Consider the following 115,343-nt stretch of genomic DNA (forward strand, 5'->3'; position numbering starts at 1 on the left):
GGGCAGTACCAATAAACTTTTCTTCTGGTGAAACTAGGTACAACTTACTGATAGCCCAAGGATTTCCCTGGGGCTGAAAATAGACTCTTACCTCCTTTTTTTCATCTTTTTCATCTTTTTCGTCTTTTTCATTGCACCAATTAATACCTAGACCCTCACGAATTTTTTGCATCAGACCATCAGAACTTTTACTGTTTTGATTCTTATTAGTAATTACTTCTGAGGTTTTGAGAATTGAAGCAATGAAATCATAAGTATTTTTTCCTAATTCTTCACCTTTTTTGCCAAGATAAAAATCTTCCATCTGTTTAAAAGACTCATCTCCAAGAGGCTTAAAAATTTCTTGATCATATTTGTTCCCGATTATTTTGCTAACCAGCTTGCGAGTTGGACTGGCAACAGCTTTAAATAATTTACTTCCTATTTGGCTGAAAACATTTCCAGCTACTTCACCTATTAAATTATTAACCAGATCAGTGTCATCACCGTACAAAACTAAACAACCATATCCAAAAACTTTAGCTCCAAGAGCCACAGCCCCCAATGGTCCTGATGCTACTGTTCCGACACCAGTAAGAGCAGTTACTGCTGCTAAACCACTAGCGACATTATCGAGAATTTCTACACTTTTACAAATGTTTTGACCTGCTTCACATAAAGTCCCTTGAGAAATAGATTGCTCTATATTTGACTTCATTTCTAGATCAACAGGAACTTCTGCTATTTTGGTTTCTCCTGTAGCTGTTTTCTTGATCAGATCTACAGTGTTTTCATCTCTTTGGTTGTCAAATATGTAAACAGTTGGGGAGTCATCAAACTGTAACTCAATTCGAGTTCCTTCTGAATTAACTTTAGCAGTAAAAGGTTTATTACCCTTCCGTTGTTCTGAAGGAGATGGTGTGTATCGTAATGACTCCTGGTGTGTTCCTGTATCAGTTTTTTTGATGTTAATAACAAAATCACTTTTGTCACTACCAGTTAACTTCATTTCATAGGTGTCAGAAGATTTTTGTTCAACGGTGGGAGCATCAAAAGTTACTAAATTTTCAATGACATTAGGTTTGCCATCTACAGATGTAAAATTCCATTTGAGTTCTTGAGGCTGAACACCTTGTACTACTCCCAAAATTTTACCTGTTTTTTTGATTTTAATTACAGTCGAGTTGCCAGATAACTGTAAATTCAGATCATTCTCAGTAAGACCGCTATCTAAGCCAATGGTATCAAAATTTGGCTGAAAATCTGTGATCATGTCGGCAGCCGAGTTGTTATTAACTGCACTGTTTTGTTTTAAGAAAAATACGTCATCTCCTGCACCACCAGTTAAAATATCTTTGCCAAAATTGCCGACTAGAACATCATTACCATCATTGCCAGTAAGCACATCATTACCGTTTCCACCGTCTAAAAAATCGTTACCAGAACCACCAATTAAATTATCTTGAGCGTTGCCACCGTTTAAAGTATCTTTACCCGCACCACCGTTGAGTTTGTCATTGCTGCCTCCACCATTTATTTGATCATTGCCACCGCTACCATTTAAAGTATCTTTACCCGCACCACCGTTGAGTTTGTCATTGCTGCCTCCACCATTTATTTGATCATTGCCACCGCCACCGTTTAAGGTATCTTTACCCGCACCACCGTTTAAGGTATCTTTACCCGCACCACCGTTGAGTTTGTCATTGCCACCTCTACCATCAATTTTATCGTTACCACCCTTACCGTTAATGGTGTCTTTTTTAGCAGTTCCTTTGAGATTGTCTTTTTTATTGGTACCCTGATAAAAAGCCATAATTATTTTCCTTGTAGTCGATAGTTTTCAGATTTTCCCATATACATAAAACTAAAGCTAGTGCAAAAAAGTTAAGTTTAGCTTGAATTTATCTTGACATATTTATATTCCTCAAAACAAATTAGGAATCAGAAATTTTAAATTTAAACAGGTTAAATTTTGACCATTAGCACTCCCAAATATGTTGATTTTCAGTAGGTTTGATAGTTTGGTGGTTTGGTGGTAAAGAGTAAAGATAAAAAATGATTGAAGTAAAAAGTTATCAATATTTAATGGCCCAAAATCAATGGATTTGGTAGTAAGATATTATCAATTTGTTGACTTTTAAACCTGACACCTGACACCTAACACCTGAACCATTAATCAACAACTAATTCTATTTTTGCATAACATCAGTTAAATTTTCTAAACTGCATATCTTCTTCCTTAGTTGATATCTTTATTCTCCTCTGACAATACAAAATCCAGGTGTGTACTTTGGGCAACAAAGGTAGTTGATTTTGAGATGGTATAATAAGCAGTTAGCCTGCCCAATAATAAAAATTATATTATACTACTTAATTATGGCTATCTTTTTGATTGATATAGGTAAAATCTGAGGGTAGGATGGATAAATAAAGTTGACTTTAGAATATATATAACCTATTTTGCCCCATCTAAATATAATCATAAAACTGTACTAATTCTTGCTTTGAATATGATCAGAATCAATTGTTTATCAAACAGCTATTTAGGCATTAAATTGCTGAAAATGCTAAATCCTAAAAAGACTATTTTTTTTGAATAAAACAAACTCAAACTATTTCTAGATTTCTAGCTGTTTTATGACTCGATAAATGTTCCCTAAATTATTACACATGAAAAATTCGCAAAGTAGCAAAACAAAAGCAAAAATTTGGGTAGTGGAAAATAATAATTTTGTTACTCATTCTGACCAATTAGCAACAGAAGAACCTTTGGAAATTAGGCTAAATTATCCCAAACAAACTATAGCAGTGACAATGCGAACTCCAGGAGCAGATTTTGATTTAGCTGCTGGATTTCTCTATAGCGAAGGAGTCATCAAAAATCAAGAAGATATTGCTAAAATTAGTTATTGTGTAGATCCAAAAGTTGATGGAAAACAACGCCAAAATATTATTAATGTTAGCCTTAAATCAGAATTAAACCCAAATTTAACAACCCTAGAAAGACATTTTTTGACAACTAGTGCTTGTGGAGTTTGTGGCAAAGCAAGTATAGAATCTTTGCAAATAAAAGGGTTTTCGGCTATTCCTTTAGGATTAGAAGTTTCTGCAGAAATTATCTATAGTTTGCCAGATAAATTAAATACTGCTCAAAGAGTGTTTAAATCTACAGGAGGTTTACATGCTGCTGGTTTATTTAATAGTGAAGGAAAACTGTTAAAGTTACGGGAAGATGTGGGGAGACATAATGCTTTAGATAAGTTGATAGGTTCAGAATTTTTAGCAGGTCAATTACCTTTAAATAATCTTATGGTTATGGTAAGTGGGCGATCGAGTTTTGAGATTTTACAAAAGTGTATAACTGCAGGTTTGCCAATAGTTTGTGCTGTTTCTGCTCCTAGTAGTTTAGCGGTAGAAATAGCTAAGAGATTTAATATTACTTTGGTCGGTTTTTTGCGTGGAAGAAAGTTTAATATTTATTCTGGTGTAGAAAGAATAAAGTAAGATATTGCTAAAAATAGATCAAACAAAAGATAGATTACAATTCATAGTTGATTAAATATTAAAGCTAGACTATATAAAAGTTTGGTGCTTTTTTAAATTTATATTTGCTTAAAGTACCGTTAGTATGAATAGCGATCGCTATTCAAAATCACCTTTATAGCTTTAATATAGTTTTAATAGCTTCTGTGACGGAATACTTTGAAAACAGCTATCAGTTCAAGTTAAAACTATTGATGAAAAACTAGAAATTTATTTCCATATTTATATAGCAGTTATCCTAAATGTTATGTCAACAGATGCTTTTTAACAACAGGACTCTAACTCTTGTTCCTTTAGCATAAGTGCTTCCTACCTTCTAGTTGACCATTTCTTTTACTTTTGAGAAAGAGGGTGCAATGCGCGCTTTTCCCGATCAAAGACTACAGTTAGTATAAGCAACCCAAAAGCATTTTCCTACCTCTTACTCTCTGTTCCCTAGAGCAAAAGAATTTGTTAGTCGACTTAAATAAAAAATGCTGTAATGTATAATACCATTCTCAAAAACTTTTCAATCCTTATTTTCAGCAGAAGTAGGGACATTGTATGCAACGTGCTTGGGTCAAGGCAAAAAGTAAATATTTATACAATTAACATTAACTTAGCTAAAGGCAGGAAGAAAGTTATTGGTGCTTATATTAATTATTTAATAGCTGAAGTGTTATTGAAGTATAGTATTAATGGATAATAATTGGTATAGTATTAGGCTAATCTAGTTAATTAAAAGATTATACTATTTGTAAGAATTTATCTTCAATCTAGGGAAATAATCATAAATTCCCGAGGAAAAAAAATACTGATAAATGAAGTTTTATGCTTAAATTCTTACCTTTTTACTTAAATATTAATAACAATGAAATCAGAAATTTTAACCCTCGAAAAAAAAGGCACAAAAATCAAAAATATCCAAGTAACAAAAGTAGTTGATGGTGATACAATTAAAGTCCTATTGAATAATAAGCGAGAATTTATTAGGCTTGATTATGTTGATGCGGAAGAAAGTTATTCTGAATATTCCAAACCTGTTACAGAAATTGGAAAACAAGCAGCAGAAATGGCAATACAATACTTCACATCACCTAACGGTGAACTTGCCGAAGTTGATATTGAATTTGATACAGATGAACCGACAGAGAATTGTTTAGAAAAGTATCGTGACCATCAAGGTCGCTTAATCGCTTATGTACATAAAAATGGTGAAAACTTTAATGTTAAACTAATTAAAGAAGGATGGAGTCCCTATTTTATTAAATATGGATATTCTCGATTATATCATCAAGAAATGATGGTAGCAGAAACAGAAGCTCAAGCAAATAGTCTTGGTGTTTGGAGTTCTCAAATAAATAAAGGAAAACGCAAAAGGAATTATAATTTACTGGTACCTTGGTGGACATTAAGAGCTTCCATTATAGAAAATTATCGTAGTTATGGAATAGCTGCAGGAGTCCTAGAAGTTAGACTAGATTTTCCGAAAATTTTAGCTGCAGCAAAGATTGGAGAGTATATTACAGTTTTCTTTGATTTACAGAATGGAGTTTCTAAGTGGTTAGATAATGGTGCTTTAATTTACGATGGAACGAAAGATCATCGTTTAAAGTTATGGATTCCAGATACTAATAGTAGAGAAATGAAGCCATTATTACAGCTGTTAAAAAATCGTTATTTTGGTTTATCTAGAGGATATGTTTATATTAGTGGACAAGTAAATATGTATCGGGATAAACCAGAAATTATCCTTTCTGATATTAAACAATTATCAGATTTTCCTCCTACAGCTTGAGGATTATTATGAGGATAAATTATAGTTACAATAACTAAGGTAGGAGCATAATATTATTGGACTCCTACAAAGTTTTGCTCTGATAATAATCATTGAGAATTATAATCCTCACAAATTATACTATTTATCAAAAATAATGCTCTATTTATAATAGAAATGAAAACAGTAAATAGTATGGTGTGTCTTGTTAAACTAGATGTTCTTGAATCTGGTTCGGAATTAAAAATAAGGCGTTACACGATGACGAATGATTACGAGAATTGAGGAATTTGCCTATATTTCAAATAATAGATCAGCAAGTCCATTTATTTGGACAATGTATCAATAGATTTCGAGTAGCACAAAGTTTTGCGATGTCACCTAGCTTTGCTTTTAGGGTGTCTCATACGAGACTCAAAAATTAGAGAGAACTAATTGTTTTCTCAGATAGCAAATAGGTATCGAGCATCACTGACAGAATAAATTTAGTAAGATATGGGTAGATACAGAGATAACAGTGAGGTTGGTGTTTCGGCTGTCACCGAAATGAAACGCGGAGCGTGTCGTCGGCCATGGGTAGCAGCCATCTCGCCTATTAAATTAGATTTTGGTTCATAGTCGTCAAGAAAATACTGCAGTACAAAGAGCTAAATTGGCGTTAGTGGAGCAAGTGCGACAGCTATATCGATCCTTGGAGTTGGAATGACCTAATTATTGATCTTACACTTTGCTGAGGTACTACCAAAATTTTTATGGGCTTATTTGGACTGGGAAAATAAGTTTGTAATAATGCTCCCTATCCTGCTTGCGATCTTGCTGAAACAATGCTGCGCAATTACACTTATAATAGAGTTGTTGGAAATTAAGCAAAAAAAAATGGCTAAAACCAAAACAAGTTGAGGTTTAAGCGTGCTTTGAAATATTAAAATCATGAAAATTTTATATAGTCAGCTTTTGAGAATTTTAAATGTTCCCACACCCAACAACTCTAATGTTAATGTTTCATTCATGGTTGATCAAAATGGAAGTTGGTACAACACAAGGAGCATTTCCCCTCAAAATTTCTAGAGCTAGAGTACGAGTCTTACTTAAAGAAGGTCGAATTCAGGGCACTTGCAAAAATGGGTGGTCTTGGTTAATTTCTTTTAATAGTTAAGGTTTACCAGAAATAATATTAGCTAGGCGTAGTCGAGACGGTAACTGGAATAAAGGATAGCGTCAAACTAAAACGGTTGTTCATGTATTACCTTTTGTTATTCAAGCTAATCAAAAAAATACTACTTTTTTGCCAGCAGTTAATATTTGGCAAGGCGATCGATATAATTTATGACACGAAGCAGAAATTCTTGGACTTTGCAAAATAGTCTATCAACCTCATCAAATTAATAGTACTCAAGGTAAAGAAAAAAAATTATTGATAGAAGTAGATCCCAAGATACAAATCATTCATAAAATATTTTTTGAAGTGAATGATAATTCTCAAGAATCTCAGGAGTAGGGAATTGGCTATTCGGAGTTTTTCTATTTCTAGAAAACTTTTCAATCCTTATCTTCAGTGGAAAAACTACCCTCAACGCAGACCTGGGAGAAAAAAATGGCAAGTAGATACGGCTATTGGATACAGCCTCTGTACAATACAATGTAAGAATTGTGCAAGAGAGTTACTCCCTTTGTATTAATTATTTCACAACTGAAATGTTACCCAAGTAGAGCATGAATGTATAAAAATTGGTACTATGGCTTAAAACTACCCTTGGGATAATTGGATCAGGAAAAAGCAAAAACATTGATCCTGTAAGTGCAATAGAGCAATCTCAGATTCGAGGTGAGATTGCTTCATAGGGTTCGGACTACTTTTGAGTTGGATATTATGCTGAATACTTTAAGTAATTCATATCAGAAATTTTCCAACTAGGAAAAATTTTATTTAGTTGCTCATCACTAAAATCCTTAATAGATATTTTCGCCCCTGCCTCTACTAAAGCTCCACGTTCATGGGTTGAAGCAACTCCTATTGTACAAATTCCGGCTCCTACCGCTGACTGAATTCCAGAAGGAGAGTCTTCAAAAACAATTGCCTCTTCTGGAGAAATTTTCAATTTTTCTAAACATAATTTATAAGGTGCCGGGTCAGGTTTTCCTACCGGCATTACTGCACCTGATATTAGTAATGGAAAAGTATCTTTTAGACTCAAAAAACCTAGCAGAAATTTAGCATTTTCTGGAGGTGAATTTGTCACAATTGCTTTCTGGAGTTTGTTGTATTTAATCCATTTGATAAAGTCTAATAATCCTGTTAATGGCTGTAAACTTACAGCCATTTCTCGAAATTTAGCTTCCTTCTCATTTGCTACTTTTTCTGCCTCTGTAGGTGATAGTTGTGGTAATAAATTTTGAATAATTGCTGGATTAGTTCTACCACTAATATGTTGTTTATAGAATTTAGGGTCTGTTTCTACTCCGTAATCTTTTAAAGTTTCTTTCCAAGTCTTATAATGCAAGGGTTCTGTATTTGCTATGGTGCCATCGAAGTCAAATAAAATTGCTTTTAGCATCTTAATTTATATATATTAGGTATTTACTTTTGGGGTCTGAGCTGAAATTTCAATGTTTCAGAGAGCTGAGAACATTGAAAAGTAAGTCTAAAAAATTTAATAGACCACAGTAAAGACATTCTGTGAAACATCTCTACAAAGTTTTGGTTGTGAGGATCTAGTTCATGATCTCAAAAGTGCTGTAAAAATTGTTACCTAGCAATTGCTGGTTTCTAGGGAAAATATGAGAGTATCAAACTTCCTCCCCTAAAAGTTATCCCTGATCAGGAACCTCTGAAAACCTTGTAGCAAGGATAAGTGGGTATTTACTTTTTACCCCTCCGGTGGAGGGGGATTAGGGGAATAACGGAGAAAGAATTTAGTAACTTGGCAGAACTACTTTAAGTTCTTTAAACAAATGTATTTAAAAATACACATTTTTTTTAACAAATACTTTTTAAATCATCACATAACTTGTGTATTTTTGTCAAGTCTTATGTAAATAAAGATATTTATAAACCTTATGTAAACAAGGCAGGGACTAGAGTCTAGGAAAAGTAAATATCTTAGAATGATCGCGCTGTAGTCCTGTAGGTTGGGTATTCAGAACAAAGCCTAACAAATTAACGAACCCTTTGTAGATTCCTTTGAAGAGTGATTTGTCCTGGGGGAAAACATGATATAGAGTCCCGGAGAAGATACGGGGGATCAAATAGTGATCGCGATCTCCGGTTTAGTTGATTACAATTAACTGGGTCAAAGAACCAAAGTTCTATAATTTAAGTTCCATATAATAATATATACACTCGCCATAGATAACTACTTGGTATGGGATCTCTCCCATTACCCCCCCCTTTAGAAAAACTATCCCCACCCTATTACTACTAGCAGAGAAAGTGAAAAATTAAGGGTTTGCTTGTTTGTATGGGGTTTCCCCACTAACCTTCTTTTGAAAGCTATCCCTAATAAGGAACTTCTAAAACCCTTTGATGATATGGAGATGAGGGAGTTAAAGGATAAAAGCCAATTTAAAAATACGTTCACTTTCTTAATATCTATTGAATAAGGTTTACATGATTTATCTCTTTTGTCAAGTTTTATTTCAAAAAAAATGTTGATAAAACATAGTTTAGAAAAAGAGCAGAGGCTGGAGTCTCTGGAAAAAAAAGATTTTAGGGAGATCGCCTGGTAGGTTATATTTAAATATTTAATATTATTGAAACTTATGTTAAAAATAAAATAAACAAATAAAATATGGCCATTCGGAAAAGAAGTGACAGATTAAGGATTTTTTTATTATTGGCCATACTACCCCTCCCGTGAGAGATATCACCCCGTAGGTCAGAGCAATAAACATAATTTAAACTTATATAAAACATAATTTAAGAAAAACACTTTATTACCATTATGGAGAGGAAGTGACAAATTAAGGATTTTTTTATTTTTGGCCATACTACCTCTCGTGAGAGCGATCGCTTTGTAGGTTGGGTTGAGTGCGACTCATTGAGTCAAAGAAACCAAGACTGCAAAATAACCCTTTTATCAATGGTAAAAAACTCACATGATAACTCATGGGAAGTAAGTATTGGCGAAGAACATGAATTCTGTTAGACGTTTCCTCAGTCATACTCGCAAACGCCATTATTAGGGTAATTATCCTTGTATCCCTTGTGAGCAAAATGTTATAAGGGAGAAGTGAGGGATAGGGATATCCTTATCAACTGTATGGGAAAAAGCGGAGATGGGGAGATCAGGAGATAGGAAGATGTGGAGTACAAAAGAGTGATCGCCACGTAGCTTTTTTCTCAGAAAGAAACCCAACAAATAGGCTAGCTTTTTCGTTGGCTCAAAGAAACCAAAAAGAAACCAAGAGGAATAATAGTTGACATCAAACCTTTTTAAACATTTTAAAACTCCTAATATATTGTTAGTAAGCTTTGAAAAAGTATGAAAAAAAAATAGATCACGGCAAAAGAAGCAGCAGCACATTACAGAGTCAACATCAGCACCCTTAGACGATAGGAGAATGAAGGAAAGCCCGATAGCATCAAGACTCTAAGAAACCAGGAAATATTCTGGCTCTCAGAGGAAGAGTTATTGCACTGGCTCCTGAAGTGCGTAAGTTTTTGACTAAATATAACAGCAAACAAATTATTGAAGTAGGCAATAAGGATATGGGAAAATTCCAAGGCTTTGTTTTCAGGTAAGGTCAGTGAATGATCACAATTAAAGCCTACTGCTATTACCTTGTCCTGGTGGTTGAGGGTGGCGATCGCTTTTTCAGTCTCTTTATTCCAGACGAGGACGGTTTTGTCACAACTTGCAGTAGCAATAGTTTTACCATCAAAGCTCAAGGCTACTGCTATTACCATATACTGGTGGTTGAGGGTGGCGATCGCGACTTTCAATAATTACAGGACTTAGGCACACTCGTAGACCATACCCTCTCTGTAGAGGAAAAATGCCAGAAAACCTCTACTAGATCTGTTGCTTAGAGTGTAAGTCCTGAAATTAATTATTGTGGTAGGTACAGGAGTAGCTGTTACTGGTTTCACAAGAGATCAGACAAAATAAGAATGCTAGAATATGTTAAAGACTTGAAAGTTAGATAGTGAATTTTTATTTGATCAAGATATATTAGTCTATAAATTTATATTAGTTTTAATTGGTAGGTTATTAACTTGGCTTTTCAGAAAATATATATTCAAGGAATCATAAATTATTTGGGAATACTGTAGTTGGGTTTCCCTAGGTAATTAGTTATAATGATCGTAAGCATTCAGCTAATATTATCCAGCAGTTAAGAGGGAAAAATTTCTGCCATCAACTCTATTATATTAGAAACTTTTTTTCTCCTAATATTCCAATAAAATCATAAAATAAACCACAAAAACTAAAGTATAAAAACCCTATTTATACAACTTATATATGAGATATTTTACACCCCGAATTCATGATTTTTTTAGTATCTAAAAATTGTACTACTAGATTTAAAGCTAATAACTTTTCCCGGACTAAAATATTTTGACTTTTCCTGTCATTAGTTCCTAGTAAATCTAAAAATTATATCCCTATTGCCAGAAAAGAATGAGAGCAATAAACTTCTACTGAAGTTACATCATCTTTCATTTTTCAGTTATCATCTAGCAAAACATGTTTTTTGAGAATATCTTTACGACTTGCATTAATTATACTCCCATCTTGCAATTTAATTCTTTTTTGTAACTTCAGGACATATTTGACATAAGTTATTGCTCCAGCAATTATCATTCAATCAATAGGTAATACTTGTTCTCCTAACAAAGAATTTAAGAGAGTAGATTTACCATGATTAAATCGGTCAAGATAGGAATTTTAAAATCTGGCTAAACCTTATTTTAAAAATATAAATTACATCTTTTATCAATTAAAAACATGGCTCAATATTTAAAATTTATAGAGCATTATTAAAATAATTGTTCAGGTGCGTAATCTTATTTTTGTTGTATGTTGTTTATAAAGCAAAATTCATTTATCAGTAATCAGTTAATATCAAATATAATTTCAAGACATTTTTTTTGATTGGAAGAAAAATAGGTAGATACATTGTATAAAACATACGTACAAAATAAGAAAATTAACAATTTATTGAGCTAATAATTATCAAAATATCGTTACACCTGTGTGAGCGACTTAATAATTAAAACATCACTTAAGTATAGCATTCTTTTCTCAAAACTTTTTCCCAGAAATTGCAGAAGCATTAATAACTGAAATAACTTCAGCTATAACCACTCCATCTGTTGCTGTAAACAAGCTAAAGCTGCCTCAGTTGTCACTTGAGTAAACTTGCTATAAAACCGACTCACACTGACGAACGGGCAAGGAGTTTCCAACACAATTAAGCGATCGCAAAACTGCCTCAACTCTTCAAGTAACTGTCGAGGAGCAACTGGTACACAGATCCAAACAGTATTAGGTTTTTGTAACTGAATAGACTTAATTGCAGCTATCATCGTCATTCCTGTAGCTATTCCATCATCAATCAAAATCACTAACCTATCTAGGGAACTAATACCAGGTTTTCCCACACTCAGCTTTTCTAATTGAGATAAAGCCCTTTGCTGTGTTTTTTGAATCAAAGTATATTGAACTTCTAAACTTCGTGGTTTGTACTTTGACCAAACTAAACAACCATCTGCCGTTATAGCGCCCAGTGCTAATTCTGGGTTAGACGGTAAAGTAATTTTCTTGGCTACTACGACACTCAATGGACAACCTAACCGACGAGCTACTGGCACTGCTACTGGCAACCCTCCTCTTGGTAGAGCATAAACAATGGGGTTGAGTTGCCAATTTCTCGTCAAATTTTCATCGCCAAAGCTGGAAAAAATAACTTCAGCCAATTTTGTTCCGGCATCAGTGCGATCATGGAAGATATGTATAGATGACATAATTTGGGTCTCCAACTACTAGTACAGAAGTGACACACCTAAAAAATTTAACTTAGGTATAATTATAGTGAAACCTAACACCAATAACTGTTTGTTAGCTTACTATGACGAGAACAAAGCTAGAGTTTCTATACAGTCAACAGGGGTATTACTATCCCTCACCTCTGCTTCACGCGCCGTGGGTGAGAATGTGACTCCTCAAACGGCTCTTGCTCTAGAATTGCATGGTTTTTTCTGAGATTTTTTCCCTATAACCGAGGTTATTTGCTATTTTTGGCGTTTAACGGTTCATGTCAGACTTTCTCTCTCTGTGTGTTAGACACCTATCCTACGTCTGCATATCCTATTAATTTCTAATAGGCTTTGGCTTCTTAGGATATTCTTATTCCTTGTATCTTTTGCTTAAGCTTTCCCTACCCTCATCAGAATACACAAGAGATTAGGTAGGGAATTTCCATAGCCAGTTTATTGTTAGTATTAGGTGTCCTGAGTCACCTGAAACTTGCCAGCTAGTCCTTAAGGGAATTGAAAAATTAAAGGGACATGAGCTCCACCATTTTGGCTACAGGAAATACCAGGGCAATTACCCTGTTTTAGGTTGACTTTTGCGCAGCATGACCTAGGAAATGTTTAACAAGATTCATCTTTTTTCACCTTAACTGACTTCTCTGGTAGTCTTGCACTTAGTTTTTAAAACTTATCTGCTTTTAGCCCATGCACGGAGAGTAATGGTTGCATATCCGTTAAACTTGAGCTACGAGGTTACTCCCTAGCTGAGTGAAGAGGAATTGAGCCTCTATCAGCATGAGTTTTAACTATTGGTTAAAGGGTCTTGTTGTAATCTTAGCTTCTTTGACCCAACTAATGACAGTCAACCTTAATCTACAATCTATTTGTACTTACATTTTAACTAATGGCCTTTAATTTTGAAACTTTCTATTTATTTTTGACTTTTGCATTTTGATAACTAAAAAACGACAACTGACAATTAATAATTGACAACTAATAACTGAATTATGTCTAGTGAAAAACAACTCAGTCTTTTTGAGTGGTCAAACAATGATGACTCCTTAGTATCTACCCCTAATTCCGACTTGGAATTTAATCTTATTCCCACAGATGTTAAGATTCCTATTCCATCTGGAGTCTATAAAACAATGGAGCAAATAACATTTCATTGTAACCAATGTCGTAGATGTGAACTAGGAGAAAACCGGACTAATGCTGTCATTGGTCGTGGCAACCCCGAAGCAGAAATTATGGTTATTGGGGAAGCGCCCGGTCAAAATGAAGATGAACAAGGTCTCCCTTTTGTAGGTAAGTCTGGGCAACTGCTTGATAAAATTTTGCAGTCTGTGGAGTTAAGTAGCGATCGCCACGTTTATATATCTAATGCCATTAGATGTCGTCCACCAGAAAACCGGACTCCTACTCTCAAAGAAGTAGGAGCTTGTAAACCCTACCTATTGGAACAAATACGTCTTGTCAACCCGAAAATTATTCTTTTAACTGGGGCAACGGCAGTTAAAGCTTTAACAGGAGATAAGCGAGGTATTACTAAAATTCGAGGTCAATGGATAGAATGGGAGGGGCGACTTTGTATGCCTATTTTTCATCCAGCTTATCTTTTGCGTAACCCCTCTAGGGAACCTGGTAAACCAAAGTGGTTGATGTGGCAAGATATTCAAGCAGTTAAGCAAAAATTAGAAGAGCTTCAAAGTGATAGTAATTCTTTTGATTTTTGAACAACAAATCAGAATTAATTAGATCTATATAGCAGTCTACCCATTGGTTGTGGCAAAATTCCATACTAAAAAAGTTTGACAAAGTTGAATATTTGACCAGAGCACAAAAAAACTTCAAATAACTTAATTATTTTCAAATAACTACAAACATAATAAATCAAATTGTTTGATGAAATTTTGGGCTGGTCAACAAATATTTTCAACAGAATTTTGCTCCGAGGTATTCGGAGCAAATTTTGTATAATTTATCCACCACTATTTTTCGGGTTTTTCAGCGATTTTTTGTCATTAAATATTATCTAAATTCTCGGAAATTATTATCCGTAAATCTATCCCAAAATATTGCTCAACTTTTGTAAAAATTTAATAAAGTTCATAGTATTTTCAGTATTTCGACTTCTTTTATTAATCAATAAATTATTATGTTTAATAGTCTCAGGTACCAGAATAAGTAGACCTTTATTTTTCATTAGTAAAGTTGAATTTATATTTTTTAATTTGTTGTTCTCCAAACATAACTTCATAGAAACGATTTGAAATTACTATATATCCTAAATGATTTGTGAAGAAAAAGGGAGAGTAGGAAACCCCACCCTAACCCCGACCTCAGAAATTACTTTTGACTTGCGCTTCGCCCTACTATCTTTTTCAAATAAATAAACATCATCTTTTTGGTAACTAAGCTGAAATTCTGAATTAACCTTGAGTTTATCTACTAATTTTCGCGCATATTCTTGACTACTTTTCCAACCAGGATGACGTACATTTATTAATACATAGTCATACTCAGCTAAGGCTTCATCTCTAGGTAATTCTTCTTCTTCAATAATTAACTTAATAAACTGACGATGACTTAAATGAGGAGTAATTTCTGAAGTAGTTAAAACACTACCTTTTGTCTGAATTATATTCACCGCAGTTCGTGTAGCTTGCCAAGTATCTAAATAATCTAAGTAAATAGACCAAAAATAACCATATTTAGCTAAAGCTAAAAATCCGATACAAGACCAAATTATGATAAATTTTGGTAATAGTTGACTAACAATTGTAGATATATTTTTAGCTTCTTTTTTTTGGGATCGGCGTAAATTCCATAGCCAATACCATAAACCACATTTACCATCAGCAATAGTATAAATTACAGCCATTAATAAAAAAGGCAATATTGGCAAAGAATACTGATGAATTAAATCTCGTTGAGCATCAATATCGGAGAGAATATTTAGTGCCAAAACTGGAGAAGCAGCTATTAAAGGAGCTAAATATTTAGGAGCAAGCCACCAAATTATCGGTAGATTTAGCAAAAATAAATATTCTAAAGTTTTAAGAGAAATTAATCTACCAAACACCAGTTCAGGTCTTAAAAAAAGATTCAATAAAATTTCTGGTATGGAGTTACCTAAATATCGATAACGTCCTATTCCTCCTGGCGGTTGACCATCCTTAAAATAAGGTATTAGTATTTGAGTAGCGATAATAAACCAAGTCACACCAGCAAACAAAGCTATGGCACCACATACTCGCTTTTTTTCATAGAAATATAACCAAAAACCCATAGCAGCTACAGGTAAAGATAAGGCATCTTTACAGCCTAAAACCCAGATAATAGCTAAACAAAACCATACGGTTTTATCTAATTTTGCTGCTAAAATTGCTCCTAATATTGCTGGCAATGCCATTACCTCTGGATGAAAATCAAATAAGTTGAGATTAAACACTACTGGGTATAATAAATAAACCATTACTATGGCAAAAGCTTGTTTTTTATTTAACCCTGAATAACGGGCTAAACTCCAAGTAGGTAAGGTTCCTATTGCTAAACAAATTGCTTGTATTAGTAATAGCCAATAAACTGAAGGATAAATTTTATAAAATAATGCCACTGGATACATTGCCCAAGCAGCATGATTTCCCAAATGATGTACTTCTAAAAAGGAAGAAATTGGAGGTAAACCTTGACTTATTAAATAAGTAACTTGGTCATAAATTCCCATTTCAAAAGCAGTAGATTGAAATAATAAGTGACGCACTGTGCTACAGATAAATAAAATTATGGCAGCAATAATAGTTATTTGAAATATAAAATCAGATTTTAATCGTTTAATAATTACCATTTGAGTAGTTATAATTACAGATCGTAGTGTGACTTGATTCCTAAGTTATAGATAGGGCTCAAGTTATAATAAAAACAAATAATTGGATATTTTTTGAGAGATAAAATTAGGTTTTAATTATTTAATTATTGCCATTTTAATAGTTATAATTCAAGCTATTAATATGGCTAAATTATAATATATCTTAGGAATTAAGGCATACTAAAAACTATTTTTTTAGCAGCCTTGTTTTTTTTCAAAGATAAATTTTAAATTTTAAATTTTAAATTTTAACTTTTAACTTTTGAATTCTTTTCTTTGAAATACTATTACATCATTTTTTTGATAACTTAATTCCCATTCTTGGTTGTTTTGGAGATTTTTAGAAAGGATAATACCAGTATCCTTAGTATCTGGCCAGGGATGACGTAAATTCAAAACTACATAATCGAATTCATCTAAATTATCTGGCTCTATTTGATTCAATAACTTGACCATTGAACGATGAGTAAAATGAGGTGCTAATCGATTATCTGTGAGTACCCCACCTTGAGTTTTAATGTAAGTAATTGCATTATTGGTAGCTTGCCAAGTATCAAAGCTACGAGGATAAGAAAATAAACTGGCTACATTACCAAACAACAGAAATATTAAAGTAGACCACAAAATAATTATGCGGGGGTATTGAAAATTTGGTATTGGTAATCTCAGATTAAATTTAGGAATTTCTAACTTAATTATCCAAGTTGATTTTATCTGAATACTTTGATTTTCTATTTCAGAAGCTGCTGCTAGACAGGAAATTATTGTTAATAATAAAAAACTAATTGCAGGTAAAGAATACTGATAATTTAAGCTTTTCTGAAATGATACTTCAGACAGAGCATTCAAGATAATTGTCGGAATAGTTGGAATGAGAGGGATAAGATTAGGTAAAACAGCCTTATTTGTCTGAAGTAATGGAAATATTCCCCAAATTACAGGTAAAAATAACAGAAAAATATATTTGATACTTTCCCAAGATAATATTCTGCCTAACACTACTCCTGGTTGTAGGAAAATATTAATTATAATTCCCACAACAGAATCTCCCAGATAACTATAACGCCCGACTCCAGCTACTTCTTTACCACTGAAAAAAGGAATAATTCCTTGAGTTACAACTATAAACCATAAAATGCCTAAAAAAATAGCAATTAAACCGCAAAACTTACGTTTTTCAAAAGCGAGTAACCAGAAACCCATAAAAACTATAGTTAATGATAAAACTGCTTTACAACCTAATACCCAAATAATAGCTATACAAAACCATAAAACACGTTTTAGTCTCGCTGCTAAAATTGCTCCTAAAATAGCAGGTAAAGCCATTACTTCTGGGTGAAAATCAAATAAATTAATATTAAAAATTACTGGGTATAAAAGATAGGAAATGGCGATCGCTACTGCTTGTCCTTGATTTAACCCTGCTAATCTGGCCAAACACCAAGTAGGCCAACTTCCTAAGGCTAAACATACAGCTTGTAGTAAGAGTAGCCAATGAATATCAGGATGAATCATATAAAATAATCCTAAAGGATAGACAGCCCAAGCAGCATGATTTCCCAAATGGTGATATCCCAAAAAAGAAGAAATGGGAGATTTTCCTTGACTAATCAAATATACAACTTGGTCATAAATACCCAAGTCAAACCCAGTAGAGCAAAAGAAGGCGTGACGTAAACTACTACAGATAAAGAAAATTAAAGTTGCTAGAATTATTATCCTGCTCACAATAAGTGGTGGCAAAAGCATCATATTTTTAAGTCCCACGTTCCCCAAGTCAATTTGTAACAGAAAAAGTAGCACAAAGTACAAAAACTGGCGACTCTATAAGTATTTATACTTTATCAATTATGTTTACTGGCCTTTGTAAGAGTTAAATTATCAGGAAAATATTAAGTATAAATAATTTCAATAATTAATTGATTTCAACTATTGGGGACAACTACTCCCTCCTAACTTCTCTAGGTGACCAATGCGATGGTTTCCCTATTTTGATTTTTTATATTAGGTTTTGAAGCATGAAATGTGGTAGATTCAGAGATCTAAAATTTGGCTTTACAAAAGATTTTTAAATGCCTTTTGATTAATTATCAAGTCATAATACTTATGAATTATGTAATTTTTAATAAGTGAAATAAATTCACGTATTTCCTTGACTAAATTATTCATATTTCACAGAAATTATTTTTTATGTAATAGCTTATTGGGAAAATACTGGAAAGATTTACTCAGTTTTTAAAGTCATAAATTAATAGGGTTAAGCTGAGACTAAAACTATTATAGTATTGTGATTAAAATAATGATTTCCCTTTTTATATTAAAAATCTGAATGGCTAAAATTTATGACTCTAGCAAACTAGCTCTTAACACAAAATGACCAATGAATCGTATAGTGGAATTGTGGACAATTTCCTAAAAACAAACAATATGAAACCAATTACAATCTTAGGATCTACAGGGTCTATTGGTACTCAAACTTTGAACATTGTGGCTCACAACCCAAACAAATTTCGAGTTATTGGGTTAGCTGCTGGAAGTAATGTAGAAATATTAGCCCAACAGGTCAGACAATTTTGCCCTCAAATTGTTGCTATTAATGATAAGTCCAAATTTAGGGAACTACAAGAGGCCATTGCTGACTTGCAGCCTCAGCCTATATTGGTTGCTGACCAAGATGGTGTTATACAAGTAGCTAGATATGGGGAATCAGAAGTAGTCGTAACTGGTATTGTTGGTTGTGCTGGTTTATTGCCTACTATTGCTGCTATTGAAGCAGGCAAAGATATTGCTTTAGCAAATAAAGAAACACTTATTGCAGCAGGTCCAGTTGTTAATCCTTTAATTGAAAAATATAGAGTCAAATTATTACCAGCAGACTCAGAACATTCAGCAATTTTTCAATGTCTTCAAGGTTTACCATTAGAGGGTTTGCGCAGAATTATTTTAACTGCTTCTGGTGGTGCTTTTCGAGATTGGCCGATTGAGAAATTATCAAAAGTAAAAGTGGCAGATGCTATTAAACATCCTAACTGGTCAATGGGTAAGAAAATTACCGTTGATTCTGCTACAATGATGAATAAAGGTTTGGAAGTTATTGAAGCTCATTATTTGTTTGGATTGAATTATGATAATATTGATATAGTAATTCATCCTCAAAGCATAATTCACTCTTTAATTGAGTTACAAGATACTTCTGTTTTAGCTCAACTAGGTTGGCCGGATATGCGTTTGCCTTTGCTTTACGCTTTATCTTGGCCGGAAAGAATTTATACTGATTGGAAACAGTTAGATTTAGTTAAAGCTGGAAGTTTGACTTTCAAGGAACCTGATAATTTGAAATATCCTTGCATTCAGTTAGCTTATACAGCTGGTCGTATGGGTGGTTCTATGCCTGGAGTTTTGAATGCTGCAAATGAACAGGCTGTAGCATTGTTTTTAGAAGAAAAAATAGCATTTTTGGATATTCCAAAATTGATTGAATATGTCTGTGAAAAGCATAATTCAAATTATCAAGAAAATCCTAGTCTAGATGATATTTTGGCAGCAGATAAATGGGCAAGAAAAGAGGTTTTAGCAGCAAGTAGTATAGTAAATAATTCTCTAATAAATTTAAGTTTGGTTAATCTTGAGGAAAATCCCACAGAAATATTTACAAAAATCGAAAATGAGCAGATAGAATTTAATGATTTTTATCAGCGGGGATTAGCTAAATATGAACAACAAGATTATCAATCAGCTTTAGCAGAGTTTGATCGAGCAATAGATATAGACTCCAGTCATATAGATGCTTATATTTATAGGGGTGATGCTAAAGATAAATTAGAAGACTATGAGGGAGCAATTGCTGATTATAATGAGGCAATTAAAATAGATTCAAGTCATCCAAAAGCTTATTATAGTCGGGAAAATGTACTGCGAAAAGCTGGAGATAGTAGGGAAGCGATCGCTGATTATGATCAAGCAATTAAACTAGATCCAAATTATACACCTACCAAGAATTGGAGTCATGTTCATGTTAACTCAGAAACTACGGAAAAGTTACGACAGGAGTAAGTTGATATAATCATTTTTCTAGAAAGATAAAATAATGATTCACTTAATTATTATCAGCAATATCTGAAGTTAAAAATAAATTAATTAAGAAGATTTTATTGGGGTAAGTAATTAGGCAAATATATACTAATCCAAACTGGAATTATTATCTACTATTTAAACAAAACAATCATAGTAGTAAAAAATTAAGTTTTTAAATTATTCAAACAATAGTTATAAACAATAAAAAAAATAAACAAGGAAGCTATTTATTTCGAGAATAAAATAATTTTTCTATATATCTATAGGAAAACTATTACTTTTGACTTTTAACTTTATACTCTCATATAGATTATGTATACAACATCCGAAAATACGACTACAATAATAGTAGCTTTAATTGCTATGGGAATTCTGGGCTGGGGATACTACAGGGCTAGGCCTTATGGAAAAACTGGCATTTTAGGTTGGTTACAATCAGTAGTATTAATGACACCTTGGCTAGTGTTTTTTGTTCTATTTGCTGCGGGAATTTATCTGAATTTAGTATTGATTCTATTTATGTTAGTGGCTTGTACAGGATTGTACATCTATTTGGGTTGGCAATTACGAATAATAGCAGCTCAAGAAACAGAAAATAAACCTGATATTAAACCTATTAGTAACTCCTTACAAGAGTCTTCTAGTGAAGAGAAAACTGAATTAGTAAATAGGGAAGAGAAAAAAGAAGAAACTCTAGAATTTCTTCCTATTTCCACTGAAGACTTACAAAAAGTAAAAGACATTTTTGGTATTGATACCTTTTTTATTACCGAAACTATCCCCTATCAAGAAGGAGCTATTTTCAAGGGTAATTTACGGGGAGATATAGAAAAGGTTTATACTAAATTATCAGCAAAATTGGCCGAAAAACTTGGCGATCGCTACAGACTATTTTTATTGGAAAGTCCAGAAGCTAAACCAGTAGTAATTCTTTTACCAAGCAAAAATGACCCATTACCTGCCACTACATCCCAAAAAATTCTGGCAGTTATTCTATTACTTGCGACTATTGCCACCAGTTTTGAAGCGGGTGGGTTATTGTTGGGGTTTGACTTTTTCAACCAACCCATGAGATATCAAGAAGCATTACCCATTGTAATTGGTCTGTGGATAGTTTTGGGTGGTCACGAAATTGCTCACCAAGTTTTAGCAAAACTTCACAATGTTCGCTTTAGTTGGCCGTTTTTTCTGCCCGCTTGGCAAATTGGTAGTTTTGGTTCGGTTAACCGTTTCGAGTCAATACTCCCTAACCGAAAAGTTCTATTTGATGTGGCTTTTGCCGGACCTGCTGTTGGAGGAATAATTTCTTTGGCAATGCTATTAGGGGGTTTGTTACTTTCCCATGAAGGTAGTCTGTTTCAGATGCCATCAGAATTTTTTAAAGCTTCTGTTTTGGTAGGAACTTTAGCACGGGTGATTTTAGGTCCGGCAGTACATCAGAGTATAGTAGATATTCACCCACTAGCAATTATAGGTTGGTTGGGTTTAGTTATTACAGCAATTAATCTGATGCCAGCAGGTCAGTTAGATGGTGGTAGAATTCTGCAAGCAATTTATGGTCGGAAAGTGGCAGGTAGAGCAACATTATTTACTTTTATAGTATTGGTATTTGCTTCTTTGGTTAATCCTTTGGCGTTGTATTGGGCGATTATTATTTTGGTATTACAGCGAAATTTAGAACGGCCTTGTTTAAATGAATTGGTAGAACCGGATGATGGTCGGGCAGGTTTGTGTTTGTTGGCTTTATTTTTTGCGATCGCTACTTTGTTTCCTCTAACTCCAGGTTTAGCTGGTAGGTTGGGTATTGGTAGTTAATCTTGGGCTTACACAAGTCAAAAGTTAACCCTCCCCTACTCTTTTAGGGGGGGCTGTTTCTTTCTAAAATTTGTTGTCTATTGAAGGTTTAGAAAAAAATAGCGCGATAGTTTATTATGAGAGGCTTTTAGAGCTCTAAGCAGAGATAGATGGGGTGTAGAATGAAAACAGATGAGGTTATATTATGTTCGGATGATTACTTATAATAAAGCCACAATTATTACAGTATAGATATATATTCAGATTGATAGCTAAATGCATGGTGCTCGCCAACCACCTAATATTATGTTCCGGCGATCGTTTATAATTGAACAGCCCTAGTTTGAGGCCACCAATGGAAACAAGTTTGTCCTTTCTTGACTCCTGTAAAGCTTTAGTTTTAACCTGAGAACTGTGCTTAGTTTTTTTGTGAGGAGCGTTTGTGTCCTTGTAGGAAACGACATATTGTAGGAATGCTCACCTCACGGGGTGACAAGTACTTCAAAGCTACTTTGGGATAAGGGTTTCTTGGATTAAAGCTCTGTAGAAAATATGGATTTTTCGAGTCAGATCATGATAATCATTCTTAGAGGAGGGGTGGGTTTGCGAAGCAAGCCCACCCCTTCTCCCCCAATTTTAGTTAATTTTTATTTCAATCAGTAGACTATGGCCATCAGTTACATTTTATGCTAAACAAAGTCAGTCCACTTACACATATAGACTGACCCAAATGCAATTTTTATCCAATTTTTATCATGGTATGAGCTCTCACGGGGTGACAAGCTAGTTGAAAGCTATATATAGAATATTTTGCGTTTAGGAACTGAAAAATATTTCAACAAAAAGAAAATACTTATTGAGAAATGTTGGGGTATAGTACGTTCCTTCTTTGAAAGCACTATACCCCAAAATTTTGAGTTAATTTTTTATTCATTTTAAAAGTTTTTTGAAATAGTTAAAAATATGATAAAAAAGGGTTGGTAATTACAAATAAAAATAAATAAAAGTGAATATATTAGGCTTTTATCAAAACCATATTCAGCAAAAAATGAGCCCATCTTAAGTAGTAATATTACAAATATTATTAGTACATAAAAACGTACAAATATCAAAATCAAGTAGTTATTTTTTCCTACCAATAAAATTATAAAGTAAGCGAAATAAAAAAGAGTAATTCGCCCTGTGTTAAAATTATTGAAAGTACATAAAGTAACTATAACTACAAATAAAGATCCCCATAGTATTTTTCTATACTATTGGTTGAAAAAATATTAAAAACAAGATATATATTTTATTTTGAGACAAAAAAAATCAACTTTATCATCTGTAGTTAAAGTAAAAAAAACTATGGCCAGAGAATCAGGATAGAAGCAATGTTTAAGGATTATAAAAGGGGTGATTCTAATTTAAAAGCAGCTAAAGCTAATGAAAGAAGACTGAATAATTTAATTTTATTAATAGCTATTTTATACACAACTAGTTTTTTAAAAGGACAAAAAATTAAAAATAAAGGAGTTCAATAATATATATTGATAACTAATAAAAAAGGTTAACAAGAAATAAATAAAGAAAAAAACTAGTTTTTTGTAGGATTATCTTGTATTTATTGGGCAATAAATTATGATTTTACTGGGAAATTAGTAGAAATTTTAATGAGGCTTAATTATAATAAATTTCTATATTATTAGATGGGGATCAAAGCGATGAATATAGTAGTGAATTAGACTATATTTTTTGATTAACGATTAATTTAAAAGTGAGTTTTTTCATAATATTATTCTTCAGTACTACTTGAATAATAATTTAACTTAGCTAGGGGGTGTAATGCCTTCTTTCTTTGAACGCACTACACCCCAACATTTCTCAATAAGTGTTTTCTTTTTGTTGAAATATTCTTCAGTTCCTGAAGGTAAATCCTTTTGTATATATAGCTTTTAACTAGCTTGTCACCCCGCGAGCTATAGAAGTTAAAAAATTGGAAATAACTATACATAATATGATTGAGACAAAACTCCCAACAAATACGTGGGTAATAGGTACCTAGGATGAATTTATCCAGATGAAGGAAAACCTTACCTATAAAAAAGCTAAGTGCTATTACTACAACGAGCGCATCAAAATTAAAACTATGGCAATAAGGCCTGACCATTCCAAAGATCATGCAACTATTCTATTTGCAATTAATCTTTTTTGCACTATTAAAAGTACTGTTTTCAATAGTTTGGATAACTGTAGTTATAGGATGACAGATATTAGAGAGTGTCAACCAGATATATCTTAGTTATATCGAGGAACGTGCGGGATTAAAACCAAAGGGAACAGCTATTACTAATCTTGATACCACGCAACTACCAGATTTAGCCATATAAATTGCTGACTCTATTTTATCTCATGATATTGGTTAAAAAGGTTGCTTTACTCTCATGAGTCAATAGTGGTAGCGTAAATATTTATAGCAAAATTTATAGCAAAAATTTATCTTCCTGGTATTAGTTTGCAAAGATAAAAAATGGAAAATAAAAACTATAAGACAAATTTAAAATTCAGCTCCAATACTTTATAGTTACTTAATGTTTGACAAATTGTCTTTTGACAAAAAATTTAGAGAGAAATTAGGATTCCTTTATTAGAAATTTTTATCAATTTGAGGATTTGTCAAGATGAACTCAATCTTAAAAAAAGCTACAGAATCAATAGAAATCAACCAAAATTTGCAGCAAGTGCGACAGCAGAAAAGATTAATGGTAATTGACACGAGAGTGGAAAATTATCGCCAGTTAACTACAGGAGTTACTCCAGAAACAAAAGTAGCTTTAATTGACCCTAAGCGTGATGGTATAGAACAAATTACCGAACTTTTATCTAATTACCCAACTAATAGTTTACATATTGTTTGTCACGGCGACCCTGGCATTTTATATTTGGGAAAAACACCAATAAGCGAGCAGAATCTTCCCAAATATACCGGATATCTCCAAGAATGGGGAATTGTCGATATATTACTCTATAGTTGTAATATTGCCAGTCAATCAGATAACTTGCTCCAACTTTTACATAAATTCACTGGAGCCAATATTGCTGCTTCAAAACATCAGGTAGGCAACCCATTAAAAGGGGGAACTTGGGATTTAGAAAGTCGCATTGGTTCAGTTGCTTCAGAGATAGCTTTTTTACCACAAGTTATTCAGGATTATCCTGGAGTATTTCACGGCTTACAATTCTATCTTGGCCAAGATGAAACAGGTAAAGTCAGAGCCTATCTTGGCAAAGATGATATGGTGAGTAACGGCTACACAAACATATTTTCTAATGACTATCTCACTTTAGGTTCAGTTGGGATTTCGGATCAGCGATTAGTACCAGAATCAGATACTGCCTTTGAGTATAGCTATACTGATAATGCATCCTCTTTTCCAGGGTTCACACCACAGGCATATATGTTCTATGAGACTCCTTTAGACGGGAGTCCCGCCGATGATTCTTTCGTTCCCGAACGCAATACCTATTTCCAAGTCAACTTTCTAGATGAACTGAAGGTATGGAATGGTGAAGATTTTGTGGCTACAGGTGGAGAGGTAATGACCTGGTCTCAACAAAAAAAGTCAGTCATCAACGAAGATCAATTCAGGGAATTGGTAAATGAAGTCACCACAGGGGAAGGTGTTGTAAAGGGAGAACCTTACTATTATTCAGAAATTCGCGAGGCAGGTAGAGACCACTGGCATTACATCATGGAATTACAGGAAGGGACTTCAACTACAGGTATTGATGACGGACTTTACCTCTTGGAAGTCGAAGTTGAGACTAACGTTCCTGATAGTATTCCTTCCGATCCTATTTATATTCTCTACAATCAAAACCTCTCTCCCGCCCCAGATGCAGACCAAAATACTATTCTGGAGGCTCAAAACTATTTGCTGGAAAACTTCGGGATAACTGAACCTGCTCAAGAATTTAAAGCTTTCTTAGATAGCAGTCAAAACGATGGAGTAGAGTCAGATGCTACAGGAATTGCAACTTTTAGGCTGAATGCAGACCAGACAGAAATAGAATATACGATTGAATTAAATGGAATCGATCTAATTGAAGACCCTGCAGAACGTACAGCTGATAATGCAGTCACCAAAATCAACCTTCACCACCGCGACTATGGTATTAATGGGGATCACGTTTTTAATATCTTTGGGGTGGCGTCCGAAGATGACAATGATATTGAGATCGACTACGAAAATGAAACGATTACAGGTAAATGGGATTGGTCTGATGCTGCTACCAATTTTACTCGCCATTCTGAGCCGAAATCTGGTGGCACTTATGGTGATAGAAAAAGCCCTGAATTAAAAATTGAAGTTATTGAGGCTTACGATAATAGTAATGGTACTTTAGGTATCAAGCTGCAAGATGGGGAACCTCAAGATGAACTTGACATTTTTGAGGGAACTAAACTTAAATTTGAGAACGGTACTACAGTTGAGTTCACAGAAAATATCACTATATTTCAGGAATTTCAGGAAGAAAGCAGCACTGCTCAAGTAAGTCTCCTAGAAGGAGATGATATTTTGGATGGGGAAATAGCTATTTTACCTCCTGCTCAAAGGTCGGCAACTACTCCCGTGACTACTTCTCTAGTTCACCTATTTCATGGGAATCTCTACGTTCAGGTACAAACAAAGCAAAATTTTGACCCTGGTGATATTCGGGGCCAAATATTACCTGTGAGAACTTTAGCAGATGCCGAAGATGATGTACTTTCTGGCGGTACAGGTAATGAATTATTTGAATTGGATGCCGCTGATGTAGGAGGTGTTGAGATTAAAGAATTGGCTGGTCGCGAAACTTTGACTCTTGAAGGTATGGAAACTTCTATGTCAAATTTGCATAGAGAAGATAACGATCTAATTATAGATGTTAACCAAGATGGCAGTTTCCAAACAGCGGAGGACCTGACCCTCAAAAACTTTTTTGCAGACGAAGTAGGAGTAGTTGGCAAAGGCTATATTGAGTTAGTTGATGAGATTTCTGGTAATGAAATTTTAAGAGGTGTTTCTTCTAGTGGGAAGGATTTAGTCCATGGAACTTCAGAAGACGATATTCGGCAAGGTAAGGGGGGTAATGATGTTATTTCTGGCTTTGGTGGTAATGACGAACTCTATGGTAACCGGGGTGATGATCTTCTCAAAGGTGGTGATGGTAACGATATTCTCAAAGGTGGTTATGAAAACGATACTTTAAAGGGGAATAGTGGTAATGATACCTTAATTGGTTGGCAAGGTTTCGATATTTTGCTTGGTGGCAGTGGAGAAGATAATCTGAAGGGTGGTATCGGTCGCGATCGCCTGAATGGAGGAAAGGATGACGATCTGCTCAGTGGTGGAGCGAGTCAGGATAAATTTATCTTTGCTGCCAATAAAACATTTAGTGAAGCAGATTTAGGTGTGGATGAAATTACTGATTTTGTATCTGGCCCAGATAAAATTATCTTGGATGTAACAGTGTTCACTGCCATTAAGACTACTCCTGGAGAAAGTCTAGATGAAGGCGAATTTGCTGTGGTGGATAATGAAACTGATGTATTTAGCGCTGATGCTACGATCGTTTATAACTCAGCCAATAGTACATTATATTATAATCCTAATGGAGTTGAAAATGGCTTGGGAGATGGGGGTAGCTTTGCCCTGTTATCTAATGAAGCATCTTTGAGTGCAGATGATTTCCTAGTCAGAGCTTGAGGGAATTTGAGCAGTTGAGAGCAGTTTTCATGAAGTATGAGTACAGAGATGTTGGCACTCAGCAGGAGCTATGTAGTCTGCAAAAGTGAAAACTGCTCCTAGGAAAATATTCAAGGTGTCATAAAAATTGATGGTAGTCCTGTAAAAGTAATAATAAAATTAGAACATCCGGAGATTTTATGGTCTCTAATTACAGGATTTTTCATGTTAGTAGACCACAGTAGGGACGCTTTTATGCAACTTCCCTACATGTAAGGTCCCTAAAAGGTTGTGGTTATGGCGTGTAGTTGACAATTTGAAAAGGGCTGTAATGAACCGATAGCAAATCATTCATTTGTTAGCCTAGAAGACTTAGAAGAAGTTTGGTTTGAGTGTTGTCCAATAGTTTTCAAAGAGCAGTTTCTCTGAAAAGCTATCACCTAGGACTATTGGAGGCTAAAAATTCAAGCTGAATTAATCCGATGCTACCGGATTTGATCTTAAACCTCTCCAAAGATTCTCAAGCATTTACTATAATATTAATCATCAAAAATTTTGCTATACTTAGATTGTATATTTTTAAAGATTATTTATTGATGTAGTTGTATTTTTAAGGTTTTATCTGTGATTTATCCTGTTATTTTACGAACTATCAAGAATAGCATTACTTTCGATAAATAGTATAACTATCTTTTAGGGAGCGATCGCTGTTCTCCTCCAGATAGTAGATAGTCATTTTTGAGAGGTTTTGGAGTATTCAAAATTATTATTAGAGTTGTTGGGTATGGGAAAATGTAAAATGCTCAAAAGTTTACTATATAAAGTTTTTGCTAGTTGGGACATAAAAGCACTCTGAAACTTCAAATTATCAGGGCTTTAACCATTTTTTTCCCTAATTCCTAACAACTCTATTGTTAATTATTTACCATCTTTATCCAGTTTTTTCTGGCTTTCTTTTTCGCCATAAAGTATGATTCATACTAAAATTAATGCTACTATTCTGTAAGCATTCAGCTATTAAATGCTTATAAAAGGTGGATGAAAGTAGCGATGTTGCATCTGCAATACTGGGGGATAGAAATCCGTTCCGCTAACCCCATAGCCTCTGAGATATGATAGCAGTACTTTGATTGATTTGACTTAATTCACTAATCTTATACATGAAAAAACTAAAAGTAAAAAAATAAAAATATAAGCTTTACTTATATTTATCTTGGCCCTGGTGGAGCATTGACTTAATCAAAGAATGATGATATAATGTAATTAAAAATATATTATTTAAAGAAACTTCCCTCATGCATACATGAAATGCATCAAAACAAAGCTCAAACTTAATAACAAACAAAATATAGACCGCGATTTGAGTGAGAGTATCAATTTAAGAAATACAGTCTGCTTAAGAGTTAATATAAGAGTTAATATCTATGGAAGTCCTGCTGCTGACAGTTCTGGTGGAAGCAGAAAGTCAACATTAAAATATCACTATAAAGAATGTTATAATACGAAATATAATGGGTGCTAACGCTATTTAAGGAGATAGTCAATGACTGTAGAATTTAAGCACGTGATGTTGATGGTAAAAGATGTACTGGCATCAGTAAAGTTTTACTCGGAAGGCTTGGGACTAACGGTTAAAACTGCTAGTCCGGGCTGGGCAGAACTAGATGCGAACGGTACGACTATTGCTCTCCATGCAGCGGAAAATCCACAAGGCAGTGATTCTCCGATTCTTAGTTTTCATGTAGATGATGTACAAGGGGCGATCGCAGCTTTGGAGCCGATGGGGGCTAAATTAGAGGGAAGAGTTCGGGAACCATCATTCGGGAAAGTAGCAGCAATGCGCACTCCAGATGGTTATCTAGTGAGCCTTTTGCAACCCACAAAAGTCAGTAAGTAGTAATATATATCTATTTATCCTAGAAACCAGGTATATCTGAAAAACCTGGTTTCTTGATGCAAAGACTATTGCCTGCCATAACGGTTGAAAAGTATCAGCGCTGTGGTTTCCTACTACCAAAACTAGGATTCCCAGACGAAAATGTTCTACTGCAGTCCACAACCACACCTTGTTTTTCTTATAGAAGCCATTTGGGATCTTTCTGAAAGACTATAATGGATAGAAAATGCCATATTCTAGTAGCTTGACAGATGAGGAGTGGGTTATAATTGAACCCCTGTTACCCAAAAAGAAAAGAACTAAACCCCCCAAATGGACTAAAAGAGAAATATTGGATGGTGTTCTCTACCAACTTAAGAATGGTTGTAACTGGTGTGATTTACCCAAGGATTTACCTCCTTATTCGACGGTATTTTGGCACTACAAACAATGGCGTATTGGAAGGGGTAATTGAGAAGATTAGAGATGTTTTACATGGACAACTGCGTCAAAAGGTAAAAAAAAAAGCGCTCCGGGACAACTTTAATCATCATTGACTCACAAGCAGTCAAAAATACTTGTAATGCAAGTACAGAGTCGAAAGGATTTTGCTTTTACAAGAGTACTAATGGAATCAAGCGGCATCTAGCAGTAGATAGCCTCGGTTTTCCTTTTTTTACTCATTGTACTAAAGCATCAGTCTCTGATGATGTGGGATTAATTGAAATGTTGTCTGACAATATTAATTACTTCAAATCTAAACCTGTCAATATTCCTAAAATCACTATTCTTCAGACATACGGATATCACCCGGAAAAATTAACGATTGAGTTGAAAAAAATTTATCCAGCGATTATGACCAAGATTCGGTTTAAGCTCTCACCTAAGCCCTCGAAAGCCCTCGAAGAAGAAGCAGGGACAAAGGGGTTTTGTACCCGTCAAAGCTAGATGGGTCATTGAAAGAACTAATTCTTGGATGGAAAGATGTAAGAGTTTAGTCAAAAACTTTGAAAGAACTCTTGAGAATGCCACCACCAAGATTAATCTTTGTTTTGTTAGACTTATGCTTAAGAGATTGGCGATCGCCTGAACGGCAAAAAGATCCCAAATAGGTTCTATAAATAACAAAAGTTTCGAGTTCATCAAGTTCTCCTACTTGAGGCAGTTGTTCTGGGTCGTAGGTATCAGGTAAGCGTTCCCCGGAGTGTTTGATCCAATTGATAATAGTTGGATGTGTAATCCCTGTCACCCGGGCAATTCTTCTAATACCCATACCGTTAATGTATATTCTCAAGCACAGCCTCTTGATATCATCGCTGTATCCTCGTGGGTGAGAAGGTTCGATGAACTGACGGCTACAAGCAACGCAAATATAGTTCTGCTTGCCTCGTCAATGGCAATTTTTGCGGATATGCTGGCAGGCATAGTCAGGATATTACATAGGTTGAACTATCACAGGTTTTAATGACGTTAACTATTATAAACCAAGAAGCTATTTTTTGAAATAGATTCATCCCGCTATCTACCAACGCCGAAAAAAACTGGATAAAGAAAGATGGTAAATAATTAACAATAATTATCTCGAATACTCCAAAACCTCTCAAAAATGACTATCTACTATCTGGAGGAGAACAGCGATCGCTCCCTAAAAGATAGTTATACTATTTATCGAAAGTAATGCTATTCTTGATAGTTCGTAAAATAACAGGATAAATCACAGATAAAACCTTAAAAATACAACTACATCAATAAATAATCTTTAAAAATATACAATCTAAGTATAGCAAAATTTTTGATGATTAATATTATAGTAAATGCTTGAGAATCTTTGGAGAGGTTTAAGATCAAATCCGGTAGCATCGGATTAATTCAGCTTGAATTTTTAGCCTCCAATAGTCCTAGGTGATAGCTTTTCAGAGAAACTGCTCTTTGAAAACTATTGGACAACACTCAAACCAAACTTCTTCTAAGTCTTCTAGGCTAACAAATGAATGATTTGCTATCGGTTCATTACAGCCCTTTTCAAATTGTCAACTACACGCCATAACCACAACCTTTTAGGGACCTTACATGTAGGGAAGTTGCATAAAAGCGTCCCTACTGTGGTCTACTAACATGAAAAATCCTGTAATTAGAGACCATAAAATCTCCGGATGTTCTAATTTTATTATTACTTTTACAGGACTACCATCAATTTTTATGACACCTTGAATATTTTCCTAGGAGCAGTTTTCACTTTTGCAGACTACATAGCTCCTGCTGAGTGCCAACATCTCTGTACTCATACTTCATGAAAACTGCTCTCAACTGCTCAAATTCCCTCAAGCTCTGACTAGGAAATCATCTGCACTCAAAGATGCTTCATTAGATAACAGGGCAAAGCTACCCCCATCTCCCAAGCCATTTTCAACTCCATTAGGATTATAATATAATGTACTATTGGCTGAGTTATAAACGATCGTAGCATCAGCGCTAAATACATCAGTTTCATTATCCACCACAGCAAATTCGCCTTCATCTAGACTTTCTCCAGGAGTAGTCTTAATGGCAGTGAACACTGTTACATCCAAGATAATTTTATCTGGGCCAGATACAAAATCAGTAATTTCATCCACACCTAAATCTGCTTCACTAAATGTTTTATTGGCAGCAAAGATAAATTTATCCTGACTCGCTCCACCACTGAGCAGATCGTCATCCTTTCCTCCATTCAGGCGATCGCGACCGATACCACCCTTCAGATTATCTTCTCCACTGCCACCAAGCAAAATATCGAAACCTTGCCAACCAATTAAGGTATCATTACCACTATTCCCCTTTAAAGTATCGTTTTCATAACCACCTTTGAGAATATCGTTACCATCACCACCTTTGAGAAGATCATCACCCCGGTTACCATAGAGTTCGTCATTACCACCAAAGCCAGAAATAACATCATTACCCCCCTTACCTTGCCGAATATCGTCTTCTGAAGTTCCATGGACTAAATCCTTCCCACTAGAAGAAACACCTCTTAAAATTTCATTACCAGAAATCTCATCAACTAACTCAATATAGCCTTTGCCAACTACTCCTACTTCGTCTGCAAAAAAGTTTTTGAGGGTCAGGTCTTCCGCTGTTTGGAAACTGCCATCTTGGTTAACATCTATAATTAGATCGTTATCTTCTCTATGCAAATTTGACATAGAAGTTTCCATACCTTCAAGAGTCAAAGTTTCGCGACCAGCCAATTCTTCAATCTCAATACCTCCTACATCAGCGGCATCCAATTCAAATAATTCATTACCTGTACCGCCAGAAAGTACATCATCTTCGGCATCTGCTAAAGTTCTCACAGGTAATACTTGGCCCCGAATATCACCAGGTTCAGGATTTTGGTTGGTATGCACCTGAACGTAGAGGTTGCCATGAAATAAGTTGAATAGAGAAGTCGTAACGGGAGTAGTTCCCGGCATTTGAGCAGGAGATAGAATGGCTATTTCCCCAGCTGGAATATCGCCCCCTTCCAGAATGCTTGCTTCAACTATACTACTTTTTGCCTTAGATATGGTAATGTTTTCTGTTATTTTAACCCTGGCACCGTTGTCAAAGTTGAGCTGAGTTCCCTCAAAAATGTTGAGTTTATCTTCAGGTTCTTCATCTCGCAATTTGATGCCTAAAGCACCATTATTGTAGGCTTCAACAACTTCAATTTCTAATTTAGGAGCTTTCCAGTCACCATAAACACCATCAGATTTAGGCTCAGAATGGCGAGCAAAATTGGCAGCAGCATCAGACCAATCCCACTTACCTATAATCCTTTCATTTTCGTAATCAATCTCAATGTTATCATCATCTTCCGATGGTGTCCCAAAGACGTTCAAAACGTGACTGCCATCAGTGCCGTAGCCGCGGTGGTGAAAGTGAATTTCGGTAATGGCGTTCTCAGCTGTACGCTTTACAGGATCTTCAATTAGGTCAAGTCCATTTAATTCAATGGTATATTCTATTTCTGTCTGTTCTGCATTCAGGCTAAAAGTTGCAAGTCCTGTAGCATCTGAATCTACTCCATTTTGACTGCTATCTAAGAAAGCTTTAAATTCTTGAGCAGGTTCAGTCATTCCGTACTCTTCTAGCAGATAATTTTGAGCGGCCAGAATAGTATCTTGGTCTACATCGGGGGCAGCAGAGAGGTTTTGATTGTAGAGAATATAAACAGGATCGGAAGGAATGCTATCAGGAATATTAGTCTCAACCTCAATTGGCAACAAGTAAAGCCCGTCATCAATACCTGTAGGTGAAGTTCCTTCCTGTAACTCCATGACGTAATGCCAGTGGTCATTACCTGGTTCGTCATATACTGCATAATAGTAAGGTTTTCCCTTTACAACACCTTCCCCTGTGGTGACTTCATTGGCAAATTCTGCATACCATTCACCTTTATCATTAACATCCCAGTTTTCTTGAGACCAGGTCATCACCTCTCCACCTGTAGCCACAAAATCTTCACCATTCCATACCTTCAGCTCATCTAGAAAGTTGACTTGGAAATAGGTATTGCGTTCGCGATCGAAAGAATCATCAGCAGGACTCCCGTCTACAGGAGTTTCATAGAACATATCTATCTGTGGTGTAAAGCCTGGAAAATAGGATGCGTTATTAGTATAACGATAGTCAAAGGCAGTATCTTTTTCTTCTATTTCCCGGTCATCCCAAATCCCAACTGGACTTAAAGTGAGATAGTCATCAGAAAATATATTGGTGTAGGCGTTACTCACCCTATCATCTTTGCCAAGATAGGCTCTGACTTTACCTGTTTCATCTTGACCGACATAAAATTGTAACCCGTGAAATACTCCAGGATAATCTTGAATAACTTGTGGTAAAAAAGCTATCTCTGAAGCAACTGAACCAATGCGGCTTTCTAAATCCCAAGTTCCCCCTTTTAATGGGTTGCCCACCTGATGTTTTGAAGCAGCAATATTGGCTCCAGTGAATTTATGTAAAAGTTGGAGCAAGTTATCTGATTGACTGGCAATATTACAACTATAGAGTAATATATCGACAATTCCCCATTCTTGGAGATATCCGGTATATTTGGGAAGATTCTGCTCGCTTATTGGTGTTTTTCCCAAATATAAAATGCCAGGGTCGCCGTGACAAACAATATGTAAACTATTAGTTGGGTAATTAGATAAAAGTTCGGTAATTTGTTCTATACCATCACGCTTAGGGTCAATTAAAGCTACTTTTGTTTCTGGAGTAACTCCTGTAGTTAACTGGCGATAATTTTCCACTCTCGTGTCAATTACCATTAATCTTTTCTGCTGTCGCACTTGCTGCAAATTTTGGTTGATTTCTATTGATTCTGTAGCTTTTTTTAAGATTGAGTTCATCTTGACAAATCCTCAAATTGATAAAAATTTCTAATAAAGGAATCCTAATTTCTCTCTAAATTTTTTGTCAAAAGACAATTTGTCAAATATAAAATAACTATAAAGTATTGGAGCTGAATTTTAAATTTGTCTTATAGTTGATTTTTTTATTTTTTACCCTGGCAAACTGAATTATAATAATCCTTCTCAATATAAAGAAAAAAAAAGGGGGAGAGAAATTCCCCTTTTGCCCCCTTTCAAAGGTTTTTTTACTTACATTTTAGAGCTAGATGCACTACGACATTCTTTTTCACCTCTAGCTCTAATGAATTTCGGGTTCTAAACCCTTCAACTCACAAACCATCCCAGAACAAGCAGGATCTTGAGGTCCTGTCTCTGGTAACTCACTCGCTAACACATAACCATTCATCAACTCGGAGAAATTATGAGACTTACGTCGTTGTAACACATCCTCTTGCATTTTTTCATATTGATCCTTAGAGATATGTTCAAAGGGTAACCGAGGGAACGGTGCATCAAACCGTGCTAACAATGCTGAGGAAATATAACCCTCATCATCGCGAATTGCTTCATAAATGCGTTTGCCCAAAGGTTCAATTTCTGCTTCAGTTAACAAAATGGTACTACTACTATTATGAGTCGTCCAATTTTTCTGTACTTCCATGTAAAAATCAAACATAGCAGTAGCACTAAACTTCTCAATAGCAATCTCTTCAACCCCAGGCAAATCTATCCAAGATACCTGTACTGGAATTTCTACTAACCATTCTTTAGCCCGTTCGTCAAAAGGATCGTTAAGTAAATTTCCATTTTCATCTTTGCCTGACTGCCCAGGAATTACAGAATAACCATAGTCAAGACAAGCTAATGCTACGGGATCATTTTTCGCAAAAGTAATCCGTCGCACCCAGCGTAACCCAAAAGGAGGATGCCAACCAGGGGAAGCATTTGTTAACAGAGACTTGGTGTTATGTGATTTCAAAGCACCTTGCCAATACCAAGAGTCATTATCATTTATACCTTCAATGGCAAAATCATAAGAATAATCACACACTGCACCAATATTAACAGACTCAATTTTGTATGGTGAATAATTCAACACACACTTAGATATAACTACAGGTCCTTCCTGACATTTGATACTGTTATGGTTGAGATAATCTAAAGCATCAACATTAGACAACATAGGACTCAAACATAATCCCCATGTATTATTGTGTTGATTTTGTAAGTTCTCCCCTTTAGTATTCTGATATATACTAAAACACAGTCCGATAGATTCCCCTATTTGTTGCAGGTTGTGAATAAAATCAGAGCTAGCTGAAGCTATGGATAGTTTTCCATCCTGAGGAACATATCCATTAGTATCTATCAGACCACAGAAAAATGATAGCAAAGTAACTCGTGAAGAGCGACGTAAACTCAGAGGTATTCGTTCTAAATCTTCACTTTTCTGTGTTTTGACAAGCTGGTTTAAGTGCAGCCAGTAGAATAACTGTCGAGAAGCAAAGCATAATTCAAAACGACCGTTAGCAAAGTCATTTAAACTGCCTTTAATACCAAATAATTTTTTGCCTTTTTCTTGGAGACCATACAAAACATCAAGTCTGCTATGATAAAAACAAACTTGATATTTGTTTTGAACAATGCAACCATTGCCGAATAAACAACCTAAAAAGTAAGCTAAGTCTGAAGTCATACTTGCAGGAGTCATGATTTTTTTTGTCAAGACACCACCGTTATGACCTAAAGTTTGAGAGTTGTTAACCTCTGTATAATCTTCCAACTGTAAAGGTATTAGTAAAGTATCTTCTCGTTTTTGATATTCACCAATACTGTAATCAAGCAACATTCCTGGCTTAAGATTACAAGCATGTATCCACTTACCCTTGACACTCATCCGATGATTTGGAGTCATGCGTAATTTCCGGCCATTAGCCAGTTTTATTTCTACCAGTTCCATTGGTTGATTAGCGATCGCTGTCGAAGCTCCAATACCATTACGAACAGTTAATCCTAATCCTACTGTTTCTCCACTGCCAGGTGTGACGACTTCATCTGCATAGAGCAAACCTTGGTTAAATATTCTCAATGCTGTTTTGTCAAGACAACCGGAAGGTTGAACTGTTGTACAACGGTTGGGACGCTTAAGGTTATGACGATCGCAATAATCCCACACCACCCGATGCACTATTTCCCGCCAACGAGTTAAATATTTTGCCTCCTGTTGTTTAAACTCCAGACCTTGAGCTGTTGCCGGGCGACCTGCTTGCCACCAACGCAACCATTCAATGCCAAAAGCTTTTACAAAAAAGTCAAATAAACCAGTAAAAGATACTCCTACAATAGGGTCTAATTCTCGACTATAACGATAGCGAGGTTCAAGGAACTCATGCTTAAGTAGAGTTGCCACAGAAAGGGCACCAGCAGTAAAAGCTTCCTCCTGTTCTTTATAGTTATTTGGTTCAATTTGATTGAGATGAATTTCCGATAAATTACAATTTCCTGTCAAGGCATTGCCAAAAACACCTTTATGAAATTCCGGCTCTTCAAAACAATAAGTGTCATGTAATCCTGGTAATTCTTCAACATTTTGAATTGTTTGATATTTACCTTGAAATTTAGCTTCACACACCTTAGTTGTATCTAGTCTTTGACAAGGAATTTCTCTACAATCAGTAATTTGTAAATAGTAAAGGTCTTGATTTCTTTCTCCTAAATTTGTAGTACAACCGCGACTTGCCATTAAATTGACTGATGCACGAATACCACATTTTGTCAACAATAATTGCAGTCTTTTTGCTCGTTCATAATCAGATACAGAAATTTTAATTCCATTACCTTTAGTCTCAGAACCATCTGTATCTGCTAATCCTGCGATAAAAGCAAGAATAGCGGATTTATTCCAACTAGCAATAGTATTTAAAGCATCAGGTTCAGTTTGTAGACGACGCAGTAGTTCTCCAGAAAACCCTAAATCTATAACATCCACAAAAGAAGGTAGATAATTATATTGTCGTTCCAGTGATTTATTACCAGCAAAAATTAATTCAGCTTTGTGAGAATAAACCCGAATTTTACCATTACTATTTTGGTCTATGGTTCCATTACCTAGAGCCGCACCCAATGTATAAGCATAAGATAAATTGATAGAATCTCCATCATGATAATCTATGATAAAAGGTTCCACATCTAAAGCATATTTGCTATGAGTTAGCAAATCCTTTGTTTGTACTTCTTCATACTTTTTACCAAACCGATCTTTCACAAAAAATCTGTGATATTCTGTCACATCAAGATAGGAACCATCCCCAAATCTGACCCGGTATAATTTTCTGTCTTTTCCTGTTTTCAAAGGAATTACTTGACTCCAATTTTTGCCGTTCCAAATTTCAATTTTTTGACCAACAACATCTTTTATTTTGTGAATACTATCGCGAGTAATTAATAGAGTATCTCCGCTCACACAGTGAAAATTTGAACCAATAATTTCTCCGCAATTGTGAGTTAAACAACCATTAGCGATAAAAGAATTAGTTAAAGGAACATGTAAATCATAAACAACTTCCTCTCCAAATTCTTCAACTTTTTTCACCTTTGATATGAACTTAGAATTAATAGTTGACTCAGAATAATTAGCTAACGTTTGTACTAGCAATTTTTCAGCCTTAACATTTTTACTTGGCGATAGCGGAAAGCCAATTAATTGTTGAAATAAACTGAAGCTAAAACTAGAAATCAATAGTTCATAACTACCCCGGCATAAACTAACTTCATGAGTTACATTAACAGTCCTATAAGGTACACCTATGTAATCTTTTTCCCTAACTAATCCAACTGTACTAATAATTCCTAAATTAGAGAGAATTAATTGAATTTGTTGGAGAAGTTTTTCCGAAACCATAGTTAGTTTGATTCTTCTTGAATCTTCATATACTATGCCATCTGCACTAAAAATTCCTTGTAAAAAACCAATTAAAACTTCCTGAGATTGACTAAGAAAATTATTAGGAAGTTCTTCTTTTCCAACTATACCTAAATCAGCAAAAAACTTTTCTAATTTAGGATATTGGGTTGGGAATTCATAGACTCCTTTATGTAGTTTAGTTACATATTCTCTTTCTGTAATTGATGCAACTGCTTTTTCAACAACATTGTAGGCAGTTTCATAGTCATCCTGGTCAAAAACAAACCCTGTAGCAAAATAATCTTGCTTCCCGCCATGACTATGACTACGAGCTTTTATCTTAACATTATATCCATCCCTGTACCACCAACCAAGCATTTGAGCTTGAGCAACAGAAATAGTACCTTTGCCAAATTGACCCGCTCCTCCTTGAATATAAATATTGTCATCATCAGTTAAATCTCTAGTACTAACCCAACCTCGACTAGTAAAATGTTGATGGTCTCCAGTACATCGCATTTGCATTCCATTATTCAGAATAACTTGGTAGGTAGTTTTAACTCCCGTAGCAAAAGCGATCGCATCTGTTAACCTGACACCAGATAAACCTATAGAACGCAAATCTACCAATGCTTGAAATTGTTTACCTACTAAATCCTGAATTGCAATTAAACCTTGGTCTGTAGATACTAAAGTATCCCCTGAATGACAAGGGTTAAGTCCTAATCTCGCTAACCGATGTTCCAGTTCATCATTAGTAATATTTGGATAGTGTTCTTGAAACCACTTTTTAGCATTATTTTTTTCATACGCTTTCAAGAAATCACTCTTTATTTCTGGAGTAAAAAGTAGATCACGATTAGCACGAGCAACCGCTTCACCTGCCCACTGAATGGCGCCTTCACCAGAATAAAACTGTTTTCTCACTGCCTCTACACATTCTTCTAATGTTGGTTTGTAGTGGAAAACATGAGTATGATTTGCCATTCGCAGAGCATCTCTTTTAGGATCGATACCCCAGTTACCATTTTCATCTTGTCGCCAGAGATTATCCTTCGCTACAGTAAAGATATGATCGCTATTACTCCCCTGCCTGATACCTGCTGAATTTGAAACTAAAATTCCCTGGCAAACAAACTCATGAATACTGGCAACTTCAATATCATAAGTTGATGCTTCCCTCACATCCATCTCAACCTTTTTCACCTTCACCGGAATTAAATCTGTCGCATCAACCACAAACTTTTTCACAGAAGGAAAAATCATCTGCTTGTGAACTTTGCCCAAATGATCTTGAGAAGTCTTTACTAAAGGTCTAACCATTTCCTTTGGAAACCCCTGGTCTGGGAAAAACTTAAGGTGGTTCGGTTTTTGCACTGGGAACTGAGTCGAGTAATTCATCATCAGTTTTTCTACTGCTTCATAACCACCCTCACTTACAGTTACCAACTCACCTTCCCATGTTCCAGTTGGCTTTTGCACCGAACCACACAATCTTGTAGTGATTCCTAAAGATGCATATAATGCTTGCACCTGTCGCAGAAAGCCTTGGTCAACTGAAGTTAAAAGTATACCCTGAGAATGACAACCATCTGCGTCTACTAAACCTGCCAAATAAGCTTGACGAATTTCTGTTGTTCCCATCAGAATACACTCAGGAATACAAACAGAGTTAGATGGCTGTTTAAACTGTGACAGATATTTGTTAAGAGTGCTGCTATTTAACTCAAGTTCATAAGCTTGAGTTTGAAATTGTTCCAGCGTTCTCAGTCTATGTGTTTCCAAACCAAACTCTTGAGCAACATTAATCAGTCGCTCCAGAATTTCCGGACTATCTTGGGAAACTCGAAACCTAACTTGCCCTCCATCAGAACCAACCGATCCATTTCCAGACAAGTATCCTAGAAAATAAGCAACTTCGCTCTGTAGAGCGGGTATCGTTATGAGTTTGGCCTCAGATGATGGAACAGCTTTTAACTCAGGTAGTTCAGTGGGAGTACCCGGTATTGCTTGAGGGACAAAAATTAGGCGATCGCCTTCTTGTAAGTCTTTAGCCTTAATCATTTTATAGTTACCATACAAATCTTGTAGCACAGCAACTTTATGATCAGGAGTACATTCAAAATATCCATCTTCTGTTTGAATACGACATAAAGACTGAATACCCTGGTCAAAGAAGTTGGTCACAGGATAAAATCCTTGGCTCGTTAATACGCGATCGCCAATCCGAATTTTTTCAATAGCTACCAACCCTGAAGCTGTATGTACTAAAGCACCTTCAGGTAAACATCTTCGAATATTCCCGGCAACTATTGTGACTGCTGCTTCGTCAATAAGCAAACAACACTCCACAGAATTTAATTGTCGCCCAACTGCTTGATTTAAAATGTTCCCACAACGTTCATATAATTCTGGGTTAAACTAAGCAAGTTCATTTCCGGTTACCCTTTATTGAACCTGCTCGTCTTCAAAACCGTACATGAGACTTTCACCTCATACGGCTTCTCTCTTAGACGCCCCAATTCAAAGGTACATCCCTGCTTTATAGAGTTACCATATTGTCTACCCATTGGTATCCTTCTGGTATTTCAGGAGCTTTATTCAATCTTCCGACTGGGATGTCTCCCTCTCTAGTGCAGTTTTAGTATCGTGGCAGTGTCGATGTAATAACTCTTTGTTCTTGCTTGTGCTATTACCCTTTTCAGACCTCGGAATGACATGGTAAACCTCCATAGTATCCGTTGGTCTGAAACTTAGCCCACAAAATGCGCATTTACCTTTCTGCTTTTTCAACAGAGTCGAAACTTCTTTCCTTATGCCTGGACTGTTAACCATTCTACTACTCCAATAAATCCAGTCACCATCGTAGGGCGATTTATTATCCTTAACTTTAACGTGTCTTATAATAGACACATCAGAGTGTAGATTTAGTATATATTCCTCATCCTTAAGTACCCAACTTTTGGTTCCTTCTCTGTGAGGAAAGTACTTCTCTTTCACCCAGGCTGCTGACTTATTAGAATGTCTCCGGCTTGCCCATCGCCATATTCTCCTCAATAAGAGATGGTCTAGCTTTTGAAATATGTCATTACTGACTACCGCTGAAAAGTAGTTAGCCCATTCTCTTATTATCGGGTTTAACTTAGTTATCAATACCTTGACAGTAGCACTTTTATGAGTATCACATACCTCTGCCATTTTCCGATAATGAGTATTAATACTCTGTTTGGATGGTTTGATCAGCGTTTTGAACCCTTGCTTGCTTGTTTTTACCTTCCACTGCCTAACTGTGAATCCTAGAAAGTCAAATCCGGGCTGGTTCCCTTCATATTCTTCTAGTGTGTGAGCAATTCTGGTTTTTTCCGGTTTCAGTTCCAATCCTATGTTATTTAACCATTCCTGTACCACAGCTTTTGCCTGCATTACTACCTCAATATCTTTGTGTAATATTACAAAGTTACCGGCATATCTTACTAAAGATAATGCTTGTATATTATCCCTTTTATTTCCTGGTAGTGTTTCAGCAAAGTCTTGTAGGCATTTTTCCATACCGTGTAGAGCGATATTTGCTAGCAGGGGACTAATTACCTCTCCTTGTGGTGTACCTAACTCCAAGAGAGGTGGATCGAATTGACTCTTGTCAAATACTCCAGACTTTAGCCACTGTTTGACTAATTGTCTATAGGGAGATTTATCTATTTTTCCTAGCAGTGCATGATGGTTAACTTCGCTCATACATTTGGATATGTCAGCATTCAGTACATATTTTGGTTCGTCGTTGATACTGAGGTAAATCGCCTGAATAGCGTCATCTGTTGACCGACCCGGCCTAAAACCATAGGTATTAGTTTCAAAGTGAGCCTCCCATTCTGGTTCCATGCCCAACTTAACTAAAGTTTGCAGTCCCAAGTCGTACAGCGAGTGAATGCCTAACCGGCGCTTCTGGTTTCTACCAGTTTTTGGTATTGAGACCTTCTGAGTTGGGCTAGCTTTAAGGTCACGTGATTTTAACAAATCCACCAAGTGGAGTCGCTGCATTGGAGGTAGATTTTTGATCCCATCTATCCCAGCAGTTTTCTTGCCCTGGTTGTCCTGGGTCACATTTCTAACAGCTAGCAACAAGGCGTCATGACTTTTGATCAGAAGTTTTTGATATTTGCGCATCTTGCGGATCTCACCACGGCTGGATGCTCTGTAAATTAACTTTTGCAACTTAAATACATTCTTCTCAACCTTTTTCCAATCTATGTCTCTCCATTTCAGATTAGGATTAACACAAATTTTATCCGGTATATCGTCTGTATCCCATGCCACGCTTAAAAAGGATTCTGGCTTGTCCATTCTTCTTTTTAGTGTTTTAGCCTTTTCCATTACTAATTATTACCTTACATTACGTCTAACAGTGGGTACGTCTGCATGATTATGCTTCTTACCCAATCCTACTCTCCTTAAGACCTGCAACCTTTGTGCAGACTAACCTTGAATGGCTTCCTAAATTTATCGACCTATTTTATCAGGTGTCTTAAAGAGGTTTCCTCGTTCCCTTATGCCTTTATTGCGACTGATTTAGCGGGGTAAACTCTCCCGGAGGGTTCTGTCTGATTGTTGATAATATCAAATTAATAATATTACCCATTGACCCCCTGGCTTATTGCCCTACATCCCACAGCTACCTTTGGGATGGTTCCCGGTTACGGGAGTTTTCTTACCTTCCTGTTCGTCCACTTGTCAATCTCTGCTAGAAGTCTCACTCTTTTGGTAGTTAAAGCTTTGACCCCATTTAGGCCAGCTTCAGGGATTGATGTTCAGTCTCTACCCTGTGGCCTACGCTGTCAACCTAACAACAAGGCGGATGGAATTTCACCATCAAGATCATAAGAGTTATCCATTAGTCGAGGTTTCCCTCACTTGTTGACTAAGGACGGCCATTTATATCTAGTTTCCTAGCTTAGTGGCCAACGAGTCGCACTAATTTTACCGGGTTCGCAACACCTCCAAATCCCTTTAAAGGCTCTCCCGCAGGTCTAACATGACTCAAGTCAATGATCACATTAACTTTTCCTGAAAACTGCTTATCTGTTGACAACTCCAACAAAGCTCGATAAGACTCTACCCAACCTTGACGACTATCACCAACAAAAATTTCTGCTTTTGCTTTGTCTTGATGACATTTTACTTCTGTCAGCTCACGACGTAACTCAGCAGGAGTAGTACCAATGTCACCTCGCAATACAATATTTAGATAATTGTGAATCGGTGGTAGTTGATTTATATAGTTAAACTAAGCAAACCCATTTCCGGCTGCCCTTTATAGAGTCTGCTCGTCTTCAAAACCGTGCGTGAGACTTTCACCTCACACGGCTCCTCTCCTAAACGTCCCAATTCAAGGGCACATCCTTAAAATTCCACCTAAGACCTCATGAGTCCTAATAATTTACTGCTTTTAAATCCTCAGCAGTCTTAGAGTCGTGGCAATGTTGGTGCAATACCTATTTATTCTTATAGGTATTATCACCACCCTTAGACTTAGGAAAAACCCGGTCAACCTTGATTTATACCTTGGTCTAAAGTGTATTCCACACCATGCGCATTTACCTTTTTGCCATTTTAACACAATTGTAACTTCCTTTCTTACACCTGGGTATGTACCGATTTTGCTAGTCCAATAAGTCCAGTCACCATCTAATAGTGATTTCTTACCTTTAACTTTGATGTGCCTTGTAATAGGTACATCTGAGTATTGGTTTAGTATATATTCCCCCCTTTTAATAATCCAATTGTTATTCTAAATTTTGGGGAAATACTCTTATTTAACCCATTTGTCTAACTTATTTGGATGCCAACAACCCTGCCCATTGACCTAATCTCTGTCATAAAAGCACCTTCATTTTATCAAAGAGCTTTTTACTGACTACAAACGTGCATCCCTCAAAAGGTAACCTACCTAGTTTCACCAGTACTTGTAAGACCCTATCGTACATCAAACAGGATGCCTAATGGACATTTTTTATCTTTACCTGGCTTTGGTATCGGTGACTCTAGAGTTGGACTTACTTTGAGATAACCTGATGCAAGTAGGTCTATCAGGTTGAATTGTTGAATCTGTAGTAGATTTTTAATACCATCTACACCCACAGCCTTCTAACCGGGTTAACTGTGTCACCCGTTTAACAGCCAGCAACAAGGCGTAATAACTTGTGCTCAGAAGTCTTTGGCATTTACACTTTCAATGGAATATCGCCACGGCTGGATGCTCTGTAAATTAACTTTTGCAACTTAAATACATTCTTCAGGACCCGTCTCCAATAAATGTCTATCAATTTAAGGTTAGGATTAACACTTACTTGATTCAGTATATCATCTGTATTCCATGCCACACTTAAAAATGCTCTAAAGTTTCCTAGCTTCCTTTTTAGTGTTTTAGCCTTGTTCATCGCTAATTGTTACCCTACATTACGTTTAACAGTGAGTACGTCTGCATAGATATGCTTCTTACTCAATCCTACTCTCTCTAAGACCTGCGTCCATTTGCGCAGATTGACCTTGAATGGCTTCCTAAGTTCTCGACCTATATTCTTAGGTGTCATAAAGAGGTTTCCTCGTTCCCTTATACCTTTATTACGGTTGATTTAGTGGGGTAAATTCTCCCGGAGGGTTCAACATGGTTGTTAATAATCTTCCACATATAAGATTATTCAAAGACCCCCTGACTTTCGTCCTAAACTCCTTAGCTACCTTTGAAGTTGTTATTAGTTACGAGAGTTTAATTACCTTCCTATTCGTCCACTTGTCAGCCTTTGCTAAAAGTCTCACTCATTTGGTAGTTAGAGCTTTGACCCCATTTAGGCCAGCTTTAGGGATTGATGTTCAGTCTCTACCCTATGGCCTATGCTGTCAACCCAACAACGGGGCGGATGGAATTTCACCATCAAGGACATAAGAGTTTTCTAGGCCGATGTTTCAAATCATTTCTTAACCTAGAAGGCTTGCTATACCTGCTTTTAGCAGTTTTTACTAGCCAACGAGTCGCACATGTGGTTCCAATACGGCACCCGTACCACAGCCCATCATAGCTAAGTCCATCAATAGACCGAAGGAGTACCAATCTATAATATTAGTGGACGAACAGTTATAAGCCCCCGAAAAGTTTCCCTGTTGTAAAATCCATTCTGTATTACCCTAAGCCACCCCATCGCTGTGGTGACTCGGCTTCAGAACCGTGCATGAGACTTTCACCTCACACGGCTCCTCAATGATTTGGCTTTTGTCATAAGTACCGTCTCGTTTGGTTTTGATGTCATGGCAGTGATTATGTAGTAATTAGTAATTTCTGTAGTTATCTTTACTGTTTTCCTAAACTTACCCAAGCTTACACATACATGATTACACAAGCTTTGGTAGCTAAGTTTCTATTTCACAGAAGACCAATGACAGCAGTCTGTAACTTATCTTCCCTTTCCATTACATCTTCATCTGGTGAAGTACATACTACATTCTGTATATTTTCCTGATTGTTTCTTGAGCACTTTGGCAACTTTTGTTGGTCATTCAGCACTTTTTCCCATACGGGTAGTCCAGTAGATTAGATTTCCATCATATGGACTACTCTCTCCCTTTACCTTCACAAAGTTTTTGATCTGAAAGTCTTCGTGATATACAAGACAGATTCTATTACCGTTTTCAATTGTTTTGAATATCCAATTGCTTTTACCTTTGGTGCCAAAATATTTTTTAATCGTCTCTTTTATCGACTTGTGATGATGTCTAGACTTACCCCATGCAATTAATTTTAAAGTTAAGAGGTGGTCAAGCTCCTTAAATGTTTTAGCACTATTAACTTTTGAGTAATAGTTACTCCATCCAGTAATAATTGGATTTAATCCCTTGATTAAATCTATCTGAGATTTGCAAGATTTGAATTTGTCAATCTCAGAGGCTAATCTTTGATAATGAGCTTTGATTTCCTCTTTACTTGGCATTATGTAGGTTTTGTATCCTAATGGTTTTCCGTATGTATTTTTGCCTGTTGTATATTTTCCTACTGGATATTGACGAATGTTAAAGCCAAGGAAATTAAAACCCGGTTCCTCTTCTCCTACCTGAATGAGTGTATGAGTTAAACGAGTTTTTTCTGGTTTGAGTTCTAGCCCCATTCCTCTAAGAAATTCCTCTACTAAGGCTTTTGCTTTTGTAACCACATTCAAATTCGGGTGAAGTATTACAAAATGATCTGCATATCTTACCAAAGTTATTTCTTTCTCATTTTTAACCTTTTTTCCCGAAAGACTATAAGCAAATTCCTTAACAATTTTCTCCATCCCATGTAAGGCGATATTTGCCCATAACCCTGAGATTACTTCTCCTTGGGAGATACCTTCATCCATTAGGAACCACGACTCATTGTCATATACTCCAGACTTGAGCCAAGCTTTAATCTGTCTCCTGACTTTTGGAAAGGTTCCAATTTTATCTAACAGCTTTTCGTGGTCAATATTATCAAAGCATTTGGCAATATCAGCATTCAAGACATATTTACTTTTCTGCTTTATTGCTGCTTTAATTCCTTCTACGGCATCCATACAACTTCTGCCCGGTCTGAAACCATAAATATTAGGTTCAAATTTAGCTTCCCATTCAGGTTCTATTGCCATCTTCACAAGCCCTTGCTTTGCTCTTTCAGATATTGTCAGAATTCCTAAAGGTCTTTTTTCTGTCTTCCCTGGTTTGGGAATCCATATTCTACAAGTAGATTTGGCTTTATGGCTCATTACTAAGTTATTGGCCAAGTTTACTCTTTCTTTGAGCGTTAGACTTTTCTTGCCATCAATACCCGCAGTTTTCTGACCTTTATTATCCTGTATTACTCTGCGAGTCGCCAGCATTTTAGCCGACCAAGAATTTAACAGGGTCTTTTGCAGTTTTCTTACCGCCTTGACATCTCCCCTTTGAGCAGCTTGATAGATTCTTTTTTGCAACTTGTACACCACGCGTTTTAGTTTTCGCCAGTTCACAGGTGTCCATACCACCATCGGATTTTTCCGTGTTTTAGTCATTATTCATTGCTATTCAAAACTCCATCTTCCAAATCATCGGGAATTTGTCTGCATATCCTATTTATTACAAATAAGCATTAGCTTCTGATTCCATCTCTTCCTGTAGTGGCATACAGTTGATACCTACTCAAAAATCGACCTTTTAGAGGGCCAATACAGGATTACTTCGTTCCGTATAACCTTTGCTTGAACATTTAGGATGGTACTACTCGGCCGGAGACTGGAGGGCGTGACCTGATAATGGTGGTATTTTCAGGTTCCGTTTGTCTCAGTGTCTTTTGACTGCAGCGTATCAACCATTCTTTTCGCTACTTACTGGGTTACGACCGTTCAGACATACCTTCACTTTCGTTATCCATGTGTTCTTGCTTGCTGGGATTTACCTTATGGTTCGGTATTACCAGCGTTTATCCCCGCTTTATCCTTTGATAATCAGTCTCTAGATAGGGGAAATGCTTTCACTCCCACGCTTTGGAGGGTAGGACTTTCACCTACAAGGTTATACAGTTCTCAAGGTTCCATGGTTTGTAGGTTTGTTAAAAGATAATTAACTTTTACTACAAATCCTTTAAGCCTTGGGAGTCATCCTCGTAGTTTATTGACTTAAAGTGTCTTGTGCACTACGTTTCGACTCAACGAATCACACGCCACCGACCCATAACCAACGACCAGAGGATAAGGCCTTCAGTTGGCTTTGCATCCGATAGAGTAAGTCTGTTTCTTCCTCTGTGAGTTGGCCCAACTTTCTCAGGCCATCAATTGTGCGATCGCACACTTCTACCCAAGTCTCACGGCCAGTTTTTGTCTTACGGCTATAAGTTCTGTAAAATACTGGATTAGCAGTGGGAGCTGCTTCTGGGAACTCCCTCTGACGTATTTTTTCTACTTCTTGTACCATAGTCAAATAGAAAATATAATTATTTTCAAAAAAAATTAACAGTCTACAATGGTAGCAATTTTTTATATATACTGTCAAACTATTGACAGATTTACTCAATTACTATAAACCTTAAAAATTGCTAAATGGCGCTTTTAATTTTACTTTTGACTTTTAATTTATGCCATATATTTTTAACAATTTGAATAGTTATACAACCGAGAGGCTAATTGTTTAAATTAATAACTGCCATATTTTCTGGTAAACTTTCCTTGATAATTCGGGAATCATCTTGTCTTAATGTAACAGTGATAATCTAATTTCATTAATTTTTAAAATTACCAATTAATTCTAATTATTTGAGTAAATAACTTGACATATCAAAGTAAACTACTAATAAAATATATCTGTTAAAATTCAAGTCTTCCCTGATGTTAAACTGTCAGGAAATAAACTATAATAACTTATTTTAAAATTCTCCATTTTTATTTAGATTCAACTCAAAAATGTTAGTTATTTTTCCGTATCCCTAATTTTTTTTGTCTAAAATATTATCGCTTTTTTGCAAAAGAAAATATGCCATGGGCAATAATTTTTCCAGACTTTATTTCTAGTTTTTTAATTATCACAAGCTAATTTAGTATTACTATATTTTCCCAGTATAGTAATTTTCATAAAAAGATCAGTGTCAACACAAACTATCACCATTTTTCCAACTCTAAAAATATTCATTCGACATCACTTAATACTTTCCAACTTAATCCGAGGGTCTACAACTTTCAATAATAAATCTGCCAATAAATTACCAATAATTAACATTAAAGCTCCCATCATTAAACTCGCCATAACTAAATATAAATCCTGGTTTCTTACCGCTTCTAAAATTAGACTTCCTAATCCTGGCCAGTTAAAGAAATATTCAGCAATAAACGAACCACTTAACAATGAAGCAAACTCAAATCCCAATAATGTTACTAAAGGGTTAATAGCATTTCTCAAAGCATGAACATAAATCACTCTATTCTCTGGAAGACCTTTCGCTCTCGCCGTTTGAATATAATTTTGTCGCAAAACATCCAATAATTGCCCCCGCATTAACCTCTGTAAACCAGCAAAACTGGTAATACTTAAAGCAATAGTCGGTAAAATCATATGCCAACCCATATCTAAAATTTTACCCACAAAAGAGAAGTCATCATAGTCAATACTTTGCATTCCTCCAACTGGTAATAAAGGAGAAATATTTTGGGCTAAAAATAATAATAATAGAGCAGTAATAAAACTAGGAAAACCTTGACCAGTGTAACTAATTAATTGTAAAAAACGGTCTAAAATACGGTTTTGATTAACTCCAGCAATAATACCAAGAGGAATAGCGATCGCCCAAGTCATGATTAAGGAAGAAATAGATAAAACTAAAGTAGCTGGTATTCTCTCCCATAATAAATCAGCTACTGGTTGCTGAAAAACAAAACTTCTGCCAAAATTTCCACTTCTAATAATTTCTCCTAACCAACGTAAATATTGTTCTAAAGCAGACTTATCTAACCCAAATTGTTGCTCAAGTTGTTGAATAGTTTCTTGAGATATTTGGGGATTTTGACTTAAAGTATCTAAATAATTGCCTGGAGCTAATTGAATTACAGCAAAACAAAGAGCAGATGCTAAAAATAAAGTCAAAATTGCCTGTAATAATCTCTTCAATATATAAGTAAAAATTTCACTAGCAATTAGTTGTTTTGCCTGTGGTAATAATAAAATTAAAATTGCCTGTAATAATTTCTTCAAAATTGCTTGTAATAATTCCTTCAACATATAAGTAAAAATTTCACTTGCAATTAGTTATTTTACCTGGTTATACCTCAATTTTCTATCCACCAAACTAACATAAAATACATCAATATTTTCTACCAAAGATTGATAATTGATAGGAATATCCATTCATACCAAGGATAAAGTGAGGGTCAACCCTCCCTATTGCAAAATTTACTGCTTACTAAAATGTCTAGTATTCAATTAAACTAATAATTGGCACTTTTGGTAATTTTTCACGGCCACCTAATTCCTTTAACTCAATAACAAAAGCAAAACCCACTAAATTACACTTTGCTTTTTCAATTAATTGAGTTGTAGCTCCTGCAGTTCCACCCGTTGCCAGCAGATCGTCAATTACTAAAACTCTACTACCTGCTGGCATTGCATCTTGGTGTACCTCTAGACTGTCTTGGCCATACTCTAAATCATAAGAAACTGAGTAAACTTCTGCGGGTAGCTTTCCGGGTTTGCGAACTGGAATAAAGCCTACATTCAACTGATAAGCTAAAGGCATACCAAAAATAAACCCTCTGGATTCGATGCCTACTACATAGTCTGGTTTAAATTCTAAGCATTTTTCTGTCAAAATGTCAATAGTGTAATGTAGACCATCTGTATTGCTTAAAAGAGTAGTAATATCTCGGAATATAATTCCAGATTTAGGGAAATTTGGGATTTCGCGGATTAAATTTTTTAGTTCCATTGTTGTTCAAGTCAAAAGTCAAAATTGAAAATATATTAGATTTGTAGCAACCAATTGTAGTTGCTTAATACTATTCAGATACTAAATACTTATTAAAATCATTGGGTCAAAAACCCGGTATTTTAAAGCAAAATTTTTTTTGGGGGCACCTTCAAAATCTCCGTCACAAAAAACAACTTCTAATTTGTGACTTTGTTAAAGGTTATATAATTATTAGAAACTCATATTCGCAATTGTATCATTAAAGAAAATCTCAGTAATAAAAGCATATCTATTTTTGGGACATACTCCCAAACTGATTAAACCAATTAGTTAGGGTTAAATAGTAGCTCTACGATGTAGACATCGACTGATAATATCTCTAATTGTACAAATTAGTAATAGTATTTTTTAATTGAGAATCTTTAACTTCACGCTTTTTTGCAAATAAAAAGCTTGAGGTTCTCGTATTATGAATCTGTGAAGTACTCAATTACTTTCTTAATGGCCATAAAAATATAACAATTAGTAGTATTTTGTCAAAAAGTTAACTTTTGTAATGAGACACAAGGCACGCCCCACAACTCCATTAATTTACTTATGTGTAAATAGTACTCCTTGATATCCTTCAAATTTTAATAGTGCTAATAAATATTTCAGCAAAAATTTGGCTCTGTAATTGATATTAATTGTAGCATTCAAATTACATCTAATTAATAAATTATATTGAATAAAATTATGTTTTTTTTAAGCCAAAGGTTTATTGACTACATGACTACAATTACTGTCTTAATTTAATCTACCATGAGGTTTGATTGAATATAATTAAGCCTGGTCTTTCCTTCACCTTTTAAGATGATTTTAAATTACTCCATTCTGCATTATTTACAGGCTTAACTAATCATTAATTAGGCATAAGTTTAACATTTAGTTTTGAGACTAAAATAATATGATATTTTGATAATAATTGATTAGAATTTTTATTGTAAAAGTCTTTTCTAGTATTAGCTAATTTTCTATGTTTCTTAGCTGACTTAGTTTTATTTCAAGTACAGTTCTATTCTCTAGACTAAAAGTAACAAAGTAAGCATTATATTTTTTGGTAAATGATATGGTAAATGATATATTTTAATAACAAATCTATATAATATTAATGATATTTGAATAACTACCTTGACATTACCTATTTTAGATATTTTAACTTAAAAATCGACAAAAATTTTGACAAATAAATGCTGCTTAAACTAATCATAAATAAAGGTTTTATACTGACATTTACCATTAAATATAAGTTTGCCTAGTCTTTTACTGTTCACATCATCTTTAATCCATTTATTAATAGCTAACTAAAATATTTTCGGTACTTATTACAATAGTTAATAATATCTTTCTTTGTACCACAGCCTATCTATTTTTAATTGAGTTAATGATTTTTTTTTGAATATACTAAGTGAGTTAGTCTTTTAACTCTGACAAATAACAAGTTAAACTATTAAAATTAATTGAGTATCTATCTTGTTCCCACAAACCAAATCTTTGAGTTAACATGAGTAATCACTACTACTTATTAATTTAACTGTTAACTGTTAATTAACCAGATAATATAGAATATAAAAGTTTGAAAATTGACACTCATTGTAGAATGCTAGAACCCATTCATTCTAAACTGATTCTATCATTTTCAGTGCAGACCTTCTGCTAAACACAACTAAAAACTCTGAATATAAAACTTGTAATTTCAGTGTTATTATTTAGTTTTTTTTGAGCATAGATAGTTTTTTAACTGTCTTGATATTTTTACCAAAATAGTGTAAAGAAGTATAGAATATTGCTGTAAAAGTAATGGAATTAAAAACTTCTCCCAATCCATCTAAACCATTGATATTGGATAACCTACCAAATATATCTCTCCCTAATAGTGGGTGTCCCCGAAGAACTAAGACTCAAATCGATTTAATGCTTTTGGCAATTGAAGCCCTACAACTAGGAGGAGCTGAAGCTATGCTGAAAGTTGTCAAAGAACTGGAACTACAAGAGATTATTCTATCTCGGGTAGTTTTGTGGCGACTGCGTAGTACAAATCCTTTACGTCAAAACAGCCAACGCCTTCCCTTGACACTGATCGAAGCGAAAGCCCTAGTAATTATTGTTTGTTACTTGGCCAAACGCTTAACTGTTCCAATTAGGAAACTTTTGCTTGACTATCAGCAGTTAAGCCAAAAACAGTTACCGATAGAAAGTCATTTACAATTATCCTTTTATTTAGAACAGTTTAGAGTACACTTTCGTAGCCGTATGAATCCTAGACGCTCTGGTGTAATGGCCTATAATTCGGAGGAAAAGTTAAATCAACTAGGGTTAGAATTATTGAGTAAATTACTATTTTGTACTGGTACCAGAGGTATGCAGCGGTTTTGGATAAGTCTGTTTGATGGAGAAGTTACTTGATATCTTCCCCTGCTATTAGGTACAGGGGAGTTAGTGGTAACCGAACCTCAAGGGCGGACCGAGGTGTTGCACTTACTAAGTGCTCCGGGTTGTTTGTGCGGCTGTAATTTCTCGTCACTAGCATAAAACTTGATTCTATTCTTATCCTTGCCTCCTAATTGAGAGCAAATACTGGTAATTTATGCGCAAAGGTTTATAGTTTCTTATAACAAAGACTACTAATAATTTTAATATCTATTGTGTCATCTTTCCTTAGAGGTACTTTGGCCTTTATCACTATGAGTGGCCAAATTATTGATAGGTCACCTCACCCCCTGGGTCTTGCGAATGAACTTCTGTGAACTCCAATAACTAAACCGACATATTTAGTAAGAATAATACCCAAGAAAATCTTGTAAACATTGGGAAAAGCCTCCAATGTAGAAAACTTTTTACTGTGCATTGCTAACAAAAGTTAGCACTCATAGTATTGGTCATACAGACAAATAGTTTGATATTTTATATAGAATTTACCAAAAATCTTGGGTCTAGGGTCTAGGGCAACGTCTTTTATGAAAAGCTTTGTATTTTTAGGTAAGTGGCTACTAAATTAGTATTTGTATCCTGTTTTATCTGGAGATGACTAATGTCATATCTAATTTTAATACTATTAGTATGGATTTGGAACTATTTAAGTTTTTAGTAACCAACGAAAGTGAATTTATTCAGGGACACAAATTATTCCAAAATAAAGTGAGGATCCCTGAGAGTTTATGGCTAGGAATATGTAAACAAATTTACGTTATTTTTCCCCTTATTTATTATTCCTAATCTTCAACTATTTCAATTTAGACAGACAGAGAAATTACAGAAGGATAATTTTTTCCTGAACTAACAGTTATCGTAATAATTTTGGAGTCAATTAATCTTACTTCCCCTGGTGATTTATCTATTCCTGGATTAATTATATAAGCAGGAAAACAAGCTGCGCTTAAGCTCAATCTTATAGCATTACCTTTCTGAATTTTCATACAAGTTGGTTGCAAACAAATTGTCACAGGTAAATTATTATCAATAACCTTGATATAACCTTGAGTAAAATTGTAAACATTCCCATTTTTTGTCACTTCAGATAACACTGCAGAAAGGTCAAAACTACTTGTATCTGCTGTACAATGTAAATCTACAGAAATGTCTCCTGCTATGTGTAAATCTTCCTTGAAAAACTCAGAAGTATAAGTCAAAATATCTGTACGACAATCTAATTCTGAACGTTCAAAAGAACCAGCAGGAAACGTTGCATGACCCCCTAATGCTGGAACAGGTCGCCAAGGATCATGTACGAATTTATCATCAGCAGAAATATTAGGACAGCTTTGCGTGAGACTCCCCGAATCTTCTCTAACATTAGCAAGTCCTGTACTAGCCAAATAATAGAACTTGTAATTGTTACTCGGCCAGGAATTTAAATTACGCCATTCATTACTTCCCATCTCAAATAAAGAAACAGGCGATCGCTCAAATATACCTGTATTTATTCCTTTGAGAAACTGATTAAACCATAATATTTGTATATCATCTATAAAACTAGAAGCTCCTAAACCATAATTTACAGCTCCTACTTTTCTGCCCCAAGGAATATGAGACCAAGGACCTACAATTAATTTTTGTAAGAATTTACTCCGACCAGCCATTTCTTTATATAAATGAATTGTTCCCCGTAAATAAGTATCAAACCAACCGCCGATATGTAGAATTGGTAGATCTACATTTTTCATATTTGGTGATAAGTTTTGCCAATATTCACCAGGTTGATAATTTTCTATCCACTGATGATAAAAAGAATCTTTTCCATACTCATTAATCACTTCAGGTAAAGCAGGAATTGTAGTAGATAAAGGCAGATTTTTCGAAGCTTGATAAAGCTCTTGATAGGCTTGTTCATCTCCTCGTAAATGAGCAGTTTCTGTTGCTAGTTGAACTGCCCAACCTAGATTTGTTTGTAGACAAAAAGCCCCTCCTTCATAAGCCCAGTCTGTATATAAATTATAACCAATCATTGCCGGACAAATTGTTTTTATAACAGGAGATTTAGCACTAGCAGCATATAGTTGAGTCATGCCTTGATAAGAAAATCCATACATTCCTATTTCCCCAGTGCTACCTGGTAAATTTGCAGCCCAATTAATAGTATCAATTCCATCTTCAATTTCATGGGCAAATAATTCAAATTCACCCTCTGATGTACCCCGACCCCGCACATCTTGAATAATCACAATATAACCATGAGCAGCATACCATGTTGGGTGAGCATAGACTACCGTTGAGGCGATCGCTCTGCCATAAGGTTGTCGCATTAATATTACTGGAAATTCACCTGCTGCATCAGGGCGATAAATATCAGCATCTAAACGTATACCATCTCTAGTAAATATAGAAGTAGTTTCTTTGGGTAAGATTTTCATTTTCATATTTGTAAATAGGGTTTGCTAAAAAAGTATTTTTAGGGAGTAGGGAATAGGGACTTAGTAGCAAGGATAAAAGCAATTATAAAACAATATATAGCAATCCCATATTGGTCGCAACAGATATAATAGTAAGAATAACAGATCTAAGAAAAAGACAAAAAATGAATATTATAGATAAACTAAATGATTTTATTAATCAAACAAAAGAGTCTAAAGAAATTAAAAGGGCCTTGGCCGTAAAAATGACCTTGTCAGGAAAATCCTACCATGAAGTCAAAGAATTATTAAATGTTTCTCACAGTTTTATTAGTGAATGGAAAAACCAAGCATTATTTCATGGTGTAGAAAGTTTAAGGCTTCAGTATCAAGGGAGACAAGGTTACTTAAAAACGGTCGAAAAAGAGAAAACAATTGAGTGGTTGAGAGCACAAGATTATCTTAGGTTATCAGATTTAAAAAACTACTTACAGGAGCAATATGATGTGGTTTTTGAGTCTAATCAAAGTTACTATAACTTGTTTAAAGAAGCGGGCATAAGTTGGAAAAAAACTCAAAAAAAGAATCCTGCTAAAAATGATTAATTAGTAGAAGTTAAAAGAAAAGAAATAGAGGAATTTTTAGCTAAATGGCAACCAGAAATAGAAACTGGAAAGCTTACAGTGTTTATGATTGATGAATGTCATCTTCTATGGGGAGACATATTAGGTTATGCTTGGGGAAAAACAGATGAAAGAATAGAAATTGCAATTAAAAATGAAAAAGAAAGACAGACTTATTATGGAGCTTTAGACTATAAAACCAAGGAATTTCTTGTGCAAGAATATGAGAGTGGAAATACTAAAAATACTATTGAATTTATTAAATATTTGCAGAAGCAAAGACCGGGCAACAAATTGGCAATATTTTGGGATGGGGCAACTTACCATAACTCTCAAGAATTTCGAGAATATTTAATGACAATTAATCAATACTTATCAGAAGAAGAATTGTTGATAAATTGTACAAGATTTGCTCCCAATGCTCCGGAGCAAAATCCTGTTGAAGATATTTGGTTACAAACCAAAAATTTCAGTATTACTTTTTATCATCTTTGCAGTTCTTTTAAAGTAGTTAAGTGGCTATTTAAGTTTTTTGCGGATGGTCAAATATTCAATTTCCCAAAACTTTTTCAGTATGAAATTTTGCCGCAACCTACTTAGGATTGCTATAGTTCATATCAGACGAAATTTATAAGGCATAAAACCATGATGTTCAGCTTTTCAAATTACATAATTGCAAAAAAAAATAATTAACTGAACCATATTAAATTAATTAGGAAATTTCCATAATATCAATTTCCAAAATAATAGTATATTTAAATAGCACTTTAAATATTAATTAATCAATCCTAATTGCTATTTATTAAAACTAATTTTTTTTCAAAATTTAGTTATTAAATAATTCATATAACAGGAATATTTTTTCCTCTCTCGCACTAAGTTAATGTTAATTATTATTATATTTACTTCTCCTCGACTCCCATACTAATCCACCTTCTGGGTCAATAAAATGTAAAAATTTTTTTGAGAAATAGTAATACAAATGACTAATAACTTTTCTTGTGATAATTAATAGAGAACTAAGTTTGTTAATTATTTTTATGTTGTATAGACACAATTATGCAATATCCCTAACCCTCTTCCCCTACTCTCCTACTCGAAAGCCAGGGTAGAAAAGTTTTTGAGAAATGGTATAAAAATTGTCCCTTAATTTTTATGCTTTTGTCGTTCTAAAATGTTAAGGTGCTTGAACTTAGAAAAACCGAAAGTTAGCATTTTTTTTTGACTCCAAAATACTAAAGTCCCTAACCCCCTAACAGAGAATTTAGCATTTTTTTTTTGCTCCAAAATACTAAAGTCTCTAACCCCCTAACAGAGAATAAAGGAAAAATTAAATTAAGTAGGATCAATAATAAAAAGCTTTTTAATAACTAATTGAGTAAATATACTAGAAAAATTTTATTTTCAAATAGTACTTCTCAAATAATGTGAAGTAAACTTTTATCTTCCTTTTCTTTTTAATCAAAATTTATAAAAATTTGAGCTAGTCAAAACTTGGATATCTTCTTCATCTAAATCTACTGGTTTTCCACTGCGAATTAGTTCTGCAAAGTCTTCATTTGGCACCATAATACACAAGGCATAAAGACGAGTGGAACCAGTATTTTCTATAATATGATTACCCGTTGGTGGCATAAGAATACTATCACCAGCACAAATATTAATAGATTTTCCATCACAGCTTGCTTTTCCTTCTCCTTTGAGAATAAAAAACATTTCTACAGCGAAATGATGTTGATGTAAAGGTGTTTTTCCTCCTACATCAAAAACTTCTAAACATACAGTTAAAGAAGCATTGGCATTGGCTGGGCTGAAAATAATTGCTAGTCTATTATTATCATTAGGACTAATGCGATATGCTTGATAGTCTTGGGGAGACTTAACAACTGGAATCATGCAACGAGTAATCATTTTCTTATAAGTAATAGTGTTAATTTATTTAGATAATTATTGATTATTATAGCTACATTTTAAAGGTTTTGACTTTTAGCTTTAGGTAGCACAGTAAACTTTTTTTACTTATTACTTATTACCCTTTTAAATTAATGTAGCACTACTCATTTATAGCAGCGCGGACATTAGGAAATTATGAAGCTTGCTCAGGTTTGGGAGTAAACCTTGATAACTGTGAAATAGGCGATCGCCTATTTTAATTAAATTTTTGTTCATAGTCTATCAGGAAAATAGAATAGCACAGAGGGAAGGTTTGGCGTTGACGGAGCTGATGGGCAGCTATATCGCTCCTTAGAACTGGTATCAATTAATTCTTATCCCACACTTTGCACTCTCCACTACTAAAATCTTTTAGTGGGAAGCCTAGCAGTGTTTATAATTTATAAATGTTATCTCTTCTGGGGATATCTTTTGGATTATATTTGAGGAATAACCGATAACTATCCCATTCTCTGTTTTACCAATTTATCGCAAATATTTATTTGCCAACGACTTCAGTAAAATTATCACTTTTTCTATTTCCAGAATTGTCAATTATCAGAGCAAACCCATTTATAATTCTAGTTTGATTATGTCGATTTATAGTTTTTTATGCAACACTCATTTATCGAATCTTCTTGTCATTTAGCATACCTAATAAAATGATATATATTATAGTATGAAAAGACAATAATGTTTTCACTCATTTGAGCAATATTTTTCCTTTTTGTTTTTCTTAATGTTGCGGTGATGTACAAGATTAATCAAAGGGTAGGGCGTTTACTCAAGGCATTTGCTACTCTTATTAAGTTTTATTCAGATATCACACTAATTCTTAAAGGCAGAGATACTATTTTTTCTTCTAAAAATTTTATTGCTAAAACCGGTAAAGTCGCACTTAATGATACAAAGATGGAAATAATAAAATCTAGAATTATTTGTTTTGGTCAAAATCTTTCTTTTAGGTAACTTATCAGTATAGCGGTTACTTAGTAGGATGCTTTCACACCACAAACTACTCTTATGTTCTAATTTGACCAAAATTTGTAGAGCTTGATAATTATAGCTATATCATCACCATAAACTTGTATCAGCAATTCAGTAATAGTTAAATAATCTCCCCATTCATTTTTTTTTACTACCTACCAAGCTACTAAAAAATTTATATTTATCCTAGCATATTTCTTAAAAAAAACAACTAAAAAGTTGCCCCTTTATGCAAGGCAAGCTCATATAAAATTTTCTTGACAAATCAATGTTTTTATTATCTGCTTGCAATACAAGCTTTTCAAGGAATTATAAATATTACATAATTTTCATATTATCGGTTTTCACGGCTTAACAATTAGAATGTATTTTCCTTACTAAATTAATCTCAAAATCTTTTAGGGCAATAGGATTAGAAAATATACTATTTGTCAATAATTGTTAAGATGAGCTGACCCTGTCCCTTTATGGGCAAAGCAATAGAGACCAGATTTTTTGGTAATTTAGGTTTTCTTCCTTTCAGAGTATTGAAGTTCCTATTATAATAATTGTACTGGCCTAAGGAGAAAGTAATATCTATTTCTATTAGAACAGCTTAAATTTTAATTTAAAGGTAAAACATGACTACTTTTTTTGTCATTAATACCAATTAACAATCAAGATTAACCTAATTTTAGAGGAAGACTATGCAATTAACAACTACTCAGTTAGATAACTCAAATATAGACACCCCAAAACATGGTTTACCAGTGACAATAATTACAGGTTTTCTGGGGAGTGGGAAGACTACTTTACTTAACCATATATTGCAAAACCAAGAGGGTGTTAAAACTGCTGTTTTGGTAAATGAATTTGGAGAAATTGGGATTGATAATGAGTTAATTGTTTCTACCAATGCAGATGACACAATGGTAGAACTTAGTAATGGTTGTGTTTGTTGCACTATTAATGAGGACTTGGTTAATGCAGTTTATAAGATTTTAGGAAAATCAGAAAAATTTGATTATATGGTAGTAGAAACTACTGGTTTAGCTGACCCATTGCCAGTAGCTTTAACCTTTTTAGGCACTGAGTTAAGAGATATGACTCGCTTAGATTCAATTATTACTTTGGTAGATGCTGCTAACTATAGTGTTGATTTGTTTAAGAGTCAAGCAGCACATAGTCAAATTGTCTATAGTGATATTATTTTGTTGAATAAAACTGACTTGGCAGATGAAGCATATTTAGATTTATTGGAAGTGAAAATTAGAAATCTTAAAAAAGATGCTAGAATTATTAGAACTAAGAAATCACAAGTAGCTTTACCATTAGTTCTGAGTGTTGGTCTATTCGAGTCAGATAAGTATTTTGAGTTGGCAGAAGTTGATCAGCACCATAATCATGGCCATGACCATCATGATCATGATCATGAACACGAACATCATCACCATGACCATGAACACGAACATCATCACCATGACCATGGACATGAACATCATCACCATGACCATGGACATGAGCATCATCACCATGAACACGATCACTATCATTCTAACCATTTAGAAAATGATGGATTTACTTCTATTTCTTTTCAAAGTGATAAACCTCTTTCAATGAAGAAATTTCAACATTTTTTAGATAATAAATTACCAGCAAATGTTTTCCGAGCTAAGGGTATTTTATGGTTTCAAGAAAGCTCTTTACGACACATATTTCACTTAAGTGGTAAGCGGTTTAGTATTGAAGATGATCAGTGGAATGGTAATAATCATAAAAATCAGTTAGTTTTCATTGGTCAGAACTTAGACCATGAGAAGTTGCGATCGCAATTAAAAGATTGTGTTATCTCCTAAAAAGTAATAAATAATGGCAATGGTGAAAAACCAATTTGTTCAAGTAATAAGGGCAGTAAAAAAAACTTGATTATGGGTGTTTATCAGACAAATAGGATAAGTTATGAACTGAAAAATAGCAGAAAAAGTATTTTCATTTAACTTCTTATTTATAACTCCTAAAAAAAACTCTAGTTGTTTGTAGCCAAAATTTATCACCTAAGGAATAAGGTAATAAATATAGGATTCAGCACTTAGTAATCACTACATATTTGAAAGCTGAGTGCTGAACCCTGAAGATTATCAAGAGCGGGCAGTTAAATTTAAAAATATATTCCTTGATTAAGTATAGCAATCAAATAAAAGCTCAGGAAGCTGAACTATTCTGGGTTTGCTCATATAACCAAGGTTAATGTCTTAACCTATGCTTTAATTTGCTTATAAAAAATTCCTATAAATCAAAATAAATAATGATTTTTGACTTTTGACTTAAATAAATTATGCGAGTTGTTATCCAAAGAGTTAATTTTTCTCAGGTAAAAGTAAATGAAGAAATTGTTGGTAAAATTGGCAAAGGATTAAATTTGCTTGTCGCTATTTCCACAACTGATACAGAAGCAGAAATAGATTGGATAGTACGTAAATGTCTAGATCTGCGTTTATTTCCTGACCCAGATAGTAATAATAACTTTTGGGAAAAATCTGTCAAAGATATAGATGGTGAATTGTTAATAGTTAGTCAGTTTACTCTATATGGAGATTGCCGTAAAGGTCGTCGCCCATCTTTCGATAACTCTGCATCTCCTGAAGTTGCTAAACAACTTTATCAACTATTTGTAGAAAAATTAAAATTGAGTGGTTTAAAAGTAGCAACTGGTATTTTTGGAGCAATGATGCAAGTTGAAATTGATAATGATGGTCCCGTAACTTTCTTGTTAGAAAAAGAAGCTAATAATAAATAATTATTATCAGTTAATAATATGGTAAAGGAAAATATAAATATTAAAATAGTAATTAATTTGTGAGAATAATCTAGTCATAAATTATCTAATAAAAAATGTAGTTATTATTTATAAAGCATTGATTCATGCTAATAATAGTATACTAAATAAATTTGAATAATGGCAGTGAAAAAAATTGGAATATTGAGATTTTCTACCTACTTATAGAAACCAAATATAATATCAATATTCTAGATATTTATTAAATATAAATGGATTAAAGTAGAGACAATTAACCACTATAAAAGCTGATTTTAATGAGTCAAAAAAGTGCTTAATAAAAAACGGAATGGAATATGTAATTAATTTGGCTTCTGTACTTATCAAATATCATTAATTAGCTATAATCAAAAATGCTTTTCTTACATCAATTGCTATCTTTTTCCAATTCCTAATTTCCGATTACCTGATTTTTTTCCACAGTGGGTATTCAAAGAGACATGATATTAGCAGTCAACTAACAGCAAATTAATGAATAATTCTTTCTAAAGCTAAAGTACGCTACTTTAGTAGTAACTTTTAATTCTCTGTGAATTTCTAAATTGCTGTAGTTGCTCCCAAATTAATAGCTAATAGGAGATGACTGAATGTTGATACTACTATAAATAGAATTTATGGTTTTACGAACTCAGATATAGGTATTTCCACACCATACTATTCTGGTTCAATATCTAGGGAAAATTAATGTTATACTTAATAATAAGTAACAATACTAAACTGTTTAGTTTTTGCCTCAAATTGATGTCATAATCGTCAAATGTGGTATTGGCTTCCAGTCTGTAACCCAAGTTTATAGCCTGCCGGTCAAAATTTAGTTGATATAATTTTTATTTTAGAAAAGGAAAGTTATGGGTTTTTTTGATTCAGAAGTAGTGCAAAAAGAAGCCAAGCAACTATTTGAGGATTATCAATCCTTAATTATGCTAGGAAGTAATTATGGCAAATTTGACCGAGAAGGTAAGAAAATGTACATTGAGCAAATGGAAGCTATGATGGATAGGTATAAGATTTTTATGAAACGATTTGAACTGTCGGAAGATTTCATGGCTAAAATGACTATGGAACAACTTAAAACTCAGTTAAATCAATTCGGAATTACTCCTCAACAAATGTTTCATCAAATGAATGTAACTCTAGAAAGAATGAAATCAGAATTGAATCATCAGTCCTAATTTAATTAAGATAAATAACCGCTTATTAATTGCAATTTCAGGTAGTACTCCATAAGTAACTATAAATATAAATTAGTAAAAGTCACTGCGGATATTATCCATTTTTGTCTACCTGTCCAAAGTTTACGTCTTTAAAAAACCTTCAAAAATGGTTATGTCCACAACAGTAAACAGATATTTTTGTGCTACTAATGTGGACAACAATTTTTTGGGAAACTCTTCCCAAAAACTGATTGACTAAGCTACTTACCTGCTGGTTCACTGACTGTTAAGATAAAAATTTAACTTGCTGTAATCTCTCGTTATGGAGAAGGCAAAAGCCATTGATAAATTGAGAAAGAATTAAGATTTACTTCAAAGCTCAGGCTCCTTTAAGCACAAGAAGTATTCATTTAAATCTCGTCTCGCCTTTAAAGCAGGAAGTATGATTGCTGAAGCCTTGAGGTCTGAGAGCCGAATACTTACTCTTTTGTGAAACTGACATAATGGGACTTGAGAAAAAAATAGGTTAAAAATAAGCTAACAACTTTATACAGCAATTTTTTTACCCTCAAATCGTATTTTTTTATAGATCTATATTTCTAATTATTCTTAGCTTTTTAGCGGTATTTATGGATTTAACTGGACTTGGTTTGAGGTTATTTTTGATGTATTTAATTTAAATCTTAAAGTACCGATAACATATCTCTACTGAACTAATTCAATACAAAAACACTAGGGCCTATCAAACTTATATGCCGGAGGAAAATATTCTTTGCGCATACCACTCATGGCTTGATTCATAAAATCACGCCAGATAGGTGCAACAGTAGTACCACCAGTAGCTCCATAGTTGAGTGGTCGGTAATCATCGTTACCTACCCAAACGGCAGTTGACAACTGAGGAGTATAGCCAACAAACCAAACATCCCTTTCTGAAGAAGTCGTACCAGTTTTTCCAGCAGCTTGACGACTTATTCTCGCCCTAGTAGCCGTACCTTGTTCAATTACTCCCACCAATATACTATTAAGTGATGCTACAGCCCACTGATTGAGAACCAATTTAGGTTTAGGAGTATTGTCCAATAAGACATTTCCACTAGTATCTGTCACCTGGACAATAAACGTCGTATCAGAATGCCAGCCATTATTAGCAAAAGTGGCATAGGCACCCGCCATTTCTAGAGGTGTCAAGTCAACAGAACCCAATGGTAAAGAAATCACGGGTTCCATGGGACTTTTAATTCCCAAGATTCGACAAACCTCAATCACCTTATTAAGCCCTACAACCTGACCAATTTTAACAGCAGGTATGTTCAGAGAAGATTGTAAAGCCTTACGAATACTTACTGCTCCAGAATATCCGCCACCATAATTTCGAGGAGAATAATAACCGGTACCATCTCGATAATTAACAGGAGCATCTATAACCACTGAAGATGGGGTAAATCTACCCGAAGCAAAAGCAGTATAGTAAACAAAAGGTTTAAACGAAGAACCAGGTTGCCTGAAAGCTTGAACAGCGCGATTATATTGACTTGTTTTAAAATCTGCCCCACCAACCATCGCTTTGACAAAATGAGTGCGTGGGTCAACTGCTACTAATGCTAATTGACCTTTGTCCCAACTCCGATAAAGCCCACGATAATATAAGATTTTATGCCATTCACTTACAGTTTTCTCTGCCATCTTTTGGAAGTTCATATCAATAGTAGTTTGTATGCGCATTCCTCCCTTCAGAACAGCATCTTTACCGAACCTCTCAGTTAATTCCTGAATAACTGCACTGGTAATATAAGGAAGTTTACTCTTACCAAAAGAAGTAACTTTACCTACATACAATGGTTGTTTGAGAGCTTCTGCTTCCTCTTGAGCGGTAATCCAATTTAGTTCTCGCATCCTGGCTAGAACTGTTGCCTGACGCTGTTTAGACTTTTTGTAGTTAATAAAAGGGCTATATTCCTCTGGCGCAGGAATCATACCTGCCATCAAGGCCGCTTCCGCCAAGGTTAAATCTTCGGAAGACTTATTAAAATAGCTTCGAGCTGCAGTTTCAACTCCATATAAATTATGGCCCCAGTAAATTTGGTTGAGGTATAATTCTAAAATTTCATCTTTGGCCATAATTTGTTCCATTCTAATTGCCAAAACTGCTTCAGCTACTTTCCTACTAAGTTTGGCTGTTGGGGAGAGAAACAAATTTTTTACCAATTGCATGGTCACAGTAGAACCACCTTCAACGGTTTTACCCCGCTCTAAGTTAGCTACAAGAGCACGCATAATTCCAATGGGATAAATCCCTAGGTGATTGTAGAAATTACTATCTTCGATTGCCAAAACTGCTCGTTTGAGGTCTGGAGAAATTTGCTTTAGAGGCATGACTTCTCGGTTGGCCTCATCATGGAGACTTGCCAGGGGCCTACCTTTGATATCATATATACGAGTTGTTTCTGAAGGTGTATAATTTTTGAGCAGCCTTACATCTGGCAGATTACGAAAGCTAATGGCTAAACCTACTAATCCACCAGCAACTAATGAGCTAGTCAGCATAGTAATGCCTAATACTGTACCTGTTGTAACTTTACCGACAGACTGAACAAACTCGAAGACTGGTGCAGATTTAGATAATGGTTTTTTAGTTTGCTTGTTTGGGAGAGTGTTGGTGGACACTTTGATTTCACTTCCTTGGATAGACTTCATATTTTTGATCAGTATAATTAGACTTCTCAGAGAAGACTAATAACTGAAATGACCCTCAGAGTTAAGCTGTATATATTCATTAAGACTAGATGATGACTGATAAATTTACATGGCTGCATCGTGGTATTAGCGAAATATTCCCAGATCAACCATATTCTCAAGACCCTAATGAAAACTTAATCCTGAAATTAACCACATTAGACCGTCCTTTGCGGGTTAAGTTAGGAATTGACCCGACAGGAGTTGATGTCCATTTAGGCCATAGTATTCCGGTGAGAAAACTCCGGGCATTTCAAGATGCTGGACATACAGCAGTATTAATAATAGGAGATTTTACCGCAAGAGTTGGTGATCCGACTGGAAAATCTGAAGCCCGACGCCAGTTGACTCCAGAGCAGGTACAGGAAAATGCCAAAACTTACTTAGATCAAGTCCGACCAATATTGGATTTTGATACCCCAGGACGGCTAGAAATTCGCTACAACTCAGAATGGCTATCTAAACTAGATTTGGCAGATATTCTTGAGCTTCTGGCGACTATGACTGTGGGGCAGATGTTGGCGAAGGAAGGTTTTGCCCTTCGTTATCAACAGGAAAATCCTATATATATCCATGAGTTTCTTTATCCTCTGATGCAAGGTTATGATTCTGTAGCTGTGGATGCTGATGTGGAATTGGGTGGTACTGACCAAAAGTTTAATATTGCGGTGGGGCGAGATTTACAACGTCATTTTGGTAAGAGGACTCAGTTTGGTTTGTTAATGCCAATTTTGTTGGGGACTGATGGAGTCCAGAAAATGTCTAAGTCTCTGGGAAATTATGTGGGTTTGTCGGAGGACCCTTTGAGTATGTATTCTAAGTTGGAGAAAATTCCTGATGACCAGGTAGAAAACTATTTTGAATTATTGACAAATTTAAATATTAATGATATAGATAAAAATCCTCGTGAAAGACAAAAATTGTTGGCTTTGGATATCGTGTCTCAGTATCACAGTCAGGAAGCTGCTTTGGAAGCTCAACAAACTGCAGTGAAAATGGTAATTAAGGGGGATATGAGTCAAACTGAGGCAGTACCAGAATTTTCTTTGGCTTCTGTGGAGTTTCCAGCGAAGTTGTTTTATGTTGTTAGCGCTAGTGGTTTGTGTAAGAGTAGCTCTGAAGCTAGGAAAAAAATTGCTGGGGGTGCTGTACGTTTGGATGATGAGCGTATTTCAGATCAGAATTTTACTTTAGATTCCCCAGCAGACCTTGATGGTAAGGTTTTACGGGTTGGTAAAAAGAATTTTGTTCGCCTGGTAAAAAATTAACTAATACTTTTGCTTAAGCTCAAACTCAAAGAAAAACTTCTTAGTTTTATAGCTTGACTGCTCAGAAATAGAAATGTGAGAATTTTTCAGACTTTGGTCTAGACTTTATAGCACTTTCCTTTAACAGAATTTTCACAATTTACTTTGTACCTAATATTCCCGAAATATGCTGTAAGTTACAAAAAATTCAAGGAGGGAAAATTTCGGAGGAGAAGGGAAGTAAAAGTACCTAAAATTTCTCACTCTTTGGGAAAGTCTTGAGACGGAAATTATTCAAAAGTACAACGTCTTAGTTTTATAGTTTGACTGCTCAAAAATAGAAATGTGAGAATTTTTCAGGCTTCAGTCTAGACTTTAAGTCAACAAAATTCAAGAAGGGAAATATTCTGATTGAATTTCTCTGGTCTAAAACTATAGATAGATATTTGGGAAAATTTTGGTAAATAAAATACCTACTTAGATTGATAAGACTTACGCAGTCAAACTATATATAATATATTTTTGGTAATTGTTTCAAATGTTTATACTACGATTAGTACCTTTGCATAATTGCTGATTAAGTTTGAAAGTCTTTGGTCTCTACAGCAGTTTTTGTCGGAGGCTCAGATTAAGCTAGAAATTTTATGGTCTCCTATATCGTTTCCTGAAATTGATGAATATTGATAATATTATAGTCCCTTTGGATGTTCCGAATGAGGCAGCAGCGATCGCTCTGATAGAAGAACTACCTGAAATAATCTGGTGGAAGGTTGGTCTAGAATTGTTTGTTAGTTGTGGCCCTCAGATTTTCTCAATTCTTAAACAACGCCAGAAAAGGATTTTTCTAGATTTAAAGTTCCATGATATCCCTAATACTGTTGCTGGAGTTTGTCGATCTGCTGCTAGTTATGGGGTTGATTTGTTGACTATTCATGCTACTGCTGGTAGAGTAGCTCTGAGTAGGGCACAGCAAGCTGTTCTGGAAGGGGCAAAAATTATAGGGCAAAAGCCACCAAGGTTAATAGCTATTACTATTTTGACAAGTTTGACTTCTCGTGATTTAGCTTTTGACCTCAAAATTCCTTTGGAGTTACCAGAATATGTTTTACAGATGGCATTGTTGGCTCAGGAATCTGGTTTAAGTGGGGCAGTTTGTTCTCCCCAAGAGGTAGAACAGTTGAGGCGGGTTTGTGGAGATGATTTTTTGTTAGTTTGTCCAGGAGTGAGGCCAAGTTGGGCTGAAGTAGGAGACCAGAAGCGATCGCTAACTCCTGCTCAGGCCATTAAGGCTGGTGCTAATTATCTGGTTATAGGCCGACCTATTACTGCTACTGCTGACCCAAGAGAAGCTTTGAGGCGCATTTGTCAGGAAATTTCAGGTGATCAGAAAGAGGGGAGTTAGAAGTTTAGTCCTCAGTTATTAGTGCCTTTGGCTAAAGTATTGGGATTGAAATTAGTATTACATTCAATAAAGATAGATTATCTCACCTGGTAAAAAAACCTTGTAATGACATTCCATGAATTTTTTCTACTGTGGTATACCCATCAAAAAAAATCACTGTATATTAACAGTTGAAAAGTTTTCTTTGTGAATTCTTTGGAGTAATTTTTTTTAAATATGATATTAGTAGAAAATGGAAAATACTGGGAATAACTATTGCAAGCTAAGGCTTTTAGCTATATCAAGGTTATAAAATTTATATTCTCAACTAGTCAGATAAGCTAATGCTTTTGTATAAAAACTTTGATGAGCTGCAATGATATTATAATTACGTTTTTATTTTTTTCTAAAATGTTTTGATTTTTTGGGAAGAGGGGTTTAGAAATAATAGGCAATTAGCAAGATTTTCAAAGTTAGTTTATATGTTTTTAAATTTGATAACTATTTCATAAGAATTTGAGAACTAATTAGGTGATTTATTAAGTACATTAGCATTAGCTTTTTTTATATTTTTTGAAGTATTAAATTAAGTTTTATTCTCTTTATTTTTCAATCTACTATAATTGCTTGAGCAAACTTTTATGGAATAGACTATATAATTTTGAAAGACTGTTCAAAATAAAAATAATAGAACCGAATGTTATTTTATTTAAAAATATTTATTTTCTTAGTCACAATTAGTAGTACAGTTAGTTTAGATTTATTTTCACCTAACTCTATATTGGTTACTATCAACAATAAAATAATTGTAAGAAGTAGAAAACCTAGACGACCTAGAAGAAAAATAAGAGAACAAATACAACCTGCTGAAATGGAAAAAAAAAATCTGTTTGCCCTGAAAATTCTGATAATTTAGAAATTTTAGTAGCAGCTTTAATTTTAGATTTACCTAGTTATGTTAATCGAGAAATTCAACGCGATCGCCAACCAAATCAGAATTATATAAAAAGGAATATAGTTATTGCAGGTCGTCCTGAGTTTGAGAATTTACCCAGATCTTATACGCCTTCTATACAGGAAGATATTAAGCAAATATTTTTAACAACTCTAGAAAGACAATATCAAGGTACTCAGGTAGTTGAATTACAAAGATTTCATTGGTTATTTATGAAGCAAAATGAGACACAATGGAAACTAATTAATATGTTTTCTATAGAAGAAAGTTTATCAGAAAATATTCTACTCCAACCAGAAGATACAAGTGATGGAGTATTTGCTAAAGGTATTAGAGCTTGGTTAACAAAATGTTATTTTTAGGAATAAAATAAGAGTTAGCATATAGATAGGGTGGCTTAATTCATAAACTCAAATATACACCGTAAGTTTTAAGGTTTTACTTCAGGAACTCAACTTTGATGCAAAGTAGTAATTTTTCTAAGATATCTCTTGGTTTTTCAAACTCACTAATACAAGTTTTTATTCCTATTTATAATCATGGTAGACTAACCACAGGTTCTTGGTTAGTTTTGTTTTATTTATTTATTTATTTATTTATTGTTGTTGACTTTTAGTATTAAAATATTTGATTATTATGCTTTGGTATATAAACCATCGGAGCGAATATTATATAAACAAGACATTAATTATAAAACTCTTGTATTGCGTTTATTTAGCTCCCTAAATTTATACATCTTCAGCAGAGTGTAATTCGACCTGTATAAAAATTTAAAGTGAACTTTTTTTTACTTATAAATATTATAACTGATAATCAGTAAATTTTCAATATTTGTTGAGATAGATCTAATTTTGTCTAATTATTTGACTTCTTATTTTACTTCTGTAATTAGCTCTATTACTTACTTCCTAAATGACTGAATTTTTGTATATTGCCTCCCACTTTATTTATCTGATCAATCATTTGATATAGTCTGCCTATGTCCTTGTGGTTAAAATGCATAACTAAACGTGGTAAGTGAAAGGTTTTATCTGCGGACTCTTCTGGTAATACTTGACTTTTCTCTATATTTCCTACAGTTAAAATATCCCTAAATTCTTGATTCAAAAAGTCTACATCTTTGTCTGAAATTTCTGATTTAAGACGAATTACAAACTTTTCTCCTACATAACGACTAGAATGATAAACTCTATAAAAATTGGCGATCGCTTCATAAGCTGATTCTAAGTTATCTGTAATAGTGTAAAAATTATAATCATTTGGACTTATCAAACCTCGTAGGAGTAATTGTTTATTTATAAAATCATTCCAGTCATACCAATAGTTTCCACCAGGATAATCTATTAATATTACAGGAGCGGGGCCAAATTTACCTGTTTGTACTAGTGTTAAAGTTTCAAATGCCTCATCTAGGGTACCAAAACCACCTGGAAATAAAGCTATAGCATCAGTTTCTTTCAGGAAAAATAATTTACGAGTAAAAAAGTATTTAAAGTTAATTAATTTATTGTTACCTCTTATAAATGGATTAGACTCTTGCTCAAAAGGTAACTGAATATTGAGACCGAAAGATTTGTTGCTTCCTGCTCCCTCATTACCAGCTTGCATTATCCCAGGACCTGCACCGGTCATTACCATAAAACCTTGTTTAGTCATATGATGAGCAAATTCTACTGCCATTTTATACTCTGGGGTATCTGAGGATACTCGTGCAGAACCAAATATAGTAATTTTAGGTATATGGCGATAGGGATAAAATGTTTTAAATCCATTTTCCATGTCTTGTAAGGAGGCCGCTAATATCTTCCAGTCCAGGTACTCAAGTTCTTCTCCTGCGATATTAACTATAGTGGAAAGCGATCGCCTTATCCATTTTTGCTGTTTCAAGTTGGGCAAATTTTTGAGTAATTTGCTTACTTCTTGCTCAATGAACTCAATTGTAGATTTGTCAAGATTTGAGGCCATAGATTGTTTCTATATCCTAGACAACTTTATTTATTTATACCAGAACAAAGAGAGCACAAAAAAGAAAATTAATTATTAATATCCTGTTGCAACTCTTGTACATAAATAATTTGTTGAAAAAACTGTAGGGTCAATTAATGACAAATAGAGAGCGATATCTCTGTTGAGTTATCAATTCTCAGCTCAAGTCAAAACTATTAGTTATAAATGATTTCAATTTTATTAATGTCTTAATACCTTTTTCTAGTATTATATATATAATCAAAAAAAATATATATAAGTTCGTGTATTGGCTGATAACTTTTCTGACACAATTCTTTTTACTCCGAAGGCTCTTTTAATTTATTTTATCTCTTTTTTATAAACTATAAAATAATCTAGTTCAAGCTCGAATATTCATTGTTTTTCTTTTCTGAAAAGATGTTATTATTAATATTGTAACTATTACAATTTATTTATAAATATTATATTATATATTTATCTTAAGGATTGTAATTTTCAACAGTATATTAGGTTATATTTATTTCCACTAATTTACTATACTAAATTTATGAAAAATTGATGAAATTAATTCAATGTATTCTGGGTTAAAATATATTAAAAAGAAATATGGAGATAATATTTATTGTTCCAAAATATTTATTTTAATAAAACTTTATAGCTAAATATTAATATGTAAATTTCTGATTTTTTTCAATAAAATCTCAATTATTTAATAATAACATTTTATATTTTATTTAGTTGAAAAACTAGTAAAAAAAAAAGAGGGTTTTTTAGTGGCATTCACATTATAATAAACATATTTTTACTTGAGAAAAGCTACAGGATTAAATGTTTTTATTGATTCGAGGCTAAAGTAATCAAATATCATCCATAATCACTCTGTTATCATAATTATTTAAACTCTTTTTTTCTATTGTCACTGAGCTCGAAATACTACTCCCTCATCCCTAAATTAAACAAATTTTTGACCTCACTCTTGATAAGATAATAACTAGATTTAATCTTAGACAAATTTTAAAGCTTTCCTATTGCTAGAGAACCTCTTTAATTAGAGGAAATTTTAGAAATGTTTAAATTAGATAGTTATTTTGATGAAGCTCCGAAATACTACTCCCTCATCCCTAAATTTTATCGGGAATTTTGTCGGGAATTTCTATTTCAACTTCATTCTTAACAGGATTATAAATTGAGATATTAGTTTCTAGAGCTTCAAAACTCACAACAAGAGAATATGGAACATCAGCATGTGGATCGTTATTCCATCCTTCATGTCCGACTACTGCAATACAAAAAGCTTCTCTAAGGTTATATGAATTAACAGTTGCCCAATCTTTTTGAAGAGTTCCTGCAGTTCTAGAAACACCCTTAACTTGACCATAATTTCCCTGTTTACCGAGAGTCCATTTAAATGGATCTTCTCCCTTGTCTGAATCTTCTGGAGCATTATCATCCTTTAAAATTCTTGCTAAAAATCTATCAGGATCTTCTCCTTTTTTGCTACACTCCCAATCAAGCCATGTTGAAAGATATCTTCTTCTATTTCGTCTAGTGCGACGGGGTTGAGCTTTGTAGGAAAGTGTAATTTCTACTAGAATTTCTAACTCTTCCCCCTGAGAAAGTAATTTTTCTGGTAATTTCACTTGATAAACATGAGCTTGTTTAGCTTTAATTCTTTGTTCTCCTCTTGTAATTAAAGTGATACGGTTGGCAGAATTTCCTAAAGCACGGTCAATATTAGGAATTCCATAACCAATTTGACGTATAATATTTAACTTGTCGATATTTTCATCTCTTGTCCATTCAGGCCATCTAGCTGACTGCACAATTAAAGCACGATATAAAAGACAATTCTCATTGGGTAATTCAGCAGCTAGACAAGCTGCAATATGGCTAACTTTTGGTGCCGCAAAAGAGGTTCCTACTTGGTTAGAAGATATAGCAGGGCCACCGCTCGGGGTTGAACGTACCAACTCAGGACAAATTACAGATTCAAAATAAGTAATCTTTGGGGGTGTACTTTCATCCTTGACTAGATCGCCACCATACTCAACTACTTCTGGTTTAATTGTCTGCCAAATTCCCCATCCTGAACAGGAAAAAGCTGAGGGCATATCTGTTTTTGATATTGAACTATAAGGTGGAGAGTTGTAGTAAATGGAAGCAACTGAACCAACAGTTAGCGCTTGGAAGCTTTGAGCAGGGTTAGCAATTCTGCAAGAGTCTTCTAAAAGATAATCAGGATAGGGGCGGTTTGCTTTGAAGTGATCTGTAACTGACAATCTTGTAATACCTATCTTGCTATCTGAAGGTTTATCTAAAGGTAAATTACCAGCAGAAACAATAAATAGAATATCATTAAGCCAAGTAAGTTGGTCGATAGCAGCTGCCCAAGCACTCATGTAGACTTGGCGACTAGGAACTGCTCCAGTAATTGAATGATTAAATATTCGTGTTTCTGTTTTCTTGTATAACTCAACTATTTCACTCAGTAAACTAGGTGGAAATAACTTTTCTGGAAGCTTACAATATTGATTTAAAACTCTAGCATTTTGAATCCAGCAAATAGCTTTTTGAGTACCATTCCGAGGTATATTTCTGGGATAGAGAATAGCACCCGCTACTCTTGTTCCATGTCCGCCATTTTTAACGTAGTCAGAAGTTTGATCAGTTTCCCCAGGAACCCAGCCAGAGGAGTTTTGTTGATCAATAGCTGATTTTAACAAAGGATGTCTTTCTTCAATACCACTGTCTATTACGCAGACTTTTGGCGCATTTAATTCAGGTGCTTCTAAAACAAAAGAAGGCTTATCCGTTTCAGATGAGCCTGAGTTTTGAATTAATTCACTAAATTCATCAGGTTCACTAACATCAAATATATAAGGAAAGTTCAAAACTAGATCCTTTAAACCTTTACCTGAAATCTTCATTCGACATGAAAAGCTATCTGGTAACGATGCTCCTGCTACAATTTTCCCGTCTATGAAACTTTGAATGTCTGCGTTGTAAAAACTCACAAACTTTTCCAGTTCATCTTGACGTTTTAGTTGTAGTTCATCCCAAGATTCATAAGTCATATCACGCTTGTCCATCCAAGTCTTGACTCTTTTTTTATATTTATCTTTACTTTCATCATATTTTCGATTCGGATGCTTGGGCAACATTGATTTCGTTCCCAGACAAGCAATTCCTACATCAACTGTATAAATTTGGTCGCCCTTTACTCTATCCCAGTGAGAACAAAGTTCAGGAGAAAGAATCAACTCTGGTTTCTTAGTACCATCAATTATTTCCCATATTCCAGCAACTGCACCACTTTTATTTTCTTCTGCAATAAATTTCTCTATTTTTGTCTGTAATTCACTAAGCTCTAAATCTACTGAAGCACCAATGATATATCCTTCTTCTAATTCGGCAATTAACTCTATTCCATAACCCTATTGTCTTTCTACCATTTGAACTTTATTTGACCCTATTTTTAAACTTTAACTCCAATAAGCTTTTATTTCTGCAACAACTTCCTCCAAATGTTCGTGAATCACCAACTCTTCCCTTTCCAGGATAGCTCTTTTAGCTGCATTTTGACCTACTTTAACAGCTTGAGCAGCAGAAAAATTACTCATTTGTTTAACAATTAAATCCCATTTAATAGAACCAACTGCCACAACAGATAAAGTTTGTTTTAATATTCTCTGAAGCTCATTTTCCCCTGGTTTTGGAACTAAAATTAAATCGTCAAATCTTCTCCAAAGAGCAGTATCTAAAGACTTATTTAGATTTGTTGCTGCTACTACAAGACCAGAATTTGAGCTATACTCATCAAGAACTTGTAGAAATGTATTCACCACCCGCTTAATCTCTCCTACTTCCTGACTATCTTCCCGCGATCTAGCAATAGAGTCACATTCGTCTAAAAATAGCAAACACGGACTTTCATTCGCCATATCAAAAACCGATCTTAAATTGCTGGCCGTCTCACCTAAGTAAGACGAGATCATTGCATCAAAGCGAACTTTTACCAAAGGTAAACCTGTATTCCACGCTAAACGTTCAGCACCTAAAGTTTTACCACAACCTGGTGGCCCATACAACAGAATTTTTTGTCTATAGGGCAAACCATAATGGGCCAGTCTATCTCTGGCAACATACTCACGTTCAATTCGCCGGAAACGTTTTTCTACAGTTTCCGGTAAAATCATATAATGCTGCAACTTATCCCTAGATATATAAGAGACCAAGGGATTTTCAAACCTCTTACTTTTGGGAAGTTCACTTAGAGGTCGTAACTCATTCGAGTTCTGTGATAACGTAGTTCCTGGCTTGGAGGTACTAGACTTCTTTCTATTTTTAGTAATATTCTCTAACTGTTCAGCAATTCGGGTATGTCCTTTTTTGCGTTCCTCTTCTATTGCCAGAAACATCAATTTCTCAACCGCTTCGTTATCTGAACTAGCGATCGCTCTAAACAGTCTTTTGAGAAGCTCTGCTTTCATTTTGCCCCTCAATATTTAGTAATATTGCCTTCAATAAACATTATAACTTGATTATTTTATCAATAACAATAAGAATATTTTAAACCACATTCGGGACGTCAACTTGTAACATTAAAAGTAGTAGCTTGCTAAGTATTTATAATATATAAATCATCTTTTTTATGAAGTTAACAATTTGTTATCCATAACCTCGCACCTGTTGTTGTCATTAGGTTATTTTATATTAGAAAAAATTAAAATCAATTGCCTGATATTTCCTTCATTTTTAGTAAAAAGTTTAGCCAACCTTGGTGCATTAGCCAAAACATATAAAACCCTACTAAAAAATTACTAATAATAATCAGAGAAAAACTTCTAATTTGCCATGCTATAGCTATCAACACACCCAATAGCAAAGAAATTACAATTACAGTATACAGCTCCAGCATTATTTAAATTTTCCTTCATGAAATCTAAAAGGTTCCCTATTTCTAGAGAACCTTTTAATTATAATTGATAATTTGAGATAGCTAATAGGCAGATATAGCAAGCACTACAATTAAGGCATAAAACTTTACAGATAATAGCTTAAAAATTTAAACCCTAACTGATAGCCGATCGCTATAAACAACCCACCATCAAAATTAACCCAACAATGCCTTAGCCTTAGCTACAATGTTATCAACAGTAAATCCAAACTTTTCCAGTACCACACCGCCAGGAGCAGAAGCACCAAAAGTATCAACACTCAAAGTCGCACCTTCATCAGTCACATAACGATGCCAACCAAAACTAACACCTGCTTCCACTGCCAAACGCTTCTTCACAGACGCAGGGAACACAGACTCCTTATAAGCTGCATCCTGCTCTTCAAATAATTCCCAACATGGCATAGAAACTACCCGAACCTTCTTACCTTCAGCACGAAGTTTTTCACCAGCTTCCACACATTGGTAAGTTTCACCACCAGTACCAATAAGAATAATGTCAGGAGTACCCTCGCTGTCACTAAGCACATAAGCACCTTTAGCAACCGCATCAATAGAACTACCAGCTAAATTAGGTAAACCTTGACGAGATAATGCTAACAGAGTCGGTTGAGGATGACTTGCTTTAGCTTTTTCTACTGCAATCTTATAAGCCCCAGAAGTTTCATTACCATCTGCTGGACGAATAACTATCAGTTGTGGAATCAAACGTAAGGATGCAATATGTTCAACTGGTTGGTGAGTCGGTCCGTCTTCACCCAAAGCGATGGAGTCGTGAGTCATTACCCAAATAACACCAGCTTCAGCTAAAGCAGATAAACGGATAGAGTTCCGCATATAGTCAGTAAACACCAAGAAAGTTGCACCATAAGAAATTAACCCAGAACCGTGTAGAGCAATACCGTTACAAATTGCTCCCATTCCATGTTCCCGAACCCCAAAGCGCACATTTCGGTTTTGGTATTGACCTTTTTGAAAATCTCCTAAACCCTTGAGTAAAGTTTTGTTAGAAGGAGCCAAGTCAGCAGAACCACCAATTAATTCTGGTAAAACTCCAGCTATTGCGTTGAGTGTTGCACCAGACTGGTTACGAGTAGCATCTTTCTTACTTTCAGGAGTATATTTAGGTAGTGCATCCGCCCAACCTTCAGGTAGTTTACCACTTACCATCCGTTCTAAAGTAGCTGCATCTTCAGGATACTTAGACTTATACTCAGAGAATAATTGATTCCATTCTTCCTCATATTTAGCTCCTCGCTCAACTGCTTTGCGGAAGTGACTGAGAGCATCTGGTGGAACCTCAAACTCTGGATATTCCCAACCAAGATGTTTCCGAGTTGCTGCCACCTCATCAGGACCTAGTGCCGCACCATGTACATCGTGAGTATCAGCTTTATTAGGAGAACCGTAACCAATAATAGTAGTAACTTTAATTAGGGAAGGTTTGTCAGTAACTGCTTTTGCTTTTTCAATAGCTTCAGCGATCGCTTCTAAATTAGTATTACCATCGCTAACGTGCTGAACGTGCCAACCATAAGCTTCAAAACGTTTACCTACATCTTCAGTAAAAGAAATATCAGTGTGACCATCAATAGAGATATGGTTATCATCATAGAAAGCAATTAACTTACCTAAACCCCAGTGTCCGGCAAGGGAGCAAGCTTCACCAGAAATCCCCTCCATATTACAACCATCACCCACAATTACATAAGTATAATGGTCAATGAGATTACAATCTGGCTTATTAAATACAGCAGCTAAATGAGCTTCAGCTGCAGCTAATCCTACAGCATTAGCAATACCTTGTCCTAGTGGCCCAGTAGTAACTTCAATACCTTCAGTAATATGATTTTCTGGATGGCCAGGAGTTTTAGAATTCCACTGACGGAATTGTTTAATTTCCTCTATAGGTACACTGTCATAACCAGTCAAGTGCATCAAAGCATACTGTAACATACAGCCGTGGCCAGCAGAGAGAACAAAGCGATCGCGATTTAACCATTTAGGATTTTTGGGGTTAAACCGCATCAACTTATCCCAAAGGACAAAGGCCATTGGTGCCGCACCCATTGGTAGTCCTGGATGGCCAGAATTAGCTTTTTGGACTGCATCAATTGCTAAAAAGCGAATAGAGTTAATGCAAAGTTCTTCAAGTGATTGAGTTGCAACAGCCATAGTTATCGTTATCTATATAATTAATCAAGTGTGTAAATGCCAGAGCTGATCAACCAGATATTTTTCTACAGTGATATTTGTCTGGAATGTTTCTCAAGCCATATACATTACAGATCATCTCACCTGTGGGGAACTCTAGGCAAGAGAAGTTATCAAGTTAAAATTTTTCCGGCCATCTGCAGTTAAACTTATGATATTGACTATACTTATTATTGTTAAATGAAAAGTTAATTAACTGTTGCTTAAGTTACTTTGGAGAGTATTTGTCAAGCAAATATTAAGAAGGTTAGAAAACTTTCCTTGCAATACTTATGGAGTTTTTGGAGGTTTTTCCTACGACAATATTTTTTCGTATCTTTTACTGGTTGAGTGAAAAAAAGTTACATTTGGCTTTGATGTATCATAAAGCATCAGAATTAATACTTACATACCCAAACAATCAACTGGGTTTATTGTCCTAATTATTTTTGTTCTCTCTCCTCACCTTCTGCTGATAACCTGGTTTCTACATAATTCCTACCTAATGATCATATTGATTATCTAAAATTGTAGTGAAGTAAATTCTAATTAATACTGTCTATATCACCCTACTTTTGCAACTCTTATCAAATATTCAGTAAATATATATTTTGCTAGTTTGATAATATAAACTCATGTAGTAAATTTTATAAAATCTGATACTTCAATAACTATCCCATTAAACTAGAGTTTCTAAAATATACAAAAAACACAGGGGATGACTTTCTAAATTTAACGCTAAAATTAAATATGTTTGTGCCTATTTTAGACATAGTTTTTATATTAATTTAGTCATAAAATGTTAAATAATTTTGCTATAAATATCATATTTTCTGGTATAATAATCATCATATCTAAACCCCAATATCTTTTTGATAAAAGCTTTCATGGTTTATATCATTAATTTATATGGGAGAAAATTTGCGGAATCGAACTGAAGCTAAGTTTGATAAATATAGTATATAATTTATAGTTATAAACATATAATAAACCACAAAAATAAAACATAGATTTTGTAGATTGAAAGGTATAAATAAAGAGTTAAATGTTAAGAAATTAAATTATTTTAACTTCAGTTCATTCCATGATAGAGATATTAATGAAACTATTAACATTTTGAATATAGCTTCACCCAAAATCTAGGTTGAAATAATCAAGAAAATAAGATAAAAAAAAACCAGTTCAACTATTACTTTTTGTTTGTCTAATAGAACAGAGTTCTATGTTCTATCCAGTCGCAGAGGGACAAACCGAGATAATTAAATAGAAAAGGAGGAAACGTCAGACTGCCTCTAAGTCAACAGATTTTAATAAGTCGTCAACTGACCCTGACTTTAGCCAACTTTAGTTATTTTGATGAATAGGACCCTCTGTTGTCTCCTAGAATAACCGAGGGAGAATATAAATCTAAATGCTACTCCCCGATCCAATTGTCGTTATTCCCAGTATTCCTAATTGCAGCATTAAAGTTATTAGGCCATTCATACTTTATAGTCAGTGGACTTATCAAAATTATGGAATTCTTGACAGAATACATCTGAGATTTTTTATCGAAAAATTGGGTTTAAAGCTTCCTCCATAAGCAGGGGATTTTTAGTTGTTTTTTTTGAATGTATATATTAAAGTTTTGCTAATTAATCTTGTGCCTATATTCTAGTATGGGGTTTTGTGGTTAATGAAAAACAATCCTTTTTCATTGCTTCTCAAATCTCTGAAGTCTAAGATAAAATTTCCCATTACTATTAGACTTATATAAGCTTTTAGTTTAGATTAAACCCAAAAATTGCTATCCTGCCTGAGGTATTATTATCTATTAGTAGTATGCTTTATTTGATTGTGAATACTGTGGCTTAATTTGTGAAGCGTGACTTAAATGCTACGTGACTTAAATGCTAATTGAAATCTAATTATGGAGTTCATTAACTAAAGGTTTGCCAGGGAAGTTTGATAATGCCGATGTAGCTAGGTTAAAGCAGGAAAAGAACTCATATCAGCAAGCATCTTCAGAGATTTATGTAAATAATTGTAAGTTTCTTAGAACAGTAGTAGTTATGCATAAAATGGGCATGGAGTCAAGTATAAGGCTAGGATCAAGTTTCCTCTCATCGGAATGAAAAGTATTAACTTTTTACACATCAAGGGACTGAAGACTTTCTACTGTCAAGAACCCCTCCGGGTCTAACAGCTAGGGAGTATCAAAAAATTGTATAGCAGATATATTTTTGTCTGATTTGAAACCTATTGTTCCATAACACTTATACCCCATGTCAAAATTTAGTATTTCGTATGAACCATTCTTTGCTTTGTCTGAAGATAACTATGAAAATTATAGGTTAAAATATTTATGACATTTTAATAATAATAATTTTTGTTATTATTAATAATAGAAGCGGTAATAATTTTTTTTCTAACAACTGATACGCAGCAACCTAACTTAATCCTTAACAACCTATACTATTACTTTTAGTGCTAAACATACCTTGAAAATTCACCGTATAAATTTATCTACTGAGAGGTTATCTTAGAGAAAACCTATCTAAATTTGCTTGTAAGTACTATAATTTTAAGTAAAGTATATTGTTAAAAAGCAAGGGTATACCAAGTTTATTGAGATTACCCCAGGTTTATTAACAATATGCATTGGCCCTGGGGAGTATATCCGAATTTTGACAAGCTATTCTTGTAAGCCTTTGACTACATATGTCCTTAAAGTGATCGGCACTAAGAGAAGCTCATTAGCAAAACTCAGGCACGGAAAATACTTAAAATACTTATCAGGGATTAGGCCACAAGATGATTTGATCGTCAGCATCCCTAATCACGAGCTAAATGTTATATTCAGGTATGATTATTAGCTTTAGATTCCAAACTATAAACCTTCTTTTAGTATTTATCGATATTTTTTAAATGCCAGAGTCACATTATGGCCTCCAAATCCAAATGAATTAGATAAAGCTACTTCTATTATTTGAGAGCGACTTTTTTTGGGGACATAATCTAGGTCACACTCTGGATCAGGATTATCCAAATTAATAGTTGGTGGGATTTTATCATTGGCGATCGCCATTACTGTAGCGATCGCTTCAATACCTCCAGAGCCACCCAATAAATGGCCAGTCATTGACTTAGTTGAACTAATTGCTACCTGAGAGGCACTTTCTCCTAGTACCTTTTTGATGGCTTTTGTTTCTGTTGTATCGTTTGCTCGTGTACTGGTACCATGAGCATTTATATAACTAATTTGTGCAGGAGTTAAGCCAGCGTCTTTCATTGCTAATTGGATAGCTCTAGTTGCCCCCTCTCCATCAGGTACTGGGGAAGTCATGTGATAGGCATCACAGGTCATACCATAACCGACCATCTCTGCATATATTCTTGCTCCCCTACTAAGAGCACATTCTAATTCTTCTAAGATTAGAATACCTGCACCTTCACCCATGACAAAGCCATCGCGATCGCGGTCAAAAGGACGACTGGCAGAAGTGGGGTCATCATTACGAGTAGACAAAGCCTTAACAGAAGAAAATCCTGCTAATCCCAAAGGTGTTACTGGAGATTCAGTTCCACCACAAATCATTGCTTGAGCATATCCTCTTTGGATCAAACGGAAAGCATCTCCTATAGCATTTGACCCAGAAGCACAAGCAGTCATAGTACAAGAATTTGGTCCTTTAGCCCCAGTATGAATTGCTGTTAGACCTGCGGCCATATTAGCAATCATCATCGGAATCATAAAAGGACTACACTTATTAGGGCCACGATTTAAATATATTTCTTGCTGGTCTTCTAAGACTTTAATGCCACCCACCCCAGTACCAATAATTACTCCCACCTGTTCTGCGTTTAGATCGTTGATTTCAAATTTTGCATCAGCAATTGTCTGTTTGCTGGCTGCAACTGCAAACTGAGTAAAGCGGTCCATGTGTTTTGCCTGTTTGCGATCCATATGTTCAAGAGGGTCAAAGCCTTTGACCTCTGCCGCAATACAACATTTGTGTTTAGAACTATCAAATAGGGTTATTTTGTCTACACCACTTTTACCGTTTAATAAACCATCCCAATATTCAGACAGAGTGTTGCCAATTGGTGTTATTGCACCCATTCCTGTGACAACTACCCGTTTAAGCTCTTTGTTTGTCATATTTTTTTTATTTTTAGTTTTCAGAAATTCCACACGTAGAACCCAGAACCCAGAAACTTTGGGCTTAGACGTTTTATAGCGTTATACTTCTTGAACTGGACTTACACATTACTGCTATATATAGTGTATTTTTTGTAATTATTTCAGATATTTCTACTATGATTAGTGTCTTTGCACAACTACTGTTGAGGTATAACCCTAGTTATCTCAACCTTATAGCTCTCTGCTTCAAAAGTTGAAAAAAGCTATGGTCTCCACAGATAGAAAGAATTAAATCTACCACCTTCTTGTATCAGAAATTCTTTGACTCACCTAACACCAATAGAGAGTTTTAGATATTCATGCCTTAAGGCATGAATATCGGAATTTAAGGCTATACTCTATCTTAATTATTAATATTTTGTGAGAGAGTTTCATAGTTACTACTACTGAGTAAGTTTAATATCATAGCATTAATCGTCAATAGAAAAGGACTTACCTATCCAAATAATGAACAGTATTTATTGACCTAATTATTATTTTTTTTGCTCTGGCGGATATTTTGTGGATCAACTAGGTTTCTGGGTAAGTCCTATCTAAAAAAACACTCAAATCTTGGCTACCCTTTAATTTTCTGAGTCCCCAGAAACTAATAGCCCGTTAAGCTAAAGCTATAACGGGATACTATTTTCCAACACATTTAAAGTAGTAAATAATTATTTTTCCAGTTTTATTTTTCCATCATCCATCTTGTTTTGAATATAATCCACAGCAGCTTGGACAGTAGTAATTTTTTCTGCTTCTTCATCTGGAATCTCTGTACCAAATTCTTCTTCCAATGCCATGACTAATTCTACAGTATCTAAAGAATCAGCTCCTAGATCGTTAGCAAAACTCGATTCTGGCGTGACTTCTTTTTGGTCTTTTTCCAGTTGTTTAGCCACAATTTCCATGACTTTCGCCGGAACACTATCGTTGGTCATAAAATTTTCTCCTTACTTGAAATTATTTAAATGTTGCGTTTCCAATTTTATCTGAAACTAGGTTAAAACTAACAATTAATTATGGCAATTGAGTATCTTTGACATCGTTTCCAGCTTAAAGCTAAGGAGATTACTATCGCTCCTTAACTATTGGGTAGGCTAACGCTTTAGGCGATACTGCTAATTGGCATTAGTCTTTCCTTTTCCTGTAGGTCTATTTTTTTATTCTCAATGCTTTCGAGAGACTCAACAAAATCTGTTGCAGCATTTTGGTGTTTATCATGTTTGCTGCCATATTTCAAACATTTCAACTAAAGTTTCTCTACAACAGAGAAGCTGAAAACCTATTTTTCAGTTAATTTCTTTAATTTTTTACTATTATCACAAGCTTATTACTTTTGTCAAAGTATTTTCTTGGTTTTGGCGCAAATTATTTATGATAATCATAAACCTATATTATAAATCAATATAGAATAGATTAATATCATTAAAATCATCACATATATTTTAACAGCTAATTTTTTAGTTAATGTAATGTCTGCTCAAATACTCAAATATGCTTACTTTCCTGGTTGTGTAGCTCAAGGTGCTTGCCGAGAGCTTTATCAGTCTACCCAAGTTCTTACCCAAGTCCTGGGAATAGAGCTAGTAGAACTCAAAAAGGCTGCTTGTTGTGGGTCTGGTACTTTTAAAGAAGACTCTCAACTATTAGAAGATACTGTTAACGCTCGTAACATAGCTTTGGCTGAGGAACTAAATTTACCCTTATTAACCCATTGTAGCACTTGTCAAGGGGTTATTGGACATGTGGATGAGCGTCTTAAAGAATCCCAACAAACTGAACCAGCTTACTTAGAACAAATCAATGGCCTCTTACAAAAACAAAGTTGTTCTCCTTATCAAGGCAGTACAGAGGTTAAACATCTACTATGGGCATTAGTGGCAGATTATGGTCTTAAGGAAATCCAAAGTCGTGTCACTCGTAAGCTCTCCGGCCTCAAATGCGCTGCTTTCTATGGTTGCTATTTACTTAGAGGTCAAAGTAATTTACTTTATGATGACCCTTATCAACCAGAGTCTATGGAAAATGTGTTTCGGGCTATTGGAGCTACCCCAATTTATTATCGAGGACGGACTCAATGTTGTGGTTGGCCTCTTTCTAGTTATGCTACTAATCAGGCTTTCCAGATGGCCGGAAATCATATTAGTGAAGCTATTGACAAAGGTGCAGATTGTATGGTAACCCCTTGTCCTTTATGTCACTTAAATTTAGATTCCCGTCAACCAGAAGTAGAGAGAGTGATTGGCCATAAGTTAGGTTTACCAGTATTACACTTACCCCAATTAATAGCTTTAGCTTTAGGCATTTCTCCAAAGGAACTAGGATTAGATCGTCATATAGTTTCAACTCGTCCAGTATTAGAAAAGTTGGAACTTTAAATAATTCACTAGTTACTACTAGATAATTGAGATACTTTAAGTTTTTCAACAATGTTTATCAGTGATCAGAACCAGTAAGGTAAACTAAATCGAGGCATTAACATCTAAAAACTTGCTGTTATATCTGCCTTTGAGTAGATAAACCAGAAAAATTTTTTTGGGAGAACTTATTTCATGTCTCATTCAGTAAAAATTTACGACACTTGCATTGGTTGTACTCAGTGTGTCCGTGCTTGTCCATTAGACGTTCTAGAAATGGTACCTTGGGATGGTTGTAAAGCAGGTCAAATTGCTTCATCTCCTCGTACTGAAGATTGTATTGGTTGTAAGCGTTGTGAGACTGCTTGCCCTACTGACTTTTTGAGTGTCCGGGTTTATCTGGGTGCTGAAACTACTCGCAGTATGGGCCTAGCTTACTAATACTAACTTCCCTCTATTAATTTTTGGTTGGAAATTTAATAGGAGGGAGGGAAAACCTTATGTGACATACTCCCGCACTAAGCTGAGGCTATAGTGTGGGCTTTTTGTTTCCCAGTACTCCTCAATAGGTTAAATAAACTCCAAGATTTTTCAGGACTCAACGCCCTGTCGCTGTATTTTTTATATTTATTGCCACCTTTAGATCGTGGTCTATATACTATGGCACAAGGCCAAAATTAGTTTTGTGGGATACAGCATTTGGCCACAGTTAGAGCGGAGAATGCTTAACTATTTCTTTAAAAATAACAAAAAAAGTTTAGTTATTCAAAGTAAAATTTGCTTCGTTTGAATTGAAGGATATTTCAATTCACCAATGGGCATATATTTTTAGTTAATTTACTTAATAAAATTAAACCATGTTTTTTCTAATTTTTTTTCTGATTACCACTAGAAAATGACTGGTATTAAAAATTAGGTAAAAGTAAGACTAGGGTCAAGTCTGCCGATCGCTACTTAAGTTGCATAAACTCTGTGAAAAGTCAACTCCTATCACACCTTTGAGTGGCTATAACTCCTCACGGCTAATAGCTCGGGAGGATGTTAAATGAAACATAAATTCTGTGATTCTTAAATGGAGAATGGTTTGAGCTATTTGCATCTATTTTCCGGCCCTAAAATAATCAACTGGCAGATGGTGTTGTAGTTCACTCTCTAGTTAGGGATGCTGGAGCCCTTGCTCCTATAAGTGGCCTAATTTCTGATAAGTCAAAACCGATCTGGGTTTTGCCAATTAACTGTTTTGAGTGGTAAAAGCACTTACAAAAAGAGCTTGTCAACTTTGGGAGATACCCTATCAGTAGACAGCTTTCTACTGTGTATTGTTAAAAATTTAGAGGACACTAATACTATCGGGACTAATTTACCCCTATTTTTTGATTTTTTTGGCCATTGGTCATAATTCCATAAACATTTAACTTATCCTGTGGAATAAGTAAATTTGAGGGAATATATCTTAAATAGTGATTAAAAATTAATAGGAGTAAAAAATTAAATGTGTGGAATTGTTGGTTATGTTGGTACACAGTTAGCTACAGAAATTTTACTATCAGGATTAGAAAAACTAGAATATCGGGGTTATGATTCTGCTGGTGTGGCCACTATTTGTAATGGTCAAGTTAAATCTGTTCGTGCTAAAGGTAAGCTATACAACCTACGGGAAAAATTGGCAGGAGTGGAAATGTTAGCTAATGTTGGCATTGGTCATACTCGTTGGGCAACTCATGGTAAACCGGAAGAATATAATGCTCACCCCCATACGGATGATACGGAGCGAGTCGCAGTAGTAGAAAATGGAATTGTAGAAAATTATCGGGAGTTACGCAAAGAATTGGAAAGTCAGGGGCATAAGTTTGTTTCTGAGACGGATACGGAAGTTATTCCTCATTTAATTGCAGAATTTTTATCTAATTTTGCGGGAAACGAGAAAGGGAGAACGAAGAACAGGGAAAATTTTTTAGAGGCAGTGCGTCAGACTGTGAATAAGTTGGATGGGGCATTTGCGATCGCTGTTGTTTGTGCAGACTATCCGAATGAAATTATTGTTGCTAGACAGCAAGCACCTATATCTATCGGTTTAGGTCAAGGGGAGTTTTTTTGTGCTTCTGATACTCCTGCTCTTATATCTCATACTCAAGTTGTTGTCAGTTTGGACAATGGAGAAATGGCACGGTTAACTCCTCTGGGAGTCGAAGTTTATAATTTTGATGGCGATCGTATCAATAAACTACCTCGTATTCTTAATTGGAGTCCAAATTTAGTTGACAAAAACATTTTTAAGCATTTTATGCTTAAGGAAATACATGAGCAACCAAATGTTATTAGGAATTGTTTAGAAACTTATATTAATAGTGATTGGGATGTGAAAAATATTCAGATTTCTCCTACTAATTTAAACTTGTCGTCATCTTTATATAAAAATTTGGAACAGGTGGAAATTTTTGCCTGTGGTACTAGTTGGCATGCGAGTTTGATTGGTAAGTATTTATTAGAACAATTAGCAGGAATTTCGACTACGGTAAATTATGCTTCTGAAGCTCGTTATGCTCCTTCTCCTCTGAGAGCAAATACTCTAACAATTGGTGTTACTCAGTCTGGTGAGACGGCTGATACTTTGGCAGCTTTAGCAATAGAACAACAGCGTCGTTTAGATAAACCTGTTGAATTCACGTCAAGATTATTAGGAATTACTAACCGGGTAGAAAGTTCTATTGCTAGTTTAGTGCATCAAATTATTGATATTCGGGCAGGTGTTGAAATTGGGGTTGCTGCAACTAAAACATTTGTGGCACAGGTAATAGCTTTTTATTTTTTAGCTATAGATTTAGGATGGCAACGAAAATATTTATCTGGGGAAAAAATCGCAGAAATTATTAATGGTTTACAAAAAATTCCGGCACAGATGGAACAGATTTTAGATTCTCAAAATAGTCAAATTGAAGATTTTGCTCACCAGTTTAATAACACTCAAGATTTGATTTTTATAGGTAGGGGAATTAATTATCCAATTGCTTTAGAGGGTGCTTTGAAATTGAAGGAAATTAGTTATATTCATGCGGAGGGATATCCAGCGGGTGAGATGAAACATGGTCCGATCGCTTTGTTGGATGATCAAGTACCTGTGGTGGCGATCGCTATGCCTGGTTTGGTTTATGAAAAGGTGCTTTCTAATGCTCAGGAAGCTAAGGCGAGGGATGCGCAGTTAATTGGGGTGACTCCTGAAAGTACGGAGGTGGATATGTTTGATAATGTGTTGGCGGTGCCGGCAGTGGATGAGTTGTTGTCGCCGATGTTAACTGTTATTCCTTTGCAGTTGTTAGCTTATCATATTGCTGCTCATCGTGGTTTGGATGTGGATCAGCCACGGAATTTGGCGAAGTCGGTGACAGTGGAGTAATATTTTGTTAATTTGCGTTACTGATGTGGGAGGATAGACATATTCCCTAGTGTAAACGCGCGGGGAATATGTCAACAAAACTGGTGTTTTCTTTAAGTGATAAAGCATGAAATGGGAGTAAATGCAAGTAGCAATGGGGGGTTAAAGTTAGTTTTTTGCACTCTGTGGGAATTTGCTGAATAGTTTGATCAATATATAAAATTTTTCCCAGCAGATGGAGGCAAGTTATTAGGTGATGCTGCCAATAATTTTATTGTTATAGGCTTTCAGGTGGTTGCGTGTCCATTGCTCTATTTTGCTGATCAAATCATCTGATAAAATAGTAGGCTGGTTAGTTTGCTTAGTAATAATGAAAATAAGTAGCTTATCGGTTGTGATATAACACTGAATAATTGCTACACGATCGCTTAAATTTGAACTACATGGCTCAAATTGAAAACCTGAAATAATAGGCTGGTATTGGTTTTGCAGTTTGTTATGCTCTTGTCGAAGTTGTTGGAGATGTTGAGCTAAGTTTGTTGTGTTTCACTTTGTTCTACAAGGGCTGATATTTTTCTTGAGATACTCACTGCATTTTTCTTGACATACTCACTGCATTGGCTTTAATATTATAATGTGGGGTTATGAGCTCAGATAATCAGGACTTGAGTATAGTCGCAGGTAGTGCGTTATTTATGGGTTGGTGTAAGTTCTGACTATTAGACTTTGTTTGGTTTCACTTTTTCTGCCTAACCTACACATAAAATTACAGATAAGACTCTTGAAAATATGGTTCAAAATATTCAATAAGGGCTAATAGTAATTTGTTTATAGTTGATGATATTTGAGGGTGAACTTTTGCTCAGATATTATTTATAATTGTTATATATGATAGACTAGGATAAATGTAAATTTTTTTTATCAATATAAGTCTATTGAAAGTAAAATGACTAATTACACAAGCTTACACAGTGATAAAGAATGGTGGACTCAGCAATGGATAGATTTGTTAAATTCTTATCGGTATAAAAAACGATTAGAACGAGCTAGAAATTATGCTCGGCAAGGCAATGTTCTCAGCTTAGAATTTAAGGATCAAAAAATTATTGCTGAAGTTCAAGGTACAGCACCTGAACCCTACAAGTTATTTTTATGGTTAGATACTTTTACTGATGAAGACTGGAGTTATATTATTCAAACTATGTCAGAAAGAGCAATTTTTACTGCTAAATTATTGGCTGGAGAAATGCCTCAAGATATAGAAGAAGTTTTTGCTGCTAATGGTTTAAGATTATTTCCTTTTACATTAGATGAAATTCATTCTAAATGTAGCTGCCCAGACCCAGCTAAAGTTTGTAAACATATTGGAGCAGTTTATTATTTATTAGGCGATCGCTTCAGTGATGACCCATTTTTATTGTTTCAATTAAGGGGTCGTACTAAAGAAAGAATTTTAGAAGAATTACGTCAAAAACGTGGTCAAAGTGAAGATGAAAAAGTTCCAGAAGCGAAAAATTTTAAGTCTAAAAAAACCAAGGTTTCGGATTCCTTAACTGTGGCTTCAGCTACTCAAGAATCTCTAAGTTTTGAGAATTTTTGGCAATATAATCAACAGTTAGATCCTTCCTTAGTAGTGATTAGTCCATCCCCTAGTAATGAAATAGTTTTAGATGTTTTGGGGGATGTTCCTTTCGGTTCATCTGCTAATGTTGTTATGAATTATTTCCAGAAAATTTATCAGAATATTAGTCAACAGGCGGTAATGACAGCGTTAAACCAGGGAGAAGATAAAAAAAGAGGTTTTTAATAGGATAGCTAAAAAAAACTTAAAAAAAATAAAAGCGCTTTTTTTTATATCAATAAAAAAAGAACGCTTGCTTTATTTTATATTACCCAGATATTTGAATGTACTTATAGTACTGGAATATTTTAAAAAAGTCAAATCTTTTTCCCAAAAAATTAAGTAAAGTTATGTGAGGAAAAAAGTCCAAATCAATTATATTAAAATTCAGTAATATTAAGGACCAAAATAAAATTGCTTTACCCAAAATTAACTACTGGTTTTGGAGGGTTAAAAGCCTCTATCTCTAAGGTTATATTTGATTAATATTTTTGTTTTTTTGAACATAAAAATTGACAAAGGCAAGAAAATATGTTAGCTGCTATTAAACAAATATTTCAGAAGAGTAAATATATGGAAAAAAATGGTTTGAAATATATGTTTTCTCCCATACTATAATTTGACGCTTTCTTTACCGCCTACCCCCCCATTCCCTGGGCAGATAAGGGAAGTAGTGGGGATATTTTAAACCAACTACAAAAATGAACAAACTATTAATTTGTCACTTCCTCATCAACTCCCCTTAATACACCAAACCCTTCCCTATTTTTTTGATTAAGTTAATACTTTCATTTTCAATTTAACCAAGGGCGAGTAATTTGTTCTAATTGATTAAATTCTTCTTGAGTCATTTCCCAACCTATTGCTCCAATATTTTGTCGAACTTGCTCAGAATTTTTACAGCCAGCAATAGGAATTACACTATCTTGAAAAACTAACCAATTAAGTGCAACTTGTGCCGGAGTTTTGTTATATTTTTCCCCAATTTGGTTTAACAAAGACATAACGGGAGCAATTTTTTCTAAACCACTCTTTTGAAAACGAAAATCAAATTGGCGAGCCCCAGTAGGTGACTTTTCTAAAGTGTATTTTCCAGTTAATAACCCTTGAGCTAAAGGACTATAAGCTAAAATTGTAATTCCTAATTTTTTGGCTGTATTTAAAATTCCTTTAGTTTCTATTTTACGGGAAAGCAAAGAATATTTCACTTGATTTGTGGCTAATATTACCCCTCGTTTTTCCAAAATTTTATGAGCTTGACTCATCTCTTCCTCAGAATAATTACTAACACCAACCGCTTCAATTCTACCCTGCTTAACTTCATCTGCTAAAGCATTTAATAATGTTTCCTGACTCATCAAAAATGTAAAAGGCCAATGTACTTGATAAAGAGTAACTTTGGGAACTATTAATCGTTTTAGACTAGCAGTCACAGCATCAGCAACTGAGTCTGGAAAAAGTCGCCAAGGTAGAGGACCATATTTAGTAGCAATTTGCACAGGTCTTTCAGTTTCTTGCATAAATTTTCCCAGCAATTCTTCTGATAAACCATTGCCATAAACTTCGGCAGTATCAAAGAAATTTACCCCAGCTTCTAGGGAGGTTTTAAAAGCGGCTTCTACTTCATTTGCTCCATAATTACTGCCATAATTCCAAAAAAGTTTATCCCCCCAAGCCCAAGTGCCGATACAAATTGGGTTAACAGTTATTCCTGTTGTACCTAGAGTAGTTGTTGCCATGGTAAAAGTTTTCCTAATTACTGTATAATGTCTGGAAATTGACGATGAATTGTCGGTTATATTTCCATCTAAATAGATGTTAATTCAGTTCTCTTAATATGGCTATGGCTAAAAAGTAGGTTCTGAGGTTTTTCCTTTTACCTAAAGCAGTTGTTGCCATTGTAAAATTTTTATTAATTAATTTTCTCAATTACTGTATAATGTCTGGAAATTGACGATAAGTTGTCGGTTATGTTTCTATCTATAGATGTTAATTCAGTGCTCTTAATATAGCTATGACTAAAAGGTAGGCTCTGAGGTTTTCTCTTAGATAGGAGATAAAAAAAATAAGCTTCTATATTTTTAGCTGATGATTTTAGCTAGAAATGCTTATAAATAATGACTGATAACTGATAACTGATAACTAATAGCTGATAACTCATAAATGAAATGACAAGTAAAGATTTAAAAGGTACAAAAATCGATAATATTGATATGGAAAAAAATTTTCCTAAACTTAATTTATTCACTATGTTTAGATTGGGTTTCTATCAAATGGGATTAGGAACAATGTCAGTTTTAACTCTTGGAGTTTTAAACCGAGTTATGATTGCTGAATTAAAAATTCCTGCCACAATAGTAGCCATAACTTTATCGTTATATCAATTTATGGCTCCAGCAAGGGTTTGGTTTGGTCAAATGTCTGATACTAAGCCTTTGCTTGGTAAACATCGCACTGGTTATATGTGGATAGGAGCGGTTTTTTTTACGGTAACTGCTTTTTTTGCTGTGCAAGCTATGTGGCAGGTTGGTGATAGTTTAAGGGTTAATGGTTGGTCTAATTCTACTTATTTTTGGATTGGTATTTTAGGCTTAATGTTTATATTTTATGGTTTGGCTTTAAGTGCAAGTTCTACACCTTTTGCTGCTTTATTAGTAGATATTTCTGATGAAGATAATCGTTCTAAGGTTGTCGGTATAGTCTGGTCAATGTTGATGGTGGGAATTATTATTGGGGCTATTACTAGTAGTTTTTTATTGAAACAAGTTGGTGTGGATGCTCCGTTAGAAACTGTTCAAGTTTCTATTAATAATTTGTTTATTATAATACCGGCAATTGTTTTGGTTTTTGCTTTTATTGGTACTGTGGGAGTTGAGGAAAAATACTCTCGTTATGGCAGTCGTTCAACTATTGCTAACCGGGAGGATCAAGTTACTATGGGAACAACTTTAAAAATTTTAAAGGCTAATAGACAAACTGGTTTGTTTTTTACTTTTGTGTTTGTATTAATTATTAGTTTGTTTATGCAGGATGCTGTTTTGGAGCCTTATGCTGGGGAAATATTTCTGATGCCAATTTCTGAAAGTACTAGGTTGAATGCTGTTTCGGGAATAGGAACTTTAATTGGGTTAGGTACAACGGGTTTTTTAGTAGTACCAAGGTTGGGAAAGAAAAATTCTTTGAAGGTTGGATGTGTGGCAACAACAATTAGTTTTATTTTGATAGTTATGTCTGGGTTTACTGGTAAGCTTTCTTTGTTTTTAAGTGCTTTATTTTTGTATGGTTTGGCTGCAGGTTTAACTACTACTGCTGCTCTTAGTTTAATGTTAGATTTAACGGCGGCGGAAACGGCGGGAACTTTTATTGGGGCTTGGGGTTTAGCACAGGCAATGGCACGAGGTTTATCTACGGTTATTGGTGGTGTGACTTTGGATGTTGGTCGCCGTTTATTTAATGTTTCAATGTTGGCTTATGGGTTGGTTTTTCTATTAGCAGGAGTGGGAATGATACTTTCTATTTTCTTGCTCAATAGGGTTAATGTTAGAGAATTTCAAGATAATGCTAGTGTGGCGATCGCTACTATTTTAGAGGGAGAATTAGATTAGAAAGTTAGGGTTTTAATTTGCTGGGAGTTTTACTTTTCTCAGACTTATTTTGTTTGTTTATTTCTGACTCTGGATATGGCAAAGAATGGGTTGAAAATTGTTGAGGTTAAGTTTAAGTATGAAGGCTATAACTAGACTGTTTTTTTCTGATATTTTTTGTCTCTGAGGGTTTTTGGTCTGGTGATGATCTTGCTGACAATGTTCAGGGTCAACACCATGACTCTGCTTTTCCTGACTATACAAATGACTATGGTTTTGACTCTAATATTTCACTACCTAGCTATGTGGGTGATATTGACTGTCTTTTTTATTTCTTAAATTGAATTTAGAGGACGACGACTACAGGGCTGATGGTTTCAGCGACTATGGTTGGGTAAATAATGATTTTGACTCTGGTTCTTTTTCTGGTCATTTTTTGATATTACAAGGGCAAGTTATGAAACGGATGTCTATTTAGATATTGAGAATAATTGAGTTCAGGTTCGCGATAGTCCTGTTCTCTGCTTCAGGGAGGGGTTAGCTGCTGTTGTAGGTCGTTGCTATTACTATCCCCAGAAAATACTTTTAGATAATTCTTGGGAAAATGGTGGTGATGGTTACTGATCATAGTATCGCCTCTGCTTTGAATATTTCTTTTTGAGTAACTGCTGTTAAGTCTTCCGGAGTCGGTTGTAGAAAATCTCAAGTATTGGCAGAATTTTCTGAAAAAGCAGGGTCTAAAATGACTATTACCCTCTTGGTGGTCGGTCTTGTAGCAGCGATCGCCTGTTTATTTTGGGAGTTGTCGGCTTTTCTTGAGCCCTCCAGTTTTCTTCTAAAGTTTCAGTCAGACTTTGCCTAGGCATCACCATTCGTTTTTCTCACTCACTTTTCCCCATGTTCTTTTTGATCAAATATTCAGGCTTTAACTGCCATAGCTGTGAACCCCTCTTTCTATCTAGATGTTTTGTATAATTTGCTACATTGTCTCTGAGTCTAAAAAAATTTTTCCCGCAGAGCGGGAAGGAACCACAAAGGGCAAGAGGGCAAAAGGGCAAAGGGCTATTCAAAAGTCCTGGGGGGGAAACTCACAAGACGAAAACCAACAGAGTAGTTGTCCGCCTCGCCCGAGAGATAGCTGTCGCGGTCCGCAGAGCGACACCTCCTAGGAAAGTAGTCCCAGGAGCCGCCACGACAGACTCTGCTACTACTATCACCTCCAGTTTCCCAGGCACTGCCATCAGTAGGTGCTCCATTATAGTTTTCATGCCCAACATCCTGACACCACTCGTACACATTCCCATGCATATCGTACAAACCAAATGCATTCGGTGGAAAAATTCCCACATCTGTTGTTTCTTTTCGATATTTTCCTTTCGGAGCATCAGCATAAGTATAGTTGCCATTGTAGTTAACTAACTCAGAGGTTATAGTTTCTCCAAAATAAAATGGTGTTGTTGTTCGGGCTCGACAAGCATATTCCCATTGGCTCTCACTGGGTAGACTATATTGTTTTCCTGTTATTCGTGAGAGTTTCCGACAAAATTCTGTCGCATCATTCCAACTTACTTTTTCCACAGGACGGTTTGCACCTTTAAACCTAGCAGGGTTATTTCCCATAACTGCTTCCCACTGTGCTTGAGTAACTGCATACTTTCCCATCAAAAATTCTGGCACATCTACATAATGTTGGGGACCTTCATCATTCTTTCTTTCTGCTTCCGTCTCTGGAGACCCCATCAAAAACCTACCTCCGGGAATTTTTACCATTTCTAGAGAAACTCCATTACCAATATTTTCTGTTATTACTTCTGCTTCACCTGGAGCGCGGCTTATTATTTCTCCTCTGCGGTTAACTTTCACCGTAGTAAATAGCTGAACGGGAATTTTTGGTGGTGGTGGAGGAGTTGGTGATGGTGTCGGCTGGGGTGTTGAAATATTTTCCCTAGGAGTTTCTTTTCTCAGGTCAGAACTAGAAATATTTTCTGGAGATGGTTTCAATTTTTCATTTAATAATGCTCCCACAAACCCACTTCCGGCTAAACCCACTAATATCAATATTTTTCTTCTCGTTTTATTACCTAACCTTAGTTTTCCTGAAGTTTGAACATTTAATGCTTCCATAGCTTCCATCGCATTTTGATAACGTTCTGAAAAATACTCCCGCACCATCTTATCTAATACATTTGCCAGGTCGTTACTTACCTCCGCTTTATTTCGCCAAATTATATTTCCTGTTTTTGGGTCTGTTGGTAAACTTTGTGGGTCTTTTCCCGTCAGTGCTTTTATTCCCACCATCCCCACTGCATATATATCGCTACTTAACTTCGGCTTACCGTTACTTTGTTCACTCGGGATATAACCAGGAGTTCCCACTGCAACTGTTAAAGTTGTTGCACCTTGTTGGGTAATAGTCAGTGTGCTTATTTCCTTTACCGCCCCAAAGTCTATCAATATCACTTTATTGTCTGAGCCGCGACGCATCAAATTTTGGGGTTTTATATCTCGATGAATTATATTATTTTCATGAGCCACCACTAATGCTTCTAATATTCCTTTCAATAAAGCGATCGTATCCGACTCACTTAATTTTTTCCCCGGCGTCAGTTCTCGACTTATGTCTTGCCCTTCTATATATTCTTGTACTAAGTAAAATTCTTTTTCTTCTTGAAAATGGGCCAATAATCTAGGTATTTGGTCTGAGTCACTACCTAACTTGTATAAAGTCTCCGCTTCTCTTTCAAATAATTTTCTAGCAATATTTAGAACTATAGGGTCTGAGCTTTTCGGAGATAAATGTTTAACCACACATTTAGGTTTTCCTGGTAAATCTGAATCTTGGGCCAAATAGGTATCCCCAAAACCTCCACTACCCAAGGGTTTGATGATTTTATAATGGTTTCTCAAAGTGGTTCCAGACTGCATAGTATTTTTAATCTATAATGAACGGGCAAAAGCTGAAAATTATAGCCTTGTGGGATAACTTATCAAAATATAGTTACACAAGACATCCTTTTATTTTATAGCTCTTATCCTAACTCGGTGAACTACAACACCCATTTTTATAATGAAATGCACAAAGCAGGTGAAACGTCATAATTTTTTAACTGCCCCCGGAAAAATTTCCCAATATTCGGAAAAAAAAAGCCAGGGTAAAAGTCAGTGGTTATGTGGTTGAAGTCCTGGGGGGGAAACTCACAAGACGAAAACCAATATAGAAGTTGTCCGCCTCGACCGAGTTATAGAGGTTGCGGAGCGCAGAGCGACACCACCAAGGATAGTTGAGCCAGGAGCCGCCACGATAGACTCTTCTACTACTATCACCTCCAGTTTCCCAGGCACTGCCATCAGTAGGTGCTCCATTATAGTTTTCATGCCAAACATCCTGACAAAACTCCCACACATTCCCATGCATATCGTACAAACCAAATGCATTCGGTGGAAAAATTCCCACATCTGTTGTTTCTTTTCGATATTTTCCTTTCGGAGCATCAGCATAAGTATAGTTGCCATCGTAGTTAACTAACTCAGGCGTTATAGTTTCTCCAAAATAAAATGGTGTTGTTGTTCGGGCTCGACAAGCATATTCCCATTGGCTCTCACTTGGTAGACTATATTGTTTTCCTGTTATTTGTGAGAGTTTCCGACAAAATTCTGTCGCATCACTCCAACTTACCTGTTCCACAGGACGGTTTGCACCTTGAAACCTAGCAGGGTTATTTCCCATAACTGCTTTCCACTGTGCTTGAGTAACTGCATACTTTCCCATCAAAAATTCTGGCACATCTACATAATGTTGCGGGCTTTCATCATCATCTCTTTCTGCTTCTGTCTCTGGAGACCCCATCAAAAACCTACCTCCGGGAATTTTTACCATTTCTAGAGAAACTCCATTACCAATATTTTCTGTTATTACTTCTGCTTCACCTGGAGCGCGGCTTATTATTTCTCCTCTGCGGTTAACTTTCACCGTAGTAAATAGCTGAACGGGAATTTTTGGTGGTGGTGGAGGAGTTGGTGATGGTGTCGGCTGGGGTGTTGAAATATTTTCCCTAGGAGTTTCTTTTCTCAGGTCAGAACTAGAAATATTTTCTGGAGATGGTTTCAATTTTTCATTTAATAATGCTCCCACAAACCCACTTCCGGCTAAACCCACTAATATCAATATTTTTCTTCTCGTTTTATTACCTAACCTTAGTTTTCCTGAAGTTTGAATATTTAACGCTTCCATAGTTTCCATCGCATTTTTATAACGTTCTGAAAAATGGTCGCGCACCATCCTATCTAATACATTTGCCAGGTCGTTACTTACCTCCGCTTCATTTCGCCAAATTATATTTCCTGTATTTGGGTCTGTTGGTAAATTTTGTGGGTCTTTTCCCGTCAGTGCTTTTATTCCCACCATCCCCACTGCATATATATCGCTACTTAACTTCGGCTTACCGTTACTTTGTTCACTCGGGATATAACCAGGAGTTCCCACTGCAACTGTTAAAGTTGTTGCACCTTGTGGGGCAATAGTCAGTATACTTATTTCCTTTACCGCCCCAAAGTCTATCAATATCACTTTATTGTCTGAGCCGCGACGCATCAAATTTTGGGGTTTTATATCTCGATGAATTATATTATTTTCATGAGCCACCACTAATGCTTCTAATATTCCTTTCAATAAAGCGATCGTATCCGACTCACTTAATTTTTTCCCCGGCGTCAGTTCTCGACTTATGTCTTGCCCTTCTATATATTCTTGTACTAAGTAAAATTCTTTTTCTTCTTGAAAATGGGCCAATAATCTAGGTATTTGGTCTGAGTCACTACCTAACTTGTATAAAGTCTCCGCTTCTCTTTCAAATAATTTTCTAGCAATATTTAGAACTATAGGGTCTGAGCTTTTCGGAGATAAATGTTTAACCACACATTTAGGTTTTCCTGGTAAATCTGAATCTTGGGCCAAATAGGTATCCCCAAAACCTCCACTACCCAAGGGTTTGATGATTTTATAATGGTTTCTCAAAGTGGTTCCAGACTGCATAGTATTTTTAATCTATAATGAACGGGCAAAAGCTGAAAATTATAGCCTTGTGGGATAACTTATCAAAATATAGTTACACAAGACATCCTTTTATTTTATAGCTCTTATCCTAACTCGGTGAACTACAACACCCATTTTTATAATGAAATGCACAAAGCAGGTGAAACGTCATAATTTTTTAACTGCCCCCGGAAAAATTTCCCAATATTCGGAAAAAAAAAGCCAGGGTAAAAGTCAGTGGTTATGTGGTTGAAGTTCTGGGGGGGAAACTCACAAGACGAAAACCAATAGCGTTGAGGTTGGGCACGACAGAGCCAAAGCCGATGCGGTCAGCGGAGCGACACCTCCCGGGATAGATGATCCAGGAGCCGCCACGACAGACTCTTCTACTACTATTACCTCCAGTTTCCCAAGCACTGCCATCAGTAGGTGCTCCATTATAGTTATCATGCCAAACATCCTGACAAAACTCCCACACATTCCCATGCATATCGTACAAACCAAATGCATTCGGTGAAAAATTTCCCACATCTGTTGTTTCTTGTCGATATTTTCCTCTCGGAGCATCAGCATAAGCACCGTTGCCATTGTAGTTAACTAACTCAGAGGTTATAGTTTCTCCAAAATAAAATGGTGTTGTTGCTCCGGCTCGACAAGCATATTCCCATTGACTCTCACTTGGTAGACTATATTGTTTTCCTGTTATTTGTGAGAGTTTCCGACAAAATTCTGTCGCATCACTCCAACTTACCTGTTCCACAGGACGGTTTGCACCTTGAAACCTAGCAGGGTTATTTCCCATAACTGCTTTCCACTGTGCTTGAGTAACTGCATATTTTCCCATCAAAAATTCTGGCACATCTACATCATGTTGCGGGCTTTCATCATTCTTTCTTTCTGCTTCTGTCTCTGGAGACCCCATCAAAAACCTACCTCCGGGAATTTTTACCATTTCTAGAGAAACTCTATCACCAATATTTTCTGTTATTACTTCTGCTTGAGCTGGAGTGCGGCTTATTATTTCTCCTCTGCGGTTAACTTTCACCGTAGTAAATATCTGAACAGAAATTTTTGGTAGTGGTGGAATAGAAATATTTTCCCTAGAGGTTCCTGTTATCAGTTCAGAACCAGAAAAATTTTCTGGAGATGGCTTCAATTTTTCATTTAAAAATGCTCCCACAAAACCACTTCCGGCTAAACCCACTAATGTCAATATTTGTCTTCTCGTTTTATTACCTAACCTTAGTTTTCCTGAAGTTTGAATATTTAATGCTTCCATAGCTTCCCCTGCAGAAGTTTGAACATTTAACGCTTCCATAGCTTCCATCGCATTTTTATAACGTTCTGAAAAATGGTCGCGCACCATCTTATCTAATACATTTGCCAGGCCGTTACTTACCTCCGCTTCATTTCGCCAAATTATATTTCCTGTGTTTGGGTCTGTTGGTAAATTTTGTGGGTCTTTTCCCGTCAGTGCTTTTATTCCCACCATCCCCACTGCATATATATCGCTACTTAACTTCGGCTTACCGTTACTTTGTTCACTCGGGATATAACCAGGAGTTCCCACTGCAACTGTTAAAGTTGTTGCACCTTGTGGGGCAATAGTCAGTGTACTTATTTCCTTTACCGCCCCAAAGTCTATCAATATCACTTTATTGTCTGAGCCGCGACGCACCAAATTTTGGGGTTTTATATCTCGATGAATTATATTATTTTCATGAGTCACCACTAACGCTTCTAATATTCCTTTCAGTAAAGCGATCGTATCCGACTCACTTAATTTTTTCCCCGGCGCCAGTTCTTGACTTATGTTTTGCCCTTCTATATATTCTTGTACCAAATAAAATTCTTTTTCTTCTTGAAAATGGGCCAATAATCTAGGTATTTGGTCTGAGTCAGTACCTAACCTGTATAAAGCCTCCGCCTCTCTTTCAAATAATTTTCTAGCAATACTTAGAACCATAGGGTCTGAGCTTTTCGGAGATAAATGTTTAACCACACATTTAGGTTTTCCTGGTAAATCTGAGTCTTGGGCCAAATAGGTATCCCCAAAACCTCCACTACCCAAAGGTTTGATGATTTTATAACGGTTTCTCAGGGTTGTTCCAGACAGCATAGTACTTTAATCTATAATAAACGGCCAAAGCTGAAAATTATAGCCTTGTGTTACACAAGACGTCCTTTTATTTTATAGCTCTTATCCTGACTCGGCCAACTACAACACCCATTTTTATAATGAAATGCACAAAGCAGGTGAAACGTCATAATTTTTAACTCCCCCCGGAGAAATTTCCCAATATTCGGAAAAAAAAGCCAGGGTAAAAGTCAGTGCTTATGTAGTTTAATTTCTGGGGAGGAAACTCACAAGACGAAAACCAAGACCGTTGTTGAACGCCTCGATGGAGACATAGTAGCCGCGGAGCGAAGAGCGACACCACCTAGGAAAGAAGTCCCAGGAGCCGCCACGAAGGACACTGAAACCACTGTTACCTCCAGTTTCCCAAGCAGTGCCATCAGTAGGTGCTCCATTATAGTTTTCATGCCAAACATCCTGACACCACTCGTACACATTCCCATGCATATCGTACAAACCAAATGCATTCGGTGGAAAAATTCCCACATCTGTTGTTTCTTTTCGATATTTTCCTTTCGGAGCATCAGCATAAGTACCGTTGCCATTATGGTTAACTAACTCAGACGTTATAGTTTCTCCAAAATAAAACGGTGTTGTTGTTCGGGCTCGACAAGCATATTCCCATTGGCTCTCACTGGGTAGACTATATTGTTTTCCTGTTATTCGTGAGAGTTTCCGACAAAATTCTGTCGCATCATTCCAACTTACACTTTCCACAGGACGGTTTGCACCTTTAAACCTAGCAGGGTTATTTCCCATAACTGCTTCCCACTGTGCTTGAGTAACTGCATATTTTCCCATCAAAAATTCTGGCACATCTACATCATGTTGCGGGCTTTCATCACTAGATCTTTCTGCTTCCGTCTCTGGAGACCCCATCAAAAACCTACCTCCGGGAATTTTTACCATTTCTAGAGAAACTCCATTACCAATATTTTCTGTTATTACTTCTGCTTGATATTCAGTGCGACTTATTATTTCTCCTCTGCGGTTAACTTTCACCGTAGTAAATATCTGAACAGAAATTTTTGGTGGTGCTGGAGAAGTTGGTGATGCTGTTGCCTGGGGAGTTGAAATATTTTCCCTAGAGGTTTCTGTTCTCAGTTCAGAACTAGAAATATTTTCTGGAGATGGTTTCAATTTTTCATTTAATAACGCTCCCACAAAACTAGAAATATTTTCTGGAGATGGTTTCAATTTTTCATTTAATAATGCTCCCACAAACGCACTTCCGGCTAAACCTGCCAATATCAATATTTTTCTTCTCGTTTTATTACCTAACCTTAGTTTTCCTGAAGTTTGAATATTTAACGCTTCCATAGTTTCCATCGCATTTTTATAACGTTCTGAAAAATGGTCGCGCACCATCCTATCTAATACATTTGCCAGGTCGTTACTTACCTCCGCTTCATTTCGCCAAATTATATTTCCTGTGTTTGGGTCTGTTGGTAAACTTTGTGGGTCTTTTCCCGTCAGTGCTTTTATTCCCACCATCCCCACTGCATATATATCGCTACTTAACTTCGGCTTACCGTTACTTTGTTCACTCGGGATATAACCAGGAGTTCCCACTGCAACTGTTAAAGTTGTTGCACCTTGTGGGGCAATAGTCAGTATACTTATTTCCTTTACCGCCCCAAAGTCTATCAATATCACTTTATTGTCTGAGCCGCGACGCATCAAATTTTGGGGTTTTATATCTCGATGAATTATATTATTTTCATGAGCCACCACTAACGCTTCTAATATTCCTTTCAGTAAAGCGATCGTATCCGACTCACTTAATTTTTTCCCCGGCGTCAGTTCTCGACTTATATCCTGCCCTTCTATATATTCTTGTACCAAGTAAAATTCTTTTTCTTCTTGAAAATGAGCCAATAACTTGGGTACTTGGTCTGAGTCAGTACCTAACCTGTATAAAGCCTCCGCCTCTCTTTCAAATAATTTTCTAGCAATACTTAGAACCATAGGGTCTGAGCTTTTCGGAGATAAATGTTTAACCACACATTTAGGTTTTCCTGGTAAATCTGAATCTTGGGCCAAATAGGTATCCCCAAAACCTCCACTACCCAAAGGTTTGATGATTTTATAACGGTTTCTCAGGGTTGTTCCAGACTGCATAGTACTTTAATCTATGATAAACGGCCAAAGCTGAAAATTATAGCCTTGTGTTACACAAGACATCCTTTTATTTTATAGCTCTTATCCTGACTCGGCCAACTACAACACCCATTTTTATAGCCAAATACATAAGTTACCTGCTTTTCTTAATAAAACTTAAAATAAGCCTTCAGATAAATATTTGATTAATCCTTTCCTGGCGCCAGGATACTATTTTCATTTTATTATTGCTACACAAAAAGCAAGTAAATTATCATTAAATTTAATATTAGTAATCAGCAAAACAGAAGCAAAACAAATAATAATAGACATTAAATTGCTTTAAATAAATAAAAAAGCATTAAACTAATATTTATTATTTAATAGCTGAAGTTGCATTAAAGAGTAGCTTTTTTTTTAGAATATTTGTACTAAATTCTAAAAAACCTACAATTATTTATATCAACCTTTGATAATATTTAGATAGGCTGTTCTATTCCTATTTCTACCTGGCAACGTCCGAATTTCCAGAGCCTCCAGCACACGGGGAAAAACTACCCGCCTGAGCTTAATTCAAACTAGCATTTAAATCTTGAGCGCAACTAAAACCACAATTTTCACCGTTCATCAAACGCCCCGTTCAAGACAGAAATTATTTCAGTTTTTCACAGTTAGAGCAAGTCTTAAAACTAGGAAACCATCACTCAAAAATTCCAAACATAAAAAGCCACACCAAAGTGTTAAACTACAAAGTTTTTTGCAGGTTATTTGAGTGTAGTTTAGCTTTTAATTTTAGTAATATTATTATCAATATTTCTCACAACTGTATTAACTTCTTCTTGTAATCTTTGTAATAGTGCTTTAGACTTTTTCGATTTAGAATTGTAAAGCCTAGCCGAAAAAGCCGTGATAACTTCTAGTAAATCTTGAGCTAGTTCTTCTTCAACAAAACGTAATTGCTCACCTTTATTAATAACAACTATCTCGATCCCCTGAAGTTCACAAACAGAAAATATCAACTCAGCACCAAATCTTAACAACCTATCTTTATGAGTTAATACTAATCGTTTAGTTTGCTTTCTTAAGATTTTTTCTAATAATTTTTGTAACCCACTTTTGTGATAGTTCATACCAGAGCCTAAATCTTGAATCATTTCAAATTTCCACCCTTGACTAACACAATAAGCCTCTAGTATTCCCTGTTGCCTTTCTAAATCTAATTTTAGCTCGTGGCTACTGATCCTCGCATAACAAATAGTAGGACTATCTGCACTTCCTAAATTGATAAGCTTAGAAGAATCATAGAACCTAGTACCACCCTGACTTTTTCGGTCTGGTATCAATTCTCCAGACACCTCCCATTTTCGGAGTGTATCAACAGACACCCCTAATAACTCTGCAGCTGCACCTATTTTAATAAATCGACTAGTCATGATCATAAACTGTACAAAATAACCAAAGATTATAAAAGATAATCATAGATTCTGTCAACCTTTTATTTACCCTCCTACCTCATCATAAGAGCTTCCCAAGGGTAACTATTCAACCAATAACCAATAACTAAAAACCAAAAACTAAAAAAGGGGCGATAAATAGCGATCGCCCCCAAATTATTTAATAATCAACAGAAGCTATACCTTAACAACAGCCTGACTTCCAGTCTCAACCTTTGCTACAGCCGTATCAGCTTCAGAAGGAGGTACAACTTGATAAAACTTCGGCAAACACTCAGACCAATTAGCCCAGATCATCTTTGCCTTTGGACTACCAGTCTTTCCAAAATGTAATGAAATCAACTCTTTCAACTGCGCCTCACCTGCTGATGTAGACACCCGCTGAATAGAAACAATTTCATTATTCACCCTAGCCGGAAAATCACCATCCTCATCAAAGAAATAAGCAATTCCCCCAGTCATACCAGCACCAACATTACGGCCCGCCTTACCCAAGCAAACAATAACACCACCAGTCATATACTCACAGGCATGATCTCCAACACCTTCAATAACAGCCTTAGCCATAGAATTACGAACAGCAAAACGTTCCCCAGCTTGACCATTAGCCAAGAGAATACCACCAGTCGCACCATATAAACAGGTATTACCAACAATCACATTTTCCTCTGAGTTATAACGTCCCTCTGCAGGTGGTTTAATAATAATCTCTCCACCATGCATTCCCTTACCAACATAATCATTAGCCTCACCTTCCAATACTAACGTCATTCCTGGCAAATTAAACGCACCAAAACTCTGACCAGCACTACCATTAAACGTGAGATTAATCAACCCTTCAAAACCAGTATTCCCATAACGAGAAGCGATCGCTCCTGCCAACCTTGCTCCCACAGTACGGTCAGTATTAACCACCTTTATTCCCGTCTTATAAACAATACCCTGGTTGCAAATTGCACCTTGAATTTTCTCATCATCCAATAGCACATCATCTAAAACCGGACCATTGCTATGAACAGTATCATGGTTTAACCAACCACGGTTATTACGAGTATCTGGCAACTTAAGCAAACAACTTAAATTCAAACTTTCTGTCTTAACTAACTTCACATTTTCCCGTGCTTTCAGCAAATCAGCACGGCCTAAAATTTCATTGAGGGAACGATAACCCAACCTAGCCAAAATAGTTCGTACTTCCTCAGCAATAAACCAGAAGAAATTGACTACATTTTCAGGCACCCCAGTAAACTTATTACGCAACTTCTCCTGCTGAGTTGCCACACCAACTGGGCAAGTATTAAGATGACAAATTCTAGCCATAATACAGCCTTCAGCAATCATAGCAATAGAACCAAAACCAAACTCTTCAGCACCCATCAAAGCAGCCATAACTATATCCCAACCAGTTTTTAGGCCACCATCTACCCGAAGAAGAACGCGATCGCGCAGTTGATTTTCCATCAATACCCGATGTACCTCAGTCAAACCTAATTCCCAAGGACCACCAGCATGCTTAATTGAACTCAGAGGAGAAGCACCAGTACCCCCATCATGACCAGATATCTGAATAATATCAGCGTTAGCTTTAGCTACACCAGCCGCAATAGTACCGATACCAATTTCTGCAACTAACTTCACAGAAACACCAGCATTAGGATTAATTTGGTGGAGATCAAAAATTAACTGTGCCAAATCCTCAATAGAATAAATATCATGGTGAGGAGGAGGCGAAATCAAAGAAACCCCAGGTTTAGAACCACGTAGTTTAGCAATATAAGCACTCACCTTTTTACCAGGTAAATGACCACCTTCACCCGGCTTTGCCCCCTGAGCAATTTTAATTTCAATCTGTTTAGCACTCATCAGATATTCTGGAGTCACACCAAACCGACCAGAAGCAACCTGTTTAATAGCAGAAGAAGCAGTATCATCATTTCGCAGTCCCTTGAGATGAGGGAATAACTGAGACAAACCTTGATTATCAACATCATTTAAGATTTTAAATCTTGTAGGATCTTCTCCACCTTCCCCAGAATTAGACTTACCCCCTATTCGGTTCATTGCGATCGCCAAAGTTTCATGTGCCTCCCGTGACAACGATCCCAAGGACATTCCACCAGTACAAAAACGCTTCATTATTTCTGCTGCCGGTTCCACTTCCTCAAGAGGTATAGAAGGCGAAGAGCTATGAAAATCTAACAAATCCCGCAAAGCCGTTATTGGTCGCTCTTGCAAATATTTCCGGTAAACTTCATAGTGATCATACTCCGTTAGATCTATATTTTTACCATTACCATTACTACCATTAATCGCAGTAACTGCCTTATGAAGCTCTTTTGCCATTGCCGGACTATTCATGTGATATTCCCCAGTAGGGCGATATTGCACAAACCCATAATTTTCCAGCTTTTTAATATTCAGTTCTAAGAACCCCCGACCGTGGAAAGAAATCACCTCTTGTGCCAACTCTGGCACAGTTAAACCACTTATCCTAGAAGTAGTTCCTCGGAAAGCTAACTCTAATAAATCTCCACCAATACCAATAGCCTCAAAAATCTGTGCCCCCTGATAAGAAGACAACAAAGAAATTCCCATTTTCGACAGAATTTTTAATAACCCTGCTTCCACTGCTTGGCGATAATTTTTCTGAGCTTCCTCAATAGTAATTTTTGTAATTTTACCCCGTTCCATTTGGTTTTGCACCTTGGAACTAGACCACCAAGCACGCACAGACTCTAATGCTAAATAAGGATAAACCGCACTAGCTCCATAACCAATTAAACAAGCAAAGTGATGAGTACTCCAACACTGACCTGTTTCCACCACCAAAGATGCTTTCATCCGCAACCGTTCTTGAATCAAGTGATGGTGAACCGCACCTACAGCTAACAGAGGTGGAATATAAGTAAAATCTGCATTTATTCCCCCGTCACATTTGTCAGATAAAATCAGAATTTCCTTACCATTCTCAACCGCTTTTACTGCGCGATCGCACAAACTCTTCACTGCCCTGTTCAAACCTTCTGGCCCATCAGCTACAGCAAATATAGTAGAAATAGTTTCTGTAGCAAATTCTGAATCCCGAATTGCTTTTAATTCTGACTCATTTAATACAGGTGATTCCACCTTTAATAACCGTGCATTTTCCCCACTAACCTCTAATAAATTACCACGCTTACCCAGCAACATATTCAGCGACATAACCATTCCCTCCCTCAACGGATCAATAGGAGGATTTGTCACTTGAGCAAACCTTTGTTTAAAATAGTCATATAGCAAATGAGGACGTCCCGAAAGCACTGCTAAGGGAATATCATCACCCATACAAAATGTTGGTTCTTTCCCTAAATTTGCCATATCAGTAATGATTAGATCCAGATCTTCTAAACTATAACCAAATGCTGTTTGTAGTTGCAGTAAACTTTGTGATTCTAGTTGAGAATTTGCTATAAATGGTTGCTTTATGATCTGCTTTCTGTTTTTTAACCATTCTCTATAGGGTTGTTGTCCACTGATGCGTTTTTTAATCTCCCAATTTTTGAGAATTTCATTAGTCCTTAAATCTACAGCAATCATTTGTCCAGGACCGAGGCGACCTTTTTCAAGTATTTCTTTTTCTGGTATCTCAACTACTCCTGCTTCCGATGCTACAATAACTAGATCATTATTAGTAATGCAATAACGTGCTGGTCGCAGACCATTCCGGTCTAGAGCTGCCCCCACTTGTTTACCATCACTAAACGCTAACAGTGCCGGACCATCCCAGCCTTCCTGCAAACCGCTATAATATTCGTAAAAATCAGTAATTTCTGGATAGTCTATCAAATCTGGCTGATTTTTATATGCTTCTGGCACCATGATCATCAACGCTTCTAGTGGACTACCTCCTGAACGCACCATTAATTCCATCACATTATCTAGATTTGCCGAATCACTATTTTGATTATCAACAAAAGGTTTCAACTCATCTAGTCGTGACTCCCATAAAGAAGAACTCAGACTTGCCTCCCGTGCTCTCATCCAGTTAATGTTTCCCAATAGAGTGTTAATTTCTCCATTGTGACCGAGTAAGCGCATAGGTTGGGCAAGAGGCCATCGGGGCATCGTATTCGTACTAAAGCGTCGATGATAAACCGCAAACGAACTTTTATAAGCTGGATTTTTCAGGTCTGTGTAAAATTCTCCCAGAACCGCAGAGCGCACCATACCTTTGTATACAATAGTGCGACAAGAAAATGAACAAATATAAGTATCTATTCCCCAGCTCAAACCTTCTTCTTCTATCACACGTCCAATATTACGACGGATTAAATAAAGCGATCGCTCCAACTCATCCCCTTGCAACTTATCTGAACTGACAACAATTTGTTCTATCTGTGGTTGATTTATTTTAGCTTGTACTCCTAATCTTTCTGGTACAACTGGTACAACTCGCCAACCCACGACCTCTAGACCTTCGTTCCTGATTTTTTTTTCAATTATCTGACGTACTATTGCCGCCTTTTTTTCCGTTTGGGGCAAAAATATCATTCCTACACCACAGTTATCAGGGTTTAACTCTAAGTTTTCTGACAGCAACTCCCAAGGAATTTGAGTCATTAGACCCGCTCCATCCCCTGAATCTTTATCTGCGCTGCAACCACCGCGATGCTCTAAGCAAGTTAAAGCAGGCAAAGCTTTCAATATAATTTCATGGCTTTTTTTCCCTGATGGGTGAGCAATAAAACCTACTCCACAGGCATCCCGTTCTTCTACCAACCATCTTTGGCCTTGATAAGTTCCTTGATCCGCTTTGAGATTTGTATGAGATTGATTCATGTCAGTTATAAGTTATCATTAATCAACTATCAGCACCTTCAACTCAAACTAGAGCCTGCAAATACTGAATCGAATGTTTTTTCATTCCCTTAAAAGGGCACAGAGGCTTGAAACCTTATTTTTTTTCTCTTCCTTTATATAGAAGTTTTCATTTGACATACTTTCACATTAACCTTGCAGTATAATGTAAGTTTATCCCTTACTAGCCCGGCTGTTGCCTAGGATACAGGCGATATGCGAAGGACGAGATGCCCCACCCCCCTATATTTTATATTTCTGTTTGCCTCTTCATCGCGACACATAACAATGTCACAGTATAGACAGGAATAGCTTCTCCCTAATAAGTCTTTAGGGACTATTTCTCGACAATTTGAGCAATCTTGACTTATAGCATTTGGAGTTACAGTTATTGTTTTTTGTCCAGCATTTTCAGCTTTGACAGTCAAAATAGATAGGAACTGTCCCCATCCTGCATCATTAATTAGAGCTAGCTGAATAAACATAGAATCCTGATGAAACATCAGTTTAAGTCCTGCTCAACCTTGATAAAAGTGCCAAAAAACTACAAAATTAATATTTAAAAATTGGCTAAAAATTAGTATTTTCCCTGACCTGAGTGGGAAAAATGCAGAAAAATTAACATCCTGCAACCATTGAGCATTACTCATTCCTTAGCCTCACTAATCAGACTTTTTTGGCAAACCCTAATTGATTTACTCAAATTGAAAACTTGGCCAATTGTTTTGTGAATTCCTTAAAGCAAAACTACATAACAAATTGAACAATAGAATGAATTAGATTTTAACGTTATTTGAAACTTGATACAATGGAGAGCAACTTAATAATCTTAGCCTCCAGTTAGCACCCAAGTCAATACTACTATTTTTACCTTAAACCTACTCAATGACGCCATGATGAGCTCCAGCATTTTCATATTCTAGGAGAAGACCTTTATTTTTCCCCTAAAGCGAGCAAGCCAATACTTATTGTTTCAGTTATTCCTTCAATTTTCTTAGTTTTTGTTTTGGTTGCCAAATGATGCGCATCTTTCTTTTCTCCAAGACAAGTTTCAAAGCCCTTCCAATAATCTGTACAATACACTGTCGTCTCCTATTAATCAAGGGTTCGAGCAGTCTTCATTAAGTCTCACTATCACGATCTCTTAACCCCCTATCCATTAGTCACTGATGATCACGGTCATAGTATATTGAGATCCAAACCCGTTTTTTTTGACTCCACAAAATACCATAACTGATTCAACTCCACTAAAATTATCTTTTCCGGCTCCCGCTTTTCACGAGTTACCTCTGGGAAAGTTCTTTACCCAATACAGGGCTGATTAAGTAAAAACCTCAAGATTTTGAGAAATAGCATTCTTCTAAAGACCACTTATGTAGAGGAGAACTACTTCAAGATTCATCCATAATTTCACCCCCACTTTATATTTTCAGTTATGAACTAGTAGCATCAGGATTTGCACTTGAAGCTTGATTTTTGTCCCACAAATCTATCCTTAGCAACATGAGGGCGACTACACTTGGGACAACATTCAAATATTGAACTATACTTTACGCTCAACAATGGAAATCTATTTTAGAGCATCATTACTAGCTAGATTAAAACTCTCTGATTTTGAATTCTTCATAATACCCAAAATATCCCAATATACCCAAGACCCACCATAATATAATTTGGCTAGCTGACGTCCTCTTCTTCCCATAGCTTCACTTTCCTTTAGCCTAGACTATAAGTAATCTGCATTATTTTCTGTAAACGCACCCGTATTTTAATAACATATAATTACAATACTATTTTTCCCTAGAATAATTACTTTTGGATTTCCCTCTCTAGCAGTAGTAATGGCACATAGTCCAATTATCATGGCCTCACTATGCCCTCCAGCTAGAGGCTCCTTCCATCTAGATACACATACAGATGTATAATCTAAAAGGCACTAGCAATTTTGTACAGACTAATAGTATCTTTAATGTTATCAATTTTAACTTAATATTTTCTTTATCATTATAACATATTTTACAACATTTTTTATCAGCCACAAAAAAAATTCGACAACAGACAATAATGGAATAAATTAGATCTTCAAATAATAATTCTTGATTCTCAACAACTAGCAAGTTTAGCAAGTACTAAGTGAACTAATAGCATAGCTAGAGAGATATTTGAGGTCAGATAGCAAAACAAGTTTAAGCACCCCCCCCCTGTAAGTGATGGACTATGAAGTTAGAATTTTTTTTTATAAATTATAGTCCAGTGTTTCCTCTATCAACCGAAGCTCATATAATACTTTTTCATTTTTTCACTAAAGCTATATTTGTATTTTAGATTTTATCCAAAATCCGGCTATTATATAATGCTTAACTCAATACAACACTTACTCCCAACTTTGAGGTCAAATTTACGGGAAAAATAGCCACAATACAAGAGTTTTACTATTCACCTTTCGTACTTATGATATCCGATCATATGCTGTATCTAAATCTTGATCAGACAAATGTTTTGAATTTTTAGAATATCTCTTTATGTCTGTATCCAACTTATCATAATACATTTAAAAGCCTTTTTTTTCCTTGATTCCTTATTGAACAAGGGCTGTAACTTTAATAAAACCTTCTCACACTTCTTGCTGATTTGGTATTATACTTACAACTTTATTGATTACAGCGGTTTCTTATGGGTAGACTACAATAGTAGAGATGTTCCATGGGAACTCCTGAGAAGGAATTGAATATCAGCTCCAATAATTTATTTGGGCGAAAAGCGATCTTAAAATTAATCTCAAAACTCTTACTACATGGTTCGCTGAAAAAACATGCATGAGTTAGTCTATCCGTCAAGGCTCAGGAGCATCAACTTATAACTCAGGAAAGATGGGAATTAATTAGGAGGCAGTCCGATATATTTGTCCTTTGCCATCCTTTACCATGGTCAAACCAAAATACTAACATGGACAACAAACCTTATCCTTCAAACAATGTGCACTCTTTCCTCAACGAAATAGTAACATGGGTGAGTTTCTTGCACTGAAACAATTAGAGATATCAGAAGTTATTCCTCTAGTATTAATTGAGTTAAAAAATAAAGAGTATCTTAGAGAGGATGACATTATTAATTGTCAAAATAATTATCCTCGAACAAACTCCTTAAATATACTTGTAAGTAAAAAAAAATTTTTAATGATTAACTTAAGTGCACCAGCAGCCCAAGAGATTATTCCTCTTCAGTCCAAACAAAATCATTCAAATGTCTTATTTCATCTAAAAGTTAAACCTAGTGGTTCCTAGTTAAACATTCGCCAGTTAAGCTAACCTACCCGACTCGTCTTCAGAACCGGACGTGAGACTTTCACCTCATCCGGCTCCTCTCTTAAACGTCCTTTTGCATAGGTACATCCTTGTCTCAGAGTTAACATATCGTTTACCCATAAATACTCATCAGGTAAGTCCTGTAATTTTAGGTTTTGGATATGTTTTATTGTCTAAGGCAGTTTTAGTATCGTGACAATGTCGGTGCAACAGTTGCTTATTTTTAAGTGTGTTGTCACCACCTTTAGACCTTGTTTTTATATGATCTACTTCCCATTTGGTCGGTTGACCTAAAGGTTAATCCGCAGAATGCGCATTTATTCTTTTGCCGTTTTAACAGCGTTGTTACTTCTTTCCTTATGCCTGGATGCTTTCCAATTCTACTACTCCAATAAGTCCAATCGCCGTCATAAGGAGATTTATTGCCTTTCACTTTAACGTGCCTTATTATGGCCACGTCGTTAAGTATCCAGTTTCTGGTTATTTTGCAGTGAGGGAAATACTTTTTCTTTACCCATTTGGCTAACTTGTTTGGGTGCCTCCTCATTGCCCATTGACCTATTCTTTTCCACAAAAGCATATCCAGCTTGCTGAATGTACTTTTACTAACTATGGCAGAGAAGTAATTGGCCCATCCCTTTATTACCGGATTAAGTTTAGTTATTAAAGCTTTTGTGGAGGCATTTTTGTATTTATCACATATATCCGCCAGTTTCCGATAATGAGTTTTTATACTCTTGGATGATGGTTTTATGATTGTTTTAAATCCTTTATTGGCTGTCTTAACCTCATATTGCCTAATATAGAATCCCAAAAAGTCAAATCCGGGTTTATTTCCTTCATATTCTTCTAAGGTGTGAGCAATTTAATTTTAGTTTTTTCTGGTTTTAGTTCTAATCCTACCTGGTTTAACCATTCCTGTATTACGGTTTTTGCTTGAATTACTACTTTGATGTCTTTGTGTAGGATGACAAAATCATCAGCATAGCGTATTATAGCGTATTAAGGATAGTGCCTTTTTATTGCCGTGTTTTTTTCCCGGTAGGGTTTCGGCGTATTTTTCTAGGCACTTCTCCATACCGTGTAAGGCGATGTTTGCTCTTTAAGGACTAATAACCCCTCCTTGTGGTGTACCTTCCACAGTTTTTGAGAATTGCTTGTTGTCGAACACTCCAGATTTTAACCATTGTTTGATTAATCGTCTGTAAGGTGTTTGACCCATTTTTCTCAACAAAGCATCATGATTAATTCGGTCAAAACATTTGGATATGTCAGCATCTAATACATATTTTGGTTTCTTATTAATGCTGAGATAGATTGCAATAGCATCATGTGTTGACCGCCCTGGTCTAAAGCTATAACTGTTAAATTCAAAGTGTGCCTCCCACTCTGGTGACCTACCCAACTTAACCAAGGCTTGTAGCGCCCTATCATACATAGTAGGTATGCCTAATGGGCGTTTTTCATTCCTCCCTGGTTTTGGTATCCAGACTCTGCGGGTTGGGCTTGCTTTTAATCGGCGTCTTTTTAATAAATTTACCAGGTTTAATCTTTGCATTGGGGGTAGATTCTTTATACCATCTATACCCGCAGTTTTTTTACCCTGGTTATCCTGAGTCACCCGTCTAACAGCTAGCAACAAGGCGTAGTAACTTTTGGTCAGAAGTTTTTGGTATTTACGCATCTTGCGGATTTCGCCACGGCTGGATGCTCTGTAAATTAATTTTTGCAACTTAAACACATACTTTTCTACCTTTTTCCAGTTAATGTCTTTCCATTTAAGATTAGGATTAACACTACATGGATCTGGTATATCGTTTGTATCCCATGCCACGCTTAAAAATGGTTTAGGATTTTCTAAACTTCTTTTTAGGGTTTTAGCTTTATTCATAGCTAGTTATTACTTTACATTACGTCTAACAGTGATTACGTCTGCATTAATATGCTTCTTACTCAATCCTACTCTCCTTAAGACCTACAACTTTTGTGCAGATTGACCTTGAATGGCTTCCTAAGTTTTCGACCTATTTACTTAGGTGTCTTAAAGAGGTTTCCTCGTTCCCTTATTCCTTTATTACGATTGATTTAGTGGGGTAAATTCTCCCGAAGGGCGCTATATGGTTGTTAACTTAAGCAAAAAAATACTTATGTTCATTAACCCTTTGACTTTCGTCCTACATCCCATAGCTACCTTTGGAATGGTTGCAAGTTACGAGAGTTTTATTACCTTCCTGTTTGTCCACTTTGTCAACCTTTGCTTGCGGTATCGTT

64 protein-coding genes and 6 pseudogenes (1 of these 70 only partly in view) are annotated in these 115,343 nt (G+C 35.4%); 29 read left to right on the top strand and 41 right to left on the bottom strand.

Annotated elements, in window-relative coordinates; all coding sequences use genetic code 11:
• Window positions 1-1,795, bottom strand: partial view of a calcium-binding protein gene (locus TERY_RS24645; protein WP_011610266.1) — the 5' portion only. The gene continues 335 nt to the left of window position 1, outside the view; the window shows 1,795 of its 2,130 coding nt (coding positions 1-1,795); its start codon is at window positions 1,793-1,795; its stop codon lies beyond the left edge, outside the window.
• Window positions 1,796-2,652: 857 nt separating this feature from the next.
• Between TERY_RS24645 and fdhD the strand changes: the two genes are divergently transcribed.
• From fdhD to TERY_RS32080, 4 genes are all read left to right on the top strand, one after another.
• A complete protein-coding gene (gene fdhD, locus TERY_RS01905) occupies window positions 2,653-3,486 on the top strand; it encodes a formate dehydrogenase accessory sulfurtransferase FdhD (protein WP_044136295.1) in 834 nt (277 codons plus the stop codon).
• Window positions 3,487-4,375: 889 nt separating this feature from the next.
• Complete coding sequence (locus tag TERY_RS01910; protein ID WP_011610268.1) at window positions 4,376-5,302, top strand: thermonuclease family protein; 927 nt, start codon at window positions 4,376-4,378, stop codon at window positions 5,300-5,302.
• Between the two features lie 474 nt (window positions 5,303-5,776).
• Window positions 5,777-5,899: a hypothetical protein gene (locus TERY_RS35975; RefSeq protein ID WP_370496440.1), complete on the top strand. Its 123-nt coding sequence runs from the start codon at window positions 5,777-5,779 to the stop codon at window positions 5,897-5,899.
• 349 nt (window positions 5,900-6,248) lie between these two features.
• Window positions 6,249-6,437, top strand: a complete 189-nt coding sequence (locus TERY_RS32080) for a hypothetical protein (RefSeq protein WP_155994239.1) — start codon at window positions 6,249-6,251, stop codon at window positions 6,435-6,437.
• Between the two features lie 712 nt (window positions 6,438-7,149).
• Here the strand turns inward: TERY_RS32080 and TERY_RS01920 are convergent.
• The 4 genes from TERY_RS01920 to TERY_RS01930 all read right to left on the bottom strand — a co-directional run bounded on the left by TERY_RS01920 (window position 7,150) and on the right by TERY_RS01930 (window position 12,248).
• Complete coding sequence (locus TERY_RS01920; RefSeq protein ID WP_011610269.1) at window positions 7,150-7,836, bottom strand: HAD-IA family hydrolase; 687 nt, start codon at window positions 7,834-7,836, stop codon at window positions 7,150-7,152.
• 1,432 nt (window positions 7,837-9,268) lie between these two features.
• Window positions 9,269-9,457 carry a hypothetical protein gene (locus tag TERY_RS32085; RefSeq protein ID WP_196797199.1) on the bottom strand — a complete coding sequence of 63 codons (189 nt, stop codon included), beginning with the start codon at window positions 9,455-9,457 and terminating at the stop codon, window positions 9,269-9,271.
• Window positions 9,458-9,803: 346 nt separating this feature from the next.
• Window positions 9,804-10,187: a WD40 repeat domain-containing protein gene (locus TERY_RS35980; RefSeq protein WP_044136298.1), complete on the bottom strand. Its 384-nt coding sequence runs from the start codon at window positions 10,185-10,187 to the stop codon at window positions 9,804-9,806.
• Window positions 10,188-11,579: 1,392 nt separating this feature from the next.
• Complete coding sequence (locus tag TERY_RS01930; protein ID WP_011610271.1) at window positions 11,580-12,248, bottom strand: phosphoribosyltransferase family protein; 669 nt, start codon at window positions 12,246-12,248, stop codon at window positions 11,580-11,582.
• 67 nt (window positions 12,249-12,315) lie between these two features.
• On the opposite strand from TERY_RS01930, the gene TERY_RS32095 reads away from it, so the two are divergent.
• Both TERY_RS32095 and TERY_RS01935 read left to right on the top strand, forming a co-directional pair.
• Window positions 12,316-12,486, top strand: coding sequence for a hypothetical protein (locus tag TERY_RS32095; RefSeq protein ID WP_155994245.1), 171 nt, complete (start codon window positions 12,316-12,318; stop codon window positions 12,484-12,486).
• A gap of 778 nt (window positions 12,487-13,264) precedes the next feature.
• Window positions 13,265-13,993 (top strand): uracil-DNA glycosylase family protein, encoded by a 729-nt coding sequence (locus TERY_RS01935; RefSeq protein WP_011610272.1) that lies wholly within the window; start codon window positions 13,265-13,267, stop codon window positions 13,991-13,993.
• Between the two features lie 551 nt (window positions 13,994-14,544).
• Here the strand turns inward: TERY_RS01935 and TERY_RS01945 are convergent.
• Entirely contained in the window at window positions 14,545-16,107 is a 1,563-nt protein-coding gene (locus TERY_RS01945) for a DUF2079 domain-containing protein (RefSeq protein WP_011610273.1), read from the bottom strand.
• A 276-nt stretch (window positions 16,108-16,383) separates the two neighbouring features.
• Window positions 16,384-17,895 (bottom strand): DUF2079 domain-containing protein, encoded by a 1,512-nt coding sequence (locus TERY_RS01950; RefSeq protein ID WP_370496444.1) that lies wholly within the window; start codon window positions 17,893-17,895, stop codon window positions 16,384-16,386.
• 660 nt (window positions 17,896-18,555) lie between these two features.
• On the opposite strand from TERY_RS01950, the pseudogene dxr reads away from it, so the two are divergent.
• From dxr to TERY_RS35990, 9 genes and pseudogenes are all read left to right on the top strand, one after another.
• Window positions 18,556-19,722 (top strand): annotated as a pseudogene (gene dxr / locus TERY_RS01955) (1-deoxy-D-xylulose-5-phosphate reductoisomerase); the annotation flags it as partial.
• 21 nt (window positions 19,723-19,743) lie between these two features.
• Window positions 19,744-20,181, top strand: coding sequence for a tetratricopeptide repeat protein (locus TERY_RS35985; protein WP_370497369.1), 438 nt, complete (start codon window positions 19,744-19,746; stop codon window positions 20,179-20,181).
• A gap of 333 nt (window positions 20,182-20,514) precedes the next feature.
• Complete coding sequence (locus TERY_RS01960) at window positions 20,515-22,017, top strand: site-2 protease family protein (protein WP_011610276.1); 1,503 nt, start codon at window positions 20,515-20,517, stop codon at window positions 22,015-22,017.
• A gap of 1,352 nt (window positions 22,018-23,369) precedes the next feature.
• A complete protein-coding gene (locus TERY_RS32100) occupies window positions 23,370-23,519 on the top strand; it encodes a hypothetical protein (RefSeq protein ID WP_155994247.1) in 150 nt (49 codons plus the stop codon).
• 1,137 nt (window positions 23,520-24,656) lie between these two features.
• Window positions 24,657-27,725, top strand: coding sequence for a DUF4347 domain-containing protein (locus TERY_RS24650; RefSeq protein WP_011610277.1), 3,069 nt, complete (start codon window positions 24,657-24,659; stop codon window positions 27,723-27,725).
• 1,522 nt (window positions 27,726-29,247) lie between these two features.
• Complete coding sequence (locus TERY_RS01970; RefSeq protein ID WP_011610278.1) at window positions 29,248-29,601, top strand: VOC family protein; 354 nt, start codon at window positions 29,248-29,250, stop codon at window positions 29,599-29,601.
• A gap of 226 nt (window positions 29,602-29,827) precedes the next feature.
• Entirely contained in the window at window positions 29,828-30,055 is a 228-nt protein-coding gene (locus TERY_RS01975) for a transposase (protein WP_011610279.1), read from the top strand.
• A gap of 77 nt (window positions 30,056-30,132) precedes the next feature.
• Entirely contained in the window at window positions 30,133-30,528 is a 396-nt protein-coding gene (locus TERY_RS01980) for an IS5/IS1182 family transposase (protein WP_370497370.1), read from the top strand.
• Window positions 30,509-30,670 (top strand): annotated as a pseudogene (locus TERY_RS35990) (IS5/IS1182 family transposase); the annotation flags it as partial. The gene TERY_RS01980 and the pseudogene TERY_RS35990, both read left to right, overlap by 20 nt.
• Window positions 30,671-30,703: 33 nt before the next feature.
• Here TERY_RS35990 and TERY_RS35995 read toward each other — a convergent pair.
• From TERY_RS35995 to TERY_RS36005, 12 genes and pseudogenes are all read right to left on the bottom strand, one after another.
• Window positions 30,704-30,991 (bottom strand): annotated as a pseudogene (locus TERY_RS35995) (IS1 family transposase); the annotation flags it as partial.
• A 910-nt stretch (window positions 30,992-31,901) separates the two neighbouring features.
• Window positions 31,902-34,955 (bottom strand): DUF4347 domain-containing protein, encoded by a 3,054-nt coding sequence (locus tag TERY_RS24655; RefSeq protein WP_011610280.1) that lies wholly within the window; start codon window positions 34,953-34,955, stop codon window positions 31,902-31,904.
• A gap of 301 nt (window positions 34,956-35,256) precedes the next feature.
• Complete coding sequence (locus TERY_RS34360) at window positions 35,257-41,202, bottom strand: LAGLIDADG family homing endonuclease (protein ID WP_196797201.1); 5,946 nt, start codon at window positions 41,200-41,202, stop codon at window positions 35,257-35,259.
• 261 nt (window positions 41,203-41,463) lie between these two features.
• Complete coding sequence (locus tag TERY_RS02005; protein ID WP_011610282.1) at window positions 41,464-43,233, bottom strand: reverse transcriptase N-terminal domain-containing protein; 1,770 nt, start codon at window positions 43,231-43,233, stop codon at window positions 41,464-41,466.
• Window positions 43,234-43,810: 577 nt separating this feature from the next.
• Window positions 43,811-44,092 (bottom strand): RP ribonucleotide reductase-like, encoded by a 282-nt coding sequence (locus TERY_RS02010; protein WP_011610284.1) that lies wholly within the window; start codon window positions 44,090-44,092, stop codon window positions 43,811-43,813.
• A gap of 988 nt (window positions 44,093-45,080) precedes the next feature.
• Window positions 45,081-45,296 (bottom strand): hypothetical protein, encoded by a 216-nt coding sequence (locus TERY_RS36000; protein ID WP_011610285.1) that lies wholly within the window; start codon window positions 45,294-45,296, stop codon window positions 45,081-45,083.
• A gap of 980 nt (window positions 45,297-46,276) precedes the next feature.
• Complete coding sequence (locus TERY_RS32140) at window positions 46,277-46,417, bottom strand: hypothetical protein (protein WP_155994251.1); 141 nt, start codon at window positions 46,415-46,417, stop codon at window positions 46,277-46,279.
• On the bottom strand, window positions 46,407-47,915 hold the full coding sequence (locus tag TERY_RS02020) for a reverse transcriptase domain-containing protein (protein ID WP_011610287.1): 1,509 nt from the start codon (window positions 47,913-47,915) through the stop codon (window positions 46,407-46,409). Before TERY_RS02020 ends, TERY_RS32140 begins: the two co-directional genes overlap by 11 nt.
• A 640-nt stretch (window positions 47,916-48,555) precedes the next feature.
• The gene (locus tag TERY_RS02025) at window positions 48,556-48,813 is read right to left on the bottom strand and encodes a hypothetical protein (protein WP_011610288.1); all 258 of its coding nucleotides are present in this window, start codon (window positions 48,811-48,813) and stop codon (window positions 48,556-48,558) included.
• 717 nt (window positions 48,814-49,530) lie between these two features.
• Entirely contained in the window at window positions 49,531-50,607 is a 1,077-nt protein-coding gene (locus tag TERY_RS02030) for an ABC transporter permease subunit (protein WP_011610289.1), read from the bottom strand.
• A gap of 190 nt (window positions 50,608-50,797) precedes the next feature.
• Window positions 50,798-51,310 carry an adenine phosphoribosyltransferase gene (locus tag TERY_RS02035; protein ID WP_011610290.1) on the bottom strand — a complete coding sequence of 171 codons (513 nt, stop codon included), beginning with the start codon at window positions 51,308-51,310 and terminating at the stop codon, window positions 50,798-50,800.
• 883 nt (window positions 51,311-52,193) lie between these two features.
• A pseudogene (locus TERY_RS36005) lies at window positions 52,194-52,319 on the bottom strand (hypothetical protein); the annotation flags it as partial.
• A gap of 812 nt (window positions 52,320-53,131) precedes the next feature.
• On the opposite strand from TERY_RS36005, the gene TERY_RS02040 reads away from it, so the two are divergent.
• A complete protein-coding gene (locus TERY_RS02040) occupies window positions 53,132-53,737 on the top strand; it encodes a DUF3038 domain-containing protein (RefSeq protein ID WP_011610291.1) in 606 nt (201 codons plus the stop codon).
• Between the two features lie 827 nt (window positions 53,738-54,564).
• Here the strand turns inward: TERY_RS02040 and TERY_RS02045 are convergent.
• Window positions 54,565-56,187 (bottom strand): CocE/NonD family hydrolase, encoded by a 1,623-nt coding sequence (locus tag TERY_RS02045; protein ID WP_011610292.1) that lies wholly within the window; start codon window positions 56,185-56,187, stop codon window positions 54,565-54,567.
• 158 nt (window positions 56,188-56,345) lie between these two features.
• On the opposite strand from TERY_RS02045, the pseudogene TERY_RS32150 reads away from it, so the two are divergent.
• Window positions 56,346-57,383: pseudogene (locus TERY_RS32150) on the top strand (IS630 family transposase).
• 861 nt (window positions 57,384-58,244) lie between these two features.
• Here TERY_RS32150 and TERY_RS02060 read toward each other — a convergent pair.
• Complete coding sequence (locus TERY_RS02060) at window positions 58,245-58,694, bottom strand: cupin domain-containing protein (RefSeq protein ID WP_011610295.1); 450 nt, start codon at window positions 58,692-58,694, stop codon at window positions 58,245-58,247.
• Window positions 58,695-60,388: 1,694 nt separating this feature from the next.
• Here TERY_RS02060 and TERY_RS02070 point away from each other — a divergent pair.
• From TERY_RS02070 to TERY_RS02080, 3 genes are all read left to right on the top strand, one after another.
• Complete coding sequence (locus tag TERY_RS02070; protein WP_011610296.1) at window positions 60,389-61,537, top strand: GTP-binding protein; 1,149 nt, start codon at window positions 60,389-60,391, stop codon at window positions 61,535-61,537.
• Window positions 61,538-62,016: 479 nt separating this feature from the next.
• The gene (gene dtd / locus TERY_RS02075; RefSeq protein ID WP_011610297.1) at window positions 62,017-62,478 is read left to right on the top strand and encodes a D-aminoacyl-tRNA deacylase; all 462 of its coding nucleotides are present in this window, start codon (window positions 62,017-62,019) and stop codon (window positions 62,476-62,478) included.
• A gap of 887 nt (window positions 62,479-63,365) precedes the next feature.
• Window positions 63,366-63,689, top strand: coding sequence for a DUF1825 family protein (locus tag TERY_RS02080; RefSeq protein ID WP_011610298.1), 324 nt, complete (start codon window positions 63,366-63,368; stop codon window positions 63,687-63,689).
• 714 nt (window positions 63,690-64,403) lie between these two features.
• On the opposite strand, the gene TERY_RS02085 is transcribed toward TERY_RS02080, so the two are convergent.
• A complete protein-coding gene (locus TERY_RS02085; protein WP_011610299.1) occupies window positions 64,404-66,368 on the bottom strand; it encodes a transglycosylase domain-containing protein in 1,965 nt (654 codons plus the stop codon).
• Between the two features lie 89 nt (window positions 66,369-66,457).
• Here TERY_RS02085 and tyrS point away from each other — a divergent pair, with 89 nt between their 5' ends.
• Complete coding sequence (gene tyrS, locus TERY_RS02090; protein ID WP_011610300.1) at window positions 66,458-67,675, top strand: tyrosine--tRNA ligase; 1,218 nt, start codon at window positions 66,458-66,460, stop codon at window positions 67,673-67,675.
• A gap of 652 nt (window positions 67,676-68,327) precedes the next feature.
• The gene (gene pyrF, locus TERY_RS02095; RefSeq protein ID WP_011610301.1) at window positions 68,328-69,056 is read left to right on the top strand and encodes an orotidine-5'-phosphate decarboxylase; all 729 of its coding nucleotides are present in this window, start codon (window positions 68,328-68,330) and stop codon (window positions 69,054-69,056) included.
• A 1,831-nt stretch (window positions 69,057-70,887) separates the two neighbouring features.
• Here the strand turns inward: pyrF and TERY_RS02105 are convergent.
• The 7 genes from TERY_RS02105 to TERY_RS32160 all read right to left on the bottom strand — a co-directional run bounded on the left by TERY_RS02105 (window position 70,888) and on the right by TERY_RS32160 (window position 84,522).
• Window positions 70,888-71,955, bottom strand: a complete 1,068-nt coding sequence (locus TERY_RS02105) for an LOG family protein (RefSeq protein ID WP_011610302.1) — start codon at window positions 71,953-71,955, stop codon at window positions 70,888-70,890.
• A gap of 1,124 nt (window positions 71,956-73,079) precedes the next feature.
• Window positions 73,080-75,218 carry a S8 family serine peptidase gene (locus TERY_RS02110; RefSeq protein WP_011610303.1) on the bottom strand — a complete coding sequence of 713 codons (2,139 nt, stop codon included), beginning with the start codon at window positions 75,216-75,218 and terminating at the stop codon, window positions 73,080-73,082.
• 222 nt (window positions 75,219-75,440) lie between these two features.
• Window positions 75,441-76,448 (bottom strand): AAA family ATPase, encoded by a 1,008-nt coding sequence (locus TERY_RS02115; RefSeq protein ID WP_011610304.1) that lies wholly within the window; start codon window positions 76,446-76,448, stop codon window positions 75,441-75,443.
• Window positions 76,449-77,071: 623 nt separating this feature from the next.
• Window positions 77,072-79,090 carry a transketolase gene (gene tkt, locus TERY_RS02125; RefSeq protein ID WP_011610305.1) on the bottom strand — a complete coding sequence of 673 codons (2,019 nt, stop codon included), beginning with the start codon at window positions 79,088-79,090 and terminating at the stop codon, window positions 77,072-77,074.
• A 2,908-nt stretch (window positions 79,091-81,998) separates the two neighbouring features.
• Complete coding sequence (gene fabF, locus TERY_RS02130; RefSeq protein WP_011610306.1) at window positions 81,999-83,249, bottom strand: beta-ketoacyl-ACP synthase II; 1,251 nt, start codon at window positions 83,247-83,249, stop codon at window positions 81,999-82,001.
• Window positions 83,250-83,944: 695 nt separating this feature from the next.
• Window positions 83,945-84,211, bottom strand: coding sequence for an acyl carrier protein (gene acpP, locus TERY_RS02135; RefSeq protein ID WP_011610307.1), 267 nt, complete (start codon window positions 84,209-84,211; stop codon window positions 83,945-83,947).
• 167 nt (window positions 84,212-84,378) lie between these two features.
• Window positions 84,379-84,522, bottom strand: a complete 144-nt coding sequence (locus TERY_RS32160; RefSeq protein ID WP_155994259.1) for a hypothetical protein — start codon at window positions 84,520-84,522, stop codon at window positions 84,379-84,381.
• Between the two features lie 223 nt (window positions 84,523-84,745).
• Here TERY_RS32160 and TERY_RS02140 point away from each other — a divergent pair, with 223 nt between their 5' ends.
• The 4 genes from TERY_RS02140 (at window position 84,746) to TERY_RS02155 (ending at window position 90,810) form a co-directional block, all read left to right on the top strand.
• Window positions 84,746-85,651 carry a heterodisulfide reductase-related iron-sulfur binding cluster gene (locus tag TERY_RS02140; RefSeq protein ID WP_011610308.1) on the top strand — a complete coding sequence of 302 codons (906 nt, stop codon included), beginning with the start codon at window positions 84,746-84,748 and terminating at the stop codon, window positions 85,649-85,651.
• A gap of 174 nt (window positions 85,652-85,825) precedes the next feature.
• On the top strand, window positions 85,826-86,071 hold the full coding sequence (gene psaC, locus TERY_RS02145; protein WP_006616272.1) for a photosystem I iron-sulfur center protein PsaC: 246 nt from the start codon (window positions 85,826-85,828) through the stop codon (window positions 86,069-86,071).
• A 1,051-nt stretch (window positions 86,072-87,122) separates the two neighbouring features.
• Window positions 87,123-89,024, top strand: coding sequence for a glutamine--fructose-6-phosphate transaminase (isomerizing) (gene glmS / locus TERY_RS02150; RefSeq protein ID WP_011610309.1), 1,902 nt, complete (start codon window positions 87,123-87,125; stop codon window positions 89,022-89,024).
• Window positions 89,025-89,949: 925 nt separating this feature from the next.
• On the top strand, window positions 89,950-90,810 hold the full coding sequence (locus TERY_RS02155) for an SWIM-type zinc finger protein (protein WP_011610310.1): 861 nt from the start codon (window positions 89,950-89,952) through the stop codon (window positions 90,808-90,810).
• Between the two features lie 608 nt (window positions 90,811-91,418).
• Here the strand turns inward: TERY_RS02155 and TERY_RS02160 are convergent.
• Window positions 91,419-92,363, bottom strand: a complete 945-nt coding sequence (locus TERY_RS02160) for an aldo/keto reductase (protein ID WP_011610311.1) — start codon at window positions 92,361-92,363, stop codon at window positions 91,419-91,421.
• Window positions 92,364-92,792: 429 nt separating this feature from the next.
• Between TERY_RS02160 and TERY_RS02165 the strand changes: the two genes are divergently transcribed.
• Together TERY_RS02165 and TERY_RS32165 are read left to right on the top strand one after the other, a co-directional pair.
• On the top strand, window positions 92,793-94,229 hold the full coding sequence (locus TERY_RS02165) for an MFS transporter (protein ID WP_011610312.1): 1,437 nt from the start codon (window positions 92,793-92,795) through the stop codon (window positions 94,227-94,229).
• Window positions 94,230-94,548: 319 nt separating this feature from the next.
• Complete coding sequence (locus tag TERY_RS32165) at window positions 94,549-94,686, top strand: hypothetical protein (protein ID WP_155994261.1); 138 nt, start codon at window positions 94,549-94,551, stop codon at window positions 94,684-94,686.
• A gap of 271 nt (window positions 94,687-94,957) precedes the next feature.
• Here the strand turns inward: TERY_RS32165 and TERY_RS36010 are convergent, their stop codons facing one another.
• From TERY_RS36010 to TERY_RS36015, 10 genes are all read right to left on the bottom strand, one after another.
• A complete protein-coding gene (locus TERY_RS36010; RefSeq protein WP_370496460.1) occupies window positions 94,958-95,080 on the bottom strand; it encodes a hypothetical protein in 123 nt (40 codons plus the stop codon).
• Window positions 95,081-95,270: 190 nt separating this feature from the next.
• On the bottom strand, window positions 95,271-97,133 hold the full coding sequence (locus tag TERY_RS02170; protein WP_011610313.1) for an SUMF1/EgtB/PvdO family nonheme iron enzyme: 1,863 nt from the start codon (window positions 97,131-97,133) through the stop codon (window positions 95,271-95,273).
• A 241-nt stretch (window positions 97,134-97,374) separates the two neighbouring features.
• The gene (locus TERY_RS02175; RefSeq protein ID WP_011610314.1) at window positions 97,375-99,240 is read right to left on the bottom strand and encodes an SUMF1/EgtB/PvdO family nonheme iron enzyme; all 1,866 of its coding nucleotides are present in this window, start codon (window positions 99,238-99,240) and stop codon (window positions 97,375-97,377) included.
• Window positions 99,241-99,481: 241 nt separating this feature from the next.
• Entirely contained in the window at window positions 99,482-101,359 is a 1,878-nt protein-coding gene (locus tag TERY_RS02180) for an SUMF1/EgtB/PvdO family nonheme iron enzyme (protein WP_011610315.1), read from the bottom strand.
• 225 nt (window positions 101,360-101,584) lie between these two features.
• Complete coding sequence (locus tag TERY_RS02185; RefSeq protein ID WP_011610316.1) at window positions 101,585-103,498, bottom strand: SUMF1/EgtB/PvdO family nonheme iron enzyme; 1,914 nt, start codon at window positions 103,496-103,498, stop codon at window positions 101,585-101,587.
• Between the two features lie 758 nt (window positions 103,499-104,256).
• On the bottom strand, window positions 104,257-104,910 hold the full coding sequence (locus TERY_RS02190; protein ID WP_044136311.1) for an IS607 family transposase: 654 nt from the start codon (window positions 104,908-104,910) through the stop codon (window positions 104,257-104,259).
• A gap of 198 nt (window positions 104,911-105,108) precedes the next feature.
• Window positions 105,109-109,749 carry a glutamate synthase large subunit gene (gene gltB / locus TERY_RS02195; protein ID WP_011610318.1) on the bottom strand — a complete coding sequence of 1,547 codons (4,641 nt, stop codon included), beginning with the start codon at window positions 109,747-109,749 and terminating at the stop codon, window positions 105,109-105,111.
• Window positions 109,750-109,967: 218 nt separating this feature from the next.
• Complete coding sequence (locus tag TERY_RS02200) at window positions 109,968-110,270, bottom strand: zinc ribbon domain-containing protein (RefSeq protein ID WP_052845739.1); 303 nt, start codon at window positions 110,268-110,270, stop codon at window positions 109,968-109,970.
• 430 nt (window positions 110,271-110,700) lie between these two features.
• The gene (locus TERY_RS34370; RefSeq protein WP_196797202.1) at window positions 110,701-110,850 is read right to left on the bottom strand and encodes a hypothetical protein; all 150 of its coding nucleotides are present in this window, start codon (window positions 110,848-110,850) and stop codon (window positions 110,701-110,703) included.
• A gap of 487 nt (window positions 110,851-111,337) precedes the next feature.
• Entirely contained in the window at window positions 111,338-111,469 is a 132-nt protein-coding gene (locus TERY_RS36015) for a hypothetical protein (RefSeq protein ID WP_370496465.1), read from the bottom strand.
• 1,303 nt (window positions 111,470-112,772) lie between these two features.
• Here TERY_RS36015 and TERY_RS34375 point away from each other — a divergent pair.
• The gene (locus TERY_RS34375; protein WP_011610319.1) at window positions 112,773-113,051 is read left to right on the top strand and encodes a hypothetical protein; all 279 of its coding nucleotides are present in this window, start codon (window positions 112,773-112,775) and stop codon (window positions 113,049-113,051) included.
• Window positions 113,052-113,071: 20 nt separating this feature from the next.
• On the opposite strand, the pseudogene ltrA reads toward TERY_RS34375, so the two are convergent.
• Window positions 113,072-114,963, bottom strand: a pseudogene (gene ltrA / locus TERY_RS32180) (group II intron reverse transcriptase/maturase).
• Window positions 114,964-115,343: the final 380 nt, after the last annotated feature.

This window comes from Trichodesmium erythraeum IMS101, assembly GCF_000014265.1.
In the GTDB taxonomy this organism is placed as follows: Bacteria; Cyanobacteriota; Cyanobacteriia; order Cyanobacteriales; family Microcoleaceae; genus Trichodesmium; species Trichodesmium erythraeum.

Excerpts from the sequence above, each read along its gene's own strand:
- TERY_RS02200 (WP_052845739.1), bottom strand. The coding sequence starts at position 110,270 with ATGTTTCATCAGGATTCTATGTTTATTCAGCTAGCTCTAATTAATGAT.
- TERY_RS02165 (WP_011610312.1), top strand. The coding sequence starts at position 92,793 with ATGACAAGTAAAGATTTAAAAGGTACAAAAATCGATAATATTGATATG.
- psaC (WP_006616272.1), top strand. The coding sequence starts at position 85,826 with ATGTCTCATTCAGTAAAAATTTACGACACTTGCATTGGTTGTACTCAG.
- TERY_RS02025 (WP_011610288.1), bottom strand. The coding sequence starts at position 48,813 with ATGGTACAAGAAGTAGAAAAAATACGTCAGAGGGAGTTCCCAGAAGCA.
- fdhD (WP_044136295.1), top strand. The coding sequence starts at position 2,653 with ATGAAAAATTCGCAAAGTAGCAAAACAAAAGCAAAAATTTGGGTAGTG.
- TERY_RS36015 (WP_370496465.1), bottom strand. The coding sequence starts at position 111,469 with ATGGGAAGAAGAGGACGTCAGCTAGCCAAATTATATTATGGTGGGTCT.
- TERY_RS35975 (WP_370496440.1), top strand. The coding sequence starts at position 5,777 with ATGGGTAGATACAGAGATAACAGTGAGGTTGGTGTTTCGGCTGTCACC.
- TERY_RS02035 (WP_011610290.1), bottom strand. The coding sequence starts at position 51,310 with ATGGAACTAAAAAATTTAATCCGCGAAATCCCAAATTTCCCTAAATCT.
- TERY_RS02060 (WP_011610295.1), bottom strand. The coding sequence starts at position 58,694 with ATGATTACTCGTTGCATGATTCCAGTTGTTAAGTCTCCCCAAGACTAT.
- TERY_RS35980 (WP_044136298.1), bottom strand. The coding sequence starts at position 10,187 with ATGGTAATAGCAGTAGCCTTGAGCTTTGATGGTAAAACTATTGCTACT.
- TERY_RS32100 (WP_155994247.1), top strand. The coding sequence starts at position 23,370 with ATGTTTAAGGATTATAAAAGGGGTGATTCTAATTTAAAAGCAGCTAAA.
- TERY_RS02160 (WP_011610311.1), bottom strand. The coding sequence starts at position 92,363 with ATGGCAACAACTACTCTAGGTACAACAGGAATAACTGTTAACCCAATT.
- TERY_RS01945 (WP_011610273.1), bottom strand. The coding sequence starts at position 16,107 with ATGGTAATTATTAAACGATTAAAATCTGATTTTATATTTCAAATAACT.
- TERY_RS02140 (WP_011610308.1), top strand. The coding sequence starts at position 84,746 with ATGTCTGCTCAAATACTCAAATATGCTTACTTTCCTGGTTGTGTAGCT.
- TERY_RS02080 (WP_011610298.1), top strand. The coding sequence starts at position 63,366 with ATGGGTTTTTTTGATTCAGAAGTAGTGCAAAAAGAAGCCAAGCAACTA.
- acpP (WP_011610307.1), bottom strand. The coding sequence starts at position 84,211 with ATGACCAACGATAGTGTTCCGGCGAAAGTCATGGAAATTGTGGCTAAA.
- dtd (WP_011610297.1), top strand. The coding sequence starts at position 62,017 with ATGCGAGTTGTTATCCAAAGAGTTAATTTTTCTCAGGTAAAAGTAAAT.
- TERY_RS36010 (WP_370496460.1), bottom strand. The coding sequence starts at position 95,080 with ATGGTGATGCCTAGGCAAAGTCTGACTGAAACTTTAGAAGAAAACTGG.
- TERY_RS02040 (WP_011610291.1), top strand. The coding sequence starts at position 53,132 with ATGGAATTAAAAACTTCTCCCAATCCATCTAAACCATTGATATTGGAT.
- TERY_RS02030 (WP_011610289.1), bottom strand. The coding sequence starts at position 50,607 with ATGTTGAAGGAATTATTACAAGCAATTTTGAAGAAATTATTACAGGCA.
- TERY_RS01960 (WP_011610276.1), top strand. The coding sequence starts at position 20,515 with ATGTATACAACATCCGAAAATACGACTACAATAATAGTAGCTTTAATT.
- TERY_RS32085 (WP_196797199.1), bottom strand. The coding sequence starts at position 9,457 with ATGGCGTTTGCGAGTATGACTGAGGAAACGTCTAACAGAATTCATGTT.
- TERY_RS01970 (WP_011610278.1), top strand. The coding sequence starts at position 29,248 with ATGACTGTAGAATTTAAGCACGTGATGTTGATGGTAAAAGATGTACTG.
- TERY_RS02005 (WP_011610282.1), bottom strand. The coding sequence starts at position 43,233 with ATGGAAAAGGCTAAAACACTAAAAAGAAGAATGGACAAGCCAGAATCC.
- gltB (WP_011610318.1), bottom strand. The coding sequence starts at position 109,749 with ATGAATCAATCTCATACAAATCTCAAAGCGGATCAAGGAACTTATCAA.
- pyrF (WP_011610301.1), top strand. The coding sequence starts at position 68,328 with ATGAATATTGATAATATTATAGTCCCTTTGGATGTTCCGAATGAGGCA.
- TERY_RS01930 (WP_011610271.1), bottom strand. The coding sequence starts at position 12,248 with ATGTCATCTATACATATCTTCCATGATCGCACTGATGCCGGAACAAAA.
- TERY_RS02170 (WP_011610313.1), bottom strand. The coding sequence starts at position 97,133 with ATGCAGTCTGGAACCACTTTGAGAAACCATTATAAAATCATCAAACCC.
- TERY_RS01935 (WP_011610272.1), top strand. The coding sequence starts at position 13,265 with ATGTCTAGTGAAAAACAACTCAGTCTTTTTGAGTGGTCAAACAATGAT.
- TERY_RS02070 (WP_011610296.1), top strand. The coding sequence starts at position 60,389 with ATGCAATTAACAACTACTCAGTTAGATAACTCAAATATAGACACCCCA.
- TERY_RS01910 (WP_011610268.1), top strand. The coding sequence starts at position 4,376 with ATGAAATCAGAAATTTTAACCCTCGAAAAAAAAGGCACAAAAATCAAA.
- TERY_RS02045 (WP_011610292.1), bottom strand. The coding sequence starts at position 56,187 with ATGAAAATGAAAATCTTACCCAAAGAAACTACTTCTATATTTACTAGA.
- TERY_RS02185 (WP_011610316.1), bottom strand. The coding sequence starts at position 103,498 with ATGCAGTCTGGAACAACCCTGAGAAACCGTTATAAAATCATCAAACCT.
- TERY_RS24650 (WP_011610277.1), top strand. The coding sequence starts at position 24,657 with ATGAACTCAATCTTAAAAAAAGCTACAGAATCAATAGAAATCAACCAA.
- fabF (WP_011610306.1), bottom strand. The coding sequence starts at position 83,249 with ATGACAAACAAAGAGCTTAAACGGGTAGTTGTCACAGGAATGGGTGCA.
- TERY_RS02105 (WP_011610302.1), bottom strand. The coding sequence starts at position 71,955 with ATGGCCTCAAATCTTGACAAATCTACAATTGAGTTCATTGAGCAAGAA.
- tkt (WP_011610305.1), bottom strand. The coding sequence starts at position 79,090 with ATGGCTGTTGCAACTCAATCACTTGAAGAACTTTGCATTAACTCTATT.
- TERY_RS02180 (WP_011610315.1), bottom strand. The coding sequence starts at position 101,359 with ATGCTGTCTGGAACAACCCTGAGAAACCGTTATAAAATCATCAAACCT.
- TERY_RS02190 (WP_044136311.1), bottom strand. The coding sequence starts at position 104,910 with ATGACTAGTCGATTTATTAAAATAGGTGCAGCTGCAGAGTTATTAGGG.
- TERY_RS36000 (WP_011610285.1), bottom strand. The coding sequence starts at position 45,296 with ATGAACAAGGCTAAAACACTAAAAAGGAAGCTAGGAAACTTTAGAGCA.
- TERY_RS01975 (WP_011610279.1), top strand. The coding sequence starts at position 29,828 with ATGCCATATTCTAGTAGCTTGACAGATGAGGAGTGGGTTATAATTGAA.
- TERY_RS02155 (WP_011610310.1), top strand. The coding sequence starts at position 89,950 with ATGACTAATTACACAAGCTTACACAGTGATAAAGAATGGTGGACTCAG.
- TERY_RS32080 (WP_155994239.1), top strand. The coding sequence starts at position 6,249 with ATGTTCCCACACCCAACAACTCTAATGTTAATGTTTCATTCATGGTTG.
- TERY_RS02175 (WP_011610314.1), bottom strand. The coding sequence starts at position 99,240 with ATGCAGTCTGGAACCACTTTGAGAAACCATTATAAAATCATCAAACCC.
- TERY_RS24655 (WP_011610280.1), bottom strand. The coding sequence starts at position 34,955 with ATGAACTCAATCTTAAAAAAAGCTACAGAATCAATAGAAATCAACCAA.
- tyrS (WP_011610300.1), top strand. The coding sequence starts at position 66,458 with ATGATGACTGATAAATTTACATGGCTGCATCGTGGTATTAGCGAAATA.
- TERY_RS02085 (WP_011610299.1), bottom strand. The coding sequence starts at position 66,368 with ATGAAGTCTATCCAAGGAAGTGAAATCAAAGTGTCCACCAACACTCTC.
- TERY_RS34375 (WP_011610319.1), top strand. The coding sequence starts at position 112,773 with ATGGGTGAGTTTCTTGCACTGAAACAATTAGAGATATCAGAAGTTATT.
- TERY_RS02020 (WP_011610287.1), bottom strand. The coding sequence starts at position 47,915 with ATGACTAAAACACGGAAAAATCCGATGGTGGTATGGACACCTGTGAAC.
- TERY_RS02115 (WP_011610304.1), bottom strand. The coding sequence starts at position 76,448 with ATGAAAGCAGAGCTTCTCAAAAGACTGTTTAGAGCGATCGCTAGTTCA.
- TERY_RS01920 (WP_011610269.1), bottom strand. The coding sequence starts at position 7,836 with ATGCTAAAAGCAATTTTATTTGACTTCGATGGCACCATAGCAAATACA.
- glmS (WP_011610309.1), top strand. The coding sequence starts at position 87,123 with ATGTGTGGAATTGTTGGTTATGTTGGTACACAGTTAGCTACAGAAATT.